The 115,343-nt window shown below is 65.8% G+C and carries 105 protein-coding genes, 1 other RNA gene and 1 riboswitch (1 of these 107 only partly in view); of the genes, 43 read left to right on the top strand and 63 right to left on the bottom strand.

Features of this window, described 5'->3' with window-relative positions; genetic code table 11:
- Positions 1-162, top strand: partial view of a TetR/AcrR family transcriptional regulator gene (locus tag CH296_RS20940; RefSeq protein WP_094685720.1) — the 3' portion only. It extends 363 nt beyond the left edge of the window; only the last 162 of its 525 coding nucleotides appear in the window; its start codon lies off the left edge, out of view; it ends in the stop codon at positions 160-162.
- Between the two features lie 29 nt (positions 163-191).
- Here the strand turns inward: CH296_RS20940 and ilvA are convergent, their stop codons facing one another.
- Positions 192-1,547, bottom strand: a complete 1,356-nt coding sequence (gene ilvA, locus CH296_RS20935) for a threonine ammonia-lyase IlvA (RefSeq protein WP_094685719.1) — start codon at positions 1,545-1,547, stop codon at positions 192-194.
- A gap of 70 nt (positions 1,548-1,617) precedes the next feature.
- Positions 1,618-2,052 carry a nitroreductase family deazaflavin-dependent oxidoreductase gene (locus tag CH296_RS20930; RefSeq protein WP_032394369.1) on the bottom strand — a complete coding sequence of 145 codons (435 nt, stop codon included), beginning with the start codon at positions 2,050-2,052 and terminating at the stop codon, positions 1,618-1,620.
- Positions 2,053-2,209: 157 nt separating this feature from the next.
- Here CH296_RS20930 and CH296_RS20925 point away from each other — a divergent pair, with 157 nt between their 5' ends.
- Positions 2,210-2,479, top strand: coding sequence for a hypothetical protein (locus tag CH296_RS20925; protein ID WP_094685674.1), 270 nt, complete (start codon positions 2,210-2,212; stop codon positions 2,477-2,479).
- Here the strand turns inward: CH296_RS20925 and dnaE are convergent.
- The 4 genes from dnaE to lspA all read right to left on the bottom strand — a co-directional run bounded on the left by dnaE (position 2,450) and on the right by lspA (position 8,341).
- Positions 2,450-5,986, bottom strand: a complete 3,537-nt coding sequence (dnaE, locus tag CH296_RS20920; RefSeq protein ID WP_032394370.1) for a DNA polymerase III subunit alpha — start codon at positions 5,984-5,986, stop codon at positions 2,450-2,452. The two genes, CH296_RS20925 and dnaE, sit on opposite strands and share 30 nt — an antisense overlap.
- Positions 5,987-6,132: 146 nt before the next feature.
- Positions 6,133-6,798 carry a hypothetical protein gene (locus tag CH296_RS20915; RefSeq protein ID WP_094647721.1) on the bottom strand — a complete coding sequence of 222 codons (666 nt, stop codon included), beginning with the start codon at positions 6,796-6,798 and terminating at the stop codon, positions 6,133-6,135.
- A complete protein-coding gene (locus CH296_RS20910; RefSeq protein ID WP_032394372.1) occupies positions 6,798-7,724 on the bottom strand; it encodes an RluA family pseudouridine synthase in 927 nt (308 codons plus the stop codon). Before CH296_RS20910 ends, CH296_RS20915 begins: the two co-directional genes overlap by 1 nt.
- Positions 7,721-8,341 carry a signal peptidase II gene (gene lspA / locus CH296_RS20905; protein WP_032394373.1) on the bottom strand — a complete coding sequence of 207 codons (621 nt, stop codon included), beginning with the start codon at positions 8,339-8,341 and terminating at the stop codon, positions 7,721-7,723. Before lspA ends, CH296_RS20910 begins: the two co-directional genes overlap by 4 nt.
- Positions 8,342-8,430: 89 nt before the next feature.
- Here lspA and CH296_RS20900 point away from each other — a divergent pair, with 89 nt between their 5' ends.
- A complete protein-coding gene (locus CH296_RS20900; protein WP_230596641.1) occupies positions 8,431-9,393 on the top strand; it encodes a hypothetical protein in 963 nt (320 codons plus the stop codon).
- A complete protein-coding gene (locus CH296_RS20895; protein WP_094685673.1) occupies positions 9,390-10,133 on the top strand; it encodes a hypothetical protein in 744 nt (247 codons plus the stop codon). The genes CH296_RS20900 and CH296_RS20895 overlap by 4 nt, the downstream gene beginning before the upstream one ends.
- A 96-nt stretch (positions 10,134-10,229) precedes the next feature.
- Here the strand turns inward: CH296_RS20895 and CH296_RS20890 are convergent, their stop codons facing one another.
- The 25 genes from CH296_RS20890 to CH296_RS20775 form a co-directional block, all read right to left on the bottom strand.
- On the bottom strand, positions 10,230-10,715 hold the full coding sequence (locus CH296_RS20890; protein ID WP_176459229.1) for a hypothetical protein: 486 nt from the start codon (positions 10,713-10,715) through the stop codon (positions 10,230-10,232).
- Positions 10,716-10,912: 197 nt separating this feature from the next.
- The gene (locus tag CH296_RS20885) at positions 10,913-12,229 is read right to left on the bottom strand and encodes a DNA polymerase IV (RefSeq protein WP_094647824.1); all 1,317 of its coding nucleotides are present in this window, start codon (positions 12,227-12,229) and stop codon (positions 10,913-10,915) included.
- 47 nt (positions 12,230-12,276) lie between these two features.
- Positions 12,277-12,927, bottom strand: a complete 651-nt coding sequence (locus CH296_RS20880; protein WP_094685672.1) for a peptide deformylase — start codon at positions 12,925-12,927, stop codon at positions 12,277-12,279.
- On the bottom strand, positions 12,924-16,061 hold the full coding sequence (ileS, locus tag CH296_RS20875; protein ID WP_094685671.1) for an isoleucine--tRNA ligase: 3,138 nt from the start codon (positions 16,059-16,061) through the stop codon (positions 12,924-12,926). The genes CH296_RS20880 and ileS overlap by 4 nt, the downstream gene beginning before the upstream one ends.
- A 322-nt stretch (positions 16,062-16,383) precedes the next feature.
- Positions 16,384-16,560 carry a hypothetical protein gene (locus tag CH296_RS29045; protein WP_045194919.1) on the bottom strand — a complete coding sequence of 59 codons (177 nt, stop codon included), beginning with the start codon at positions 16,558-16,560 and terminating at the stop codon, positions 16,384-16,386.
- 81 nt (positions 16,561-16,641) lie between these two features.
- Positions 16,642-17,493, bottom strand: a complete 852-nt coding sequence (locus CH296_RS20870; protein WP_032394378.1) for a DivIVA domain-containing protein — start codon at positions 17,491-17,493, stop codon at positions 16,642-16,644.
- Positions 17,494-17,653: 160 nt separating this feature from the next.
- On the bottom strand, positions 17,654-17,941 hold the full coding sequence (locus CH296_RS20865) for a YggT family protein (protein WP_032394379.1): 288 nt from the start codon (positions 17,939-17,941) through the stop codon (positions 17,654-17,656).
- An 82-nt stretch (positions 17,942-18,023) separates the two neighbouring features.
- Entirely contained in the window at positions 18,024-18,671 is a 648-nt protein-coding gene (locus CH296_RS20860) for a cell division protein SepF (RefSeq protein ID WP_032394380.1), read from the bottom strand.
- Between the two features lie 83 nt (positions 18,672-18,754).
- Positions 18,755-19,510 (bottom strand): YggS family pyridoxal phosphate-dependent enzyme, encoded by a 756-nt coding sequence (locus tag CH296_RS20855; RefSeq protein WP_094685718.1) that lies wholly within the window; start codon positions 19,508-19,510, stop codon positions 18,755-18,757.
- A 19-nt stretch (positions 19,511-19,529) separates the two neighbouring features.
- The gene (gene pgeF / locus CH296_RS20850) at positions 19,530-20,297 is read right to left on the bottom strand and encodes a peptidoglycan editing factor PgeF (protein ID WP_094685670.1); all 768 of its coding nucleotides are present in this window, start codon (positions 20,295-20,297) and stop codon (positions 19,530-19,532) included.
- Positions 20,294-21,568: a cell division protein FtsZ gene (gene ftsZ, locus CH296_RS20845; protein ID WP_045194914.1), complete on the bottom strand. Its 1,275-nt coding sequence runs from the start codon at positions 21,566-21,568 to the stop codon at positions 20,294-20,296. Before ftsZ ends, pgeF begins: the two co-directional genes overlap by 4 nt.
- Positions 21,569-21,739: 171 nt before the next feature.
- Positions 21,740-22,534: a cell division protein FtsQ/DivIB gene (locus CH296_RS20840; protein ID WP_082322386.1), complete on the bottom strand. Its 795-nt coding sequence runs from the start codon at positions 22,532-22,534 to the stop codon at positions 21,740-21,742.
- The gene (gene murC, locus CH296_RS20835) at positions 22,531-24,036 is read right to left on the bottom strand and encodes a UDP-N-acetylmuramate--L-alanine ligase (protein WP_045194912.1); all 1,506 of its coding nucleotides are present in this window, start codon (positions 24,034-24,036) and stop codon (positions 22,531-22,533) included. Before murC ends, CH296_RS20840 begins: the two co-directional genes overlap by 4 nt.
- Before the next feature lie 63 nt (positions 24,037-24,099).
- A complete protein-coding gene (murG, locus tag CH296_RS20830) occupies positions 24,100-25,242 on the bottom strand; it encodes an undecaprenyldiphospho-muramoylpentapeptide beta-N-acetylglucosaminyltransferase (protein WP_218829685.1) in 1,143 nt (380 codons plus the stop codon).
- The gene (gene ftsW / locus CH296_RS20825) at positions 25,239-26,825 is read right to left on the bottom strand and encodes a putative lipid II flippase FtsW (RefSeq protein ID WP_094685669.1); all 1,587 of its coding nucleotides are present in this window, start codon (positions 26,823-26,825) and stop codon (positions 25,239-25,241) included. The genes murG and ftsW overlap by 4 nt, the downstream gene beginning before the upstream one ends.
- On the bottom strand, positions 26,822-28,294 hold the full coding sequence (gene murD / locus CH296_RS20820) for a UDP-N-acetylmuramoyl-L-alanine--D-glutamate ligase (protein ID WP_094685668.1): 1,473 nt from the start codon (positions 28,292-28,294) through the stop codon (positions 26,822-26,824). The genes ftsW and murD overlap by 4 nt, the downstream gene beginning before the upstream one ends.
- A gap of 3 nt (positions 28,295-28,297) precedes the next feature.
- A complete protein-coding gene (gene mraY / locus CH296_RS20815; protein ID WP_032394385.1) occupies positions 28,298-29,383 on the bottom strand; it encodes a phospho-N-acetylmuramoyl-pentapeptide-transferase in 1,086 nt (361 codons plus the stop codon).
- Positions 29,380-30,888 (bottom strand): UDP-N-acetylmuramoyl-tripeptide--D-alanyl-D-alanine ligase, encoded by a 1,509-nt coding sequence (gene murF / locus CH296_RS20810; protein ID WP_094631681.1) that lies wholly within the window; start codon positions 30,886-30,888, stop codon positions 29,380-29,382. Before murF ends, mraY begins: the two co-directional genes overlap by 4 nt.
- On the bottom strand, positions 30,885-32,486 hold the full coding sequence (locus CH296_RS20805; RefSeq protein ID WP_094685717.1) for a UDP-N-acetylmuramoyl-L-alanyl-D-glutamate--2,6-diaminopimelate ligase: 1,602 nt from the start codon (positions 32,484-32,486) through the stop codon (positions 30,885-30,887). The genes murF and CH296_RS20805 overlap by 4 nt, the downstream gene beginning before the upstream one ends.
- Positions 32,487-32,644: 158 nt before the next feature.
- The gene (locus CH296_RS20800; RefSeq protein WP_045194901.1) at positions 32,645-34,501 is read right to left on the bottom strand and encodes a penicillin-binding protein 2; all 1,857 of its coding nucleotides are present in this window, start codon (positions 34,499-34,501) and stop codon (positions 32,645-32,647) included.
- A complete protein-coding gene (locus tag CH296_RS20795; RefSeq protein ID WP_256980525.1) occupies positions 34,498-35,325 on the bottom strand; it encodes a hypothetical protein in 828 nt (275 codons plus the stop codon). Before CH296_RS20795 ends, CH296_RS20800 begins: the two co-directional genes overlap by 4 nt.
- Positions 35,322-36,353 (bottom strand): 16S rRNA (cytosine(1402)-N(4))-methyltransferase RsmH, encoded by a 1,032-nt coding sequence (gene rsmH / locus CH296_RS20790; protein ID WP_094685667.1) that lies wholly within the window; start codon positions 36,351-36,353, stop codon positions 35,322-35,324. Before rsmH ends, CH296_RS20795 begins: the two co-directional genes overlap by 4 nt.
- Before the next feature lie 219 nt (positions 36,354-36,572).
- Positions 36,573-37,004 (bottom strand): division/cell wall cluster transcriptional repressor MraZ, encoded by a 432-nt coding sequence (mraZ, locus tag CH296_RS20785; RefSeq protein ID WP_027497352.1) that lies wholly within the window; start codon positions 37,002-37,004, stop codon positions 36,573-36,575.
- A 508-nt stretch (positions 37,005-37,512) separates the two neighbouring features.
- Positions 37,513-37,950: a DUF3040 domain-containing protein gene (locus CH296_RS20780; protein WP_094647816.1), complete on the bottom strand. Its 438-nt coding sequence runs from the start codon at positions 37,948-37,950 to the stop codon at positions 37,513-37,515.
- Between the two features lie 227 nt (positions 37,951-38,177).
- Positions 38,178-38,633, bottom strand: a complete 456-nt coding sequence (locus CH296_RS20775) for an SAV_6107 family HEPN domain-containing protein (RefSeq protein WP_045194895.1) — start codon at positions 38,631-38,633, stop codon at positions 38,178-38,180.
- A 196-nt stretch (positions 38,634-38,829) separates the two neighbouring features.
- Between CH296_RS20775 and CH296_RS20770 the strand changes: the two genes are divergently transcribed.
- Genes CH296_RS20770 through CH296_RS20750 form a run of 5 tightly spaced genes read left to right on the top strand, consistent with a single transcriptional unit; the run spans position 38,830 to position 43,809 of the window.
- Positions 38,830-39,447 carry an N-acetyltransferase gene (locus tag CH296_RS20770; RefSeq protein ID WP_094685666.1) on the top strand — a complete coding sequence of 206 codons (618 nt, stop codon included), beginning with the start codon at positions 38,830-38,832 and terminating at the stop codon, positions 39,445-39,447.
- Between the two features lie 4 nt (positions 39,448-39,451).
- A complete protein-coding gene (locus CH296_RS20765) occupies positions 39,452-41,059 on the top strand; it encodes an NAD(P)/FAD-dependent oxidoreductase (protein WP_094647696.1) in 1,608 nt (535 codons plus the stop codon).
- Entirely contained in the window at positions 41,056-41,877 is an 822-nt protein-coding gene (locus tag CH296_RS20760; RefSeq protein WP_032394392.1) for a carotenoid biosynthesis protein, read from the top strand. The genes CH296_RS20765 and CH296_RS20760 overlap by 4 nt, the downstream gene beginning before the upstream one ends.
- Positions 41,878-41,887: 10 nt before the next feature.
- The gene (locus CH296_RS20755; RefSeq protein ID WP_179272919.1) at positions 41,888-42,643 is read left to right on the top strand and encodes a DUF3153 domain-containing protein; all 756 of its coding nucleotides are present in this window, start codon (positions 41,888-41,890) and stop codon (positions 42,641-42,643) included.
- A complete protein-coding gene (locus CH296_RS20750; RefSeq protein ID WP_179277791.1) occupies positions 42,640-43,809 on the top strand; it encodes a glycosyltransferase family 2 protein in 1,170 nt (389 codons plus the stop codon). Before CH296_RS20755 ends, CH296_RS20750 begins: the two co-directional genes overlap by 4 nt.
- A 5-nt stretch (positions 43,810-43,814) precedes the next feature.
- On the opposite strand, the gene metF is transcribed toward CH296_RS20750, so the two are convergent.
- Positions 43,815-44,741 (bottom strand): methylenetetrahydrofolate reductase [NAD(P)H], encoded by a 927-nt coding sequence (gene metF / locus CH296_RS20745; RefSeq protein WP_032394703.1) that lies wholly within the window; start codon positions 44,739-44,741, stop codon positions 43,815-43,817.
- A gap of 247 nt (positions 44,742-44,988) precedes the next feature.
- Here metF and CH296_RS20740 point away from each other — a divergent pair, with 247 nt between their 5' ends.
- From CH296_RS20740 to CH296_RS20725, 4 genes are all read left to right on the top strand, one after another.
- A complete protein-coding gene (locus CH296_RS20740; RefSeq protein ID WP_094631678.1) occupies positions 44,989-46,047 on the top strand; it encodes a polyprenyl synthetase family protein in 1,059 nt (352 codons plus the stop codon).
- An 11-nt stretch (positions 46,048-46,058) separates the two neighbouring features.
- The gene (gene crtI, locus CH296_RS20735; protein ID WP_256980524.1) at positions 46,059-47,642 is read left to right on the top strand and encodes a phytoene desaturase family protein; all 1,584 of its coding nucleotides are present in this window, start codon (positions 46,059-46,061) and stop codon (positions 47,640-47,642) included.
- A 157-nt stretch (positions 47,643-47,799) separates the two neighbouring features.
- Positions 47,800-49,440 (top strand): alpha-(1->6)-mannopyranosyltransferase A, encoded by a 1,641-nt coding sequence (locus CH296_RS20730; protein WP_094647691.1) that lies wholly within the window; start codon positions 47,800-47,802, stop codon positions 49,438-49,440.
- Positions 49,441-49,450: 10 nt separating this feature from the next.
- Positions 49,451-50,416, top strand: coding sequence for a phytoene/squalene synthase family protein (locus CH296_RS20725; protein ID WP_032394394.1), 966 nt, complete (start codon positions 49,451-49,453; stop codon positions 50,414-50,416).
- Here CH296_RS20725 and CH296_RS20720 read toward each other — a convergent pair.
- Positions 50,413-50,784 (bottom strand): Rv2175c family DNA-binding protein, encoded by a 372-nt coding sequence (locus tag CH296_RS20720; protein WP_032394395.1) that lies wholly within the window; start codon positions 50,782-50,784, stop codon positions 50,413-50,415. The genes CH296_RS20725 and CH296_RS20720 overlap by 4 nt on opposite strands.
- Positions 50,785-51,001: 217 nt before the next feature.
- Here CH296_RS20720 and pknB point away from each other — a divergent pair, with 217 nt between their 5' ends.
- Positions 51,002-52,984 (top strand): Stk1 family PASTA domain-containing Ser/Thr kinase, encoded by a 1,983-nt coding sequence (gene pknB / locus CH296_RS20715; RefSeq protein WP_094685665.1) that lies wholly within the window; start codon positions 51,002-51,004, stop codon positions 52,982-52,984.
- On the opposite strand, the gene CH296_RS20710 is transcribed toward pknB, so the two are convergent.
- Both CH296_RS20710 and CH296_RS20705 read right to left on the bottom strand, forming a co-directional pair.
- Positions 52,985-54,370 (bottom strand): class II 3-deoxy-7-phosphoheptulonate synthase, encoded by a 1,386-nt coding sequence (locus tag CH296_RS20710; protein ID WP_032394396.1) that lies wholly within the window; start codon positions 54,368-54,370, stop codon positions 52,985-52,987.
- Between the two features lie 45 nt (positions 54,371-54,415).
- Positions 54,416-54,907, bottom strand: a complete 492-nt coding sequence (locus CH296_RS20705) for a polyadenylate-specific 3'-exoribonuclease AS (RefSeq protein WP_032394707.1) — start codon at positions 54,905-54,907, stop codon at positions 54,416-54,418.
- Between the two features lie 79 nt (positions 54,908-54,986).
- Here CH296_RS20705 and CH296_RS20700 point away from each other — a divergent pair, with 79 nt between their 5' ends.
- Positions 54,987-56,279 (top strand): glycosyltransferase 87 family protein, encoded by a 1,293-nt coding sequence (locus tag CH296_RS20700; protein WP_094685664.1) that lies wholly within the window; start codon positions 54,987-54,989, stop codon positions 56,277-56,279.
- 21 nt (positions 56,280-56,300) lie between these two features.
- On the opposite strand, the gene CH296_RS20695 is transcribed toward CH296_RS20700, so the two are convergent.
- The 6 genes from CH296_RS20695 to CH296_RS20670 form a co-directional block, all read right to left on the bottom strand.
- Complete coding sequence (locus tag CH296_RS20695; RefSeq protein ID WP_032394397.1) at positions 56,301-57,029, bottom strand: 1-acyl-sn-glycerol-3-phosphate acyltransferase; 729 nt, start codon at positions 57,027-57,029, stop codon at positions 56,301-56,303.
- 179 nt (positions 57,030-57,208) lie between these two features.
- Positions 57,209-58,183, bottom strand: coding sequence for an ROK family protein (locus CH296_RS20690; RefSeq protein ID WP_045194888.1), 975 nt, complete (start codon positions 58,181-58,183; stop codon positions 57,209-57,211).
- A gap of 55 nt (positions 58,184-58,238) precedes the next feature.
- A complete protein-coding gene (locus tag CH296_RS20685; protein WP_094685663.1) occupies positions 58,239-58,712 on the bottom strand; it encodes a hypothetical protein in 474 nt (157 codons plus the stop codon).
- A 40-nt stretch (positions 58,713-58,752) separates the two neighbouring features.
- Entirely contained in the window at positions 58,753-59,979 is a 1,227-nt protein-coding gene (locus tag CH296_RS20680; protein ID WP_094685662.1) for an ArsA family ATPase, read from the bottom strand.
- A gap of 29 nt (positions 59,980-60,008) precedes the next feature.
- The gene (locus CH296_RS20675) at positions 60,009-60,443 is read right to left on the bottom strand and encodes an SRPBCC family protein (RefSeq protein WP_094685661.1); all 435 of its coding nucleotides are present in this window, start codon (positions 60,441-60,443) and stop codon (positions 60,009-60,011) included.
- 151 nt (positions 60,444-60,594) lie between these two features.
- Complete coding sequence (locus tag CH296_RS20670) at positions 60,595-60,987, bottom strand: polyketide cyclase / dehydrase and lipid transport (protein WP_082322388.1); 393 nt, start codon at positions 60,985-60,987, stop codon at positions 60,595-60,597.
- A gap of 236 nt (positions 60,988-61,223) precedes the next feature.
- Here CH296_RS20670 and CH296_RS20665 point away from each other — a divergent pair, with 236 nt between their 5' ends.
- Positions 61,224-63,029: a long-chain fatty acid--CoA ligase gene (locus CH296_RS20665; protein WP_094685660.1), complete on the top strand. Its 1,806-nt coding sequence runs from the start codon at positions 61,224-61,226 to the stop codon at positions 63,027-63,029.
- A 25-nt stretch (positions 63,030-63,054) separates the two neighbouring features.
- On the opposite strand, the gene CH296_RS20660 is transcribed toward CH296_RS20665, so the two are convergent.
- From CH296_RS20660 to CH296_RS20640, 5 genes are all read right to left on the bottom strand, one after another.
- Entirely contained in the window at positions 63,055-64,179 is a 1,125-nt protein-coding gene (locus CH296_RS20660; protein WP_094631670.1) for a glycosyltransferase family 4 protein, read from the bottom strand.
- Positions 64,180-64,202: 23 nt separating this feature from the next.
- Positions 64,203-65,555 carry a hypothetical protein gene (locus tag CH296_RS20655; RefSeq protein ID WP_094685659.1) on the bottom strand — a complete coding sequence of 451 codons (1,353 nt, stop codon included), beginning with the start codon at positions 65,553-65,555 and terminating at the stop codon, positions 64,203-64,205.
- A 30-nt stretch (positions 65,556-65,585) separates the two neighbouring features.
- Positions 65,586-66,572 (bottom strand): NlpC/P60 family protein, encoded by a 987-nt coding sequence (locus CH296_RS20650; RefSeq protein WP_217901427.1) that lies wholly within the window; start codon positions 66,570-66,572, stop codon positions 65,586-65,588.
- Between the two features lie 382 nt (positions 66,573-66,954).
- Positions 66,955-67,509, bottom strand: a complete 555-nt coding sequence (locus tag CH296_RS20645; RefSeq protein WP_179277790.1) for a C40 family peptidase — start codon at positions 67,507-67,509, stop codon at positions 66,955-66,957.
- An 18-nt stretch (positions 67,510-67,527) separates the two neighbouring features.
- Positions 67,528-67,689, bottom strand: a riboswitch (cyclic di-AMP (ydaO/yuaA leader).
- A 115-nt stretch (positions 67,690-67,804) separates the two neighbouring features.
- Positions 67,805-68,086 carry a hypothetical protein gene (locus CH296_RS20640; RefSeq protein ID WP_032394407.1) on the bottom strand — a complete coding sequence of 94 codons (282 nt, stop codon included), beginning with the start codon at positions 68,084-68,086 and terminating at the stop codon, positions 67,805-67,807.
- 147 nt (positions 68,087-68,233) lie between these two features.
- Here CH296_RS20640 and CH296_RS20635 point away from each other — a divergent pair, with 147 nt between their 5' ends.
- Together CH296_RS20635 and CH296_RS20630 are read left to right on the top strand one after the other, a co-directional pair.
- The gene (locus CH296_RS20635) at positions 68,234-70,033 is read left to right on the top strand and encodes a DEDD exonuclease domain-containing protein (RefSeq protein ID WP_094631714.1); all 1,800 of its coding nucleotides are present in this window, start codon (positions 68,234-68,236) and stop codon (positions 70,031-70,033) included.
- A gap of 54 nt (positions 70,034-70,087) precedes the next feature.
- Entirely contained in the window at positions 70,088-70,363 is a 276-nt protein-coding gene (locus CH296_RS20630) for an Lrp/AsnC family transcriptional regulator (protein ID WP_027497377.1), read from the top strand.
- A gap of 12 nt (positions 70,364-70,375) precedes the next feature.
- Here the strand turns inward: CH296_RS20630 and trpD are convergent, their stop codons facing one another.
- Positions 70,376-71,437 (bottom strand): anthranilate phosphoribosyltransferase, encoded by a 1,062-nt coding sequence (trpD, locus tag CH296_RS20625; RefSeq protein WP_094647675.1) that lies wholly within the window; start codon positions 71,435-71,437, stop codon positions 70,376-70,378.
- 53 nt (positions 71,438-71,490) lie between these two features.
- Positions 71,491-71,967, bottom strand: coding sequence for a hypothetical protein (locus CH296_RS20620; protein WP_094647673.1), 477 nt, complete (start codon positions 71,965-71,967; stop codon positions 71,491-71,493).
- 151 nt (positions 71,968-72,118) lie between these two features.
- Between CH296_RS20620 and CH296_RS20615 the strand changes: the two genes are divergently transcribed.
- From CH296_RS20615 to CH296_RS20595, 5 genes are all read left to right on the top strand, one after another.
- A complete protein-coding gene (locus CH296_RS20615) occupies positions 72,119-72,730 on the top strand; it encodes a heme-copper oxidase subunit III (RefSeq protein WP_032394410.1) in 612 nt (203 codons plus the stop codon).
- Between the two features lie 83 nt (positions 72,731-72,813).
- The gene (locus CH296_RS20610) at positions 72,814-73,662 is read left to right on the top strand and encodes a c-type cytochrome (protein WP_032394411.1); all 849 of its coding nucleotides are present in this window, start codon (positions 72,814-72,816) and stop codon (positions 73,660-73,662) included.
- Positions 73,659-74,867: a ubiquinol-cytochrome c reductase iron-sulfur subunit gene (locus tag CH296_RS20605; protein WP_256980523.1), complete on the top strand. Its 1,209-nt coding sequence runs from the start codon at positions 73,659-73,661 to the stop codon at positions 74,865-74,867. The genes CH296_RS20610 and CH296_RS20605 overlap by 4 nt, the downstream gene beginning before the upstream one ends.
- Positions 74,864-76,636 carry a cytochrome bc complex cytochrome b subunit gene (locus CH296_RS20600; protein ID WP_094685657.1) on the top strand — a complete coding sequence of 591 codons (1,773 nt, stop codon included), beginning with the start codon at positions 74,864-74,866 and terminating at the stop codon, positions 76,634-76,636. The genes CH296_RS20605 and CH296_RS20600 overlap by 4 nt, the downstream gene beginning before the upstream one ends.
- Positions 76,637-76,866: 230 nt before the next feature.
- Complete coding sequence (locus CH296_RS20595; protein WP_032394413.1) at positions 76,867-77,142, top strand: helix-turn-helix domain-containing protein; 276 nt, start codon at positions 76,867-76,869, stop codon at positions 77,140-77,142.
- Between the two features lie 168 nt (positions 77,143-77,310).
- Here CH296_RS20595 and CH296_RS20590 read toward each other — a convergent pair whose 3' ends face one another.
- Both CH296_RS20590 and CH296_RS20585 read right to left on the bottom strand, forming a co-directional pair.
- Positions 77,311-77,727 (bottom strand): cytochrome c oxidase subunit 4, encoded by a 417-nt coding sequence (locus CH296_RS20590; protein WP_032394414.1) that lies wholly within the window; start codon positions 77,725-77,727, stop codon positions 77,311-77,313.
- 18 nt (positions 77,728-77,745) lie between these two features.
- Positions 77,746-78,825 carry a cytochrome c oxidase subunit II gene (locus CH296_RS20585; RefSeq protein ID WP_032394712.1) on the bottom strand — a complete coding sequence of 360 codons (1,080 nt, stop codon included), beginning with the start codon at positions 78,823-78,825 and terminating at the stop codon, positions 77,746-77,748.
- A 224-nt stretch (positions 78,826-79,049) separates the two neighbouring features.
- On the opposite strand from CH296_RS20585, the gene asnB reads away from it, so the two are divergent.
- Positions 79,050-80,978: an asparagine synthase (glutamine-hydrolyzing) gene (asnB, locus tag CH296_RS20580; RefSeq protein WP_094685656.1), complete on the top strand. Its 1,929-nt coding sequence runs from the start codon at positions 79,050-79,052 to the stop codon at positions 80,976-80,978.
- Positions 80,979-81,025: 47 nt separating this feature from the next.
- Here asnB and CH296_RS20575 read toward each other — a convergent pair whose 3' ends face one another.
- The 3 genes from CH296_RS20575 to CH296_RS20565 all read right to left on the bottom strand — a co-directional run bounded on the left by CH296_RS20575 (position 81,026) and on the right by CH296_RS20565 (position 83,609).
- Positions 81,026-82,000, bottom strand: a complete 975-nt coding sequence (locus tag CH296_RS20575; protein ID WP_032394416.1) for a carbohydrate kinase family protein — start codon at positions 81,998-82,000, stop codon at positions 81,026-81,028.
- Positions 82,001-82,104: 104 nt separating this feature from the next.
- The gene (locus tag CH296_RS20570; protein ID WP_032394417.1) at positions 82,105-82,470 is read right to left on the bottom strand and encodes an iron-sulfur cluster assembly accessory protein; all 366 of its coding nucleotides are present in this window, start codon (positions 82,468-82,470) and stop codon (positions 82,105-82,107) included.
- Positions 82,471-82,535: 65 nt separating this feature from the next.
- Complete coding sequence (locus CH296_RS20565) at positions 82,536-83,609, bottom strand: glycerate kinase (RefSeq protein ID WP_094685655.1); 1,074 nt, start codon at positions 83,607-83,609, stop codon at positions 82,536-82,538.
- A gap of 100 nt (positions 83,610-83,709) precedes the next feature.
- On the opposite strand from CH296_RS20565, the gene CH296_RS20560 reads away from it, so the two are divergent.
- Genes CH296_RS20560 through CH296_RS20545 form a run of 4 tightly spaced genes read left to right on the top strand, consistent with a single transcriptional unit; the run spans position 83,710 to position 86,802 of the window.
- Positions 83,710-84,369, top strand: a complete 660-nt coding sequence (locus CH296_RS20560) for a DUF3043 domain-containing protein (protein ID WP_094685654.1) — start codon at positions 83,710-83,712, stop codon at positions 84,367-84,369.
- Positions 84,370-84,374: 5 nt separating this feature from the next.
- Positions 84,375-84,944 (top strand): bifunctional adenosylcobinamide kinase/adenosylcobinamide-phosphate guanylyltransferase, encoded by a 570-nt coding sequence (gene cobU / locus CH296_RS20555; protein ID WP_094657651.1) that lies wholly within the window; start codon positions 84,375-84,377, stop codon positions 84,942-84,944.
- Between the two features lie 2 nt (positions 84,945-84,946).
- On the top strand, positions 84,947-86,038 hold the full coding sequence (gene cobT, locus CH296_RS20550) for a nicotinate-nucleotide--dimethylbenzimidazole phosphoribosyltransferase (RefSeq protein ID WP_373557293.1): 1,092 nt from the start codon (positions 84,947-84,949) through the stop codon (positions 86,036-86,038).
- Positions 86,039-86,040: 2 nt separating this feature from the next.
- Complete coding sequence (locus CH296_RS20545; protein ID WP_094631660.1) at positions 86,041-86,802, top strand: adenosylcobinamide-GDP ribazoletransferase; 762 nt, start codon at positions 86,041-86,043, stop codon at positions 86,800-86,802.
- On the opposite strand, the gene CH296_RS20540 is transcribed toward CH296_RS20545, so the two are convergent.
- Both CH296_RS20540 and gcvT read right to left on the bottom strand, forming a co-directional pair.
- Complete coding sequence (locus CH296_RS20540) at positions 86,799-87,902, bottom strand: branched-chain amino acid aminotransferase (protein ID WP_032394421.1); 1,104 nt, start codon at positions 87,900-87,902, stop codon at positions 86,799-86,801. The two genes, CH296_RS20545 and CH296_RS20540, sit on opposite strands and share 4 nt — an antisense overlap.
- 41 nt (positions 87,903-87,943) lie before the next feature.
- Positions 87,944-89,044 (bottom strand): glycine cleavage system aminomethyltransferase GcvT, encoded by a 1,101-nt coding sequence (gene gcvT, locus CH296_RS20535; RefSeq protein WP_094685652.1) that lies wholly within the window; start codon positions 89,042-89,044, stop codon positions 87,944-87,946.
- Positions 89,045-89,161: 117 nt separating this feature from the next.
- Between gcvT and CH296_RS20530 the strand changes: the two genes are divergently transcribed.
- Positions 89,162-90,685, top strand: a complete 1,524-nt coding sequence (locus CH296_RS20530; RefSeq protein ID WP_094657654.1) for a leucyl aminopeptidase — start codon at positions 89,162-89,164, stop codon at positions 90,683-90,685.
- Between the two features lie 49 nt (positions 90,686-90,734).
- Here CH296_RS20530 and CH296_RS20525 read toward each other — a convergent pair whose 3' ends face one another.
- Complete coding sequence (locus CH296_RS20525) at positions 90,735-91,076, bottom strand: hypothetical protein (RefSeq protein ID WP_032394423.1); 342 nt, start codon at positions 91,074-91,076, stop codon at positions 90,735-90,737.
- A gap of 377 nt (positions 91,077-91,453) precedes the next feature.
- Between CH296_RS20525 and sucB the strand changes: the two genes are divergently transcribed.
- The 5 genes from sucB (at position 91,454) to CH296_RS20500 (ending at position 96,917) form a co-directional block, all read left to right on the top strand.
- Complete coding sequence (gene sucB / locus CH296_RS20520) at positions 91,454-93,229, top strand: 2-oxoglutarate dehydrogenase, E2 component, dihydrolipoamide succinyltransferase (protein WP_094685651.1); 1,776 nt, start codon at positions 91,454-91,456, stop codon at positions 93,227-93,229.
- 149 nt (positions 93,230-93,378) lie between these two features.
- Positions 93,379-94,269: a TIGR01777 family oxidoreductase gene (locus tag CH296_RS20515; RefSeq protein ID WP_032394425.1), complete on the top strand. Its 891-nt coding sequence runs from the start codon at positions 93,379-93,381 to the stop codon at positions 94,267-94,269.
- A 21-nt stretch (positions 94,270-94,290) separates the two neighbouring features.
- Positions 94,291-95,076: a lipoyl(octanoyl) transferase LipB gene (lipB, locus tag CH296_RS20510; protein ID WP_094685650.1), complete on the top strand. Its 786-nt coding sequence runs from the start codon at positions 94,291-94,293 to the stop codon at positions 95,074-95,076.
- A gap of 10 nt (positions 95,077-95,086) precedes the next feature.
- Positions 95,087-96,100, top strand: coding sequence for a lipoyl synthase (gene lipA / locus CH296_RS20505; RefSeq protein WP_176459221.1), 1,014 nt, complete (start codon positions 95,087-95,089; stop codon positions 96,098-96,100).
- A 61-nt stretch (positions 96,101-96,161) separates the two neighbouring features.
- Positions 96,162-96,917 carry a DUF4191 domain-containing protein gene (locus CH296_RS20500; protein WP_032394428.1) on the top strand — a complete coding sequence of 252 codons (756 nt, stop codon included), beginning with the start codon at positions 96,162-96,164 and terminating at the stop codon, positions 96,915-96,917.
- Positions 96,918-96,956: 39 nt separating this feature from the next.
- Here the strand turns inward: CH296_RS20500 and CH296_RS20495 are convergent, their stop codons facing one another.
- Complete coding sequence (locus tag CH296_RS20495) at positions 96,957-97,421, bottom strand: RDD family protein (RefSeq protein WP_032394429.1); 465 nt, start codon at positions 97,419-97,421, stop codon at positions 96,957-96,959.
- 167 nt (positions 97,422-97,588) lie between these two features.
- Here CH296_RS20495 and glnA (CH296_RS20490) point away from each other — a divergent pair, with 167 nt between their 5' ends.
- From glnA (CH296_RS20490) to CH296_RS20470, 5 genes are all read left to right on the top strand, one after another.
- On the top strand, positions 97,589-99,025 hold the full coding sequence (gene glnA / locus CH296_RS20490; protein WP_032368128.1) for a type I glutamate--ammonia ligase: 1,437 nt from the start codon (positions 97,589-97,591) through the stop codon (positions 99,023-99,025).
- A gap of 176 nt (positions 99,026-99,201) precedes the next feature.
- A complete protein-coding gene (locus CH296_RS20485) occupies positions 99,202-99,852 on the top strand; it encodes an ABC transporter permease (protein ID WP_032394430.1) in 651 nt (216 codons plus the stop codon).
- Positions 99,845-101,041, top strand: coding sequence for an ABC transporter ATP-binding protein (locus CH296_RS20480; protein ID WP_032394431.1), 1,197 nt, complete (start codon positions 99,845-99,847; stop codon positions 101,039-101,041). Before CH296_RS20485 ends, CH296_RS20480 begins: the two co-directional genes overlap by 8 nt.
- Complete coding sequence (locus CH296_RS20475; RefSeq protein WP_032394432.1) at positions 101,038-101,823, top strand: ABC transporter permease; 786 nt, start codon at positions 101,038-101,040, stop codon at positions 101,821-101,823. The genes CH296_RS20480 and CH296_RS20475 overlap by 4 nt, the downstream gene beginning before the upstream one ends.
- Positions 101,823-102,806 carry a glycine betaine ABC transporter substrate-binding protein gene (locus CH296_RS20470; protein WP_045194853.1) on the top strand — a complete coding sequence of 328 codons (984 nt, stop codon included), beginning with the start codon at positions 101,823-101,825 and terminating at the stop codon, positions 102,804-102,806. The genes CH296_RS20475 and CH296_RS20470 overlap by 1 nt, the downstream gene beginning before the upstream one ends.
- 3 nt (positions 102,807-102,809) lie before the next feature.
- Here the strand turns inward: CH296_RS20470 and CH296_RS20465 are convergent, their stop codons facing one another.
- The 3 genes from CH296_RS20465 to CH296_RS20455 all read right to left on the bottom strand — a co-directional run bounded on the left by CH296_RS20465 (position 102,810) and on the right by CH296_RS20455 (position 108,996).
- A complete protein-coding gene (locus CH296_RS20465) occupies positions 102,810-105,857 on the bottom strand; it encodes a bifunctional [glutamine synthetase] adenylyltransferase/[glutamine synthetase]-adenylyl-L-tyrosine phosphorylase (RefSeq protein ID WP_032394433.1) in 3,048 nt (1,015 codons plus the stop codon).
- A 127-nt stretch (positions 105,858-105,984) separates the two neighbouring features.
- Positions 105,985-107,325 carry a type I glutamate--ammonia ligase gene (gene glnA / locus CH296_RS20460; protein WP_032379097.1) on the bottom strand — a complete coding sequence of 447 codons (1,341 nt, stop codon included), beginning with the start codon at positions 107,323-107,325 and terminating at the stop codon, positions 105,985-105,987.
- Positions 107,326-107,427: 102 nt separating this feature from the next.
- Positions 107,428-108,996 (bottom strand): alpha/beta hydrolase, encoded by a 1,569-nt coding sequence (locus CH296_RS20455; RefSeq protein WP_094685649.1) that lies wholly within the window; start codon positions 108,994-108,996, stop codon positions 107,428-107,430.
- A gap of 80 nt (positions 108,997-109,076) precedes the next feature.
- Here CH296_RS20455 and CH296_RS20450 point away from each other — a divergent pair, with 80 nt between their 5' ends.
- The 4 genes from CH296_RS20450 to pip all read left to right on the top strand — a co-directional run bounded on the left by CH296_RS20450 (position 109,077) and on the right by pip (position 113,226).
- Positions 109,077-110,807, top strand: a complete 1,731-nt coding sequence (locus tag CH296_RS20450; protein ID WP_094685713.1) for an NAD+ synthase — start codon at positions 109,077-109,079, stop codon at positions 110,805-110,807.
- Between the two features lie 118 nt (positions 110,808-110,925).
- Positions 110,926-111,777 (top strand): 3-methyl-2-oxobutanoate hydroxymethyltransferase, encoded by an 852-nt coding sequence (gene panB, locus CH296_RS20445; RefSeq protein WP_094631656.1) that lies wholly within the window; start codon positions 110,926-110,928, stop codon positions 111,775-111,777.
- Between the two features lie 41 nt (positions 111,778-111,818).
- Positions 111,819-112,268 (top strand): hypothetical protein, encoded by a 450-nt coding sequence (locus tag CH296_RS20440; protein WP_045194848.1) that lies wholly within the window; start codon positions 111,819-111,821, stop codon positions 112,266-112,268.
- A 1-nt stretch (position 112,269) separates the two neighbouring features.
- Positions 112,270-113,226 (top strand): prolyl aminopeptidase, encoded by a 957-nt coding sequence (gene pip, locus CH296_RS20435; protein ID WP_094685648.1) that lies wholly within the window; start codon positions 112,270-112,272, stop codon positions 113,224-113,226.
- On the opposite strand, the gene CH296_RS20430 is transcribed toward pip, so the two are convergent.
- From CH296_RS20430 to rnpB, 3 genes are all read right to left on the bottom strand, one after another.
- Positions 113,216-114,646, bottom strand: coding sequence for an RNB domain-containing ribonuclease (locus tag CH296_RS20430; RefSeq protein ID WP_094685647.1), 1,431 nt, complete (start codon positions 114,644-114,646; stop codon positions 113,216-113,218). The two genes, pip and CH296_RS20430, sit on opposite strands and share 11 nt — an antisense overlap.
- 2 nt (positions 114,647-114,648) lie before the next feature.
- Entirely contained in the window at positions 114,649-114,831 is a 183-nt protein-coding gene (locus CH296_RS20425; protein ID WP_045194843.1) for a hypothetical protein, read from the bottom strand.
- A gap of 60 nt (positions 114,832-114,891) precedes the next feature.
- Positions 114,892-115,333: RNase P RNA component class A (rnpB, locus tag CH296_RS20420), an RNA gene on the bottom strand.
- Positions 115,334-115,343: the final 10 nt, after the last annotated feature.

Below are 115,343 nucleotides of genomic sequence, written 5' to 3'. Positions count from 1 at the left end.
CGGTTGTGGGACGAGGGTCTTCGCACCGAAATCGACGATCCGGTTCAGGCCGAGATCATCCGACGCGTCGGCGACGGCATCTACCTCGGAGCCCTTCTCGATCTCCCGGGCGTCGACCCCGACCTGCACCGACAGGTGGTCGATCGCCTTCTCGGCCGGTGACTGCGCGCCGACAGGCCCGGCGCGCCGGATCAGGTCAGGTAGCGGTAGACCGGTGAACCCGGCTCCAACTGCTCGACGTGCAGGTGAGAATCCCGCATACGTTCGAGCAGCGGGCTCAATCCGCTCGCGAACCCGAGCTCGATGCCGACCAGAGCAGCACCGGTCTCGCGGTTGTTGCGCTTGACGTACTCGAACAGCGTGATGTCGTCCTCGGGGCCGAGCACCTCGTCGAGGAATCGGCGAAGCGCACCGGGTTCCTGGGGGAAGTCCACCAGGAAGTAGTGCTTGAGCCCCAGGTGAACCAGAGAACGCTCGAGGATCTCGCCGTAACGGGAGACGTCGTTGTTGCCACCGGACACCAGGCAGACGACGGTACTTCCGGCGGCGATGTCGAGGTGCTCGAGCGCAGCAACCGCGAGTGCGCCCGCGGGCTCGGCGATGACACCCTCGTTCTGGTACAGAGCCAGCATCGCGGTGCAGATCGCGCCCTCGTCGATCTGCGTGACCAAGAACGCACCGGGACCCGCACTGTCGAACACCGGCGCAGTGAGCAATGGCAACGACGCGTGCGAGACGACGGTGGCACCCAACGACCGGAGCGCCGCATACGGCACGTCCCCGATGCGGCGGACGGCGGCGCCGTCGACGAACGGATCGATGTCGGCGAGCGTGACCGGACCACCGGCGATCAGTGCGGCGGTCATCGATGCGGCACCGGACGGCTCGACGCCCACCAGCGAGGTCTGCGGTGCGCGCTCGCGCAGGTAGCTCGAGATGCCCGCGATGCATCCGCCGCCGCCGACGGGCATGACGACGACGTCCGGCGCGCCACCGAGCTGGTCGACTATTTCGGCAGCGATGGTGCCCTGGCCGGCGACGGTACGGGGGTCGTCGAACGGAGGCACCATGGTGGCACCGGTACGAGCGACATCCTCGGCAGCAGCTGCTGCCGCGGCATCGAACGTGTCGCCGATGACGATGAGATCGACGAACTCGCCGCCGTGCACCCGAATGCGGTCACGCTTCTGCTTGGGAGTGTTGGCCGGAACGTAGATGCGACCGCGGACCTGCATCGTGCGGCACGCGAATGCGACGCCCTGCGCGTGGTTACCCGCGCTCGCCGTCACCACGCCCACCGCACGCTCGGCCTCGGTCAGCTGGTCCATCAGGTTGTACGCGCCGCGAATCTTGTACGACCGCACGATCTGCAGGTCCTCGCGCTTGAGGTAGACCTTCGCGCCCGTCTCCGCGGACAGCCGTTCGCACAGCTGAAGGGGTGTCGCAGCAACCACCGAAGAAATACGCACCGCAGCGGCATCGATGTCGGCAGCGGTGACGGCTACCGAGGGTGAATGCTGGGAGGCGAGTTCAGGGGATGAAGACACCAGCACATGCTGCCACCAGCGTGGAACGGTTGCCCATCCGGGACCGCTCCACGACCGGACCGACGGCGTTTCAGACGCGGGAGAGTACGAGCACAGGTATCTCGCGGTCGGTCTTCTTCTGGTACTCCGCGTAGTCGGGGTACGCAGCAACCGAGCGTTCCCACCACACTGCCTTCTCGTCGCCGGTCACCTCGCGGGCGATGTAGTCGTGCTTGTCCGGACCGTCCTGAAGCTCGACGAGCGGCTCGGCCTTGACGTTGTGGTACCAGACCGGGTGCTTCGGGGCACCCCCGAGGGAGGCGACGATGGCGTACTCACCATCGTGTTCGACTTTCATCAGCGGTGACTTGCGCAGCTTTCCGCTCTTGTTGCCCTTCGTGGTCAGCAGCACCACCGGCATCCCGTTCATCGTCGTGCCTTCGGTTCCGCCGGAGTTCTCGTACAGCTCGGCCTGCTTGCGGGCCCAGTCGGATGAACTCGGTTCGTATTCTCCTGTCAATGGCATGGCTTTCAGTCAACACCTCGAGGCGTCGGCACGCCACGAGATCGTCGACATTGCCAGGTCCGGACCCCAAGTTCGGCCCACCGAATCTTTTGCGGGTATAGTCTGAACTTCCTGCAGCGGAGACCCGAACCTGCCGGTGGCACCAGAGGAGAACGCGATGACCTACACGAGCACCCAGGTGAGCCGTCGACCCGCTCCGGCCCTACGTACCGCGGACGTGGCGGGCATCGCGTGGCCCGTCTACAAGCTCGAGGCCCTCGCACTCGGGTTCATCGTGTTCACTGCGACGCTCGTCGTCGCCGGCTCCCTGCACGCAGCAGTGCTGACCGGCGCAGCAGTCGCCGTACTCACCTGGTGGACGCTGCGCCTGACCGAACTGGGTTCGACCGGACCGGCGTCAGCCCGTCAGGCAGCCCGGGCCGAGTAGCGCTTTCAGGTCGCCCATCAACGCCGATGTCGGCGTGACGCGCAGACTGTCGTCCAGCTTCATCGTGGTGATCTTGTCGCCACTGACCAACCGCAGGTGCACATCCGAGGTTCCCGGGTGGCTCGACAACACCCGCTTGAGGGCACCGACCTTGTCCGCCGTGCACAACCGAGTCGGCAGACTCACCGCGAGGGGCTTGTCGATGCCGATCGCGGACAGATCGGGTACCGCAAGATCGTTGGCGATCAACGAGATTCGATCGTCGCGCACCGACACGCGGCCCTTGACGAGTACCACCGAGTCCTCGGTGACATCGGCACCGAACACCGAATACGCCTGCGGGAAGAACAGCACCTCGATACCGCCGGCGAGGTCCTCAAGCTGAGCCGACGCCCACGTCAGGCCGTTCTTGTTGATCCGACGATTCACCGAAGCCAGAATGCCGCCGACGGTGACCTGTGTGCCGTCCTTGATGTCACCCTCGAGGATGGTGGGGATGTTGCAGTCGGACTTCGCGGCGAGCATGTGCTCGACGCCCAGCAGCGGGTGTCCCGAGACGTACAGGCCGAGCATCTCGCGTTCGAGGGCGAGCCGATGCTTGGATTCCCACTCCTCGTCCGGCACCCGAACGTTGAACACGGCGGAGATGGACTCGTCGGCATCCTCGCCGCCGAACAGATCGAACTGACCGATCGCCTCGGCCTTCTTGGTGCCCATCACCGCGTCGATGGCGTCGGCGTGGATGAGCATCAGGCCCTTGCGGGGATGATCGAGTGAGTCGAAAGCACCTGCCTTGATGAGGGATTCGGTGACCTTCTTGCTGCACGCGATCGCATCGATCTTGCCGAGGTAGTCGGAGAAGTCGGTGTACTTGGACTTCTCCGATCGCGCCCTGATGATCGAGGCGACAACGTTGGTACCGACGTTGCGGACGGCACCGAGCCCGAACCGGATGTCCTTGCCCACCGACGCGAAGTTGAGTTCGGATTCGTTGACGTCCGGTGGCAGCACCGTGATGCCCAGCTTGCGGCAATCGGCGAGGTAGATCGCGGCCTTGTCCTTGTCGTCGCCGACGCTGGTGAGCAGTCCGGCCATGTACTCGGCCGGGTAGTTGGCCTTGAGATATGCCGTCCAGTACGACACCAGGCCGTAGCCCGCGGAGTGAGACTTGTTGAACGCGTATCCCGCGAAGGGCAGCACGGTGTCCCACAGCGCCTTGATGGCCGCCTCGGAGAAGTCGTTGTCCAACATGCCCTGCCGGAACCCGGCGTAGGCCTTCTCCAGCTCGGAGAGCTTCTTCTTGCCCATGGCGCGACGCAGCAGGTCGGCCTGGCCGAGGGTGTAGCCGGCCACCTTCTGCGCAAGCTGCATGATCTGCTCCTGGTAGACCACCAGGCCGTAGGTCTCGCCGAGAATCACCTTGAGCGGCTCTTCGAGCTCCGGGTGAATCGGCTTGACCTCTTGCCTTCCGTTCTTGCGGTCGGCGTAATCGTTGTGCGAGTTCATGCCCATCGGACCCGGCCGATACAGGGCAAGGACGGCGACGATGTCCTCGAAGCCGGTGGGCTGCATCCGGCGGAGCAGATCGCGCATGGCGCTGCCGTCGAGCTGGAAGACGCCGAGAGTGTCTCCGCGAGAGAGCAAGTCGAAGGTCGCCGGATCGTCGAGCGGGAGCGCGTCGAGGTCGATGTCGATGCCGCGGTTGGCCTTGATGTTGTCGATGGCGTCACCGATGACGGTGAGGTTGCGCAGACCCAGGAAGTCCATCTTGAGCAGACCGATGGCCTCGCACGACGGGTAATCCCAGCCGGTGATGATCGCGCCGTCCTGCGCGCGCTTCCACACCGGAATGGCATCGGTGAGCGGCTCGGACGACATGATGACCGCGCAGGCGTGCACGCCCGCGTTGCGGATCAGGCCCTCGAGCCCCTTGGCCGTCTTGTAGATGGTCGCGACGTCGGGGTTTGAGTCGATCAGGGCCCTGACCTCGACGGCTTCCTTGTAGCGCTCGTGCGCCGGGTCGGTGATGCCGGCCACGGAGATGTCCTTGGCCATGATGGGCGGCGGAAGTGCCTTGGTGATCTGATCGGCGATTCCGAAGCCGGGCTGGCCGAACTGCACGCGCGCGGAGTCCTTGATGGCGGCCTTGGTCTTGATGGTGCCGAACGTGATCACCTGGGCCACTCGATCGCTGCCCCACTTCTCGGTGGCGTAGCGGACCATCTCACCGCGGCGACGATCGTCGAAGTCGATGTCGATATCGGGCATCGACACGCGCTCGGGGTTGAGGAATCGCTCGAACAGCAGACCGTGCGGCAATGGATCGATGTTGGTGATACCCATCGCGTACGCGACGAGAGAGCCCGCGGCCGAGCCTCGACCGGGCCCGACGCGGATGCCGACGGCCTTGGCGTGGTTGATCAGGTCGCCGACGACGAGGAAGTACGCCGGGAAGCCCATCTCGAGAATGACCTTGATCTCGTACTCCGCGCGCGCGAGGTAGTCCTCGCCCGGGCCGTCGGGGAACCGCCGCTCGAGCCCGGTCATGACCTCGTGGCGCAACCACGTGCCCTGCGTGTGCCCCTCGGGCACGGGGAAGATCGGCATCCGATCACGGTGTGCCCACACCTCGTCGTAGGGCTGCACCCGCTCGGCGATGAGCAGGGTGCTGTCGCAGGCACCGGGCACCTGATCGTCCCAGAGCTCGCGCATCTCGGCGGCGGACTTGAGGTAGTAGCCGTCACCGTCGAACTTGAAGCGAGTGGGGTCGCTGAGCGTCTTACCGGTCTGGATGCACAGCAGCGCCTCGTGATTCTCGGCGGCGTCCTTGGTGACGTAGTGGCAGTCGTTGGTCGCCAGCGGCGGGATCGAGAGCTTCTTGCCGATGTCGAGCAGACCTTCGCGGACGCGTCGCTCGATGGACAGACCGTGATCCATCAGCTCCAGGAAGAAGTTGTCCGGCCCCCAGATCTCGCGCCACTTCGCGGCAGCCTCCAGCGCCTCACGATCCTGGCCCAGTCGCAGGCGAGTCTGCACCTCGCCCGACGGGCAGCCGGTGGTGGCGATGATGCCCTCGGCGTGCGAGGCGATGATCTCCTCGTCCATCCGGGCCCACTTGCCCAGCTGCCCTTCGATGGAGGCGAGGGAGGACAGCTTGAACAGGTTGCGAACTCCGGTGGCGTTCTCGGCGACCATCGTCATGTGCGTGTACGCACCGCTACCGGAGACGTCGTCGGACTTCTGGCTGCGGTCGCCCCACAGCACGCGCTTCTTGTTGAAGCGAGACTCCGGGGCGATGTAGGCCTCGATGCCGATGATCGGCTTGATTCCGGCCTTCTTGGCCTCGTTGTAGAACTCGCTGGCCCCGTACATGTTGCCGTGGTCGGTCATGCCGACTGCCGTCATCTCCAACCGCGCCGCCTCGGCGAACATCGCCCCGATCTTGGCGGCACCGTCGAGCATCGAATATTCGGTGTGGTTGTGCAGATGAACGAACGAATCGGCCACGAAGGTTCTCTCCTGAAGGTCGTGCGTTGTCGACAGTACGAGCCGCGAACGTACTCACTGTAAGCGGTCGAACCGACAGATTTTCCACGCTGCCGGTGTGTCCTGGGAGGACGTGACGGGTGTGACGGATGCGACGAGAAATCGCCTCATTCGGTCGGCACGAGACCGTCGTCCGGAAGCGGCCCGACGACGTCGACGTACTCCGGCAGAAGCGGCTCGACCGCGAACTTGCCGGACACCGCATCCGGCGGAAGAGCTTGCACCGCTCGCACATCGGGCCGGCCGGCCAGCTCGGTGAGCTCGGCAGGGGTCCCGCGCACCACCACTGTCACCACACAGGCGCACCCGTCGAGCAGACGTCGCTGCGACACTGCGGCGATCTGCGCCTGCCGGTCCCCCACACCGAACGACGCCGCCGCCAGGCTCGCTGCACGCGCGGTCGAATTCAGTACCGAGCGCTCACTGCCGGGTACACCCACGGTGAGTATCGGAGTCTGCACGCGGTCGAGCGGAACACGCACCAACACCTGCGAGATACGGACCCCGTCGGCGACGGTACGAACCTGTTCGGCGGTGAGTTCGCGATCGAACGACACCGAGCCCCATCGAGGTTCGGTGGTGTCGCTGCGCAGACTCTCCTCGGCGCGGGCCAGGTACTCGGCCACCTGCTCGCCACTGTCCGGGCCGAGGCGGTCGGTACTCACGATCGACTGTCGTACCGGATTCAGGTGCCCGATCACCGCGAGCGCCCCGATCACGAGTGCCGCGACAACGACGCCGCCGAGCACTCCGGAGACTCCCCTGCTGCGCATCACGCCTTCCGAAGCACCTCGAGTGCGTGCTCGAGGTCGGCCGGATACTTGCTCTCGATCTCGACCCAGCGGCCGTCGGACGGATGCGCGAAGCCGAGCGAGCGAGCGTGCAGCCACTGCCGTTCCAGGCCCAACCGTTCGGCCAGCCGTGGATCGGCTCCGTAGGTCAGATCACCGCAGCACGGATGCCGCAGCGCCGAGAAGTGCACCCTGATCTGGTGCGTACGACCGGTTTCCAGGTGCACGTCCAGCAAGCTCGCGGCCTGGAACGCCTCGACCGTGTCGTAGTGGGTGACGCTGGGCTTGCCGTCGGCTCGGACGGCGAACTTCCAGTCGTTGCTGCCGTGTCGACCGATCGGGGCATCGATAGTTCCACTGCTCGGATCCGGGTGGCCCTGCACCAGTGCGTGGTAGCGCTTGTCGATGGTCCGCGCCTTGAACGCCCGCTTGAGCACGGTGTACGCCCGCTCGGACGTGGCGACCACCATGACCCCGGACGTGCCGACGTCGAGGCGATGGACGATGCCCTGCCGCTCGTGCGCACCGGAGGTCGAAATACGGAATCCAGCGGCCGCGAGACCACCGATGACGGTGGGGCCGGTCCAGCCGACACTGGCATGCGCAGCGACCCCGACCGGCTTGTCCACGGCCACGATGTCGTCGTCGGCGTACAGGATTTCCATCCCCTCGACCGGCTCCGCCTCGATCGTCAACTCACGGGCGGGCTCGGGCAACGTCACCTCGAGCCACGAACCGGCCGCCAGCCGGTCGGACTTGCCGACGGCACCGTGATCGACCAGAACCGAGCCCTCCTCGGCGAGGGTCGCGGCGACGGTACGCGAGAGCCCGAGCAGCCGAGCCAGACCGGCGTCCACCCGCATTCCGTCCAGGCCGTCGGGGACGGGCATCGAGCGCGATTCCCTCACTTGTCGGCCTCGGAACTCGACTTGCCGGCTCGTTCACCGTTCGGCTCGAACCCGAACAGGCTCAGGACGACGAGCAGGATGGCACCACAGACGATGGACGAGTCGGCCACGTTGAACACCGGCCACCAGCCCACCGACACGAAGTCGACGACGTGTCCCTGGAACGGGCCGGGTGCCCGGAAGAAGCGGTCGATCAGGTTGCCGAGTGCGCCGCCGAGAACGAGACCCAATCCCAGTGCCCACCACGGCGATCGCAGCGTCCGACCGATCTTGATCACTCCGATGACGACCGCGACGGCCACCACCGTGAGCAACCAGGTCATTCCGGTGGCCATCGAGAACGCCGCACCGGGATTGCGTACCAGCCGCAGCGTCACGACGTCTCCGACGATCTCGATCGGGTTGCCGGGCTCGACGTAGTGCACGACCAGAATCTTGGTCACGAGATCGAAGAGAAGAATCACGGCCGCGATCACGATCAGCAACCGCGTCTTGAGCGGCTTCGAAAGTCCGATCTCGGCGCTGTCGGCTTCGGTCACCTGCGAGTCCGCGGTCTCGTTCGGTGCCGGAACACTACTCGTCTCGGCTGGCGGATCGTCGGCGCGGTCTTCACTCACCTGTCCATCATGGCGTATGGACGGCGGTGGGTCCTCATCCGTGCCGCGCACCACCGGTCACCGCGGGCGGTGTCAGTAGCCTGGTGCGCGTGAAGACGACCGATCGAAACCGCACCGTCCGCTCCGGTTTTCTCGCTGCCTGCTGTGCAGTGGCACTCGTCGCCGGATGTTCGAGCACCGACGCCGACTCCGATCCAGCTCCCGATCAGGCCGCGTCCTCGAACGAGGTGACGATCGCCGTGACACCGACGACCACGACGGTCGTCGACCCCGGTGCCGAGCCACGGCGCGTGCTGGCTTTCGACACCTCCGACTCCGACGAGCAGACCGTGGACCTGACCACCACATCCACCGTGTCGCAGCAGATCGACAACGGTGCTCCGCAGGACTTCTCGAGTCCCGATCTGACCGTGCCCCTGTCCGCGTCGACGTCCGAGACCGTGCCGGACGACGACGCTGCTACCGGCGCGACCAGATCCGTCGAGCTCACCATCGGAGCTGCGACGTCACCCGACGAGGGACTGACCGACGCACTCGCCGCCTCCGAGGGCTCGACGGCGCGGCTGGCGAGCACCGACTCCGGAGCGATCACCGCACTGCACATCACCCCCGCCGACGCCGCGCTCGATACCGCCCGCGCGGCGATCGAACGGTCGTTGAACGCCGCGGTGTACCGCTCCGTCGACTTCCCCGACGCAGAGGTGGGAGTGGGCGCGGTCTGGACGGTCGATCAGCAGGTACTGAGCGGCATCACCTTGAACCAGCGCAGCACTGTCACGCTGCGAGCGCTCGACGGTGACCGAGCGACCCTGGACGTCGCGATCACCCAAACGCCCGAATCGTCGACATGGAACCTGCCGGACAACGCCGGCACGCTGAACATCGCGACGTACACCTTCACCGGCTCGGGAACGCTGGAGATCGATCTGACCCGTCCACTCCCCGTCGGCGGGTCGATCACTGCAGGTGGTGAGCAGATGTACACCGATCCCGACAGCACGACGGTGCTACGCCAGACCGTCGGAGACTCCATCGGCTGGGCTGCCCGATGACGGCGCGGACCACGACGCAGCTGCTGGCGGCGCTGGCGCTGGTCGGCGTCGCCGCGGCCGGGTGCGGTGCAGACGAGCCTGCCCCGAGCCCTGCAGCCGCACCCAGCTCCGTCCCCGCGCCCGATCCTCTGCTCGGCACCCCCATCACCGACTCCGGCGTCCTGGCCGCGGCGATGTTGGGTCTCGGCGACCTCCCGGACGGGTTCTCCTCGATCCCCGACCCGGTCCAGGATCTGGGGCTCGACCCGGCTCCCGAGTACGACTCCCCCGACAGGTCCGGTACCGACCCGGCCGAATGCGCCGCTGTCCTGGCTCCGATCTCGGAGCAGCGGGGCGGGGCGACGTCTACCGCAGTCGCCCGCTTCTCGGGACCGAACTTCTCGTCGATCGACGAGGATGCGGCGAGCTACTCCGATACGGGCACGGCCGAGGCGTTCACGGCGATTCAGCAGGAGTGGGCAGGGTGCACGACGTTCAGTGGTACGGATGCGGACGGTGTGAGCGTCGACTATGCGCTGGCAGGCCGGGAGCAGTCGTCGGTCGGTGACGCATCGGCCTCGGTACGCCTGACCACCAGCAGTGAAGGGTTCACCTTGATCTCCGACGTGGTGGTGGCCGTGGTCGATTCGACGGTCGTCCAGATCGTCGTCTCCGACCGGAGTGGCCTGGAACCCGATACGGTCACCGCTGTCGCCGAGGCGGCCGTCGAGCGCATCCGATCGGTGACACCGAGCATGTGAACCGGGCGGTCGCCCCACGAAAAACTGCCGGTGACACATCCCCGAGGGGACATGTCACCGGCAGTTCTACTGTCGGTCAGAGACGATCGGCAGGACTCAGGGTGCGGGGCACGCCGGGCTGGTCAGCTGAGCGAGCGAGACGATGCCGCAGGCGTTCTCCTTGGAGAGCTTCCACACGCCGTCCTCGGGGACGAACTGGAAGGTGCCGGGGTTGGCCTGGCCGTTGAGCGTGATCGTGATGCCGGCATTGAGAACGCCGGTGCCGAGATCGTCGATGCTGGTGATCTCGATCTGGGCGTTGTTGGCCACTGCAGCGGCGGCGACCTGGTTGATCAGATCCGGATCGGCGGATGCACCCTGGATCAGGGCGGCCTTCTCCTCGACCGGAACGTTGGGATCGAGCCCGCGGGCGAGCTCGGCGTTCAGCTCTTCGACGGTCGGAACCGGGGGGTACGCACCGGCGTCGGGAGCGGCAACCGCAGAGGTGGTGACAGCCGTCGTGGTCGCGGTCGGCTCGTCACCGCCTTCCGAGCTGCAGGCGGTCATGGTGAGCGCTGCGGCGATGGCGATGCCGGCAACCATTGCCCGTCGGGTGTTGCGAAGCTTCAAGTGCTTGTCCTTTTCACTCTGAGTCACATCTCGATCGTTCTGTGACTCGTCGGTCGTCTGGAATGGGGTCGTCTCGGACCTGGTCCACTATGTCAGCTCGACACGCCCGAGTCACAACGCGATCGGCATACCTGTGAAACCTCACAGAGTTTCCTCAGCCAGGCCACAACTCACTCGAGGCTGTCGAGAACGTCGGCGACGACCAGGTTCTCGTCCGATTCCGCGAAGGTACGCGCGATTCCCGGCCCGGTGGTGCGAGTCTCGAATCTGACGGTCACCACCGAGTGACCGGCCCCCTGCACCCAGCCGTGGCCGAAGTCGGGATGCCGCACATCCATACCCGGCTGCCACCGAGGGCCTTCCGGGACGACGACATCGGCGGCGGCCTCGATCGGGGCGGGCGACTCCTCGGTCGCATCGGCGACCGGCTCGTACTCCAGTTCGGGAAACAGCGATCCCTGCCGAACGGCCGACAGCCCGGCCAATCCGACCCCGACCAGCCTGATCGGACCGACATCGACAGGATCGACGGCAAGTCGCTGCGCCGTTGCCACGATGGTCTGCTTGTCCACCGTGGCGTACGGCAACGTGGCCGATCGAGTGATGATGCTCATGTCGGACTTGCGTAGCTTGAGTACCACCGTCCTGGCACCCCGACCGTCCTTCAGCAATCGGCGATGCGTCGAGTCGACGATGGACTCGATGGCCGGGCGAAGCTGCGCGAGAGAGATCAGGTCCTGGGCGAACGTCGTCTCGGCGCTGACCTGTTTGGCCTCGGCTCGCTCGGCCACGACTCGGTTGTCGATTCCGCGCGCCAGCTGATGCAGGCTCGGTCCCATCGTGGCCCCGAGGATCGACGCCACCTCGGACTCGGGCGTGGCCACGAACTTGCCGATGGTGTCGATGCCCAAGCGCCGCAAACGCTCTCCCGCCACCGGTCCGATCCCCCACAGCTTCCGCACCGGAAGAGCCGCCATCAGCTCGGCCTGGATTCCCGGAGCGACGACGGTGATGCCGTCGGGCTTGGCCAGTCCCGACGCGATCTTGGCGATCTGTTTTCCGGATCCGGCACCGATCGAGGCGACCAGCCCGGTCTCGGCGAGAATCAGTGCGCGCAGGCCGGCGCAGAACTGCTCCACCTCGCGAACCGTCGCCCCGGCCAGTTCGAGCGGCTCACCGAACGCCTCGTCGATCGAGAGTTGTTCGAGGACGGGCATGGGTCCCCGCAGTGCCTCGAAGGCGCGTCGGCTCAGCTCCGAGTAGAGAACGAACCGCGGCGGCAACACCACGGCCCCGGCCCCCACCAGTCGGCGAGCCTGATGCATCGGCATGGCCGAGCGCGCTCCGAACGCGCGGGCCTGGTAGCTGCAACCGGCCACTACTCCCCGCCCGCCCGCGCCACCGACGAGAACCGGGCGGCCCCGCAACGTGGGCCGCGTCAACTGTTCGGCGGAGGCGAAGAACGCGTCCATGTCCAGATGCAGCACCCATCGACGACTCCGCAGGGTGTGGTCGGCGGTATCGGGCACGGTCGTCAACGACGGTCGTCGGTGGCGAATCCGAGAGCGTGCGCGGCGCGTTCGGGTGTGGGATCCGACCACAGTTCGCCGTACGTCTCGTTGGTGGTCAGCGATCGCGTGTGGGCGGTATCGATGTACAGAGTGCCGTGGAGGTGATCGGTCTCGTGGGCCACGATCCTCGCCGGCCAGCCGCTGACCACCTCGTCGATCGCGCGCCCGGTCTCGTCGGCGCATTCGAGCCGGACTTCCGCCGCTCGGGTGACGACCGCCTGGTAGCCGGGAACACTGAGACATCCCTCGTAGAAGTCCGCCGTCCGCGTCCCGACCGGGGTGTACCGCGGATTGATCAGTACCCGGAACGGAAGCGGCGTGCGCTCTCGGACGCGGGCGACGTCCGCTCCCACCTCGTACAGATCCTCGATCACCGCGATCTGCAACGGAATACCGATCTGCGGGGCAGCCAGACCGACACCGGGCGCGTCGTGCATGGTTGCGCGCATCACCTCGATCAACTCCCCGAAAGTCTCGGAGTCGAGCTGCCCGGCGTACGGCACGGCCCTCGACCGCAGAACCGGGTGGCCCGCGGCGACGATGGCCACGACGCCGCCGTGAGCTTCGGCGAGAAGCTCACGAACGGCGTCGACCGAGACGTCGCCGTCGATCATGACGACTTGGTGATCGCTGCTCGCACTCCCTCGCCGAGATCGCTGCCGTCGTCCCCCACGTGTCCGTCGACCAGCGAGAGCGCGAGCACCTCGCCCGCGATTAGATCACGATGAGTGTCGAGCCACGCCTGCCGATGTTCGGGGACGTCGATGACGATGTCGATTCGATCCGAGACGTCGAATCCGTGATTGCGACGCGCGTCCTGGAGTTCACGGATGCGGTCCTTGGCCCAGCCCTCCGCCTCGAGCTCCTCGGTGACGGCGGAATCGAGCACGACCAGTCCGGCGTTTCCTGGCAACGGTGCCGTCGATTCGGGCTCGGCGGCAACGAGTTTGCGCGTGTACTCCTCCGGTAACAACGCGATGCCTGCCGCGCTGACGACTCCGTCGGCGTCCTCCGACCAATCACCTGCCTTGACGGCCTTGATGACCGTCTGGACGTCCTTGCCGATACGCGGGCCCGCGGCACGGGCATTGACGACGAGCTCGAACTTTCCGTGTACGGCGACGTCCTCGGTGAGATCGACCTTCTTCACGTTGACCTCGTCGGAGATGATGTCGACGAACGGACGCAGCCGCTCCGCATCGGCGGCTGCGACCGTCACCTCGGGCAGCGGCAACCGCACGCGCAGATTCTGGGCCTTGCGCAGACCCAGCACCGTGGAGCACACGGTGCGGACCTCGTCCATGCTCTCGACGAGTTCGGGATCCGACGGCAGTTCGCCTGCCTCGGGCCAGTCGGTCAGGTGCACCGAGCGGCCACCGGTCAGTCCACGCCACACCACCTCGCTGATCAGCGGCAAGAGCGGGGCGGCGATGCGAGTGAGCACCTCGAGCACGGTGTGCAGGGTGTCGATGGCGTCGGCGTCCTCGCTCCAGAACCGCGAACGCGACCGGCGCACATACCAATTGGTCAGTGCATCGCAGAACGTGCGCAGCTCGTCGCAGGCACCGGCGATGTCGTTGCCCTCGAGCGCATCGGTGATCGCGTCGCGGGTGGCCGACAGCTTGGCCAACACGTAGCGATCGAGCACGTTCGGCGAATCGGTTCGCCACTGCCCGGGCTTCGACGCGTAGAGCTGCAAGAAGCTCCACGCATTCCAGATCGGCAGCAATGCCTGGCGAACGCCTTCGCGGATACCCTGCTCGGTGACGATGAGGTTGCCGCCACGCAGGATCGGTGAGGACATCAGGAACCACCGCATGGCGTCGGAGCCGTCGCGGTCGAAGACCTCCTTGACGTCGGGGTAGTTACCCTTGGACTTGCTCATCTTCAGTCCGTCGTCACCGAGCACGATGCCGTGTGCGGCAACGGTCTTGAACGCCGGGCGATCGAACAGCGCGGTCGCCAGCACGTGCAGGGTGTAGAACCAGCCTCGCGTCTGGCCGTTGTACTCGACGATGAAATCGCCCGGGTTGTGTGTGGAGAACCACTCCTCGTTCTCGAACGGGAAATGAACCTGCGCGTACGGCATCGAGCCCGACTCGAACCAGCAGTCCAACACCTCGGGGACGCGACGCATCGTCGACTTGCCGGTCGGATCGTCCGGGTTGGGCCGGGTCAACTCGTCGATGTACGGGCGGTGCAGATCGGTCGGTCGCACGCCGAAATCACGCTCGAGCTCGTCCAGGCTGCCGTACACGTCCAGACGCGGGTACGCCGGATCGTCGGAGGTCCACGCCGGGATCGGGCTGCCCCAGTAACGGTTTCGGCTGATGTTCCAGTCGCGTGCACCTTCGAGCCACTTGCCGAACTGGCCGTCCTTGATGTGCTCGGGAACCCAGGTGATCTCCTGGTTCAGCTCGACCATCCGATCACGGAACTTGGTGACCGCGACGAACCACGACGGCACCGCCATGTAGATCAGGGGCTGACCACTGCGCCAGCTGTGCGGGTACGAGTGCTCGATGGTCTCGTGCCGCAGCAACCGACCCGAGGCCTTGAGATCCTTGATGATCACCGGGTTGGCGTCGAACACCATCAGACCCTCGTACGGCGGCACCAGCGAGGTGAACTTTCCGCCCGCGTCGAGCGGTTGCACCACCTCGATACCGTTCGCGGTGGCGACGTCCATGTCCTCCTCACCGAAAGCCGGTGCGAGGTGGACGATTCCGGTGCCCGAATCGGTGGTGACGTAGTCGGCCTCTAGCACACGGTGCGAGTTCTCGTGGCCGAGAAAGAAATCGTAGGGAGGTGTGTAGGACAGCCCGACCAACTCGGCACCGGTGTGCTCGGAGAGCACCTCCGGCTCCTCCCCCAGTTCCTTCGCGTAGTGCGAAAGACGTGCAGCGGCAAGCACGTAACGCTCACCGTCCGCGCCTCGCACCTGCACGTACTGCACCTCCGGATGCACCGCGATCGCCAAGTTCGACGGAAGGGTCCACGGCGTGGTGGTCCAGATCAGCGCGTTCGCACCGTCCAGGGGCGAGCCGGGAGCCGTCAACGGCATCGTGACGGTGACCGCGGGATCCTGACGCATCTTGTAGGCGTCGTCCAGGCGGGTCTCCTGATTGGACAACGGTGTCTGCTCGTACCAGCTGTACGGCAGCACCCGGTATCCCTGGTAGATCAGGCCCTTGTCGTGCAGCGTCTTGAACGCCCACATGACCGACTCCATGAAGTCGACGTCGAGGGTCTTGTAGTCGTTGTCGAAGTCGACCCATCGCGCCTGCCGGGTGACGTAGTCCCGCCACTCGTCGGTGTACTGGAGTACCGACTGCTTGCAGTAGGCGTTGAACTTCGCCAGGCCCATCTCGTCGATCTCGGACTTGTCCTTGATGCCGAGCTGCTTCTCCGCTTCGAGCTCTGCGGGCAGACCGTGGCAATCCCACCCGAAGCGACGCTCGACCTTCTTGCCCCGCATCGTCTGGAATCGCGGGACGAGGTCCTTGACGTAACCGGTGAGCAGGTGACCGTAGTGCGGCAGGCCGTTCGCGAAGGGAGGGCCGTCGTAGAAGACGAACTCGTCCGCACCTGCTCGATTGTCGATGCTGGCACGAAAGGTGCCGTCCTCGGCCCACTCGTGCAGAACGATGCGCTCGAGATCCGGGAACGGGACGCTGCCCGAGCGGCCCTCGGCGAGGTCCACCAATGGGTAGGATCCCGAGTTCGGACGTTCGGTTGCATCTGTCATGTCAAGTCTCCTCCGTGCCGGCCACGTCTCAGACGCGACGCAAAGTTGGCACGGGGACGACATCCGGGCGATTCGTACGCCCGATACCGCGGTACCACCCCGCTTGCACGCTCTCGACGACCGTGTCGTCGGAGTGCGCCACTCCAGACGAGCTGTGACGGGCTCACCCGTTCGGTTCTACTGAACACCGTTCCCAAGCACCTGGGTGCTTCGTACCGACGTCGTTCTTCCGAAAGCTCCCCGGTGATGGCCGGATCGACGCCGTTGAATCTGACACCTGTGAATCTCACACCTGCGAATTTCACACCTGCGAATCGTGATGCTACCTGTCGAGCTCGGGCGGCGGTCTTCGGCCCGTGAGCGCGCCGACCAGAAGTAGAACAGCACCCACGATGCAGACGGCGATGCACGCCCAGGCCCAGACGACGGATCCCGTCATCAGGGCAATAACCAGAAAGCCGAAACCGATCGCAGCCGCGCCGAGAGTCAGGACCAACACACCGATTCCTCGCTCACCACTCGACGCGACAACCTGATCCGACGCTGTCCACGATCGACAGCGTCGGAGGTCGGTGGTGCGTCAGTTGCCCTTGGCGTACGACTGGCTGTACCCCGAGGACTGATTGTCCTGGTTGAAATTGTCCTGCCCGTTGTCCACCGGCAGCGCCGAGGAACGGTTCTCGAGCTCTTCGAGCTGCGATTCGAGGTAGGACTTGAGCCGCACGCGGTACTCGCGCTCGAACGTCTTGAGCTGCTCGATTCGACCTTCCAGCACCGAACGCTGCTGGTTGATCGTCGCCATGATCTCGGTGTGCTTGCGCTCGGCGTCGGCCTGCAGTGCGTCGGCCTTCTCCTTGGCCTGACGCAGCTGGGTCTCGGACCGGGTCTGCGCGTCGGACAACAGCGACTCGGACTTCTGGCGAGCCTCGGCCATCATCGACTCGGAACGGGTCCGTGCATCCGACACCAGACGCTCGGCGTTGGTGCGCGCATTGCCGAGCAGCTGCTCGGACTCCGACTTGGCGTCACCGGTGAGACGATCGGCCATCTCCTGAGCGAGGCCGAGAATCTTGGCGGCCTGCATGTTGGAGTCGCCGCTCTGCTGCGGAGCTGCTGCAACGGGCGCGACCGGCGCGGGCTGCTGCACCACGGGCGGTGGCTTGGGGGGATCCACCGGGCGCTGCGGCTCGGCCTTCGGTGCCGCGGCCTGAGCCGGCTGCGGGCTCTGCCGCGCAGCGCTCTTGGCGTCCGCAAGCTCCTGATCGAGCTCACCGACCCGCTGGCGTAGGTCGGCGTTCTCTTCGATCAGTCGCGACAACTCTTGCTCGACGAGGTCGAGAAAAGCGTCGACCTCGTCTTCGTTGTAACCGCGCTTACCGATGGGCGGCTTGCTGAACGCGACATTGTGCACATCAGCTGGAGTCAGCGGCATGGAAGGATCCCTTCACGCGTCTTGGGGCGGTAGAGCAAGCATTCAGTTATATGCCATTCCGCGCGAGTGCAGAACAATCAAACTGTAACTGGCGTCCATTCTGTCACACAGGACACGCAGCATGCGCTGGGTCCCGCGTTCTAACATTTCATCTGCGGCCTCAGGCCGCGAGACCACTGGTCACATTCCACGCGATGAAGACCACGAACAGCAGGACCATGATGGACAGGTCCAGTCGCACTCCACCGAGGTTGAGCGGCGGAATTATCTTCCGGAGGAACTTCACCGGCGGGTCGGTGACGGTGAAGATCGCCTCGAGCACGATGACGACCAACCCGGTCGGTTGCCAATCTCTCGCGAAAGTCCTGATGAACTCGACGATGATTCGACCGATGAGAAGGAGCCAAAAAAGAAACAATACGATGTTGATCACCGTGAACACGATCACGGCTATACTCTGCCTGACTTCACCGGGCTGAGCAAAGCGCGCTGGTCACAGCCCTGAACTACCGCTCCGAACAGCAAATGTCTCACTGCTGGCTGTAGAAACCGGTCTCGGCGATCCGCCTGCGCTCCTGCGGTGAGACGTCGACGTCGGCCGGCGAGAGCAGGAAGACCTTCGTCGCCACCTTGTCGAACGAACCGCGCAGCGCGAAGGCGAGCCCGGCAGCGAAATCGACCAGTCGCTTGGCGTCCGCGTTGCTCATCTCGACCAGGTCCATGATGACCGGAGTGCCGTCGCGGAAGCGCTCACCGATCGTGCGAGCCTCGCTGTAATCACGCGGTCGCAGCGTGGTGATCTTCGAGAGAGGGCCGCCGTCGTCGACGATCGGGCTGCGTCGGGTCTCCGCCCGCACATCCATCCGAGTGTCCATGGCGAGCGCTCCTCTGGTTGCCGCACCTCGCGTGGTCGGTGCCGCGCCACGGCCTCGTCCACCGATCGGTGCCAGCGTGGCCGCCGGACGGGGTGCCTCGTAATCGTCGTAGTCGTCCTCGACCTGCGCATGCCGCGATCCACCGAAGGACGGCTTCACGAACTCACGCTCGTCGATGTCGTCGTAGCTGTCGCGACCACCACGGGAGCTGCGTCGCGTGTCCGGATCGTCGAGGTAGTCGTCCTCGTAGTCGGCGAGCGGAACCATGCCGAAGTACGCCTTGAACTTGTGCAGGGTGCTCATCGTTCTGCCTTCCGTGGCGGTGTGTCTACTGTCCATCTCCAGGTTCGCAAGTGTCTGTTGTGACTGATGTGATCCATGGACTGTTATTGCGAGGCTATCGGCCGCGCGCCGAGTATTGCGGTACCGACACGCACGCACGTCGATCCGTGGCGCACAGCAGCTTCCAGGTCTCCGGTCATGCCCGCGGACAGCTCGAGCGCTCCGGGATGATCGGCCGACAGTCGACGATGCAGACTCTCGAGGTCGGCGAATGCGGCGTCCGGATCGGCGTCGAGCGGCGGCACCGCCATCAACCCCGCCAACCGCAACCCGGACGCGTCGGCCACCGCGTCGGCGAGCGCGTGCAGCTCGTCGCGTTCGACGCCTCCGCGATGCACGTCCCCGTCGAGACTGACCTGGACGATCACGTCGAGTTCGGTCCGGCGCACACCCTCGTCCAGTGCCGCCGTTGTCGCCTTCGACAGCGCAGTCACCAACCGCGCACTGTCCACGGAATGGATGGAGTGCGCCCACGCGGCGACCGACTTGGCCTTGTTTCGCTGCAGGTGTCCGATCATGTGCCACCGCGGTGGATCGCTACTGAAGTCGTCGGCCGTCTCGGCGACCTTGGGAGAAGCGTCCTGCTCCCGCGACTCTCCGAAATCGCGGCATCCGAGGTCGTACAGGATCCGTACATCCGACGCAGGGAAGAACTTCGTCACCGGGAGCAGAGCCACATCGGCAGGCGACCGGCCCGCGTCGACACACGCGCGATGCAACCGCTCGCGTACCGACGTCAACGCCGTCTCGATCTCCTGCGCCCTGCCAGTACCCGACGCAGTGCCGCTGAGTTCGCTCATGACAACCTTCCCTGCCCGTTCACCGATCGGCCGATTCGGGCCGATCACCTGGGGATGTGCTGTCCATCCAGACGACGCTGGCAATTCGGCCGGTCGATCCTTCGCGCCGGTGACTGAACAACGTCCGGTCCTCGATGGTGCAGCGCGGATCCTGGGCCACCGCGGACACGCCCGCGGCGAGCAGCTGGGCCCGGATACCGGCGGGAATGTCGAGCCCGGGCGTGTGGCGGACGGTTGTCGTCGCGCTGCCGGGCAGGTGCTTGTCGACGTCCGCTCGCATGGACGCGGGCACCTCGTACTGGCGACCGCTCGCGGCCGGACCCAGAAACGCGCCGATCCGCGCCGGGACCGCACCGAGCTCGACCATGGCGGCCAACACGCGCGGAACGATGCCGATGCGGGCTCCGACCCGTCCGGCATGCACGGCGGCGATCACTCCGGCCTCCTCGTCGGAGAGCAGCACCGGCACGCAGTCGGCAGTCAACACCACCAAACCGAGATCGCGGTGCGTCGTCACCAACGCATCGGTCATCGGTAGCGGCTCGGTCACCGGACCGTCGACCACCGTGACGGTGCGTCCGTGGACCTGCTCCATGAAGACGAGCCGTTCGAGTCCCATGCCCAATCGATCGCCGAGGCGTCGACGGTTGGCCTCCACCGCAGCGGGGTCGTCACCGACGTGATCACCGAGATTGAACGTGTCGAACGGAGGTGCCGAGACGCCACCTGCTCGCGTCGTCGAGACGCGTCGGACCCGAAACGGACCTGGGGTTGAGGTGTCACTCACCGCCGCATGAAGGACGGCACATCGACGTCGTCTTCGCCCTCGTCCTCGGCGATGGGCACGCGACGGCCGGAACCGACGGACTCGCGGCCCTGGCCGGCCGAGTCACGGCCGTAACCGGCTGCGGATTCGCGGCTCGACGATTCACGATTGGACGAACTCGACGAGTTCAGCGGCGGCAGACTGCTACCGCTCGGAGCGCCGACCGGGTCGCGGAACACCGCACCGTCCGAACTGTCGCTCGACCGCGACGACACCTCGCCCGAGCGAGCCGATCCGATCGGGCCACGTGTGGAGGCGGCCGCTTCCACCGGGCGCCGCGTCGGGGTTCCGCCGTCGAAGCCTGCGGCGATGACGGTCACGCGGACCTCGTCACCGAGCGAGTCGTCGATCACGGTGCCGAAGATGATGTTGGCGTCGATGTGCGCGGCTTCCTGCACCAGCGAGGCAGCCTCGTTGATCTCGAACAGACCCAGGTCGGATCCACCGGCGATCGAGAGCAGCACTCCGCGTGCGCCTTCCATCGAGGCTTCGAGCAGCGGCGAGTTGATCGCCGATTCGGCCGCCTTGATGGCTCGACCCTCGCCGCGTGAGGATCCGATGCCCATCAATGCACTGCCTGCACCGGACATCACGCCCTTGACGTCCGCGAAGTCGACGTTGATCAGACCGGGAGTGGTGATCAGGTCGGTGATGCCCTGGACGCCGTTGAGCAGTACCTCGTCAGCGCTGCGGAACGCGTCCATGAGGCTGACCGCGGCGTCGCCGAGCTGGAGCAGTCGATCGTTGGGGATGACGATGAGCGTGTCGCAGGACTCACGGAGCTGCTGGATGCCCGTGTCGGCCTGGCCACCGCGCCGCTTGCCCTCGAAGGAGAACGGCCGGGTGACGACACCTACGGTCAGCGCACCGAGCTTACGAGCGATGTTGGCGACGACGGGAGCGCCACCGGTACCGGTTCCGCCGCCCTCGCCTGCGGTGACGAACACCATGTCGGCACCCTTGAGCACCTCTTCGATCTCGTCCTTGTGGTCGTCCGCTGCGCGGCGGCCCACCTCGGGATCGGCACCAGCGCCGAGTCCGCGCGTCAGTTCGCGACCGACGTCGAGCTTGACGTCTGCGTCACTCATCAGCAAGGCCTGAGCGTCGGTGTTGACCGCGATGAACTCGACTCCCTTGAGTCCCTGTTCGATCATGCGGTTGACCGCGTTCACGCCGCCGCCGCCGATGCCGACGACCTTGATTACGGCGAGGTAGTTGTGCGGGGGCGTCATGGGCTCTCGCCTTCCGTGGATTGTTGCGTGAAATGTGGAAAACCCTCAACCTAAACCACAGGCTTAGAGTTATGTCAAGTACTGAACTGGTCGAAACGCTATTCATCGCCGACGACTATCGCCATTAGGCGCGCCGACGCCGCGCGAGAAAATCCCGTCGACGCGTCCAAACTATTTGGTGGTGGGCAGATCCGGACTCGACACGTCGAAGATCTGGCCGGGCTGGGACAGCAGGGCGATGGCCACCGCGGCCTTGCGTTCGGAGTCGTCCTTGCTGCCCCACACCACGGTGCGCCCGTCGAGCAGCAGGATGGAGATGTCGGACAACGTGCTCGCCCGCAGCTCTCCTGTCTGATCGCGCAGCAGCGGTGGCAACGTATCGAGAACCGCCAGTGCATCTTTCGTCACCGGATCACCGAACACCGGGTTGTCGGTCACCAGACGCACCACCCCGGGCGGTGGCGGCGCGATCGCGAAATCGACCCCGGTCGAATCGAGGAGATGGGTGCCGTCCGGAGAATCGAAGAACGCCACCGGAACCCGCTCCTCCACCGTCACCTGCACAGTGGACGGATACTTCCGTTGCACACGGACCGTGGCCAGCGCCGGAATCGTGGCCACCCGTTGCGCCGCAGCCGCCGTGTCCACCCGAACCAGCGGAAGGCCGACGGGTACGTCGAGCCGATCGAGGATCTCCTGCTCGGACACCGACGATGCTCCCGCGACCGCAATGGTGCGTACGGACAACAGCGGTGTGAAGTACACCAGCGCAGCCGATCCCACCACGACGACCACCAGTGCCAGGGCGATGGCCAAGGCCTTGCGCCGCGACCGCTTCACTCGTTCGCGCTCCTGCTCGCGCGCCAGCGCGCGTGCCTGCTTGTCGGTGACCGCGGCCGACGAATCACCCTCTCCTGCAGCTGTTCCCGACCTCGAAGAACGGACTCGATCGGAGCGACGACTCACGTCGACGGCCGATCCTTCGGTACCCCGCGGCCGGTCGCAGCACCGAAATCGGTCTTCGAGCGAAGCGCATCGAGAATCGGTCCGCCGAGCATGGTCACGTCACCCGCGCCCATCGTGATGACGACATCGCCGGGCAGACTCAGATGGGCGACCTGCTTGGCCACCAACGACAGATCCGGCTGATAGTTCACCGGCTTGGTCACCGAAGCGGCAACCAGTGCCCCCGTCACCCCCGGCAACGGTTCCTCACGTGCGCCGTAGACGTCGAGCACGACGATCTCGTCGGCCAGGGACAGCGCGGCACCGAATTCCTCGGCGAACGTCGCGGTCCGCGAGTACAGATGCGGCTGGAACACCACCACCACCCGTCCCTGCTCGTGACCCGAACGGTCCTGGCCTGCAACGAGAGCCTGCGCGGCCGTCAGCACCGCGCGCACCTCGGTGGGGTGGTGCGCGTAATCGTCGAACACGCGCACGCCGTGCTCACGTCCGGTGAACTGGAAGCGCCGATGCACGCCGCCGAAACCGGTGAGTCCGGCCAGCAGTTCCTCGACTCCGGCACCGACCTGACGCGCCGCGACGAACGCCGCCAGCGCGTTGAGTGCGGTGTGCCGGCCGGGGACGCCGAGCCGTACGGTGCGGGCCGCGTCCTCGCCTGCGATCTGCAACTGCGCGACGCCGCCGATGTCCTCGGGCTCCCATGCCAGCAGTCGAACGGCCATCTCGACGGGACCGGCGTCGACATCCGAGGACCCGTAACCCAACACCTTCACGCCCGGAAGGTCGCGCTCGACCACACGTCGAGCGAGCGCCGCCGAACCCGGGTCGTCCATGCACGCCACGAGTACACCGCCGGGACCCAGGAGCGCAGCGAAGTCGTCGAACACCTGAACGTAGGCCTCGGTGGTGCCGAAGTGGTCCAGATGATCGGCCTCGATGTTGGTCACGATGATGACGTCGGCGCTGTACTGCAGCAGCGAGCCGTCGCTCTCGTCCGCCTCGGCCACGAACACGTCGCCGCTGCCGTGATGGGCGTTGGTGCCGGCCTCGTTCAGCTCTCCCCCGACGGCGAACGACGGATCGAACCCGCAGTGCTGGAGCGCGACCACCAGCATCGAGGTCGTCGACGTCTTTCCGTGCGTTCCCGAGACCAACAACGTGCGGTATCCCTGCATGAGCGAGGACAGCACGGCCGGCCGCAACACCACCGGGATTCCGCGTTCACGCGCTTCGACGAGTTCGGGATTGGTCTTGGGAATCGCGGCGTGGGTCGTCACCACCACGGTGGGTCCGCCCTCGATCATGTCAAGGGCACCGGCGTCGTGACCGATGCGGACCTGGGCACCGCGTGCGCGCAGTGCGAGCACGCCGCGCGATTCCTTGGCATCCGAACCCGACACCTGTCCCCCGCGCGCCAGCAGGATCCGCGCGATGCCGGACATTCCGGCACCACCGATGCCCACCATGTGTACTCGTTCGAGCTCTGTCGGCAGATTCGACATCGCACCCTCAGTTGTCACGCGGACGTCTCCCTCGTTCTCTTCTCATGCTCGCCGCCGCCGGGCTCAGCGCCGCGCCGCGTGCGCGGTATCGAGCACGATCTGCGCGACCGCAGCCGCTGCGCCCTTGTGCCCGGCACCGGCGGCGGCACGAGACATGGTGGCAATTCGTTCGGTGTCGGCCAGCAGCGAGACCACCGTCTCGCTCACGTACCGCTCGGTCAGTGTCGCATCGGATACCAGAATGCCACCTCCGGCGTCGACCACAGGACGGGCGTTGAGTTCCTGCTCGCCGTTGCCGTGCGGTAGGGGCACGTAGACGGCAGGCAGACCGGTCGCGGACACCTCGGCGACCGTCATGGCACCGGACCGGCAGATCGCCAGGTCCGCAGCCGCATACGCCAGATCCATCCGGTCGATGTACGGCACCGCGACGTACGGCGCGTCCGGATCACGTTGCTCGACGTCGAGCGAGTTCTTCGGACCGTGAGCATGCAGAACCGAAATGCCGGCTGCGGCCAGGGCCGCCGAGGCTCCGGACACCGCGTCGTTGAGCGATCGGGCCCCCTGCGAGCCGCCGAACACCAACAGCACCGGACCGCTGTCGGGCAGGCCGAAGTGAGCGCGAGCCTCCGCGCGGACGGCAGCCCGATCGAGGCCGGTGATGGTGGGACGCACGGGAATTCCGATCACATCGGCGTCGGCAGCACCGCGCGCGGCGATCCCCGAGCCCGCGACCGCGGCGAGCACCCGCTCGGCCGACCGGGCACCGACCTTGTTGGCGATGCCCGCTCGCGCGTTCGCCTCGTGAATGACCACAGGTATTCGGCCGCCACGGCCGAACAATCGACCACGGGCCGCGAGATAGGCCGGCAGCGCGACATAGCCTCCGAATCCGACGAGCACGTCCGCCTCGACGGCCGCGAAGATCTCGCGGGTGCGTCGCACCGAGCGCACGACGCGAAGCGGCAACTTGAGCAGGTCGACGGTGGGTTTGCGGGGCAGCGGAACGGGCGGGATGAGTTCGAGTGCGTACCCGCGAGCCGGAACGAGAGTCGTCTCCAGACCACGGCTGCTACCGAGAGCGGTGACGGTGACGGTGGGGTCGAGGACGCGCAAGGCGTCGGCCACAGCGAGCGCGGGCTCGATGTGCCCGGCCGTTCCGCCCCCGGCGACCACGACGGAAATCGGTCGAGATGTCTGGTTCACCGTCGATATCCTCGCTCACCCGAGCGGACAGGCGGGCGGCCGGGTTGTGGTTCCGGCCGCGGACGGTATGCCGAACGCGATCCCGCGGCGGGTTCTCGCCGGACGGCCTCGCTCCGACGAGGGTTGCCGCGGGGTGACTCGCCCCGATGTGCGGTCGATCTGGGCGACATCGTGTCGGTCCGTGAACTGGAGACCCGCGTGCGAGCACGTCCGGGCTCGGCTGCTCTCGCTGCGCGCCCGTCCTTGCCCTGGCCCTTACGGGCCTCGATGCGTTTGCGATCCTGCGCCGCCAGCGTGGGGCGGGTGGACTTCGACCGCGCCATCGCGGCTCGCTTGGGCGAGAACACGGCGGGCAGCGGCAGCTTCAGAGCTCGCGCGATACGGCCCTCCTGCCCAGCGTGCAGGGCTGCGATCGCCTCCGGTTCGTGTCGGGCGGCGCTCGCGATGATGCCGAACATCAGCAGCGTGATCGCGGTCGAGGTACCACCGTAGGACACCAGCGGCAGCTGCAGGCCGGTCACAGGAAGCAGCCCGACGACGTAGCCGATGTTGATCATGGCCTGACCGAACACCCAGCACGTGGCACCTGCGGTCAGCAGACGCAGGAACGGATCCACCGAACGCATGGCGATGCGCAGGCCGGTGTAGACGAAGAGGCCGAACAAACCGATGACCGCCAGGCAGCCGATCATCCCGAGTTCCTCGCCGATGATGGCGAAGATGAAGTCGTTGTGCGCGTTGGGGAGGTAACTCCACTTCGCGCGGCTCTGTCCGAGCCCGCGACCGAACAGTCCGCCGTCGGCCAGCGAGTATTTCGCCTGGGTGGACTGATACGACAGGCCCTGGGTGTCCTCACCCGGATTCAGCCATGCCTTGACGCGATTGGAGCGGTAACCGGCGGTGAACGCGAGCACGGTTGCCAGCGCCAGACCGGTCATCAGCACCGCACCGAACAGCCGAGCGTTGAGGCCTGCGAACCACAGCAGAGCCACCAGGATGATGCCGAGGGCGATGGCGGTACTGAGGTTGGGCTGCAGCACGACGAGCAGACACATCAGCAGTCCCGCGGGCAGCAACGGCACCAACAGTGACTTGATGTTGCCGTGTTCGCTGCGGCGCGAGGCCAACAGGTGGGCACCCCACAGAACCAGTGCCACCTTGGCGAGCTCGGACGGCTGGAAGGACACGACGCCGAAGTCGAACCAACGGCGTGCACCCTGGCGTTCGGCACCGATACCGGGAATGAGCACCAGCATCAGCATGGTGATCGAGACCAGGAACAGTGGAAACGACAGCTTTCTGAGGTACCGAACCGGCAGCCGGAGAGCGACGTAGAACGCGACGACTCCCAGCGCGACACCGATCAGCTGCTGGGTGAAGAGGGCGTACCCGGACTCGTCTGCTGCGAAGGATTCGGCGGACGACGCCGACAGGACCATGACCAGGCCCAGCACCGTGAGCAGCACTGCGATCGTGACGATGAGGTGGAAGGACGCGAGCGGCCTGCCGAACCACAGGCCGATTCGGGTACGTGGAGCGGCGGCGCGTCGAGGCGGACGAGGCGGTTGGCCTGCGGCGGTCACGATCGCGGCGATCCGATGTCGGTGGCTTCGAGGAGCTGGACCGACTCGGCGAAGCTACGGCCGCGGTGGCCGTAGTCGGCGAACATGTCCAGTGACGCGGCAGCCGGGGCCAGCAGGACCGTGTCCCCCGGAGCAGCGAGTTCGGCCGCGTGGGCCACGACCGCCCGCATTACCGCATCAGCATCTTCAGCACCATGAGTCACACCAGCATCGTCTCCCGAAGGGAGCCTGACGACCGGAACATCGGGCGCGTGTCGCGCCAAAGCCTCTGCGATCTGCATCCCATCGCGTCCGAGAACGACCGCAGCCACCAGCCGATCGGCGATCTCGATCACCAGATCGTCGATCACCGCTCCCTTCAACAGCCCACCCGCGATCCACACGACGCGATCGTGCGCCGAGATGGAGGAGCGAGCGGCATGCGGGTTCGTCGCCTTCGAATCGTCGATGAACGTCACCCCACCCAGCTCGCGCACCACCGCTGCACGATGCGGTCCCACCCGATAGGTCTGCAGCCCCAGCCGAACATCGCCTGCCTCAACCCCGATCGACCGTGCGAGCGCGCCTGCCGCGAGCGCATCGAGGACACCGGACGGACCGCTCGGCTCCACGTCGTCCGCAGCGAGAAGATCGACGTTCTCACCGAACGCGTTGTCGACGAGCACCCCGTCACGCACACCCAGCTCACCCGAGGCCGGCTCACCCAACCGGAAACCGACGACGGTCGACGCGGCAGACCCGGCCGACAGGCCCGCCGCCCGGGAGTCGTCCAGACCGACCACCGCGACGTCGCCGTTCAACGCACGAGCCTTGGCCTGAACGTAACCGTCCATACCGCCGTGCCAATCCAGATGATCCTCGGCGATGTTGAGCACCACCCCCGCAGCCGGACGCACCGACGGAGCCCAGAACAGCTGGAACGACGACAACTCCACCGCGAGCACACTCGGATGCGGGGAACCGCGCAACGCGTCGGCGATGGGGAGTCCGATGTTGCCGCAGGCAACCGACTCGATGCCTGCGGCGTCGAGTATCGAGGCCAGCATCGAGGTGGTGGTCGTCTTTCCGTTGGTGCCGGTCACCACCAGCCACCGAGTTCGGGGTCCGTACAGCTCGACCCGGTCCACGTGCCAGGACAACTCGACATCGCCCCATACCGGAATGCCCAGCTTCGCGGCCGCTGCCAACACCGGAGAGTCGGGTCGAAACCCCGGGCTGGTGACGACGAGCGAGAACGCCGCGAGCGCCGCGGGATCGGCGAGCAGGTCGTCCTGCAGCACCACCGCAGCACCGGAGTTCGACGCCTCGTCCAGCGCGGCGCGATTCGAGTCGGTGACCGTGACGACGGCACCGAGATCGAGCAGTGGTCGCACGACGGCGAGTCCCGAGATGCGGGCTCCGGTCACCAGCACCGAACTGCCGCGCAACCAGGTCGGATCGGTCCGAGAGTCGGGCACAGATTCGTCCATGCCCTATCCGCCGACAGCAGCGAGATACTCGCTGTAGAACAGAGCGAGTCCGACGGCCGACGCGATGGCGGCCAACAACCAGAATCGGATGATCACCGTCGTCTCGGCCCATCCGGCCAACTCGAAGTGATGGTGGAACGGTGCCATGCGGAACACTCGTCGGCGACTGGATCGGAACACCGCGACCTGGATGACGACCGATGCGGCCTCGGCGACGAACAGTGCACCGATGACCACCATGATCAGCTCGGTCTTGGTCACCACCGACAGGCCTGCGATCAGACCGCCGAGGGCAAGGGATCCGGTGTCGCCCATGAAGATCTTGGCCGGCGCGGCGTTCCACCACAGGAAGCCGATGCAGGCACCGGCGGCCGAGGCGCAGACCAGGGCCAGATCGAGGGGATCTCGAACGTCGTAACAGCCGGGGGCAGGCCCGGCGGGTCCTGCGCACGCCTGACGGTACTGCCAGAACGTGATGACGGTGTAGGCACCGAGTACCAACGTCATCGATCCGGCGGCGAGGCCGTCGAGTCCGTCGGTGAGGTTGACCGAGTTCGACCACGCGATCACGAGCAGGCAGACGAAGAACACGAAGACCACCGCGGACATCGACCAGGTGGCGATGTCGCGCACGTACGACAGTTGAGTGCTGCCGGGAGTGAGCCCGCTCTCGCTCCGGAACTGCAACACCAGAATCGCGAACAGCACGGCCGCCGTTATCTGACCGACGTACTTGCCGGTGGCGTTCAGGCCCAGGTTGCGCTGTTTGCGGATCTTGATGAAGTCGTCGAGAAAGCCGACCAGACCGAGCACTGTGGTCAGGCCGAGAACGAGCAGGGCCGACGCCGACGGACCGTCCGCGTCGTAGCCGATGCCGATCAGGTGCGAGCCCCAGTAGCCGGCCCAGATGCCGACCAGAATTGCGACGCCGCCCATTGTCGGTGTGCCCCGCTTGGACTGGTGACTCGCCGGGCCCTCCACTCGAATCTCCTGGCCGAAGCCCTGTTTCGAGAAGGTCTTGATCAGCACCGGGGTCAGCAGGATCGCGACCGCGAGTGCGATACCTCCGGCGAACAGGATCTGCCTCACTGCTCACCCTCCACAGTGGTGCTCGGCGCGTCGGCCAGCAGGGCGTCCGCGACTGTCCACATCGCCCCGGACTGCGAGGCCTTCACCAGCACGATGTCGCCGGGACGCACCTCCTCGTGCAGCACGTCGATCGCCGTTTCACGGTCGGGCACCAACATCGATTCCTCGCCCCACGAACCCTCCATGACCGCACCCTGGTGCAATGCGCGAGTAGGACGGCCGGAATCGACGATGATCAGGCGATCGACGTCGAGCCGGACGGCGAGGCGGCCGATCGCGTCGTGCTCGACCACCGAGTCCGAACCCAGTTCGCCCATCTCCCCCAGCACCGCCCAGCTGCGGCGTTTGGGTCCGTCGTCGCGACGCGACATCGACACCAGTGCTTTGAGTGCCGCGCGCATCGAATCGGGGTTGGCGTTGTACGAATCATTGACGACGGTGACGCCGTCGGCGCGGGTGCGGACGTCCATTCGCCTGATCGACGTCGGTGCGGCAGCCCCGAGCGCCTCGGCGACCTGCGTCAGCGTCGCGCCGCACTCGAGTGCGACGGCGGCGGCTGCGAGAGCGTTGCCGACCTGGTGCTCGCCGTGTACCGCCAGGGTGATCGGTACCGAACCCGCTGCGCAGTCGAGCGTGAACGACGCTCTGGCGTCGGTATCGACCTGCACGTCGAGTGCTCTGATGTCCGCATCCGCGTTGCGCCCCACCGTGACGACGGATGCCGTTGTGCGAGTTGCCATTTCGGCGACGAGCCGATCGTCGATGTTCAGGATCGCCACTCCCCCGTCGGCAGCACTCGGCAGAGCTTCGACCAGTTCGCCCTTCGCCAGTGCGATGGCCGCGCGCGACCCGAACTCGCCCAGGTGCGCGGTTCCGACGTTGAGGACCACCCCGATCCGGGGCGGTGCGAGCGTGGCCAGTTCGGCGATGTGGCCGATTCCTCGGGCGGACAACTCCAGACAGAGAAAGTCGGTCTCGGCATCGGCTCGCAGCGCCGTCCAGGGGTGTCCCAGTTCGTTGTTGAACGATCCGGGCGGTGCCACCACCGAACCGAGGGGTTCGAGTACTGCAGAGATCAGATCCTTGGTCGAGGTCTTCCCCGAGGATCCCGTCACGCCGACGACGGTCAGGCCGTGCTCGGCCGTCAACTCGCGCACCGATGCGCGGGCCAGAGCGCCGAGAGCGGTCAACACTGCCGCACCGGAGCCGTCCGGGTCGTTCTCGAGTGCCATCGCGCGACTGTCGTGTGGAACGGGACGCACGACCACGGCCGGTACGCCCACCGGACGCGCAGCCAGCACCAGTGCCGCACCCGCGGCAACCGCGTCGGCGGCATGGTCGTGACCGTCCACCTTCGCTCCGGGAAGGGCGAGGAAGATACTGCCGGGAGTGACCTTGCGGGAGTCGAACTCCACCGGTCCCGACACCACGACCGTCGGATCCGGCACGTCGTGCACCGTGCCTCCGACGATCTCGGCGATTCGGTCGATCGAGAGCGGGATCACCGTACGCCCGCGCTCGTGCCGACCCGGCGCGCATCGATGGCCGAGGCGAGTACGACTCGGTCGTCGAACGGATACTTCACGCCCGCTACTTCTTGGCCGGTTTCGTGCCCTTTACCTGCGATCAACACAACATCCCCTTCGCGTGCCCACGCCACGGCCTGTTCGATCGCCGCTGCGCGGCCTGCCACATTCCGTACTTCGCCGCGGGCCTCGTCCGGCACCGACAGCGCGCCGTCCTCGACGGCCGCCCTGATGGAGGCCGGATCCTCGCTGCGCGGGTTGTCGTCGGTCACCACCAACAGCTCGGCACCGCGCGCTCCGGCGGCACCCATCAGGGGACGCTTCGCGGTATCGCGGTCGCCGCCTGCTCCGAGAACAACCGCGATCCGTCCACGCGAGGATTCGCGCAACGTTGCCAGCACGGCCTCGACGGCCGCAGGTTTGTGTGCGTAGTCGACCACTGCCAGGAAGTTCTGCCCGCGATCGATCCGCTGCACGCGACCCGGCACGTCGACCGTCGCGACCCCGGTCACGGCGCTGCGCACATCGGCCCCGGCCACTGCGCAGGTCGCCAACGCCAGGACGGTGTTCGCGACGTTGTAGCGCCCCGGCAACCGGACCGAGACCGGCAGCGACGCACCCTGCGGATCGGCGACGGTGAACGACTGCGTTCCGTCGTCGTGCTTGGCCCAGTCCGAGACCGTCCACTGCGAATCGGCACCGGTCGACGCGGTCACCACGGTCGACCCGGCCGACCGAGCGATGTCTGCCATCCGCACGCCCCACGCGTCGTCGACACAGACGACGGCGGTCTCGGCACGAACCGCCGAGTCGGCCGCGAACAGGCGACTCTTGGCCGCGAAGTAGTCCTCGAGAGAATCGTGGAAATCGAGGTGATCCTGCGAAAGGTTGGTGAACGCACCGATCGCGAAGCGAGTGCCGTCGACCCGGCCCAGGGACAACGCGTGCGAGGACACCTCCATCACCACCGTGTCGACGCCCTCCTCGACCATCACGGCAAACAGGGCATGCAGTTGCGGAGCCTCGGGCGTGGTGAGCGCGCTCGGCACGTGCCGGCCCAATACACGTGTCTCGATGGTGCCGATCAGCCCGCACCGACGACCGGCTGCGGTCAGGCCTGCTTCGAGCAGATAGGACGTCGTCGTCTTCCCCGACGTACCGGTGATACCGATGACGGTCATCTTCGACGACGGGTTGCCGTACACCAGAGCGGAGACGGCCCCCAACACCTGGCGCGGACGGTCGTGCACGAGCACCGGAACCTGTCGATCGGTACCTGCCAGAGCACCCCGCACGATCTCGAGTCCGGCCGGGTCGGTGAACACCGCCACCGCACCACGCTCGACCGCGTCTGCGACGAACTCGGCACCGTGTCGCGACGATCCGGGCAGTGCCGCGAAGAGATCGCCGGGAACAACGGACTGTGCGCGCAGATCGATACCGGTCACGCTCACACCGGCGGGGTCGCCCTCGTCGATCGTTGCACCGACCGCAGACGCCACCTCCCGGACTTCGGTGTGCGGTGGATGCGCCGGACGTGAACCCGGAGCCGGTTGTGAATCCGATGACACAGTCACTCCTGCTCCCTTCCTCTCTACTGCCGGCCGCGCGCCTGCCACGGCTCGATCACGCCGCAGCGGCAGCCGAACGAACACGCCCGAGCCGATGTGTCAGATTACCGGCGTCCGGGATCATGATGTCGCCGCCCCGACTCGCGGACCGGCGGGTTGGGATCTCAGTCCGCCTGCAGAACCAGCTTGGGTCCGGGGTCGGCGGACATCGGCACGCTGTCCCGCTGCAGCATCCAGCTGGCGATGTTGTGGAACAGCGGTGCTGCCGACTGGCCACCGGAACCGTCGGCGCTGCGGGTCGGGGCGTCGAGCATGATTCCGATCACGTAGCGGGGATCGTCCGCGGGCGCGATGCCGGCGAATGTGATCCAGTAGTTCGAGTTCGAGTAGCACTTGCACTCGGGATCGACCTGCTGAGCCGTACCCGTCTTGCCACTGATCTGGTATCCCTCGACGCCCGCGGCAACTCCGGTACCGCGCTGGTTTCCGGTGTCGTCCTGGGTGACGGATCGGAACATGTTGCGGACGGTCTTCGCCGTATCGGGGCTGACCACGTACACACCGTCGGGCTGCTGGGTCTCTGTCCGCTGACCGTTCGCGTCCACCGTCGCCTCGACGATCCTCGGCGGGATGCGTACTCCGTCGTTGGCGATGGCCTGGTACATCCCCGTCATCTGCAGCAGCGTCATCGACAGTCCCTGGCCGATGGGGAGGTTGGCGAACGTGCCGCCCGACCACTGGTCACGGCTCGGAACGTTGCCCGCGCTCTCGCCCGGTAGCCCGACGTCGCTGCGCTGGCCCAGGCCGAACCTGGTCAACATGTCCGCGTAGCGGTCCTCGCCGACGCGTTGGGCAAGCATCAGCGTGCCGACGTTGGAGGACTTACCGAACACGCCGGTCGTCGTGTACGGCGCGACACCGTGGTCCCACGCATCCTTGACCGACACACCGGACATGAAAATGCTGCCCGGCACCTGCAGCACCTCGTCGGGCGTGGTGAGTCCGTACTCGATGGCCGCGGCCGCGGTGATGATCTTGTTCACCGAACCGGGCTCGAACGGCGTGGTGACGGGCAGGTTGCCCATTTCCTTGGTTCGCTCGTTGTTGCCGACTCCGATGCCGGGATTGAAGGTGTTGTCGTTGGACATGGCGAGCACCTCGCCGGTGTGCGAATCCTGCACGTACGCCGAGGCGTTCTTCGCTCCCGACAGGTCCTTGGCCAACTGCACCTGCTGCTGCACGTAGTACTGCAGATCTGCGTCGATGGTCAGTTCGACGGTCGAACCGTTGACGGCAGGCTGCTTGTCCCGCCAGCTTCCGGGGATGACGGCACCGTCGGATCCGCGGTCGTAGGTCTGCGAACCGTCGGTTCCGGCCAGGGTCGCGTCGAGCGCATCCTCCAGACCCAGCAGACCGTGTCCGTCCCAACCGGTGGCACCGACGATGTTCCCGGCCAGCGATCCGCCCGGGTACTCACGGATGTCCTGACGCTCCAGTCCGACCTGCTTGAAATCCTTGCTGATCTTCGACGCCACGGTGGCGTCCACTCCGCGTGCGAGGTAGGTGAATTCGTCGTTGCTCTTCAGCTTCGCGAGCAGATCCTTCTCGCTGATCACATCACCGAGGTCGCCATGGATACGGGCGGCTATGTCCTCGAGGTACTGCTCGGTCTCCGGCTCGGTCGGGTCCTTCGCCCGGGCCTCGTCGAGTTCCTTGCGAACCCGAACCGGTTGGAACGTCAACGCTTTGGCTTCCATCGTGAAGGCGATCGGATTGCCGTTGCGGTCCAGGATGGATCCCCGTAGCGCCGGATCGACGAGAGTGGTGGTGCGTTGCGACGCCGACTCGGCCGACAACCTCGGCGCATCGAATCCCTGAATCCACAGCAACTGTGCCGCCGCAACGGCCAGCGCCAGATACATCAGAACGCGGCCGGTGCCGTGACGAAACCGAAAGGTGGACGAGTCGAGACGCTTTCGGCTCGGTGGTCGACGGCGTGGAGCAGGCGAGGGCCTGGTCACTGCCCGTCACCCGATGCTTCGCCGGTGGGCTCGGGGGCTTCGACCGCAGGTGTTTCGAGCGAGGGGATGCTCATGGGAACCAATTGTTCAGCAAGCGCGGTGTTTCCAGCTCCATTGCTCGCATTCGGCGTGGCGGCGCGGGTGTCGATCGTGCCCGACGTTCGATTCGGCTGCGACGCGCTTCTCGGCGTCTGCTGCTGCGGCGACTGCGTGCTCGGATTCGTGACGGTTCCCTCGCCTGCGGACGCGGGCGACACCGGATCGAGCGGTGCCACCGGTGCACCGTCGGCCGGAGCCGGGGTACCGACGACCTGGACGCCGCCGTCCGGCGCGACGATCAGATGGGCGGAGTTCTTGACCGGGACCATTCCGAGTTCGGCGGCCTTGCGCGCCAACTCCGGAGCCGACTCCGCCAACTCAACATCACGCTGCAACGAGGCCCGCTGCTGAGCCAGTTCGGCGTTGACGGCCTTGGCGGCGCTGAGATCGTAGGAGTCTCCCGCAGACCGAGTGGTCAGCAGCAACGTCAGACCGAGACCGATGGCGAGCAGGCCGATGATCAAGGCGACGAACGGAATTCGCGCCGCGATGGCGCTTCCGTTCAGCGAAGCCCGGGCACCGGCTACGGAACCACGCGCAGAATCCGAGGTGTGGATCGACGCCCGCTGCTGCCTGCGCTCGTATGCCCGCAGTGCAGCACCGGACCGTCCACCACCCTTACCCGTACGTTCGGGCCGCGAGAGTGGAGCCTGCCGTACGGCGTTGCGGGGCGATGCCGGAACCCGATTGCGTTGTGGTCCAATGGTTGTGACTGGAACCGTCATTCCGCTCTCCTTGCAATCCGTTCGGCGGCGCGCAATCTCACCGGAGCCGAACGTGGGTTTGTCTCGATTTCTGCATCCGATGCACGCTCGGCACCTCTGGTCAGGAGCCGAAACTCCGGACCCATTCCGGGAAGCTCGACCGGCAGCCCTTCCGGACTGCGGGACTTGATCCGAGGCGCCAACTCCTGCTTGACAACTCGGTCTTCGAGCGACTGATACGACATGAAGACCACCCGGCCTCCGACAGCCAACGCGTCGAGCCCGGCAGGTACCGCCGCCTTCAACGACTCCAGTTCACCGTTGACCTCGATACGCAGGGCCTGGAAGGTGCGCTTGGCAGGGTGCCCTCCGGTGCGCCGCGTTGCGGCCGGAATTGCGGCATAGAGCAATTCGACCAACGGCCCGCTCGTGGTGAAGGGCGTGTGCTCTCGGTGACGCAGAACGGCGGAGGCGATCTTTCCGGCGAACCGCTCCTCGCCGTAGGTGCTCAGGACCCGTGCGATCTCGCCGTGCGAGTACGTGTTGAGGACGTCTGCGGCGGTGATACCCACGGTCGGATTCATTCGCATGTCCAATGGGGCGTCGACCGAGTAGGCGAATCCGCGATCGGATTCGTCCAACTGCATGGACGACACACCGAGATCGAACAGGATGGCGTGAACGGAGCCGACCGCAGGCAGGCCGGCCTCGTCGAGCGCTTCGGCGATGCCGTCGTAGGTCGTGTGCACCAACGTGATTCGATCGGCGAACGGAGCCAACCGGGCTCCGGCCAACTCGAGCGCATCGGGATCCCGGTCGAGCCCGATCAGGTGCAGGTGCGGATAGGTCCGCAAGAAGTGCTCAGAGTGACCGCCGAGTCCGAGAGTCGCGTCGATCATGACTCGGGTATCGCCGGTGGATTCGAGCGCGAGTCCGAGCAATTCGTCGGCTCGCTCGAGACGAACCGGAACGTGGACCGGGCCCGAGGATCGACGATGGGTTCGGTCGGCGGACGAGTCGCTCTCGTCCGGCCCGGTGCCCTCCGTCATGGTTCCTCCCGGTCGCGCGTACGTACTTCTCGCCCGGGTCCGGGCCGTGCAGGTCGCCCACCGAGGCCGATACGAATGCTTCGAGGTCCCTGTCCGATAGGGAACCTGGCGTTGGGGAAGAACGTCAGGGTCCTGATCTGCGAAACCTGGCGTTGGGGAAGAACGTCAGGGTTCTGATCGGGCAGAGGCCTCGCTGCACTCGCAGGCGACCTGGTCGGGCTACAAGATCCCTCCGAGGGACTCGTCGAAAGCGTCGGAGAAATCCTGCTCGTTCTCAGCGGAGTAGCGCGCCCACGCTTCGTCGTTCCAGATCTCGATGAAGTCCATCGAACCGATCACCACGCAGTTTCGTTCGAGCCCCGCATAGCGGCGATGCTCGGGACTGATGGTGATGCGTCCCTGTCCGTCCGGCCGCTGTTCGTCTGTTCCCGAGAAGAACTGGCGAACGTAGGCACGAGCTTTGGGGTTGGCACGAGAAGCCGCCGTCAACTTCCGAGAGCGCTCCGCGAAGTCGGCCGCGGTGTAGACAGCGAGGCTGAAATCCTGCCCCTTGCTCACCATGACCCCTCCTGCAAGCGCGTCCCGAAACTTGGCCGGCAACGTGAGTCGACCCTTGTCGTCGAGCTTCGGCGTGTAGGTACCGAGAAACACTCGCCACCTCCAGCCTCGACTCTCCGCTGCGGACCACTTTACCCCACTCTCCCCCACTTCGAACCATTCATGGCCGGAAAACTTTGGAGAAGTCACTGTCTGCGCTGGTCAAGACGTAGAAGATCGGCGCTGCCGTCAGCGATACCGCGGGCGATTCCGAGGGCTCGAACCGGACGCCATGGCGCACGAGTCCAGCATCGAAGCAGCCTGACCAGGCACGCAGCACCTACGGTGGTGGACGACGGTCGATCTCGGCCCCTCGGTGGGGCCTCGGTGGGGAAAAGTGGGAAGCGTGGGTGACAGTGGGGGACGTGTCCCACAACTCCCGCGCGCGAACACGCGAACCGGCCCTCGACGCGGAGCGGAGGGCTGCAGTCGATCGGGCGGCGTCCGTTCGAGGGCAGAAACGACAACAGCACCTCACCCGAGGGTGAGATGCTGTTCTACGTTGACGCGTGAAGTTGTGGAGACGAGCCGATAAGGGTCGGTTCGGCGAAACCCGGTCGACTCAGTCCTGCTCGAACCTCTTACGGAACCGATCTTCCATGCGAGAGGTGAAGCTGCCGCCCTTGCGACCACCCTTCGATTTCTGTCCGGTACCACGCCCGGACGTCTCGGCAGCATCGTTGGATGCGCTGCCCTCGTCCTGCGACGCTGCGGCTCCCTTGCTGGAACCGCCGAACAGGAACAGTGCCCCGGCACCGAACATGAACAAAAAGCCGATGAGACTGACGACGAGAAAAGCCAGGCTGTTCGTCGACAATGCAACACCGGCGACGAGCAACACGAGTCCCACTACGAACAGCGCGGCAGCCTGAAAGCGCCTCCTGCTCGACGCCGCACGTACGCGACCGCCCCTCACATGAGACGCGAATTTGGGATCCTCGGCGTAGAGAGCGCTCTCGATCTGGTCGAGCATGCGCTGCTCGTGCTCGGAGAGTGGCACGGTACCTCCCCCTGCACAGATATTGAAGGTCATTTCGGTTCCGAAACGACGGGAAGCTGACCTTGGCGGCTACCTGCTGTCGATGATACGAGCTGAATCGGCCGCTTACCACCTACTCGGTCGATGTGTTCCTGAGAAACACCGAAGTTTTCGAGACGCACGTCCCGAAAACCTTGGGCGAACACCCGATGACGTGGCGATTGTCACCTGACGTCCAGCTCGGTGCGCTACGCAGACAGGGGCGCCGTCATGGGGTCGACGGACGCGAATCGAGCCTGCCCGCCGAGTCGGTCCTCGATCGAGTTCAGAAAACGACCGACGTGTCGATGGAAATCGTCGGCATCGAGATCGGCGATCGTGCTCGACGCGCCGGCCTCGACCGCCGCCCTGGTGGCGGAGAAAGACGCGAAATAGTCGGCCCAGACGGCGAGATCCGGTGCCGCCTTTGCCATCAACACCCACGCACTGCGCGAACGAGGACGCGCGCCGATCGAATTCGGCAACGACGCCAGCACAGCTGCCGCGCCTTTCAGTGCAGCGGCGTAGCTACCGAGAAATCGATCTCCGGCATCGCTCTCCCCGATGGACTCGGACAGCAAAGCATCGGCCCGGCCCAGCAGAATCTGAGCCTGACGCGACACCGGCGACCGCACTCCGGCATCGAATGCCTTCGTGATCGTCATACTCGAACACCTCCAGTTCGAATCTCCGGCGCGCACCTGGCGCGGCCGGAACCGTGGCGAAGCCTTACAGTCGAACTCCGGAAGAATCCGACTCGACATACGAGCCGAAGCCACCGGCGCACTCGGCCCCGATTGTCGAACACCCGTTCGACACATTCAATATAGCCGTGCCCACCGACAAGTTGCCGAAGAAAGGTTGAGAACAGTCGTCACCGATGCGCGGACAACGCCGTACCTGGTCGATCTGACGCCCCCGGAATTCCGCCAGCGGCTGTTCGAGGCACTGTCCATCTACGTCGAGGCCATGGGCTATCCGCGTGGAACCGAACAGAGCCGAGCCCCGACGTGGAGTGAACACCTGCACCGCCCGGGCTGGCGAGCCGTCGGCGCACTGCTCCCGAACGCCGATCCGACACAGCCCGATTCGCTGGTGGCCGTCGCGTACGGCTACCATGGTGCCGCGCACCAGTGGTGGCATCAACAGGTTCGCGACGGATTACGGCGCACGGGGCATTCCCCGCAGACCGTCGAAGCCACGCTCGCGGACTACTTCGAGCTGACCGAGTTGCACGTTCTCCCGAGCGCCCAGGGGCACGGTCTCGGTGGACGACTGTGCAGCCGACTGCTGCGCGGCGTCTCGGCGGCCAACGTGATGTTGTCCACACCCGAAGTAGCCGAGGAGGACAACCGAGCCTGGCGGCTCTACCGCAGGCTCGGCTTCGCGGACGTACTGCGCGACTTCACCTTCAGCGGGGACCGACGACCCTTCGCGGTCCTGGGCCGCCGGTTGCCCCTCGACGGGCCAGTAGCCTGAGGGTGTGATCGATGCTGTGGTGGTGGGCTCCGGCCACAATGCCCTGACCTCCGCCTGTTACCTGACCGATGCCGGCATGTCGGTCGAGGTTCTCGAGCGCGACTCCGTCGCCGGCGGCGCGGTCTCGACGGTGGAACGCTTTCCCGGCCACCGAGTGGACCGTGGTTCGTCGGCACACATCATGATTCGGCACACAGGCATCATCGAGGAGCTCGGCCTCGCCGAGTTCGGACTGCGCTACATCGACTGCGACCCCTGGGCGTTCGCGCCGGGAGCCGTCGGCACCGACGAACGCGGAATCGTCTTCCACCGAAGCCTGGAACGAACCTGCGAGTCCATCGCCGCCGCCTGCGGCGCAGCCGACGCGCGCGCCTACCGAACGTTCGTCTCCGTCTGGGGTCCCCGCAGCGAACGCACCATGCGTGCGTTCGGTGGGCCGCCCACCGGTCCGAAACTGCTCCGATCCTTCTGGGGCCTCGGTGCCCCCGACGGCGGAAGCATGCTCTCGCGTGAGTTCCTCGCCACCGGCGATTCCATGTTGGACGAGATGTTCTCGAGCGAACGACTCAAGGCTGCGCTCGCGTGGTTCGGCGCTCAGTCGGGTCCGCCGATGTCCGAGCCCGGTACCGCACCGATGGTCGGCTTCGCTGCCCTCATGCACACCCTTCCGCCGGGCCGCGCCGTCGGCGGCAGCGGAGCATTGACCGAGGCGATGATCGCTCGGCTGCAACGCGACGGTGCCGAACTGACACTCGGCGACGCGGTCACCTCGCTCGTACGCCGCCCGCACGGCTGGACCACCAGGACCGCGTCGGGACGGGAGATCGACAGCCGCATCGTCGTGGCCGGCTGCCACATCCTGACCACCCTCGACCTTCTCGAAGCCGGTGGACACGACTCGGCGCAGATCGCCCCGTGGCGCAGCACGATTCGGGTAGGACCGGGGATCGGTACTGCGGTCAGACTGGCCACCGACGCTCTTCCGACGTACCCGAGTGCCGACCGCATCGAGGACGGCACCCACGGTCTGGCGCTGCTGGTACGCGACCGCAGCCAGTTGCGGTTGGCGCACGGGCACGCGCTGGCCGGCGACCTGCCGCCCACCCCGGCCGTGCTGGGAATGTCCTTCAGCGCACTCGATCCCACCATCGCACCGCCGGGACAGCACCAGATCTCACTGTGGTCGCAGTGGCATCCCCATACCCTCGCCGACGGCAGGCAGTGGCGATCGGACGTTCCGGGCGAGCGCTCGTTGGCCGAGTTCGAGGCAGATCGAATCGTGGCCGAACTGGACCGGTACGCACCCGGTTTCGCCGAGTCCGTGTTGGATCGGTTCGTTCAATCGCCGCCGGACATCGAGCGTGAGCTCGGTCTGATCGGAGGCAACATCATGCACCTGGACATGTCGTTGGACCAGATGATGATGTGGCGGCCGCATCCTCGACTGGCCGGGCATCGGGTCCCCGGTGCCGACGGGCTCTATCTCACCGGCGCATCGACCCACCCCGGCGGAGGGGTCACCGCGGCCAGTGGTCGGTCGGCGGCCCGAATCGCGATCGCCGACGCCCGCGCAGCCCGCCGTCGCACGTTCTTCGGAAGGAAACGGGAATGAAGGTCGTTCCGATCGTCGTGGCGGCCGCTGCCGTGGGCTGCCAGATCCTCTATCCACTGGTGTCGGGATCGACCAGGGACGCAGTGACGGTGGCGGTGGTGGCCCTGCTCGCGCTCGCGTCGATTCTGCACGCGGCGCTGAACCGCGGTGTCGTGTGGGCTACCGTTCTCGTCGTCGTGACCGCAGGAACCGGGTTCGCGTCCGAACTCGTCGGCACGGCCACCGGGATCCCGTTCGGCGAATACTTCTACGCGCAGAATCGCTTGGGCCCGAGCCTGTTCGAGGTACCCGTCGTGGTCCCTCTGGCGTGGACGGCCGGGTTTTACCCGATCTGGTGTGCAGTGACCTTCGTCGTCGGCCGTCTCGACACGACGCAGGCGCGCGCCACCGCACTGCGAATCGTGGCCGTGGCGGTGGGGATGGTCGGCTGGGACCTCTATCTGGATCCACAGATGGTCACCGACGGACAGTGGACCTGGACCGCCGGTTCGGTCGGGCTGCCGGGTGTGCCGTCGATTCCGCTGACCAACTACCTAGGCTGGCTGGTGGTGGCGACGCTGATGGCTGCGGTGATGGAATCGCTCGACCGCGCCGTCGGTCGCCCCCGGTCGTCCGACGACGCAGTGCCCATCGGATTGTTCCTGTGGACGTGGCTCGGGTCGGCGCTCGCGCACGCGGTGTTCCTCGACGGTCCGGAGCTTCGCTTCTCGGCGGTGTACGGATTCGTCGTCATGGGCGTCGTCGGCATACCACTGCTGTGGAATGCCCGTCTGTCCAGGAACACCCGACACGCCTCGCTGACAACCCCTGCCGACTGACATCACCTCGATGCCCTGGCACGATGTCGCTGTGCAGTCGACATCGCGAACACCTCATCGAACCCACCGCCGCCGCGTTCTCTCGGTGGTCGCACTGGCCCTGCTGGTCGCGCCGATGCTGGCCGGTTGCCTGCGCGTGCAGGTCACGATGGGCGTGTCGGCGAACGACCGTGTCGCAGGTCAGATCGTGGCGGCCAGCGTGCCGACATCGGACTCCGACACCGGCCCGGAACTGGTGGTTCCCTCCTCGATCGAGGACAAGGTTCGCGTCGAGCCGTACGACCAGGACGGATACGTCGGATCGCAGGCCATCTTCGACGATCTCTCGTTCGGCGACGTGCAGACCCTCGGCTCGATCTTCCAGAACGCGGCCGGATCGTTCCAGCTGACACTGCAGCGATCGGGTGACACCGTCACTCTTGCCGGCAACGCCGATCTGTCCTCCGTTCCGGTTCAGGGCACGGACGTACAGTTCACCATCGCGTTCCCGGCCCGCATCGGCACCACCAACGGCACCCGCGAGAGCGACAACTCGATCTCCTGGAAGTTGCCGGCAGGCGAGGTCACCTCGGTGCGCGCCGAGGTCAACTATCCCGATCCCAACACCCGAAGCTTCGCCGGCTGGGCCGGCATCGTGGGCGGGGTGACGGTCGGTGTCGCGGCCATCGTCGGAGCCATGGCCTGGGTGTCGCGCAATCCACCGCTGCGGGGCCGCGGCTCGCGCGGTACCGAGCCGGGAAGCTCGACCGAGAGAACATCTGTGTGAAAGACCGCGTGTTCGCGCGAACGACGGCGACCGCTGCCGTCCTCGCGGCTGCGTCGGCCGCGGTGTCGGAGTTCAACTCTCGGTTCATGCCGAGCCTGCACTCCCCGGAGCAGGACGTCACCGAAAGCGTCGTCGTCTGTGTTCCCGCCCGCAACGAGGCCGCGACGCTTCCCGCGCTGATCGGCGATCTCGCGAAGCAACGATCGTGCACGGATCTGCGAGTGATCGTCCTCGACGACGACTCGACCGACGGAACGGCCTCCGCTGCCCGCGCGGCTGCAGGCGGTGATCCGAGGATTCGCGTCGTGACCTCCGGTGTCGCTCCCCCGGCCGGCTGGACCGGTAAGGCCGCCGCGTGCGCCGAGCTCGCGAGGCTGGCCGACGAGGACGACCCGACGACGTCGTTGATCGTGTTCGTCGATGCCGATGTGCGCCTGGAACCGGAGGCCGTGGCGGCAGCGGCCCGCATGCTGCGACGGCGCGGTGCCTCCCTGCTGTGCCCGTGGCCGGAGCAACTGGCCGAGAGCACCGTCGAGCGACTGGTCCAGCCCCTGCTCGCATGGTCGTGGATGTCCACGCTTCCCGTCCCTCTCGGCAATGCGACGCTCGCACCGTCGATGGCGGTCGCCTGCGGGCAGTTCATGGCTTTCGACGCCGCCGCCTACCGGGCCGTGGGGGGCCACGGCTGCGTCGCCGCGAGCGCAACCGAGGACCTGGATCTGGCACGCGCTCTGCGTCGGCGGGGGTTCTCCACCGCGGTGGCGTCGGGTGCGGGGTTCGTTCGATGCCGGATGTACCGATCGGCAGCGGAGTTGCGGTCCGGCTACAGCAGGTGGTTGTGGAACGAGTTCGGTGGACCGGCCGGTTCGGTGGCGGCGGCCCTGGCACTGACCGTCGTGTACGTGCTGCCCCCGATCACTGCGCTCACCTCCTCGGGTGTCGCGCGTCGCCTCGGCTGCGCCGGCTATCTCGCAGGCACGGTGTCACGGATGTCCGTGCGGCGGCGCGAGACGGGATCGCGGTTCGGGGTGGGCGACGTAGTCGACGCCGCGCTGCACCCGGTCTCGATTCTCGCCTTCGTCGGACTCGTCGCAGAGTCCCACGTGCGCAGGCGTCGCGGCTCGCTGTCGTGGAAGTCGCGCCCGATGCCTGCGCCGCACACCTGACCGTCTCACACTCTCGCGGCTGCAAGCCCCAGGTTGCTGAGCACCTCACGCGTCGCGCGCGCGAAGTTGAGAGTGATGAAGTGCAGTCCGGGTGCGCCCTCGGAGATCAGGCGCTCACCGATGTTCGTCGCGAGTTCGATGCCCACTTCTCGCACCGCGGCGCGGTCCTCCTCGGGGCCGGATCCCGCTGCGCGCGTGAACTTCTCGTCCAGGTGCGACGGAAGCGTCGTGCCCGAGAGCTCGAGCATCCGGCGAACCGACCGAAGCGAGGTGATGGGCATGATCTCGGGAATGATCGGCTTGGCACCCTGCTCGGCGTCGAACGCCGACACACGATCACGTAGACGCAGGTAGTCGTCCACATCGAAGAACATCTGAGTGATCGAGTACTCCGCTCCCGCCCGCAACTTCCCGACCAGGCATCGGGTGTCCTGTTCGAGATCGCCTGCGCGGTGGTGCCCTTCGGGGAACGACGCCACGCCGACGTGGAAGTCGCCGAGATCGCGAACCAGCCGGACGAGCTCCTCGGCGTACTCGACACCGTCCGGATGCTTCTCCCAGTCGCCGAGCGGATCTCCGGGGGGATCTCCGCGAAGTACGAGGATGTTGGTGATACCGCGGTCCGCGTACGACCCCACCATGGATCGCAGCTCGTCCACACTGTGCGAGACAGCAGTGAGATGCGCCACAGGCAAAAGGGTGGTCTCCTCGGCGATCTGCCCGGTGACACGCACCGTCCGATCACGGGTGGAGCCCCCCGCGCCGTAGGTCATCGACACGAATGCGGGCTGAAGTTGTTCGAACTCACGGACCGCCCGCCACAGCCTGGCCTCGGCGGCCGCGTCTCGCGGAGGCGAGAACTCCACCGAGAACGGGATCCTGGCCTCGGGTTCTGTCCGTAGTCGGTCGACGATGGACGGTGTTCTCGTCACGAATCCTCGACTCGACCGCCCCCTGACGGAATCTTCGCTCACCCGAAGATCATAGGTTGCGGCCCACCGAAGCCCGTCGGGCATCCCTGACGACAGATGTTCGCTGCAGGTCGGTCCAGGGTTTCCACGGCCATTACTGTGGAATGAGAATTCACGCAATCCACAGCAACCTTGGAGGATCGTCCTGTCCGGAGACTTTTCTTCACCCGTAGTCGACACTCCCGCCGCCGCGCACGACCCGAAGGCGATGCGCACGGCCGTCGACGCGACGCTCGCCGAGTTCTTCACCTCACGCCGAGATGTCGTCGACACCGTCGGTGGCGGCTATCCCGCTGCGGTGGCCGACCTCGAGGCCTTCGTACTTCGCGGTGGCAAGCGCATGCGCCCTGCATTCGCCTGGACCGCATGGCTCGGTGCAGGCGGTGAATCCACCGGTGCCCGAGCGGACGCAGTGCTGCGGGCGTGCTCGGCGCTCGAACTGATCCAGGCCTGCGCCCTCATCCACGACGACATCATCGATTCCTCCAGTACCCGACGCGGTTTCCCGACCGTGCACGTCGGGTTCGCCCAACGGCACCGAGACGCGGGGTGGTCCGGCGGCGCGGACCATTTCGGTGAATCGGCAGCGATCCTCGTCGGCGATCTCGCCCTGTGTTGGGCAGACGATCTCCTGCGCGAGTCCGGCATCGACGCCGATGCCGCACGACGGGTCCAACCGGTGTGGTCGGCGATGCGCACGGAGGTTCTCGGCGGCCAGTTGCTCGACATCGAAGCCGAGGCAGGCACCGACGAGAGTGTCGCGGCTGCCATGCGAGTCAACCGATACAAGACCGCTGCCTACACCGTCGAGCGGCCGCTGCATCTCGGCGCAGTCCTCGCCGATGCCGACGAGAACCTGATCTCGGCCTACCGCAACTTCGGTGCGGACATCGGAATCGCGTTCCAGCTGCGCGACGACCTCCTCGGGGTGTTCGGCGATCCCGAGGTCACCGGCAAACCGTCGGGCGACGACATCACCGAGGGCAAACGCACCGTGCTGATCGCGCTGGCGCTGGAGAAAGCCGACCGGACCCGGCCGGATCGTGCAGCCACGATCAGGGCCAGCCTCGGAACCGAACTCGACGCGAACGAAGTGGCCGACATCCGTTCCATCCTCGTCGAACTCGGCGCAGTGGACGCGGTCGAGAAACAGATCGACGAGCTCGGGACCCGGGCCGTTGCCGCCCTCGACAACAGTTCGATCGAACCGGTCGCTGCCGCGCACCTGCGCGCCATGGCAACCGCCGCCATCCAACGGCAGTACTGAAAGAGAGCGTCATGTCTTCGATCCGCACGGTCTCCGGCACCACCGACACCGTGGTCGTCGTGGGAGCCGGTTTGGCCGGCCTGGCCGCCGGTCTGCATCTGCTGGGAGCAGGCAGGAAAGTCACCATCGTCGAGCGCGAAGAGACCGTGGGCGGCCGCGTCGGGGTGTACCCGGTATCGGACGCCGACGGAACGCACCTGTACGACATCGACAACGGCGCGAGCGTGCTCACGATGCCGAACCTGGTGCTCGAGGCGCTCGCCGCCGTGGGTGCCGACTTCGAGTCGACCACGCCGCCGATTCGGCTGACCGCTCTGTCGCCGTCCTATCACACGCGTTATGCCGACGGCACGTCCATCGACGTCTACTCCGATCCCGAGGCCATGGCGGCCGAGGTCGAGCGAACCTGCGGCCCGGCCGAGGCGCAGGGATATCGAGAACTGCGACGCTGGCTCGCCGACATCTTCGACGCCGAGTTCGACCGCTTCATCGACTCGAACTTCGATTCACCGCTCGATCTCGTGGGATCGAAAGCTGCGATCTCCGACACCGCGACGCTGACCAGACTGGGCGGCTTCGGCCGGCTCGGGCCACGCGTCGACAAGTTCCTGAAGGACACTCGCCTGCGCCGCGTGTTCACGTTCCAGGCGCTCTACGCCGGCATGGCACCTCAGAAGGCGCTCGCGGTCTACGGAGCCATCGCACACATGGACACCTCGCTCGGGGTGTTCTTCCCCGAAGGCGGCATGGCGGCCATCGCACGGGCCATGGCCGACGCGTTCGTCACCGCGGGTGGCACGCTCGAACTCGGCACCGAGATCGTCGACATCACCGTCGACCGAGGTCGTGCGGACTCCGTGATCACCGCAGCCGGCGGTCGAATCGCGTGCGACGCACTCGTTCTCACCGCGGACCTGCCCGTCGTCGACCGACTGCTCGACCGGGCGTCGGTGTCGAAGAAGGGCCGCCGGAACGGATACGGCGTCGTCTCGCCGTCGGCGGTCGTCGCGCACGGAACCGTTCCCGCCGACGTGACGGCGACGTGGCCCGCCCGCGCACATCACACCATCGACTTCGGTGACGAGTGGGCCGAGACCTTCCGCCGGATCACCGCAAAGGCGGGCAAGGGGTCCTTGATGGCCGATCCGTCGCTGCTGATCACCCGACCGTCGGTCAGCGATACCCAACTCGAGATGGTGCGTGACGGTGTTCGATGCGAGCCGGTGTCGATCCTCGCACCGTGCCCCAATCTCGACAGCGCGCCCCTTCCCTGGAACGAATTGGCGCAGCCGTACCTTCGCGAGATCCTGACGACCATGGAAGGTCGGGGGTACAAGGGTCTACTCGACGGATTCACACTCGACCACATCGACACTCCCGAGACCTGGGCGCAGAAAGGCATGATCTCCGGTTCGCCGTTCTCGTCGGCGCACGTGTTTCGGCAGACCGGGCCGTTCCGACGCAAGAACATGGTCGCCGGGCTCGACAACGTGGTTCTCGCCGGCTCGGGCACGACGCCCGGAGTGGGCGTTCCCACGGTTCTGGTGTCGGGAAAGCTCGCCGCAGAGCGGGTGACGGGGCGCACGGGACGGTAGGTTCGTTCGATTGACTGCGTCGACCAACTAAGCTGAGCGCGATCGTTTGCCGGTCGCGCTCATTGCTGCGACCATGATCGTTCGGTGGTCGGCGTGAACCATCGGCCGGCGTACGGATCTCGACCCACAACTCGTTGCAGAGGAGGAGCAGGCGGCAATGTCTTCGATCTCGTCGCACTCCACCTCCGAGGATCGATCGTCGGGCGGCCCCCTTCCCTCGGATTCGCGACGACCGTCCAGACTGACCGCAACGGGCAACTTCCTTCGCAGTCCCGAGGGCAAGGCCGCGATACTCGGTGTGGTCGGCGCCGTGTGCATCGTGTTCGGCGGGTTCGGGGCCGGCAGTGTGCGCAGGCGCGATCCGTTGCTCGAGGAGATGCACCTGTCGTGGCTGCGATTCGGCCACGGATTCGTCCTGTCGACCATCATCGTCTGGGTCGGCGTACTGCTGATGATCACCGCCTGGGTTCGGCTCGGGCGTGCGACTCTGCACGGCCGCACCACGGTGGGTGAACTGCGCTGGATCGTCCCGGCATGGACCGCACCGCTACTGCTGTCGGTGCCGATGTTCAGCCGCGACGCGTACTCGTACCTGGCTCAGGGCGCTCTGCTCCGCGACGGATTCGATCCGTATGCCGTTGGCCCCGTTGCCAATCCGGGAGTTCTGCTCGACAACGTCAGCAATGTCTGGACCACCACCACTGCGCCGTACGGCCCGTTGTTCCTGCTGCTCGGCCGCGGAATCACCAGCCTGACCGGCGACAACGTGATCGCTGGAACCATGTTGCTGCGCCTGACGATGTTGCCGGGTCTGGCATTGATGATGTGGGCGGTTCCGCGGCTGGCGAAGCACCTCGGCGGCCGAGCGACCACCGCGGTGTGGCTCGCCGTCCTCAACCCTCTGGTCCTGATCCACCTGATCGGCGGGGTGCACAACGAGTTGCTCATGGTGGGCCTGATGACCGCGGGAATCGTGCTGACGCTCGAGCATCGACACGTGGGCGGCATCGCGCTGGTCGCCATCGCGGTGGCGATCAAGGCCACAGCAGGCCTCGCGCTGCCTTTCCTGGTGTGGATCTGGATGCTCCATCTGCGGGAGAAGGCACAGGCGGAGGGACGAAAGCCGATGTCGCCCGTCCTGGCGTTCGTCAAGACCGCCGGCATCGGAGCCTCCGTCTTCGTTGCCGTGTTCGCCGTGGCGTCGGTGATCGCCGGAGTCGGAATCGGTTGGCTGACCGCTCTTTCCGGATCGGCCAAGATCATCAACTGGCTCTCGCTGCCCACGATCCTGGCGCACCTGGTAACCGTCGGCACGTCGTGGTTCCTCGATCTCCGCCTCGGACCCGTTCTCGATGTGACTCGTCTGCTGTGCGCGATAGCGCTGGTGGTCGTTCTGGCGGTGGCCTGGTGGTTGGGCCGCAGATCCGAACGCGATGCGGTCAAGGGCATCCTGATCGCCCTGGTCGCCACCGTCGTGCTCTCCCCCGCAGCCCTGCCCTGGTACTACTCGTGGCCACTGGCGATCGCCGCAGGCTTCGCCCTCTCGCGCACGACCCTGATGATCCTGACGGGTCTGTCGACGTGGCTCATGCTCGTCTTCCAACCCGACGGATCGATCGGCCTGTACACCTTCGGACACGTCGCACTGGCGATCTTCGCCGCGGTCGTCGCAGCTCTGGCGCTGACACGCGTCGATCCGCTGCGTTTACGATCGGACCGATCCAGGGAACACCGTGCCGTGCCGAACGCGCCCAAGACCCCAGCAACGGAACCGACCGGAGACGAATCCACGTCATGAGGGCCGCATGATGAAAGAACTCGACGGTATCGATCCTGAACTGCACGCGGCGTACCGCATCTGCCGCGAACTCAACGCCCAACACGGCAAGACGTATTTCCTCGCCACTCGCCTGCTCCCCACCGACAAGCGCGCAGGCGTACACGCGCTGTACGGGTTCGCCCGAATGGTCGACGACATCGTCGACCTCGAAGGCACCGACATCGCCGTGGGATCGGACGAGCTCAACGCCCGTCGCATCGTCGAACTCGACGTGATCGAATCCAGGGTGCGCGACGCATTGGCGGGAAAACCCCTGTCCGACAGCGTGTCCGATCAGGTGTTGAGCGCGTTGTGCGACACCGTGGCGCGCTACGACATTCCGCACGACTACTTCTTCGCGTTCATGCACTCGATGCGTATGGACATTCCGGGGAGTCCGATGTTCGTCTCGCGCTACCGCACGATGGAGCAGTTGCGCGAGTACATGTACGGCTCCGCCGCCGTGATCGGACTGCAGATGTTGCCGATCCTGGGAACCGTCGTCGAGCGGTCCGTGGCCGAGCCCCCGGCCGCAGCCCTGGGCGAGGCGTTCCAGCTGACCAACTTCATCCGCGACATGGGTGAGGACCTCGATCGCGACCGCATCTACCTGCCCACCGACGAGCTCGCGGCGTTCGGCGTCGACGAAGAACTACTCCGGTGGTGCCGCACCACGGGCAGTGTCGACGCCAGGGTCACCCGCGCCCTCGCACACCTGATCGCCGTCACCCGCTCGATCTACCGCACGTCCGATGCAGGCATCGAGATGCTGGATCCGCGAGTGCGGCCGTCGATGCGCACGGCGTCGATTCTGTACGGCCGCATACTCGACGAGGTCGAGTCACAGGGCTACCGTGTGCTCTCCCAACGCGCGACGGTGCCGCAGTGGACCAGAGCGCGCATAGCGCTGCCGCAGTTCGCCGTCACCGGCTTCAAGCGCGCGACGGTTCGCTAGAAGGCCATGGCCTGTGCGCGCCTGATCACTTCGCGCATCAGGTCGCCGTGCAGAGCAGCGACGGGTGCACCCGGCAGGCTCTCGTCCTCGGTGAACAACCACCGCAGGATTTCCTCGTCCTCGTAGCCGCCGTCGTGCAGCACGGCCAGGAGACCGGGCAGCCCCTTGACGATGGTGCCCTTGCTCGAATCGAGGAACTGTTCCGGTACGACGGGCACGCGTGAACGCTTCAGGGCGAGCAACTGGCGATCTCGGACGAGCTGTTCGACGCGGGTCTTGGGGACGTCGAGGATCTTCGCGACATCGGCGAACTGCAGCACGGACTCCGACGGATCGAGCACGTCGTCGGCATAGGGAATGGCACTCACGCAGGTAACGTTAACGGGTCCGGCATCGAGACTTCAAAAGCGTCACAGCCGGGTCGTTCCGCAGGCTCCACTCCTGTGCAGCCGACCCAGCCGGTCCGAGACACAAGCCACGATCGTCGGTCGGCATCTCCGGCACCGATACGATCGTCTTCAGTGTCCGGCGACCGAGCCGGAAGACGAGTGGACGACGAGGGGAGGTTCGGTGATACCGGGTTCGATGCTCGATCGTCGATACCGAATAGACGCACCGATCGCGCGCGGCGGTATGTCGACGGTCTACCGCGGACTCGACACCAGGCTCGACCGCCCCGTGGCGGTGAAGATCATGGACCCGAAGTTCGCCGAGGACCCCCAGTTCGTGCAGCGCTTCGAGTTCGAGGCACGGGCCGTGGCCAGGCTCAGCCACCCGGGCCTCGTTGCCGTCTACGACCATGGGCGCGACGGCGAACACGCCTTCCTCGTCATGGAACTCGTCGAGGGCGGAACTCTGCGTGAACTGCTGCGCGAGCGCGGTCCGATGCCTCCGCACGCTGCCGCGGCCGTCGTTCGCCCGGTCCTCGACGCACTCGCCGTCGCCCACCGAGCCGGCCTCGTGCACCGCGACATCAAACCCGAGAACATCCTGATCAGCGACGACGGCGACGTGAAGATCGCCGACTTCGGTCTCGTCCGGGCCATCGCTGCCTCCACCGTGACGTCGAGCAGTGTGATTCTGGGCACCGCCGCGTACCTGTCTCCCGAGCAGGTCACCACCGGCTCCGCGTCCGCGAGCAGCGACGTGTACGGCGTCGGTGTCGTGTTGTTCGAGCTTCTGACCGGACGCACACCGTTCACCGGCGACACCTCACTGTCCATCGCCTACCAGCGCATCGACAACGACGTACCGCGCCCCTCCACCCTCATCGCCGGCGTTCCCCCGCAGTTCGACGAGGTGGTCCAACGGGCCACCGTCCGCGACCCGGAGCACCGGTACCGCAATGCCGACGACATGGCCCGTGCCCTGCGCGCTGCCGCATCGGCGCTCGCGCTGCCCGAGTATCGCGTGCCCGCACCCAAACGCTCGGCCGAGCACCTGAGCTCGGCTGCGGCCGGAGCACCGACGACGGTGGCAGGCAACCGTCCGCCGTCCGCTCGCACCCAGGTCGTGGACAATTCTCCGCCCCCGCCCCAGCAACACGGGGTGCAGCACACCCGGGTGGTCACCTCGCCCACGTCCCGAGGCGTCGATGACAGCCAGGAACCGTTCGACGGGCCGCCGCCAGGGCCACTCCCGACCGGCCGACGGCACTACGAGTTCCCCGACTTCGACGCCGATCGCCAACGATCGCGCCGCGCGATCGTCATCTGGCTCCTCGTCGTCGCCCTGCTCGCCGTCTTGGTCGGCTTCGGCGGTTGGTGGATGGGCTCCGGGCGATACACAGCTGTCCCGATGGTGGACGGGCTCGACACCACCGGTGCGACCAGCGCCGTGGAGGCGGCCGGCCTCGAAGCCGCGGTGCGCGGAACCTACTCCGACTCGGTGGACACCGATCTTCTCATCGGCACCGACCCCACCGGCGGATCGCGAATTGCCAAGGGCGACACTGTGTTTCTCCTGGTGTCCTTGGGTAGCCCCACGGTTCCGTCCATCGACGCGGACGCATCCGTCGAAGACATGGAACAGCAATTGCGAGACCGGACCTTCACACCCGTCGACGGCGGCGAGGCCTTCAGTACCTCCGCACCGATCGGCGGAGTCGCGGCACTGGACCCACCTCCGGGCACGGTCCTGACCACCGGCAGCTCGGTCACGGTCCTACGCAGCAAAGGCGCGCCGCCGGTCGAGGTACCCGACGTACGTGGGCAGAGCGTGGACCAGGCCCGAACGACGCTGGAATCGGTCGGCATCACCGTCGGCGAGGTTCGAGAGGCCTTCGACGAGGACACCGACGGCGGAAAGGCGATCGGGACGACGCCGGAAGCCGGCGAGACGGTGAGATCCGGGTCGACCGCGGTACTCGAGGTGTCCAACGCGGTCACCGTGCCGTCGCTGCTCGGCCGGTCGGTGGGCTCGGCCCGGACCACCCTCGAAACGTTGGGCCTGCCCATCGACGTCCGTCAGGTGGTGGACACCGACGGATCTCTGGTCATCAGCCAGAGCCCCGGAGCCGGTTCTCGCGTGGAACCGGGCTCCGAGGTCAAGGTCGTCTCGCTTCCCTGATCAGTCGCGAAGCATCTCGGCGACGAGGAATGCCAGTTCGATGCTCTGCTGCGTGTTCAGCCGCGGGTCGCAGGCCGTCTCGTACCGTCCGGCGAGGTCGAGATCCGAGATGTCCTGGGCACCGCCGAGGCACTCGGTGACGTTGTCGCCGGTCAGTTCGACGTGAATTCCGCCCGGATGCGTTCCGAGGCCGTTGTGGACCTCGAAGAACCCCTGCACCTCGTCGACGATGCGGTCGAAGTGCCGCGTCTTGTAGCCGGTCGACGCCTCGTGGGTGTTGCCGTGCATCGGGTCGCACTGCCAGATGACCTGGTGGCCGGTGGCCTGAACCTTCTCGATGATCGCGGGCAGGATGTCGCGCACCTTGCCGTTGCCCATGCGTGAGATCAGCGTCAGACGGCCCGGCTTGTTGGTGGGGTCGAGACGCTCGACGTACTCGACGGCCATCTCGGGCGTGGTCGTGGGCCCGATCTTGAGACCGATCGGGTTGGAGATCAGCTCGGCCAGCGCGATGTGCGCCCCGTCGAGCTGGCGGGTGCGGTCGCCGATCCACAGGAAGTGCGCGGACAGGTCGTACAGCTTGGGGTGATCGTCGGTGTTGTCCAGGCGCAGCATCGCACGCTCGTAATCGAGAACGAGCGCTTCGTGGCTGGCGAAGATCTGCGCGGTGTGCAGATTGGGGTCCGAGACGCCGCAGGCATCCATGAACCGCAGTCCGCGGTCGATCTCCCCCGCGAGCGCCTCGTAGCGCGCACCGGCGGGCGACTGCGCGACGAACTCGCGGTTCCAGTCGTGCACCTTGTGCAGGTCGGCCATGCCAGCACCGGTGAGCGCACGGACCAGATTCATCGCCGCGCTCGCATTGGCGTACGCGCGCACCAGTCGCGACGGATCGTGGCCGCGGACGCTCTCGTCGGCGACGAGGGAGTTGATCATGTCGCCGCGGTAGGACTGCAGACCGAGAGCGTCGATGTTCGACGAACGCGGCTTGGCGTACTGGCCGGCGATACGGGCGACCTTGACCACCGGCATGCTCGCGCCGTAGGTGAGCACCACCGCCATCTGCAGCAGCGTGCGGATGTTGCCCTTGATGTGCGGCTCGGTGTTGTCGACGAACGTCTCGGCGCAGTCGCCTCCCTGGAGCAGGAACGCCTCACCGCGAGCGACGGCAGCGAGCTTGTCCGACAACGCCTCCACCTCACCGGCGACGGTGATCGGAGGAACGCTCTCGAGCACCTTGCGCATGTCGGCAGCATGCTCGGGATCCCACTGCGGCTGCTGCGCAGCCGGCTTGGCCAACGCATCGTCCAATCGAGAGCGCAGCGTCGGCGACAACGGCGGCAGGTCGGGCAAGCGATCGATGGGTACGTCGACAGTCCAGTTCACCGCTACAGGATATTCGCACCGCCGAAGCCGCAGGACAACGGGTGTTCACCCGCGGTAGGAGTGCTCCTCGATCGCCTGGAACTTCGCCAGATTGTGCCGCGCGTCGGCGAGGGCGTCATGAGCGTCGTCCGGCACCGACGGCAGCTCGGGACTGCCGCGATCCTCCCAGTGCTGGCGCAGCTCACGAGTGAACCGCGGCAGCGAACGCGGCAACTCGGTCATCGAGCCCCACAGCTGGCAGAGCGCCACATGGTCGTACGCCGCAACCCACGCCCACAGTTCGACCTCGGCACCGTAGTGCGGAACGAGAAATTCGAGCAGTTCGTCCCGGATTCGCGACCGGCTCATCCACAGCGGCGACGAGTACGGTGGCAACTTGGGAAGTACGTTGCGTCGAACCCAGCGGCCGGCGCGCTCGGGGTCGAACTCGGAGGACACCGCATAGAACTCGCGGCCGTCCTCCGACACCACACCGATCGAGACCAACTCGATTGTGCGACCATCCTCGATGAACTCTGTGTCGTAGAAGTAGCGCACGCGGCTCACCCTAGCGCGTCCTGGACACGCCCCCCACGTACCGGTAGCCACGATCCGAACAGCCCTGAAAGGGAACGTTGTGACCTCGCCCGACACCAACCGTCCGGTCGCCGAAGCACCGGAGCCCGCCGCGCCGACGCGACGCCGGTGGCCGAGTTGGGCGGTGGCGTCGAGCAGGGTCCTCGTGCTGATCGGTGCCGTCGTGGGCGTGCTGTTCCATCTCAACGGCTTCCCGGGTCTGCGTCCGATCGGTGAGCACTACCGACTGGATCTGGACGTGTATCGACTCGGCGGTCAGGTGTTCGCCGAGGGCGGGGATCTCTACGGTCAACTGCCTCCGATCGCGACCGGTACCACGCTGCCGTTCACCTATCCCCCGATCGCCGCGGCGATCTTCAGCCCACTGTCGTCGGTGTCGCTGTACGCCGCCTCGATCGCGGTCACCGTGCTGTCCATGCTCTTGCTACTGGTGACGATCGTGGTCACTCTCACCTCGCTCGGGGTACGCCCTCGCGCACTGATGTGGTGGTCTGCCGGTGCCGCGTTCGCGGTGGCCGTGCTCGTACTGGAGCCGGTCACCTCGACGCTGAACTACGGGCAGATCAACATCGTGCTGATGGCGTTCGTTGCACTGGACTGCCTACCGAAGAAGACGCCGTGGCCTCGAGGTGTGCTGATCGGTCTCGTGGCCGCCGTCAAACTCACGCCCGCGGTGTTCGTACTGTTCTTCCTGTTGCGCAAGGACTTTCGAGCAGCGGTGGTGTCGGTGCTGAGTTTTGCGGTCTTCACCGCGATCGGTTTCGCGCTCACGTGGTCCGACTCGGTGAGGTACTGGACCGAGACGATCGTCGATTCCGACCGAATCGGCGGCCCGGCCTACCCACCCAACCAGTCGATCACAGGAGTGCTCGCACGGCTCGGGTTGGACGAAGTGCCCCGCTCGATCCTCTGGCTCGCGTTGTCGGTGGTGGTGCTCGCCATCGCGGCGGTGGCGATGCGGAAAGCTTTTGCCGCAGGCGAGACTGCGCTGGCGCTGACGATCAACGCCATGTTCGGTCTGCTGGTGTCGCCGGTCTCGTGGTCACACCACTGGGTGTGGGCCATCCCGTTCACCGTTGTGCTCGCCGTTCTCGGTTATCGCCGCCGCAGTGCGCTGCTGGCGACCCTGGTGGCCGTCGGGCTGGCGTTGATGCTCTACCCGCCGCACTGGAAGCTCGGCGAGGGCCGATGGAGCGGCCTCGGCTGGCCGCTCGTGGATCAGTTCGCGGCCTCGGGCTACGTGTGGTGGGCTCTCGCGTCGATCGTCGCGCTTGCTGCGATCGGGTGGACCGACCGAACCGATACGAAGGCCGACACTCGTCCCGCACTCTGACCGCGGAGCGAGCCGGCAGCTTCAGCTTGCCTTGGAATCCGGAATACGCTGCGCGGTCGGAGCCGACTCCGCCGCGGGTGCAGCCTTCTTCAGAGACGCGGCGTACACGTCCACGTACTCCTGACCGGAGAGCAACATCAGGTCGTACATCACCTCGTCGGTGACGGCACGCTCGACGAAACGGTTGCCGGCCATACCTTCGAAGCGAGAGAAGTCGATGGGCTTTCCGATTCGGATGGTGACCTTCGCCGGACGCCACACTCGCGAACCGATCGGGTTCATCTTCTCGGTACCGATCATCGCAACCGGGATCACCTGGACCCCGGTCTGCAGTGCCAGACGCGCCATCCCGGTCTTGCCCTTGTACAGCCGCGCGTCGGGCGACCGCGTGCCCTCGGGGTAGATACCCAGAACCTTGCCTGCTTCGATCACGCGCACACCTGCGTTGAGAGCGTCCTGTGCCGCGTCGGCTCCGGTGCGATCGATCGGCACCTGACCGACCGCGGTGAAGAACCACTTCTGGAACGCACCCTTGAGACCCGGTCCGGTGAAGTACTCGCTCTTGGCGAGGAAGGTGATGCGCCTGGGCGTCTTGAGTGGGAGATAGAAGGAATCGAGAACGGCCTTGTGGTTGCTGGCCAGAATGACCGGACCCTCCGTCGGGATGTTCTCCGCACCCTCGATCGTGGGCCGACCCAGGGCGATGAGAAGGGGGCCGACGAAAATGTACTTAACCAGCCAGTACCACATTGACATGCTCCCTGAAGATGGTCGGGAAATCGTTTGGTGCCGCCTCGCCCTGGAGCGAATCGACTGCGGCCGTGCCTCCTCGAACCGTGCCGCGTAGTGAACTGTACCCACGGTTTATGACACCAGCCACATCATCTCCGAACCCGGGACAGAGGTCACAGGAAGCGGGCGAAGAACAGTCACCGAACCCCGGTGACGAACTGCGCACGGGCCAACTCCGCGGCCCCGATCATGCCTGCTGCCTCACCGAGTTGAGTACTGCGAATCCGCGCAAGAGGCCGATGCCCTGCACCGGTCACCAGCTCGGCGTACTTGTCGGTCGCGCGGGCCAGGAACTGACTCGACGACGTCGCCACTCCACCGGCCAACACGATCAGATCGGGGTCGTACACGTCGCTGACCATCGAGAGCCCGACGCCGAGCCATTGCGCGAAGTCTTCCATCGTGCGGCGGGCGATGGAATCGCCCTCGTGCGCAGCGCCGGCGATGCGGCGGCCGGTCAGAGACCCCGGGTCGAGGAACACCTCACGTGCCAGGGTTGTCGACGACGCCGGGTCCGCCGCCAGTAACTCGACTGCCGTGTCCACCAGAGCGGTGCCGCTGCAGTACCGCTCCCAGCAGCCGCGCTTGCCGCAGGGACATGCCCGGCCGTCCGGCACGACCTGGATGTGACCGAGTTCCGGTGCCACCCCGTGGCTGCCCCGGTAGATCCTGCCGTCGATCAGCAGCGCAGCACCGATGCCGGTACCGATGGCCACCATCACCACGTTGCGACCACCGGACGCGGCACCGAAGCGATACTCGGCCCAAGCCGCAGAATTGGCGTCGTGCTCGAGCAGGACCGGCAGACCGATGCGCATGCTCATCTCCGTCGCCACGGGGGTGTTCACCCACGGCAGATGCGGGGCGAAGAGAACCGTCGTGCGATCGGAGTCGATGAACCCGGCGACGGCGAGCCCAACGGCCGCGATGTCGTGTCGCCCGGCCAGTTCCTGCACGGCGCGGTCGAGACCGCGTTCGAGGGCGCGAGCAGTGTGCGGGGTAGGAGCGGCAGTCGAGTCGAGTACCTGACCGTCCTCGTCGACGACGGACGCGCGCAGGCTCGTCCCGCCCACGTCGATGCCGACCGTCAATCGCTGGTGGTGCCGCTTCATTCGTTCATGCCTTCCTCGGCCGTCCCCCACCCGGCCTGCACCCGAGTCGTACCGCTCACGGACGCTCCCGCTCGTCCGACTGCGAATTCTTCACTCGAACGGTAATCGGAACGAACGACGCGGGGCGGGCATCCTGCAGTTTCGTGTCGATCGACACGTCCGCGACCTCTGCCGGGTCCGAGGGGATGCCGGCACTGCCGGGTCCGGATTCGGCCGCGGCCTCGGGTGACGGCGACTCGGTGGGTGCCTGCGTCGCAGAATGTGGAGCCCCGGAGGTCGTGTGATCTGCGAGCAACTGACGCAACAGCGCGATCACCACGGCGCTCTCGGAGGCCACGAGCTCGACCAGATCGTGGCGCTCACCGCGCACCAGGGCCGCGAGCGCGCAGACCGGGCACCAACTGCATCCCTGTTGGTCACGATCCTGCTGCGTCTCGGCGACCCGGCGCAGGATCGGCTCGAGTCGCGTCAGCACGGTGTCCGCCAGGGCCAGCAGATCCGCCCCCAGCTCGGAATGGTCCGAGGTCATCGAATCACCCCGGCCGTCGGGGTCGTAGAGGTCGTCGAAGTCACAGTGGCCACACGTCGGGGTTCGGGCGAAAACGCACAACGAGGAACGGTCCGTCGAGTTCGGCGGAGTCGGCGATGCACCGACGCAGCACCGACGCCAATGTGAGGCGCCGTCGCCTCCCGTCGGCAGTGACTATCAAGTCGTCCTCCACTCGCCCCAAGCCCAAGGTCGTCGAATCCGCCACCGGCAGCAGCATTCTCATCGCGTACACGGATTCGAGTCCGGTACCCGACTCGAGCACCACCGAAGGCTGCTCACCCCAGCCCGGCGCGCGCCGTTCGAGGGAGTCCGGTTCGAGGCGATCGGCCACATCTTGCAAGGGCCCCAACCCTACCGGTTCACCGGGAGCGTGCTCCACCTCCACGATCGGTACCGTACCGACGCGTCGACGCAGCTCGGCGACCGCGTCGAGCTGCGCCGCCCGCCACCTCTCGAACCAGAACACGGCCGGGTGAGCGCCCACGAGACCGATCGACGACGCGGTGAGCTTCGGCAGGATTCTGTTGACCAGAACACGATCGATTCTGATGCCGAGCAGAGCAGCCGCCGACAGTGTTCTCTCCGCGTCGACGACCGACAGCTGTTCGGCGGTGACGACGACGGTCGCCCCGGTACGAGCGGAGTCGGTGATCAGGGACCGGACGGAGCCGACCTGAGCGAGGATTCGCTCGATCATCGCCACCACGAGGGTCAGACGTACATCGGAGCCGGTGCCCGAGACCATCCGAGCATGCAGGGGCCAGATCCGCTCGACGTACGCGGCGACGGTATCGGGCAGCTGCAGCGTCCGCAGGGCATCCGCGGATGCGGGAAGGTCGACTATCACTGTGTCCCAGCGATTCTCGTCGGCGAGACGGACGATCTCGTGCATGCCGAGCAGCTCTTCGACTCCGGGAAGACCGAGCAACTCCTCCGGTTCGATCGCCCCGAAACTCACCCCGTGCTCGTGTCCCGCGGACGCCACGGCCATCAGCGAGCCCAGCCCCTGGTACCGCGCTTCGAGCAACGCCAACGTATCGATCTCGACGATGTCGAGACCAGGAGCGATCGAACGAACACCGGACGAATCCGCGGCCTCTGCGTCCCCCGCGAATGCGTCGGCGAGCGAGTGCGCCTGGTCGACGGAGGCGATCAGCACCCGCTCACCGGCCTGAGCCAGTCGCAGACCCGACGCAGCCGCCAACGTCGTCTTACCCGCGCCACCTTTGCCGAGGAACAGCAACACCGTGGTGCGGGCTTCGGTGCGAGCGTCGGTCAGCCTTCGACCCGCTTCTTCAATTCCTTGAGCGCGGTGTCGGTGATGACCTTTTCTGCTTTGCGCTTGAACAGACCGATCATCGGGATGTTCAGATCGACGGTGAGCTCGTACGTCACGTCGGTGCCGCCGCCGGTCTCCTTCAACGTGTACGAGCCGTTCTGAGACTTCTGCATCTCACCGGACACGAGATTCCACGAGACCGAACTGCCGTCTGCCGCCCAGTCGTACTCGAGTTCGTAGGTGTCCTTGACCATTCCCGCATCGAGCACGAACTTGACGCGCTTGCCACGGCCGTCCTGGTCGACCTCGAGGACCTCGACGGATTTCGCGGCCGACACCCACGTGGGGTACGCGTCGAAATCGGCGATGACGTCCATGACCCGACTCGGTGGGGCTTCGACGACGATCGACCTCTGGGTTTTCTCCGCCATGACTACTGGTCCGCTTCCTCTCGGGTACTTCGATCAGCTCGGGTACTTCGATCAGCTCGGTTCGCTTCGGTGCCGTCGAACTCGCGCAGGCCTATCTCACACGATCGATCCGCCGCCGCACAACGCGAACCGGCCGACCGTACCGCGCGGTTCATTCACGAGCCGAAGTCGACGCTACGTGGTGGGGTGCCTCACCTGCAGACCGACCGGCCTCGAGCTCTCGTTTGAGCTCGAACGTCATCGCGCGTCCGGCCACCCGACGGGCATGCTGGTGCGCCGCGACGTCGGTGCCTGCGGCAGGTTCGGCATGCAGGAAGTAATGCACGATCACACCGTCGAGCGCAGGCTCGAGCCACAGTTCCATCGTTCCGACCACACCACCACGCACCGCCCAGCGGATCCCCTTCTCGCCCCGGTCCTCGGTGACGGTCAGGTTCAGATCCGGCCACCATCGACGCCACCGAGCGGGCGATGCGAACGCATGCGCAACCCGCTCGCCCGAGGCGGCCACGAACGTCTGATCCGCAACTTGAATACTGCTCATCGACAGAGCTTCACACATCGGTTCCCCGGCCGTGCGCGTCCCCTCTTCCCTGGTCGTTCCTGCAGGCTCCACTCCCCTCTTTCCGGGTCGTTCCTGCGGGCTCCACTCCCCTGTTCCCGGGTCGTTCCTGCAGGCTCCACTCCGGGCGCATTTCGATGCCGCGAGCCCGGGTCTAGAGTATCTGTGAAGCCGAGCTATCGACTTTCGTTCTCCCCGTTCTATCCGGAGGTAATCCCGTGCGCGAGTTCACCGTCGCCGCAAAATACGACATCGCGGACACCGACTCGGCTGTCGACACCGTCTTCGTCCGCGCCCGTAACTCACCGGACACGACAGTGTTCCGCCGCCAGGTCGATGGGCAGTGGCTCGACGTCACCGCCGCCGAGTTCGAACAACTGGTGGTCGGAGTGGCACAGGGCCTCATCGCCGCTGGCATCGAGCAAGGCGATCGCGTCGCCCTGATGTCGTCGACGCGATTCGAGTGGTCGGTTCTCGACTACGCGATCTGGGCCGCAGGCGGTGTCACGGTGCCGATCTACGAGACCTCCTCCGCCGGGCAGGTGGAATGGATCCTCGAAGACGCCGAGCCCGTCCTGCTGATACTCGAGAACGACGCACACGTGCGGGAAACGAAAACCGTTGTGGCAGCTGCGCCGTCGGTGCGGCAGACGTTCGTGATCGAGAACTCCGCCGGGTCCGACGCCGTACAGGCCCTGACCGACGGCGGATCCGAGATCACCGAAGACCAGGTACATCAACGTGTTTCGACACTCGCCTCGTCCGACCCGGCCACATTGATCTACACCTCCGGAACCACCGGTCGTCCCAAGGGCGTCCAACTGACCCATGCCAATCTGCTCGCCGAATCACTCGGCATTCGCGAGACCTCGCTGAAATCACTGATGAGGCAGGGCCGCAGCACCCTGATGTTCCTGCCGCTCGCGCATGTCCTCGCCCGCGCAGTGAGCATCGCGTCGTTCGATGCCGGAGTCACGCTCGGCCACACCAACGACATCCCCAATCTCGTCGCGACGTTCGGTACGTTCCAGCCGGACTTCATCCTCTCGGTACCGCGAGTGTTCGAGAAGGTCTTCAACACCGCCAAGCAGAAGGCGCACGCCGACGGCAAAGGCAAGATCTTCGACCTCGCCACCGAATGCGCAGTGGCGTGGAGTGAGGCGCAGGACACCGGTGGACCGGGAATCGTGTTGCGCGCCAAGCACACCGTGTTCGACAAGTTGGTCTACGGCAAACTGCGGGCAGCGCTCGGCGGTAAGTGCGAGCTCGCGATCTCCGGCGGAGCGCCTCTCGGTTCCCGTCTCGGCCACTTCTACCGGGGCATCGGCGTGACGATCTACGAGGGCTACGGCCTGACCGAAACCACCGCGGCGTTCGCGGTCAACACCATCGGCTTCCAACGCGTCGGCAGCGTCGGGCGTCCACTGCCCGGCAACACCGTGCGCATCGCCGAGGACGGCGAGATCCAACTCCGCGGACCGGTCGTGTTCGACGGCTACTGGCGCAACGAGGTCGCGACCGCCGAGTCGCTGGACGACGGCTGGTTCCGCACCGGAGACCTCGGTTCGGTCGACGAAGACGGGTACATCACGATCTCGGGTCGCAAGAAGGAACTGATCGTCACCGCCGGAGGCAAGAACGTCTCACCGGCCGGACTGGAAGACCAACTGCGGGCGGGTGCGCTGATCAGCCAGGCCGTCGTCGTCGGCGATCAGAAGCCCTTCATCGGTGCGCTCATCACCCTCGATCCGGATGCGTTCGATCGCTGGAAGTCCTCCCACGGCAAGGCCGCCGACGCCACCGCAGCCGATCTGCAGACCGACCCCGAACTCGTCGCGGAGATCGACGCCGCCGTTGCCGACGCGAACAAGTCCGTCTCACATGCGGAGTCGATCAAGAAGTATCGACTCCTCCCCCACGACTTCTCGGAGGAGAGCGGTGAGCTGACTCCCACCATGAAGCTCAAGCGCAACGTCATCACCGCCGCCTACGCCGACGAGATCGAATCGATCTACGCCCGGTAGGTGCACCGCATCGCGATGACGCGCGTCAGATCAGTGACCGCAGCTTCTCGGTCAGCACGTCCCAGCGCCATTCCGCGTCCACCCACGCGCGGCCGGCATTGCCCATCTGCGTTGCCAGCGTGCGATCGGACAGGATTCGCACGATCGCGTCCGTGATCTCCGAGACCGACGTCCCGTCGACGACGACACCGGTCTTGTTGTGCTGCACCGCTTCCGGCGCACCCCCGGACATGCCCGCGACGACCGGTACGCCGCAGGACGACGCTTCGAGGTAGACGATGCCGAGACCTTCGACATCGAGACCGGCACCTCGGGTGCGGCTCGGCATCGCGAACACGTCGGCGATGGTGTGGTGGGCGGCGAGCTCCGCCGACGGCACGGTGCCGGTGAACACCACGTGTTGCTCCATTCCGGTGGATCGAACGAGCTCGCGCAGGGTCTTCTCGTAGGGTCCGCCGCCGACGATGACCAGGACCGCTCCGTCGACGGCCCGGCGGATCCCCGGAAGCGCACGGATCAGGAAATCCTGCCCTTTGCGCGGAACGAGCCGGGACAGGCACAGAACGGTGGGGCGATCACCGAGGCCGTAGCGCGCGCGAAGGTCCGTTCGCGCCGCGTCGTCGGGCACGAAGCGATCGGTGTCGACACCGGGCGGTAGGTGTTCGAGGGCGGCAGTCCGCCCGAACGCCGAGCTGAAGCGCCCCCGGGTGTACTTGCTGACGTAGGTCACCACGTCGGTGTTCTCGCCGATCGTGCGCAGGGTCGCACGCCCGCCCGGCACCATCGACCAACCGACCTCGTGACCGTGCGTACTGGCCACGATGCGATCGGCCCCGGCCTTGCGCAGGTACGACGACATCACCGCCAACGGAGCCGACGCACCGAACCACACGGAATCGCAGCCTCGGGACTTCAGGATTCGAGCTGCGCGACGCGCGACGAGCGGAGTCGGCAACATCAGGGTCGTCGGATGCCTGATCACCTCGAAAGGCTGCGCGGCATCGAACTTCTCGTGCGAGTCGCCCCGCCACCGCGGTGCGTACACCACCAGCTCGTCGGCCGGCAGTTGCGAGGCGAAGCTGTGGAGATAGGACTGAATACCACCCGGGCGAGGAGGAAAGTCGTTCGTCACGAGCAGAGTACGACGCATGGCGACAACCGTAGCGCCCCGTCTCAACCGGCCTGGCGAGCCACCCAGTCGCCCCACGAGGCGACGAACTGTGCGCGGCTCGTTCCCAACACCGACGCGAAGACAGAATCGGTGGAGCTGTCGGAGGCGAGCGACTCGTACAGGGTGCGCAGCCTCGACTCCCCGAATCTGTCGGCCACGAATGCGAACACCGACCACGCCGATTCGTAGGCCACACTCGATCTGGCCCCGCCTGCACCGAAGTCCTCGTTCTTCGGCAGCACCGTCGGCGGCCCGCCCGCCGCCACGATCGCCGCGAGAGTGGGGGCGAGTTGCACGAACTCGGCACCGGAATTTCGATACCCGGAATAGTCGGCGAACCCTTCCGACACCCACAGCTCGGTACCGTCGGACGTCTTCGCCCTCGCCGCCACGTGGGTCAACTCGTGGCGCAGAACCGAGCGCACGGTGAAGGGCGTCAACCGCGTCGCGGCGTCGGGACCGAACACCACACGCTGACCCGTCGGACGGGAGCCGTCGCCCACCACCGCGTCGGACACCGTCACTGCGGCCACCTCGGTGGACGGCGCGGACCCCGTCAGTTCGGCGAACTCCTCCGCGGAGGACGCGACGAACACCAGCCCGTCGCGCGCCCAATCGTCCCCCCAGAAGTCGGTGACGGCCGCGGTTGCCGACGGAAGTTCGGCGGCCAGGCTCTCGACGAACTGCTCGCGGTCCGGATGCCCCATGACCACCGATGTCCCGGCTGCGGTGGGCACCGAGCGCACCTTCAAGGGCCCGAAATCCCACGGCCCACGCCAGGTGTGGCGTCGGTATTCGGTCAGGTCCGCGTCGTCGACCAGCCGCCAGCGACCGTCCCGCTCGGCTACCACCAATGAGACCGGCCGACGCGTCGGCGACGCGTCCGGCCCGGCGACCGCGTACTTCAGATACACCGCCGGTGCCCAGACGTCGGTCGAATCCAGCGCCTCGGCGATCTGCGGCGGCACCGGAGTTTCGGGCTCGTCACCCAACTCGTAGTCGAACTCGGAGAAGGGCACGCCCGGCACCACTGCGGCCCGGCGCACCTGCGCCTCCACGAAGTCGGGGGCGGCCAGAGGATCCATCGACTCCCGCAGTGCATCGAGATCGCCGGAGCGAACCGCACGGGCCCACTGGTCCAGGAGAACGGTCACCTCGGCGCGACGCTGCTGATCGTAGGTCGGCGGGTTTCCCGCGACTGTCGAGTCGGCAGTACCTGCGCTGGACGTGCTGTCGAAGCGGTGAACTAGGACGACCGAGACGGCCACCGCGGCCACGAGCACGACGGCGAGCAACCGCACTCGTAGCGATCGGGCGAGAACACGCAATCCGGAGCGCCGGTTCGAGCCACTCACGCAGGCGTTCGTCGATCGTCGAGGCGCACCTCAGTATCGACGCGCACCGTAGTACGGGAACGATGCCATCGACTGAACCTTCACAGGAACACCGAAGGTGGAGGCATGGAGCACGTTGCCGTTCCCGGCATAGATCCCGACGTGAGAGATGTCCGGGTAGAACAGGACGACGTCGCCCGGCTGCAGATCTTTCTGATCCACCGGCGTTCCGCCCGCTGCCTGCGCCTGACTCGACCGCGGCAATGTCTTGCCCACCTGCTTGTAGGCCCACACGACCAAACCGGAGCAGTCGAAGCCGTCCGGACCGGTGCCGCCCCAGACATACGGCTTGCCGATCTGCGTCAGGCCGGCCTGCAACGCACTGGCACCCGATCCCGGCGTCAGATTCTGCAGAATCGTGGTGGGATCGAATCCTTCGGGCAGGGCCGATCCGGCGAGAGCCAACTGCTCGGAGGACGAGAGCGCACTGTAGGCAGCCATGACCTCGGCTATCTGACCCTGCAGCTCACTCTGCTTGGCCTGAAGGTCGTCGCTGACGGCCTTGGCCTGTTCGGCCGCGACACGTGCCTGGTCGGCGGCCGTCGTTGCGGCCTGCTCGGCCGTCACGGCATCAGAGCTCGCCTGCTTGAATCGAGCGACCTGGTCGGCGGTATCGGCAGAGATCACGTCCAGTGCAGACATCTGGTCGAGCAACTGTTGCGGCGAATCGCTGACCATCACGGCGAACAGTCGATTGGTCCGCGCACCCTGGTAGTTGACGTTGGCGACCTTGTCCATGGCCGGTTTGAGCTGCGCCAACTGCGCCTGCGCTGCCTCCAGTGCGGCACGACTCCGGTCGACGGCGACCTGTGCGTCGAGTTGCTGCTGGTTCTTGGCGTCGAGATCGATCTGCGCGTTGTGCAGAGCTTCGTTGGTTTGCTCGGACTGGCGAGAGAGCTCGGCGAGTTCGGTCTGCGCGTCGGACGCCGAGTCGAATCCCGGCTGCGCGGTCGCCGTCGTCATCGGGACCACGACCATGCACGCGGTCAGTGCGACAGCAACCACCGAGTTGCGGGCCAGCCGCAACGCTCGGGTAGATCTCGATAGGGCCACGGAAAGCGACTCTCCGTCCTCACACGTGTTGCCTCGAGCGAGGCAACGGTTGGAAAAGTGGACCGAAACCGAACCATACCCATGCTCTTGCGGGCGCGGACGTGAACACGGCCCGAAATCGATGGGGATTCGAGGTGACAGGTCACAAAGTAAACATCGACCAGGTCTCGATCAGATTACGAACTAGGGGCTTCCCTGTCCACCGGATCGGCGTGTCGCGCGGCCGGTGTCCGGATACGACGACAGGGCCGAGCCGATGGACGGCTCGACCCTGTCGGTCGATCACAGCGGACGTCGCTCGCTCGAATCAGTAACGGCGAGCACCGTCGAACGGCATCGAGGCAAGCGGAGCAACCTTGACCGGAACGCCGGAGGTGGATGCATGCACGACATTGCCGTTGCCGACGTAGATGCCCGAGTGCGAGCCGCCGTAGAACGACACGACGTCGCCGGGAACCAGGCTGTCGCGCGAGACCGGAGTGCCCGCGGCCGCCTGGTCGTAGCTGGTACGGGGCAGGCTGATGCCGGCCTGCTTGTACGCCCACTGGACGAGGCCCGAGCAGTCGAACGAATCCGGACCCGAAGCGCCGTACACGTACGGTGCTCCGATCTTGGACTCAGCGGCCTGAACGGCCTTTGCTGCCGGGGTGACCTGGGGTGCCAACGGCGCACCCGGTGCAGGCACACCCGGGATGTTGAGGGGAGGGAGGCCCGGGATGTCAGGAATCTCGAAGGTTCCGACGCCGGGAATGGTGAGGGGGGCCGCCATTGCGGGTGCAGCGGGAATGATGACCACGCCTGCAGTGAGCGCTCCGGCTACGAGGACTCGCCGCAATGATCGGTTGGAAAGTTGTGACGCCACGAAAGATGGTGCTCCGTTTCTTCCTATCGTCCGCCGACCGAGTTAGCTGACGGGTTCGGGCTGGGAAGAGCAGCCCTACCCACCGGCCACCGTGTGGTGGCTCAGCGGGATTCACCCCAGTAGATATCGGGTTCCCGGTACGAACACTCTCGCGAGTGAACGATTAGGCGGTGACTTGCGACGCCACTCCGGTTTGGACTGGCGAGACTCCGCAAGGTCTCAGGAAGGTTACGAAATGGCATACCCCCGTGTCGACCCCAACTCGCCGAGGCGAGCGGATTCGGCTCGATTCTCGCTAGCCGGCGCGCTGATCCCCCGGTGTGTCACGAGTCGATAACAACGGAACCTCGGCGGTGTCGTCATCGTTCACAACGAGCTTGAGTGCGGGCACGAGGCCGACATCGGCGAGCACACCCATGGCACCGAGTTCTTCCTGCTCGAGAGTGATACGAGACGGCGGCCCGACCCACCGGCCGTCCGATCTCGACGGCATCCCCGGAGCCCCCAGAAGCACCGTCACGACGCAGTCCGCGCAGGCGATGTCACGGACCAGGCAGTCACTGCAGTCGATGATCATTGTGATCCTTGTCTCTTTGCGGTTTCCGGCGGCCGAATCGGCCGACGAAGCGAAAGATAGCGACGGGCACCGACAGGTTTCGTGACACGGCGACGTTCGACGGCACCATGAACGTTCTTGTCGGGGGTCGGCCCTAACGTCGTCGCGGTGAGCCTGCCCATCCAGCTGACGTTCGACGAACTCGATACCCCGCTGCACGAGACCACGTTCGTCGTCGTCGACCTCGAGACCACCGGCGGAAGCGCGGACACCGAGGCCATCACCGAAATCGGCGCGGTCAAGGTACGAGGCGGCGAAATTCTCGGCGAATTCGCCACCCTGATCGACCCGGGCAGATCCATCCCGCCGTACATCGTGGAACTGACCGGCATCACATCGGCGATGCTCATCGGCGCGCCGCGCATCGAACGGGTTCTTCCCGGTTTCCTCGAGTTCGCACGCGGTTCGGTGCTGGTGGCGCACAACGCCGGCTTCGACACGGGATTCCTCAGAGCCGCCGCCAGTCGTCTCGACATCGCATGGCCGCGGTTCCAGGTGCTGTGCACGGTCAAGCTGGCTCGACGCGTTCTGACGCGCGACGAGGCACCTTCGGTGAAGCTGTCCGCGCTCTCCACACTGTTCCGATCCGGTACCAGGCCCACCCACCGCGCGCTCGACGACGCCCGAGCGACCGTCGACGTTCTGCACGGCCTCATCGAACGGGTGGGCAATCAGGGGGTTCACAGCTACGCCGAGTTGGTCGACTACCTGCCCGCAGTGTCGGCCGGCCAGCGCGCCAAACGCGGGCTGGCTGCTCACCTTCCCGGCACGCCCGGCGTCTATCTGTTCCGCGGCCCGTCCGACGAGGTGCTGTACGTCGGTACGTCCAACAACCTCAAGCGGCGTGTGCGCAACTACTTCACCGGTTCGGAGACGAGAGGCCGGATGAAGGAGATGGTCGCACTGGCGACTCGCGTCGACCACGTCGAGTGTGCGCACGCGCTCGAAGCCGGGGTCCGCGAGTTACGTCTGCTCTCGGCGCACGTCCCGCCGTACAACCGCCGCTCGAAGTTCCCCAGGAAGGGGTGGTGGATCACCCTGACCGACGAGGCGTTCCCCCGCCTGTCGATCGTCCGCACACCGACACCGAACAGTCTCGGACCGTTCTCGGTTCGCGGCGACGCCGCAGAGGCCGCTGCGCTCGTCGCCGAGTTCTGCCGCCTGCGAACCTGCACTCGCCGACTCGCGCGCTCGGTTCGACACGGCGACCAGTGCCCGGCAACAGACGTCGGAGGCTGCCCTGCGGCTTTGTGCGGACCGTTGACGGCCGACGAGTACTCGGATGCCCCGAGGCAGTTTCTCGCGCTCGTGTGCGGTCAGGACGATGCCGTGCTGTACTCCATGCGCCGCCGCGTCGCCGAGCTCGCGGACAAGGAGCTGTTCGAGACGGCCGCTCGTCTGCGTGATCGAATCGCGATCACCGTCGATGCACTACGCAGGATGCACCGATCGGCGGCGGTGGCCGCCATTGCCGAACTCGTTGCGGCGAAACGAACGGCCGACGGCGGGTGGGAGTTGATCGTGGTGCGCTTCGGCCGTCTGGCCGGCGCTGCCGTCGCACCGCGCGGAGTGCATCCGATGCCTGTCGTCGATGCCATCACCGCGTCGGCCGAAACGGTGCTGCCCGATACGACGCCGCTTCGCGGTGCGCCGCCGGAAGAAGTGGGACTGATCGCGGCGTGGTTGCGCACGGACGGAGTCCGGATCGTGCGCACGAGCAGTGGGTACTGCAGCCCGGCACGGTCGGCGGGTTCGTGGGAGTCGTGGTGTCGGACGGCGAGAGAAGCAGCGAGGGCAGGAGTGGAGCCTGCGGAACGACCGTTCGGGGCAGGAGTGGAGCCTGCGGAACGACAAGTGTGGGCAGGAGTGGAGCCTGCGGAACGGCTCTCGGGATATGGCAGCCATTAGGGTTTGGGGGTAGCTCGCGTCGGACACCGAGCTCGAGATGCGGGAGGAGCACAGATGATCAATGCCATCGTCTTGATCGACGCCGAGGCCGATCTGATTCCGGAGGCGGCGCAGGCCGTGGCCGATGTCGACGGGGTGTCGGAGGTCTATTCGTGTGCTGGGGATGTCGATTTGATCGCCATCGTCAAGGTTCGCGATCATGCTTCGATCGCAGAGGTCATCACCAAGCACATCAATCGAGTGAGGGGTGTGCGCAGCACCACCACTCACATTGCGTTCCAGTCCTATTCGAGTGCCGATGTCGATGCGGGGTTCTCGATAGGCGAATAGGCACGTTCGGTGTCAGTCGGCGAGTTCGGTGGTGCATCGACCCCAGTCGGCGAGTAGCTGTGCTGCCGCGCCTGAATCGACTGTCTTTGCGGCAGTGACCAATCCGGCTTCGATCCGGGCGTGGAGGTCGTCGGACACGCCGTGGTGCGCTGCCATTGCTGCGGCAGCGTTGAGCAGTACCGCGTCGCGGACGGGGCCGTGTTCACCGGCGAACACTCGGTGCGCCACGGCCGCGTTGAATTCTGCGTCTCCGCCTCTGAGTGCGTCGATGGGCGCTCGGGCGATTCCGTAGTCGACCGGGTCGATCGTCTCGACGGTGACGGCCCCGTCGGACACCACGTGCACGGTGGTCGTGGTGGACAGGGTGATCTCGTCGAGGCCGTCGTCACCGCGCACGACGAGCACCGAACTGCCGCGTTGGGCGAATACGCCCGCGACGACGGGGACAAGATTCTCGAAGGCGCAGCCGATCAGTCCGGCGCGGGGGCGGCCGGGGTTGGTCAGCGGGCCCAGCACATTGAACGCCGTCGGGATCCCGATCTCCTTGCGGGCGGGACCGGAGAAACGCAGCGCGGGGTGATGGATCGGGGCGAAGCAGAACCCGATACCGACCTGCTCGACGCTCGACGCGACTCCGGCAGCGCCCAGGTTCACGTGCACTCCCAGCGCTTCGAGCACATCGGTCGTTCCGCTCTTGGACGACGCTGCGCGGTTGCCGTGTTTGACCACTCGTACACCACTGGCGGCGACGACGATCGCGGCCATCGTGGAGATGTTCACGGTGTCGGCTCCGTCACCGCCGGTTCCGACGACGTCGACGGCGTCACGGTCGGTCTCGACGAGAAGGGCGTGCGAGAGCATCGACTCGGCGAGACCTTCCAGTTCCGCAGGCGTCGGGCCCTTCATCTTCAGCGCCACCCCGAAGGCGGCGATCTGCGCGGCTGTGGCGTTGTCGGACATGATCTCGTCCATCACCCAACCGGTGTCGGCGCTCGACAGGTCGGAGTACGTGGTCAACGCTCCGAGAATTCGACGCCACGTTCGCGGCTGCTCGTCACTGGTCGGTGCGGTCATGGTGGTTGTGCCGTGCCCTTCTGCCGTCGATGCCCGTACGGTGCGGTGGAAGCTTAGCCAGACGCTGCGCCGGGCTGCGCAGGCTGCAGTGCGTCCCACCCGAGTACCGCTCCCCCTCGTCGCTGGGCGAGCCCGGCCATGCGAGAACGCTCCTGTGAGCAGTGCAAGGCGTCGAGCACCTGAACACGTTGCAGTACCAGAGGCACGCCGTCGTCGACCCGAGGGCGGTAACCGGGGCTCTCAGGTAGATCGACGACGGGTCCCACCTCGTAGCCGTCCTGAGCCGCGACCGCCGCAGCGTCCTCGACTTGGTCCGAGGGCAACACCAGATGATGCCGGAGCACCACGTCCGCCGACTCCGTCCACACCGGCTGGGTCCTCGCTGCTTCGTCGAGCACGGCCGAACACGCCTGTGCATCGTCGAAGCAACTCGCCACTGTCACGAGGTCGTCACGGGTGGGGTCCAGAGGTTCTGCCGTCGATCGCGAGAACAGTCTCCGAAACCATCCACCCTCTGTGCGCTTTGCCATGAGGCCAGCCTTGCACGACTGGACCCTACCGGCCCGTACAGGGGCTCTCACCAGCACGGGAACAAGGACGGACCCGGATTCGTTCCGACACGACGCGCCAAGAGCGGACCCGGATATGCCTTCCGTACTACGACGGGTCATACTTCTCTTTGTGACGAGCGCTGTAGGGACTCAAGGATCGGCAATCACCCAACGCGTGCACTCGCTGAACCGTCCCAATATGGTCAGCGTCGGCACGATCGTGTGGCTGTCGAGTGAACTCATGTTCTTCGCCGGACTGTTTGCGATGTACTTCGTCGCACGCGCCCAGGCGAATGGAATCTGGCCGCCCGAGCCGACGGAGCTGAACCTCGCTCTCGCTGTGCCGGTGACCGCGGTGCTGATCGCATCGTCGTTCACCTGTCAGCTGGGTGTGTTCGCCGCCGAGCGAGGTGACGTCTTCGGACTCCGCCGCTGGTACATCATCACTCTGATGATGGGCACGTTCTTCGTGGCCGGCCAGGCGTACGAGTACTACCACCTGGTGCACGAGGGCACGACGATCTCGAGCAGCGTGTACGGCTCGGTCTTCTACATCACGACCGGCTTCCACGGACTGCACGTGATCGGCGGACTCATCGCCTTCGTCTTCCTGATCACCAGAACGTTGGTCAGCAAGTTCACGCCAGCACAGGCCACCGCCGCCATCGTCGTTTCGTACTACTGGCACTTCGTCGACATCGTCTGGATTGCCCTCTTCGCAACGATCTACTTCATCCGCTAGTGACAGTCAGCACGCCAAAGATAACGAGCGAACGGATTCAGCCCCCGACGTTCGGTCCGTCCCGACACGACAAGGGATAGAAGATGAGTTCATCTCCCCCAGCAGCATCCGACGACAACGCCGCCTCCAAGACGAGACGGCAGCGTAAGACGCGCCGACGCATCACCGGTGCGCTCGTTCTGATGATGGGCCTTCTGAGCGCAGGATTCCTCGCCTCGGCTCTGACGCCGGCTCCGCAGGTCGCGACCGCCGATACCGATTCGGCAGCGCTGATCCGCGAGGGCAAGCAGCTCTACGACACGTCCTGCGTCACGTGCCACGGAGCCAACCTGCAGGGTGTTCAGGATCGCGGACCGAGCCTCATCGGCGTCGGCGAAGCGGCTGTCTACTTCCAGGTGTCGAGCGGCCGCATGCCTGCCGTCCGCAACGAGGCGCAGGCGCTGCGCAAGCCGCCGAAGTTCAACGACAAGCAGATCGACGCGCTGGGTGCCTACATCCAGGCCAACGGTGGCGGACCGACGGTCATCCTCGACGAGAACGGCGAGATCGCTCAGGAGTCACTGCGCGGCGACGACATCGGACGCGGAAGCGAGTTGTTCCGACTCAACTGCGCCTCCTGCCACAACTTCACGGGCCTCGGCGGAGCTCTCTCCTCGGGTAAGTTCGCACCCCCGCTCGGACCCGCGAACGAGCAAGAGATCTACACCGCGATGGTCACGGGTCCTCAGAACATGCCGAAGTTCTCCGATCGCCAGCTGACGCTGGAAGAGAAGTCCGACATCATCGCCTACATCAAGTCGTCCACCGAGACGCTGCCCGCAGGCGGATGGAGCATCGGCGGCTTCGGTCCCGGTACCGAGATGATCGCTATCTGGACGGTCGGCATCATCGCCGTCGTCGGAGCAACTTTGTGGATCGGAGCTAGATCATGACCGACGGCGATTCCGGCCGTAAGGACGCGAACAACGACGAATCCGGACGCAAGGATGCGCCCGGTGCCGAAGGCGTGAACGCGGACAAGAAGTACACCGACGAGAAACTCGCCGCGCTCAGCCGCGACGACCTGGTCAAACTGGGCACCAACCTCGACGGTGTCGACGTCGCTTTCCGCCGCAACCGTTGGGCAGTGGAAGGTACCCGCGCCGAGAAGCGCGCCGAGCGCAGCGTCGCCATCTGGTTCTCGATCGCCGGTCTCGCTGCGGTCGCGTTCATCGGTATCTACCTGTTCTGGCCGTGGCAGTACGCCGGTATCGGCGAAGAGAACTACATTGCCTACTCGCTCTACACCCCGCTCATCGGCGCGACGATGGGTCTGGCGATCCTCGCGGTCGGTGTCGGCGCGGTGCAGTTCACCAAGAAGTTCATCCCCGAAGAGGTCTCCATCCAGGACCGTCACGACGGCGGTTCGTCGGAGACGGATCGCAAGACGCTCGTGGCGGAGCTGGGCGACTCCCTCGACACGTCGACCATCGGTCGTCGCAAGGTGATCAAGCGGTCGCTGGTCTTCGGTGGTGGCGCACTCGGTGTGATGGCGCTTCTCCCCCTGGGCGGCCTGATCAAGAACCCGTGGGCGAAGGGCGAAGATTCGCCGTTGTGGGTATCCGGCTGGACTCCTCGCTACGATGGAGAGACCATCTACCTCCGACGAGACACCGGGCGACCGGAAGATGTCGTTCTCGTTCGGCCCGAGGACTTGGACGCTGGTGCCATGGAGACCGTCTTCCCGTTCCGCGAAGCGGATCGCGAGAGCGAGCACGACCTGCTCGTATCCCTGCGTGGTGTTCGCAACTCGGTGATGCTCATCCGCCTTCGCCCGGACGCCGCCAGCAACGTCGTCAAGCGCAAGGGTCAAGAAAGCTTCAACTACGGCGATTACTTCGCCTACTCCAAGATCTGCACGCACCTGGGTTGCCCGACATCGTTGTACGAGCAGCAGACCAACCGAATTCTCTGCCCTTGCCACCAGTCGCAGTTCAACGCGCTCGAGTACGGCAAGCCGATCTTCGGACCGGCTGCGCGTGCGCTGCCCCAACTTCCCATCACTGTCAACGAAGAGGGATTCCTCGTCGCTTCGGGAGACTTCACCGAAGCACTGGGACCCGCCTTCTGGGAACGTCGTCCGGAGCGTGACTCATGAGTACATTGCAAAACCTCGCCGCCAAGCAGGCCGACGGCGTAGACAGTCGCTATCACTTGGCACCTGGGCTACGGCGCCAGATCAACAAGGTGTTCCCCACCCACTGGTCCTTCCTGCTCGGTGAGATCGCGCTGTACAGCTTCGTGATCTTGCTGATCTCGGGCGTGTTCCTCACCCTGTTCTTCGACCCCTCGCTCAGCGAGGTCGTGTACGACGGTGCGTATACCCCGCTCAACGGTGTGACGATGTCCAGGGCGTACGCAACGGCTCTCGACATCACGTTCGAGGTTCGCGGCGGTCTGTTCATGCGACAGATTCACCACTGGGCGGCTCTGATGTTCGCCGCCTCGATCATCGTGCACATGATGCGCATCTTCTTCACCGGCGCGTTCCGTCGCCCGCGCGAGGCCAACTGGGTCATCGGCTGCTTGTTGCTCATCCTCGCGATGTTCGAGGGCTTCTTCGGCTACTCGCTGCCCGACGATCTGCTCTCCGGCACCGGCCTCCGCGCCGCACTGGGTGGCATCACGATGAGCATCCCGATCATCGGTACGTGGATGCACTGGCTCATCTTCGACGGCGACTTCCCCGGCACGATCATCATCCCGCGCCTGTACGTCGCTCACGTTCTTCTGCTGCCGGCAATCATCCTGGCCCTGATCGCGGCCCACTTGGCTCTGGTCTGGTACCAGAAGCACACCCAGTTCCCCGGACCGGGCCGCACGGAACAGAACGTCGTCGGCGTTCGTATTCTCCCGGTCTTCGCAGTCAAGTCCGGTGCCTTCTTCGCCGTCACCTTCGGCATCCTGGCAGCAATGGGCGGACTGCTCCAGATCAACCCGATCTGGAATCTCGGACCGTACAACCCGTCGCAAGTGTCGGCCGGTGTGCAGCCCGACTTCTACCTGATGTGGACCGACGGCATGGCCCGACTGTGGCCTGCCTGGGAGATATACATCGCTGGGCGCTACACCATCCCGGCAGTGTTCTGGGTGGCAGTGATCATGGGTCTCGTCTTCACCGTGATGATCGCCTACCCCTGGATCGAGAAGCGTCTCACCGGAGACACTGCGCATCACAACCTGTTGCAGCGTCCCCGCGACGTTCCGGTGCGTACCGCGATCGGCGCGATGGCTCTCACCTTCTACGTGATCCTCACGCTCTCGTGCATCAACGACCTCATCGCGTACAAGTTCGACATCTCGCTCAACGCGATGACGTGGATCGGTCGTATCGGAATTCTCACCATGCCTCCGCTCGCCTACTTCATCGCGTACCGATTCTGCATCGGATTGCAGCGCAGTGACCGGGCAGTTCTCGAGCACGGCATCGAAACCGGAATCATCAAGCGCCTCCCGCACGGCCAGTACGTGGAAATCCACCAGCCGCTCGGACCGGTCGACGATCACGGACACCCGATCCCCCTCGACTACCAGGGCGCACCCGTACCGAAGAAGATGAACAAGCTCGGCTCGGCCGGAAAGCCTGGCTCGGGATCGCTGTTCAGTCCGGATCCGGTGGCACAGAGCAAGGCTCTCGAAGATGCCCTCCACAAGGGTGAACACGAGCAGCTCACGATGCTCCGCAACTACCAGGCGGGCATTCACGGCAACGGCCACGCGAACGGTAACGGTCACTCGAACGGCAACGGCCACTCGAACGGCCATGCCAATGGCAATGGCCACGCGAACGGCAACGGCAATGGACTTCATTCGGACGAGGACGCTGCTATTGCTTCGGGTCGAAGTGACAACGACAGAGAACACTGACATCTGACAGAGTCCGAAAGAGGGCGGCACCGGCAACGGTGTCGCCCTCTTTTCTTGTCTGCCGACACCATCCGGACCCAAAGCCTGGGCTCGCTGTCCTGAGCATGACGGCTGAGGATCCGCGAGAGTCCCGAGCGGCCCTCCCCTCCCCCACCGGCGGACGACCCACTCGCTGTATCGGCCGATCTCGGCTCGCGGGTTCTCGACGAACCGGTATTACTATCGGTCTCATGGTCCGCATTCCCCTCACCCCCGGCGAACTCGCCCGAGGTGCCAGGCTCGGCTCTGCGCTCCGTCTTGCCCGTGGTGGCCGAACCATGACCGAGGTTGCCGACAAGGCCGGCATCTCGGTCGAAACTCTGAGGAAGATCGAGACCGGCCGGATTCCGACGCCGGCGTTCTTCACCGTCGCCGCATTGTGCGGTGCGCTGGACATCTCCCTCGACTCGCTTGCCGATTCGACGTCCTGTTCCGGTCGGACCCACTCGGAGGCCGACGTCTCCTGACTGTCCCCCGTGGTGCGCCTCCCGCTTACACCTCCCGAGTTCATAGCTCCGTCGACGTCACAGCCGCCGTGAGCCGAGCATCCGGACCGGCCTGTGCGTGTACTACAGAAAAGGGCCCTGATCGTTCGTGAGAACGACCAGGGCCCTTGTCGGGTGGAGCTGGTGGAGTCAGTGGCGCTCGGCACCTACGTGGTACTCGAAGACCAAACCTGCGGCCGCGGCGATGACACAGAAGACGCCCAGAGCGATGAGCCACGGCTGGAAGAAGGCAAAGCCGATGGCAGTGACGGCTGCAAAGGCTGCCAGCACGATCGGCCAGAAGCTGCCGGGGCTGAAGAAGCCCAGGTCGCCTGCACCGTCGCTCACCTCGGCGTCGTCGAAGTCTTCCGGGCGCGTATCGAGGCGTCGGGCGACGAACCTGAAGTAGGTGCCGATGATCAGCGTCAGACCCACCGACAGGAAGATCGCGGTGACTCCGGCCCACTCCACTCCTGTGCGGCTCAGGCCCGTGAACAACGTGTACACGATGCCGACCAGGAGGAAGAAGACAGTGAGGATTTCGAAGATCTTGGCTTCGATTTTCATATCAGCATGCTTCCTTGGTCAGTTGCCTTCAGCGACAGCGGCTGTTCGGAGGGTGCGGTCGGTAGAGAACGGCGAGGTGCTCGTTGCGAGGGGGCTTTCGCCGATGGCTTCGAGTGCCTGCGCATTGGTCAGTGCATCTCCGCCCTCGGACAGGGGCTTGCGCAGCTCGATGTACTGCTCGAACCGCTCCGGAGACACTGCACGAACCTCGAAGTTCATCATCGAGTGGAAGGTGCCGCACATCTCGGTGCACCGTCCGACGAAGGAGCCTTCGCGTTCGATCTCGCTGATCTGGAAGACGTTGTCGGAGTGGTTCTCCTCGGGGTTCGGGAGGACGTCGCGCTTGAACAGGAATTCCGGAACCCAGAATCCGTGGATGACGTCCGAGGACGCGAGCACGAACTCGATGCGCTTGCCGGTCGGCAGAACCAGAACCGGGATCTCGTCGCTGGATCCGACCGTTTCGATCTTGTTGTAGTGCAGGTACGACAGATCCTGCGTGGAAGCTCCGTTGATCGGTCCCGGAACGAATTCGCCGTCCTCGCTGCCCTCGGCACCTTCGCCCGGGGTTGCCGCGGCCTCGGCTGCAGCCTGCTCTTCCTCGTCGGTGCCCTCGTACTTGGCGGCACCGTCCTTGAGGTCGATGGTCCGGTATCCGAACTTCCAGTTCCACTGGTAAGCGGTGACATCCACCTGGACATCGGGATCTGCCTGCTTCTCGTCGACGTAGTTCTGCACCACGACCGTGAAGTAGAACAGCACCGCGATGATCACGAACGGAACCGCCGTGTAGAACAGCTCGAGCGGAACGTTGTACGCCGTCTGGCGAGGGAACTCCGGTGAGCTCTTCTTCTTACGGTGGAACAGCACCACCCAGAAGATGAGAACCCACACGATGATGCCCATGACCAGGGCTGCAATGACCGACCACGTCCACAGGTCGCCGATGCGTCGCCCCTGAGGGGTGACGCCCGAGGCGAAACCGAAATTGAGTACGTTGTCGCTGCTGATGGAACAGCCCGACAGCATCAACGCGGCTACACCGAGAAATGCTGTCAGCCCCGCTCGCCGAAGGATCCGACTCTGCGCCACGTTCACGCCTTCCTGATTGCCCACCACTGAAGAATAAGGGCTTCCACATGGAGATGCCCGAGTACTACGCAGCGTAGACCAAAGCCGGAGGAGAACCACCCTTGGGTCGTTACCTACGTCCGAGCGTGTCTGCGGCATACTCGGATCCTGATCTACAGTCCCGCTGACGACGCTCGCGGAGACCAGGACCCCTGCACTGTCCCCAACTGCGAGAAGAGGTAGCAGACGCCGTGTGTGGACTGCTCGGAGTACTCACGTCTCACGGAACGACCGCCGCCGGAGTCGAACTCGTCGCTTCGGCGACCCATTGCATGCGACACCGCGGCCCGGACGAGCCCGGTGGCACCTGGCACGACGACGACGTCGTCTACGGCTTCAATCGGTTGTCCTTCATCGACATCGAACACTCGCATCAGCCGATGCGTTGGGGTCCGCCGGAGTCGCCGAACCGGTATGCGCTCGTCTTCAACGGCGAGATCTACAACTATCTGGAACTGCGCGCAGAACTGGCATGCGAGCACGGTGCCGAGTTCAGCACCGAGGGTGACAGCGAGTCCATCGTCGCAGCGTTTCACTACTGGGGTGCTGCCGCTGTGGAGCGGCTTCGGGGCATGTTCGCATTCGCCGTCTGGGACACCGAGACCCGTGAGATGTTCGTCGCTCGCGATCCCTTCGGCATCAAGCCGCTGTTCCTGGCCACCGGTCCGGGTGGCACCGCATTCGGTAGTGAGAAGAAGAGCGTGCTCGAGCTGATGGAGTTGCTCGGTGTCGACACCGATCTCGACCCGCGCGCCATCGAGCACTACACCGTTCTGCAGTACGTCCCCGAGCCCGAGACCCTGCACGCAGGCGTTCGGCGGCTCGAGTCCGGTTGCTACGCCACCCTGTCCCCCGGTACGACGCCGAAGATCACCCGCTACTTCACACCGAAGTTCCCGGTGCAGCCGTTCGCGCCGGGCACCGAGAAGGCGCGGTACCAGGAAATCGCCGAGGCACTCGAAGATTCGGTGGCCAAACACATGCGCGCCGACGTCACCGTCGGCTCGTTCCTGTCCGGCGGCATCGATTCGACGGCCATCGCAGCTCTGGCGATTCGCCACAATCCCGACCTGATCACGTTCACCACCGGATTCGAGCGCGAGGGCTACTCCGAGGTCGACGTGGCGGCGGAGTCCGCGGCCGCCATCGGAGCGAAGCACATCGTGAAGGTCGTGGGGCCCGAAGAATTTGCGGCATCCATTCCCGAGATCGTCTGGTATCTGGACGATCCTGTGGCCGACCCCGCCTTGGTGCCGCTGTACTTCGTCGCCAAGGAAGCACGCAAGCACGTGAAGGTCGTGCTGTCCGGTGAAGGTGCGGACGAATTGTTCGGCGGATACACCATCTACCGCGAACCGCTGTCGTTGAAGCCGTTCGAGTCGCTGCCCGCCTTCCTTCGACGAGCGGCCGGCTCGTTGAGCGAGCGAATCCCCGAGGGCACGCGCGGCAAGAGCCTGCTCAACCGCGGATCGATGACCCTCGAAGAGCGGTACTACGGCAACGCTCGCAGTTTCAACGACGCGCAGTTGCGCTCGGTGTTGCGCGAGTTCCGGTCCGAATGGACCCATCAGGACGTCACCGCCCCGATCTACGCGCAGTCGCAGGGATGGGATCCGGTGGCTCGCATGCAGCATCTGGATCTGTTCACCTGGTTGCGTGGCGACATTCTGGTCAAGGCCGACAAGATCACCATGGCGAACTCACTCGAGTTGCGAGTCCCGTTCCTGGACTCCGAGGTCTACAAGGTTGCCGAGAAGCTCCCACTCGAGCAGAAGATCACCAAGAGCACCACCAAGTACGCTCTGCGTCAGGCGCTGGAGGGAATCGTTCCCGGTCATGTCCTGCACCGCGCCAAGCTGGGATTCCCGGTGCCACTGCGCCATTGGCTCCGCGGCACGGAACTGTTCGACTGGGCGCACCAGCAGATCGCCGATTCGCAGACCGATCACCTGCTGAACAAGGCAGCCGTCGTCGCAATGCTCGACGACCACCGCGCCGGCCGGTCCGATCACAGCCGTCGACTGTGGACCCTGCTGATCTTCATGGTGTGGCACGGAATCTTCGTGGAGAAACGCATCGTGCCGCAGATCGCCGAACCGGAGTACCCGGTCAACATCTGATCGAGGTCACCTCGCCGCCCCGATGGCTCGGGGCGGCGAGATCGGCATCAGACGGGGAGCAATGCCCCGATCTCCTCGCCCGCGTCGGCACCGTACGCCGCGGTCAGACGTTTGATCGCGTCGTCGCGATTGAGCTCCCACTCCTGAGTGCCGGTGGTCTCCAGCACCAGCACGGCCACGAGCGAACCGAGTTGCGCTGCGCGTTCGATACTGGCTCCGGCCATGTGTGCCGTGAGAAAACCTGCCCGGAAGCCGTCGCCGACGCCGGTCGGGTCGACCTTGCTCGTCTCGGGCACGACGCCGATGTGGGTGTGTTCGCCGCCCTTGGCCACGATGTCGACGCCGCGCTTACCCAGGGTGGTGACACGTAGCTCCACCTTCGCAGCGATGTCCGCGTCGGACATGCCGGTCTTCTGCTTCAGCAGTGCCCATTCGTACTCGTTGGTGAACAGGTACGCGGCACCGTCGATCAAGTCGGTCGCCTGCGCTGCGTCGAGCCGGGCGAGCTGCTGCGACGGGTCGGCCGCGAACGGGATACCCGCAGCGCGGCACTGGGCCGTATGCGCTGTCATGGCGTCGGGGTCGTTCGCGCCGATCAGAACCAGGTCCATCTCGTGCTGCGCCGCGAGCGTCTCGATGGAAATATCACGGGCCTCGCTCATCGCTCCGGGGTAGAAGGACGCGATCTGCGCCATGTCCTCGTCCGTGGTGCAGACGAAGCGGGCGGTGTGCGCGGTAGCGGACACGCTCACACCACTGCAGTCGACGCCGTGCTCCTCGAGCCAGGTCCGGTATTCGGCGAAGTCCGGTCCCACGGCCCCGACGAGAAGAGGCGCACCGCCGAGAACTCCGAGTGCGTACGCGATGTTTCCGCCGACGCCTCCCTTGCGAATCACCAGATCGTCGACCAGGAAGCTCAGCGAGATGTTCGAGAGCTGGTCGGCGACTATCTGCTCGGCGAACCGTCCGGAGAATCGCATCAGATGGTCGGTCGCTATCGAGCCGGATACCGCGAGAGTCACGAAGGAGGGCCTTTCGGTTCTTGAGTGCTGGAGAGCTGCTGGGCAGACACGACTGTGACCGATACACGCACGCGTGTACCGGTCACAGTCGAGTACGAGTCAGCTCAGTTGAACGAGTCGCCGCACGCGCACGATCCCGTGGCGTTCGGGTTGTCGATCGTGAAGCCCTGCTTCTCGATCGTGTCCACGAAGTCGATGGATGCACCCTCCACGTACGGGGCGCTCATCCGGTCCACTGCGAGCGTGACGCCGTTGAAGTCGACCGCGAGGTCGCCGTCGAGGCTTCGGTCGTCGAAGAAGAGCTGGTAGCGCAGTCCTGCGCAACCACCTGGCTGCACCGCGATGCGCAGCGCGAGGTCGTCGCGGCCTTCTTGGTCCAGCAACGCCTTGGCCTTGGTCGACGCGGTCTCCGTCATGGTGACCTTGTGCGCTGTGGTTTCGGTCGTTGTGGCCTCGTTCGAGACGGTCATGGGCTCTCCCTATCAGTCGTACAAACCCGTGAACTACTCAACCGTACTCCCGGTGGCTCTATTCCTCACGCTCGCCGCCTCGGTTGTACGGCAGTGTCGTCCACGTCGGCCGCTACGCGCGCGGCCAGCTGTTCGAGCTGGTTCGCCGCGTCGGACATCGCCAGCTCCACCGATCCTGCGAACTCACTGATCGAGTGCGCAGCGGAGATACCCGCCGATTCCAGTTCGTCCTCGGACAATGTGACCTGTCCCGCGAGCACGATCGTGTCGATACCGGTCGCGCCGCCCGCGGCAGCCATTCTCGTCACCAGCTTGCCCCGCAGCGATTGCGAGTCGAATTTGCCCTCACCGGTGAGCACCAGGTCGACGGAGTCCAACAGTTCTTGCTGGCCGGTCCGCTCGGCCACGACAGCCGCCCCGGGCTGCTGCCTGCCGCCCAGTGCGAACAACGCCGCCCCGAGACCACCGGCGGCCCCGGCACCCGGCCGGTCCGCCACGTCGTAACCCGCGGCGGACAGGACCGCCGCCCAGTCGGCGTTCAGCTCCTCGAGCCGAGCAACGGTCTCTGCGTCGGCACCCTTCTGTGGACCGAAGACTCGGGCTGCACCGGCGTCGCCCAGCAGCGGATTCTCCACGTCCGACGCGGCGACGAGGTCGATGTCGGACAACCGGGCGACTGCCGATCCGAGTCCGCCCAGCGCACGAATCATCGCGCGGCCACCGTCGCTGCAGCTACTTCCGCCGAGTCCGACGAATATCGTTTCGGCTCCGCTGTCCAGTGCCGCGCCGAGCAACTGACCGACGCCGTAGCTGCTCGCCTTCGATGCGGACAGTGGGGTGGGCGGCCCGTCGAGCAGATGCAGTCCGCAGGCCTGAGCCGATTCGATGTATGCCGCCGTGCCGTCGAGCAGCCATTCGGCTCGGACCGGGTTACCGAGCGGCCCGTCCACATCCGCGAACTGCACGGTGCCGATGCGGGAAGCCAGTACTTCGACAAAGCCGGGGCCACCGTCGGATTGAGGGGCGAGTTCGAGCTCGTCGGTCTCCCGAACCGACGCCCATCCCCTGGCGATGGCGTCGGCCGCGGCCGCGGCAGTCAGGGTGTCTCCGAACGAATCCGGCGCAATCATCACTCGCATCGTCGGAAGTCTAGGGCTGCAGCGACGGAACGGCATCCGCTGTTTCGTCGCTGACCTGGCCGGTGTTCGAATCCGACGAGCCATCCCATACTCTGAGTGCGTGAAGCTGCTACGCCGTGGAAACTCTGACAATTCGGACGGAAACGACTCGAACGAATCCGAGTCGACGACGGCCGGGAGCGACGCGACCTCTTCGGTGTCTCTCGGTAAGGGCCGACCGACCCCCAAGCGTCGTGACGCCGAGGCGCGGCGTCGTGGACCGGTTGCTCCTGCTCCGCTGACGAGCAAAGAGGCACGCGAGCGCCGCAAGGCGAACAAGGGCAGCAAGGAAGACCGCAAGGCCGCCTCCAACGAGCGACGCGCCGCCGCAGCCGAGCGTCGCGCACGCATGCTCGCGGGCGACGACAAGTACCTGCTCCCCCGCGACAAGGGTCCGGTCCGCGCATACGTGCGCGACATCGTCGACGCGCGGCGCAACCTCGTCGGACTGTTCATGCCGCTCGCGTTGATCTTGATCTTCGCGTTGTTCCTGCAGCCTCAGGTGCAGCAGTACGTCACCCTCGGCATGTTCGTGATGATGCTCTTCATGGTCGGTGAGGGCATCTACCTCGGCAAGATGATCAACAACAAGATCCGGGTGCAGTTCCCCGAGACCACCGACGGTGGTTTCAAGATCGGGTGGTACGCATTCGTCCGCGCGTCCCAGATCCGCAAGATGCGCGCCCCCAAGCCGCGAGTCAGCGCCGGCGAGGCCGTCTGACGTCGGTGGGCGTACCGACTCGAACTCTCGTGCTCGGTGGGGCCAGATCCGGCAAGTCCGGGCACGCCGAATCGCTTGCCGTTCTCGAGCCGGTTCGCTACCTCGCCACCGGTAGGCGGGACGCCACCGACGAGGACTGGCAACGCCGTATCGACCTTCATCGCGCGTCGAGACCCAATCACTGGTCCACCGTCGAAACCGTCACGTCACTGGCCGGTGTCATCGCGCAGCCGTGGGACGGCACCACCGTCGTCGACGACCTCGGAACGTGGCTGACGGGAATGCTCGACGACGCGCAGGCCTGGGAGCTCCCCCGCGGCACCGTCGCACCGGCAGTCGACGACCTGGTCGGGGCGATCGCGCGATGCGCGTCGCCTCTCGTACTCGTCAGCCCCGAGGTCGGCCTCTCCGTGGTGCCCGAATCCCGTTCCGGTCGCCTCTTCCGAGACGAGCTGGGCTTGCTCAATTCTCGGCTCGCGACAGTGTGTGACAGGGTTCTGCTGGTCGTTGCGGGACTCGCGCTGACCCTCAAGGAACCTCCGGCGGACTTCACAACCGCGAAAGGCACAGTGTGACAATTCTTTCGGAAGAGGATTCGGCGACGCCGTTTCGTCCGGTGACGGCTCCGTCGGACTCGGCTCGATCGGCTGCGGCGGACCGGCAACGGGAATTGACCAAGCCCGCCGGCAGCCTCGGTCGCCTCGAGACGCTCGGTGAGTGGATCGCGGCCTGCCAGGACGCCTGCCCGCCGCGGTCTCTCGAACGAGTGCGTGTCGTCGTCTTCGCCGGCGATCACGGCGTCGCTGCGCACGGGGTCTCCGCCTACCCTCCCGAAGTCACGGCCCAGATGGTCGAGAACATCCGCGCCGGCGGTGCCGCGGTGAACGTGCTCGCCGATATCGCCGGTGCGGCGGTTCGGGTCGTCGACATCGCAGTCGACGCCGATACCGATTCTTCCGTGTCCGCGTTCAAGATTCGACGGTCCAGCGGATCCATCGACCGCGAGGACGCGCTGACCGAGGACGAGGTTCGGGCCGCCGTCGCTGCCGGAGCCGCCATCGCCGACGAGGAAGTCGACGCCGGCGCGGATCTTCTCATCGCAGGCGACATGGGCATCGGAAACACCACTCCTGCAACGGTTTTGATCGCCACCCTGACCGACACCGAACCGGTTGCCGCTGTCGGCCGCGGCACCGGAATCGACGATGCGGGGTGGATCAGGAAGACCGCGGCGATCCGGGATGCGATGCGTAGGGCTCGTCCGGTCGCGAAGAACCCCACCGACCTGCTCCGGGTCGCGGGCGGTGCCGACATCGCGGCTCTCGCCGGCTTTCTCGCCCAGGCTGCGCATCGGCGAACCCCGGTGATTCTGGACGGCCTCGTGGTGACCGCGGCCGCTCTGGTGGCCGAGGATGCAGCGGCCGGAGCGCGCAACTGGTGGGTTGCCGGACATCGTTCGGCCGAGCCTGCCCATTCGCTTGCGTTGCGGCACTTGCGTCTCGAACCGCTCGTGGAGCTCGAGATGCGTCTCGGCGAGGGCTCGGGTGCGCTGGCGGCGTTGTCTCTGGTTCGTGCGGGTGTCGGCACTCTGAATTCGATGGCGACCTTCGCCGACGCCGGGGTCAGCACCGGCGACAGCGAAGCTCACAGCAGTACCGAAAATCCCTGACCGTGAGCAGGCGCGCCGATGGAGTGTTGCTCGCGTTCTCCTGGCTGACGGTACTGCCCGTGCGCGGCCCGGAGGACGTCGACAGACACTCCGCGGGACGCGCGATCGCGTTCGCGCCGCTCGTCGGCCTCGCCCTCGGTGGCATCTCCGCCGCGCTGCTGTGGGTGTCGATCGCGGCCGGACTGTCACCACTGCTCGGCGGACTGATCGCCGTCGGCGCCTCGGCATTGCTCACCCGGGGTATGCATCTCGACGGCTTGGCCGACACCGCAGACGGACTCGGCTGCTACGGGCCTCCCGAGCGCGCGCGAGAAGTCATGAAATCCGGCAGTGCAGGCCCGTTCGGTGTGGCAGCACTTGTTCTGGTGTTGGGGATACAGGCCGCAAGCCTGGGCCAGCTCGCGCAGTTGCACATGTGGTGGGCCATCGTGTGCGTCTCGGTGATCGCACGGGTGTCGGCAGTGGTCGCGTGCCGCCGAGGGATCGACGCGGCGACACCGAGCGGCTTCGGCGCGCTGGTGGCAGGCACTCAGTCGACCGCGGTGGTGGCGTTGTGGACAGGCGTGGCAACGGCCATGTTCACGTACATTTTGCCCGACCGACCGTGGCAGGGAGCGCTGGTGGTGATCGCCGCACTCGCCGTCGCGGTGATTCTCACTCGTCACTGCGTCCGACGCTTCGGCGGGCTCTCCGGCGACGTGCTCGGAGCCGGAATCGAGACCACCACCGCACTGGCCGCGGTCGGCCTGCTCCTGGGGAGCTAGCGGAGCGTGGTCATCCAGCCGTGAGTATCGGCGAACGTTCCGCGCTGAATGCCGGTGAGCGTGTCACGTAGTGCGAGAGTGATCTCGCCGGGCTCACCGCCTGCGATCTCGAACGTGCCCTCGGTGGACTTGACGCTGCCCACCGGTGTGATGACGGCTGCTGTGCCGCAGGCGAACACCTCGGTGATCTCGCCGGAGTCGGCACCCTTGCGCCACTCCTCGGTGGAGATCCGCCGCTCTTCGACGGGGATGCCTGCGTCGGTCGCCAGGGCCAGCAGCGAGTCGCGGGTGATGCCGGGCAGAAGCGATCCGGACAGCGACGGGGTCACCAGGCGTGCATCGGAGCCCGAGCCGAAGACGAAGAACAGGTTCATACCGCCCATTTCCTCGACGTAGCGGCGCTCGGTGGCGTCGAGCCAGACCACCTGATCGCATCCCTCGTCGCTGGCCTGTGCTTGCGCCAGAAGCGATGCGGCGTAGTTGCCGGCGAATTTCGCCGCACCGGTCCCGCCCGGCGCCGCCCGGACGTATTCGGTGGACAGCCAGACGCTCACCGGCTTGACGCCTCGAGGGAAGTACGCGCCGGCGGGCGAGGCGATCAACATGTAGCGGTACGAGTCGGCGGGGCGCACGCCCAGCCCGGCCTCGGTGGAGAACATGTACGGCCGGACGTACAGCGCGTCTTCGCCGCCTGCTGCGGGGACCCACTCGTGGTCGAATTCGAGAAGCTTCTCGATCGATCCGATGAACAGCTCGTCCGGCAACTCCGGCATCGCCAGGCGGCGGGCGGACGAGCGGAAGCGCTCGGCGTTGGAGTGCACCCGGAAGGTCGAGAGGTCGCCGTTCGGCTGACGGTAGATCTTGAGTCCCTCGAAGATGGCCTGGCCGTAGTGCAGCACCATCGCGGCCGGGTCGAGCTCGATCGGTCCGTAGGGCGCGATCGTCGCATCGTGCCATCCGCCGTCACGGGTGTAGTCGATGTACACCATGTGGTCGGTGAAGTGCTTTCCGAAACCGGGTGCAGCGAGCACCGCGTCGCGCTCCACCGGAGTGGCGGGAGAAGGATGCTGCACGTACGCGAACTCGGAAACACCTGTCATGCCGGAGATACTATCGTCAAGGTCGCTGCGCTCTCGCGCGGTCACCTGGTCTTCGCTGCGACGAACGGCGGCGCGACCACTTCGCAGCGCAACGCTCGCCCACGAACGTCGACCTCGACCTCCGTGCCCACCTCCGGAGCGGCTTGCGCGTCGAGCAGGGCGAGGGCGATTCCGATCTTCAGCGACGGCGAGAACGTTCCGGAGGTCGTCGTCCCGATGTCCTGCCCCGACACACGCACGGTGAGACCGGGGCGCAGAACACCGCGGTCGAGGGCCTTCAGTCCGCGCAGTACGCGCGCCGGCCCGCTCGCCTTCTCGGCGGACAGTGCTTCCTTGCCCCAGAACGCATCCTTCTTCCACCCGATCGCCCAGCCGCAGCGCGCCTCGAGCGGCGAGATGTCCAGTGCCAGTTCGTGTCCGTGCAGCGGGTACCCCATCTCGGTGCGCAACGTATCGCGTGCGCCGAGCCCGCACACCTGCCCTCCGCGCGATCGCACTGCAGCAACGAGTGCCCGAAAGAGAGGTTCCACATCTCCGGCGGGGGGAACGAGCTCGTAGCCGTGTTCGCCGGTGTATCCGGTCCGGCAGACCCGCACCGCCACCGAATTCCAGGTGGCGTCCTCGAACGCCATGTAGTCCATGTCGGTCGGCAGGCCCAGCTCCTGCAGGACCTCGCTCGATTTCGGTCCCTGCACGGCCAGCACTCCGAAGTCTCGGTGCTGGTTCACCACCGACACGCCTTCGGGTGCCTGCTCGGCCATCGCCGCGACGACGGCCGCAGTGTTGGCTGCGTTCGGCACCAGAAAGACGTTCTCGTCCGAGACGTAGTACGCGATCAGGTCGTCGACGACACCGCCGGATTCGGTGCAGCACAACGTGTACTGCGCCTTGCCCGGTTCGATTCGGTCCAGATCGTTGGTGAGCACGGAGTTCACGAACGCGGCGGCTCCGGGCCCGGTCACCGACGCCTTGCCGAGATGCCCCACATCGAACAGGCCGACGGCTTCTCGCACCGCCGTGTGCTCGACGACGACTCCGGCGTACGACACCGGCATCGTCCAGCCGCCGAAAGGTGCGAACGTCGCGCCCAATTCGGTGTGCACGGCGTGAAGTGGTCCCTCGATCAGCTCGGTGTCGGTCATGGCGGTCACGCTAGCTCACATCGCGGCCGTAGCGGGCCCGGCAGACCGACTGCGTCCCTCGACGCGTCGTCACTAGGATCGAGGTACGTACACGTCAACCCCTACAGGAGCAGCCACGTGCCTTCACCCTCGACGCCTTCCCGCACTCTCGGACCCGACCTGGTCCTCGCGGGCAAGCTCGGCAAGAAAGTCGACGTTCTCGTAGTCGCGCTGAGCACCAGTGACGACGGCCTCGAACTCGCCATCACCGACGACATTTCCGACGACGCCGTCGCCGCTGCGCTACTCGACGCCTTCGAATCCGTCGGTGCCACCGGAAAGGCCGACGAGCTGGTGCGCATTCCGGCGCCGTCCGGCCTGTCGGTGGACAGCGTGCTGGCGGTCGGCCTCGGCAGCGCCGCCGACATCGACAGCGAGCGGATCCGGCAGTCGGCCGGTACCGCGGCACGCTCGCTCAAGGGGGTCGACACTGCAGCGACCACGTTGTCGGCGCTCGATCTCGGTGCCGCCGCGGAAGGGTTCTTTCTCGGCGCGTATCAGTTCACCGAGTTCAAATCGGCACTCTCGGCACCGAAGTCCGACGCGCTCCCACTCGCGCGCGTCGAGTTGCTCGTTCCCGACACCCGCTCCAAGGACGCCAAGAACGAGCTGGCACGATCGCTCGCCATCGCCGAATCCGTCGCCGTGGCACGCGATTTCGTCAACACCCCGCCGAGCCACCTCTACCCCGAGGAGTTCGCCGCGCAGGCCAAGGCCCTCGGCACGGCAGCGGGCCTGAAGGTCGAGATCATGGACGACAAGGCACTGGAGAAGGACGGCTACGGCGGCATTCACGGCGTCGGCAAGGGTTCTTCGCGCCTGCCGCGGCTGGTTCGCCTGACGCACTCGGGTGGGAAGCGAGGCGCGAAGAAGGTCGCCCTGGTGGGCAAGGGAATCACGTTCGACACCGGCGGAATCTCCATCAAACCCGCTGCGGGCATGGAGAACATGACCTCCGACATGGGCGGTGCCGCTGCGGTCATCGCGACGGTGATCCTGGCCGCGAAGGTCGATCTGCCACTGGACGTCATCGCGACGGTGCCGATGGCCGAGAACATGCCGTCGGGCACTGCGCAGCGTCCGGGCGATGTACTGACCCAGTACGGCGGCATCACCGTCGAGGTCATCAACACCGACGCCGAAGGCCGACTGGTACTCGCCGACGCGATCGTGCGGGCCTGCGAGGACGATCCGGATTACCTCATCGACACCGCGACACTGACCGGAGCTCAGGTGGTCGCGCTCGGCAATCGAACGCCGGGAGTCATGGGCACCGAGGACTTCCGTGACCGCGTCGCGGAGATCTCCCAAGCCATCGGCGAAAACGCATGGGCGATGCCGTTGCCGAAGGAGATTCGACGCGAACTCGATTCCAAGGTGGCCGATCTGGCGAACGTCACCAACGGCCGGGCCGGTGGAATGCTCGCTGCCGCTCTGTTCTTGAAAGAATTCGTCGCCGACGGCGTCGAATGGGCTCACATCGACGTCGCGGGCCCGGCGTACAACACCGGTGGCCCCTTCGGGTACACCGGCAAGGGCGGCACCGGCGTTCCCGTACGGACGATGTTCGCGGTCCTGGAGGACATCGTCGAGAACGGCTGATCACGAGAGTCCGTGCGTGCGGATTCGGCGTCCGCACGCACGGGCCAGGTCAGAGATCGCGTTGCTGCTGTTCGCGCTTCCTGATGACCTTCTGGCGGGCGTCGTGATCGCGCATGCGCTGGGGGTAGCCGGTCTTGCGCACGTCGTACACCGGGATCTTCAGGTCGGATCCGATCTTTCGTACATATTTTTCATCGAGCGGCCGACGGGTCCATTCGCCGTCGTTCGCGACCAGTACGACGGTCAGCGGGGTCACGGTCGTCTTCGGCTCGACGTAGGCCTCGACACCGATTCGCGCGTCGGTCCAATCGGCCAGGTACTGGGCAACCGACCCTTCCGGAGCCCGTTTCGCGCCCCCACCGCTTCGCTTGAGTCGATCGAACAATCCCACGAGAACATCCTTTTCGTACGGCCGATGGGTCACCGGTTCTGGTACCGGAATTTTGTTACCCGCCAGTTTGCCAGGCGTGTTGCACGCCCTAGGGGAACGGCGAGGCGATAACAATGGAAGGATGACATTAGAGGGTTCAGCTCTCTTGATAGTGAACCAAGGCTCGTGAAGTGAGTAAGTGAATTGCCGAGAGGGAGTGTCTACGTGGGCGCTGTGTCGAGCCGAGCACGCTCGATCGGTGCCGTGTGCACCGGCGCCCCCGTCGAACCGAATCACGCAACTCTCGTCCATGAACCCTGTTCCGCCAGCACAATGGTCTGCGACCACGAGTCGTCGAACTACATCACCCGCACACAACTGTCGAGGAGTCAACAGACATGGCCTTCTCCGTCCAGATGCCAGCTCTTGGTGAGAGCGTCACCGAGGGAACTGTCACGAGGTGGCTCAAACAAGAAGGCGACACCGTCGAAGTCGACGAGCCATTGCTCGAAGTCTCCACGGACAAGGTCGATACCGAGATCCCGTCGCCTGCAGCCGGTGTTCTGACCAAGATCGTCGCTCAGGAAGACGACACCGTCGAGATCGGTGGCGAGCTCGCCCAGATCGGTGACGCAGGCGAGGCCCCCTCGTCCGACGCACCGGCCGAGGACTCCGCGCCCGCCGAGGAATCTGCGCCCGAGGAAGCTGCCGAGGAGCCCACTCCCGCTGCCGAACCAGAGCCGCAGGCCGAGGAGGAGGCACCCGCAGCGAGTGCATCGTCCGACTCGTCCGGATCCGGCACGCCGGTGATGATGCCCGAGCTGGGCGAGTCCGTCACCGAAGGCGCCGTGACTCGATGGCTCAAGGCCGTCGGTGACGAGGTTGCTGTCGACGAGCCGCTGCTCGAGGTCTCCACGGACAAGGTCGACACCGAGATCCCGTCTCCGGTCGCCGGAACTCTGCTCGAGATCTCCGCAGAGGAAGACGACACGGTCGCCGTCGGTGGCCAGCTCGCCGTCATCGGTTCGGGATCGCCCGCCGAGAAGGCCCCCGAGCCCGAGGCCACCCCGGAGCTCGAGGCCCCGAAGGCCGAGGAGCCGAAGAAGGAAGAGCCGAAGAAGGAGGCTCCCAAGCAGGAAGCCCCGAAGGCCGAGCCGAAGCCTGAGCCCAAGCAGGAAGCGCCCAAGGCTGCTCCCGCCAAGGAGTCGGCACCGTCGGGTGATTCCAGCCCGTACGTCACTCCCCTGGTGCGCAAGCTGGCGTCGGACAACGACGTCGATCTGTCGACCGTGAAGGGCACCGGTGTCGGTGGCCGCATCCGCAAGCAGGACGTGCTCGCCGCAGCCGAGGCCAAGAAGGCTCCGGCAGCTCCGGCCGCCGCTGCTGCGCCCGCCGCCGAATCGAAGCCCGCTGCCCCGGCGACCGCTGGTGTTCGCCCCGAGCTCGCGCATCTTCGCGGAACCACGCAGAAGATCAACCGGATTCGTCAGATCACCGCGAAGAAGACGCGTGAGTCCCTGCAGACTTCCGCACAGCTGACGCAGACCTTCGAGGTCGACGTGACGAAGATCGCCGGTCTACGTACCAAGGCGAAGGCGAAGTTCGCCGAGAACGAGGGCGTCAACCTGACGTACCTGCCGTTCTTCGCCAAGGCCGTCGTCGAGGCTCTCAAGGCGCACCCCAACGTCAACGCGAGCATCAACGAGGACGCCAAGGAGATCACCTACCACGCCGACGTCCACCTCGGTATCGCCGTGGACACCGAGCAGGGTCTGCTCTCCCCCGTCATCCACAATGCGGGCGACCTGTCGCTCGCCGGACTGGCTCGGGCGATCAACGACATCGCCACTCGTGCACGCTCGGGTGGACTCAAGCCCGACGAGCTGTCCGGTGGAACGTTCACCATCACCAACATCGGCAGCCAGGGCGCGTTGTTCGACACCCCGATCCTGGTTCCGCCACAGGCGGCCATGCTGGGCACCGGAGCGATCGTCAAGCGTCCGGTCGTCGTCAAGGACGACTCGGGCAACGAGTCGATCGGTGTTCGCTCGATGTGCTACCTGCCGTTGACGTACGACCACCGTCTGGTGGACGGGGCCGATGCGGGTCGCTTCCTCACGACGATCAAGCAGCGTCTCGAAGTTGCGTCGTTCGAGGCCGATCTCGGCCTGTAGGCAACCGGCGAATCGCGCCGCTCACGTATTCTGGTGAGAGCGCGAAACATTCGCATCGGAGTCTCGAAAAGAGGGGCACGAACCGTGCATCCGGGGCATCATTCGTTCGCGAATGATGCCCCGTTTGCGTCAAGGAGGCTTTCGTTCACATGCGCGTAGTCATTGCAGGTTCATCAGGATTGATCGGCACCGCTCTCGTCGCAGCACTGCGGGGTCGTAGCCACGACGTCACCCGGCTCGTTCGACGCACGCCTGCCGGACCGGACGAGTCCCAGTGGGATCCGTCGCGCGGGAGCATCGACGCGGCCACGCTCGACGGTGCCGACGCCATCGTCAACCTCTGCGGCGTCGGTATCGGCGACAAGAGATGGTCCGGTGCATACAAGCAGTTGGTACGAGACAGTCGCATCGCCCCGACCGAGGTACTCGCTGCGGCTGCGGCCGACGCCGGGGTCCCCACCTTGATCAATGCCAGCGGCGTCAACTTCTACGGCGACACCGGCGACCGGGTGGTCGACGAGAGCGCACCGGTCGGTGAGGGATTTCTGGCCGAGGTCTGTCGCGACTGGGAGAACGCAACGTCGAAGGCGTCGGAGGCCGGTGTCCGAACCATCCTTCTGCGCAGCGGTGTGGTGCTGTCGCAGCGCGGCGGCATGCTGGGCAAGCTTCGACCGCTGTACCTGTTCGCCCTCGGCGGGCGGTTGGGCAGCGGCCGTCAGTATTTCCCGTGGATTTCGTTGGAGGACGAGATCGGGGCCATCGTGCACGGCATCGAGAACGACGCACTCCGGGGACCGGTCAACATGGTCGGCCCCACTCCGGTGACCAACGCCCAGTTCAACAGTGCGATGTCGCGAGCGGTACATCGACCGGCCCCATGGGTTGTGCCCGGCTTCGCGTTGAAGGCCGTGATCGGAGAGTTCGCCGAGGAGGCGATCCTGACCGGGCCGAGGGCGATCCCGAAGGCATTGGAGGACGCCGGGTACGCCTTCGAGCACAACACGATCGGGGAGGCACTGCGGGTAGCTGTCGGAAAGTGACTCGGCGTACCGTTTCGATTCATGAGTGACGCGAACTCTCCCACGGTCCAGGTTCCGGTATCGGCGCGCGCGAGCACCGAGCCGGTCGTGGTGCGCGAGTTGGGCACCGTCGAGTACACCGAGGCCTGGGCACTGCAGCGCGAACTGGCCGGTGCCCGGGCAGACGACATCGGGTCCGACACCCTGTTGTTGCTCGAACATCCGTCGGTGTACACCGCGGGTCGACGCACGTCCGAGGAGGACATGCCGCGAGACGGTACGCCCGTCGTCGAGGTGGACCGTGGCGGCAAGATCACCTGGCACGGCCCCGGTCAATTGGTGGGCTATCCCATCGTCAAACTGGCGCAGCCCATCGACGTCGTCAGATACGTACGTCGCATCGAGGAGGCGCTGATCTCCGTGGTGTCTGCCTACGGTATTTCCTGCGGCCGCGTGGACGGTAGATCCGGGGTATGGCTCGCCGCCGAGACCCGCGACGGAACGTGGCTGCCCGAACGCAAGATCGCTGCGATCGGGGTCCGCGTGCAACGCGGGGTCACCCTGCACGGCTTCTCACTGAACTGCAACGCGACCATGACCGGTTTCGACGCGATCGTGCCGTGTGGCATCGCCGATGCCGGTGTGACGTCACTGTCGCTGGAGCTCGGCCGAGAGGTCGGCACAGGCGAGGTCATCGCTGCGGTCACCGAGGCCGTCCTTGCCGCGCTGGACGGATCGTTGTCCGTACAGGATCACGAGATCGAGCATCCGTCGCCGAACGGCGCGTCTGTCAACCCGCAGTTCACCACGGTTCGCTTCGGCGCGTAGCATCGTTTCTGTGACTGTGGCCCCAGAAGGACGCAAGCTGCTCCGCCTCGAGATCCGAAACGCGGAGACCCCCATCGAACGCAAACCCAACTGGATCAAGACCAAAGCCAAGATGGGCCCGGAATACACCGAGCTCAAAGGTCTTGTGAAGCGTGAAGGTCTGCACACGGTGTGCGAGGAAGCCGGCTGCCCCAATATCTACGAATGCTGGGAGGATCGCGAAGCGACCTTCCTCATCGGCGGTGAGCAATGCACCCGCCGGTGCGATTTCTGTCAGATCGACACCGGCAAGCCGGAGGATCTCGATCGTGACGAGCCCCGCCGGGTCGCCGAGAGCGTGCAGGCCATGGGTCTGCGCTACTCCACGATCACCGGCGTGGCTCGGGACGATCTCGAGGACGGCGGCGCGTGGCTGTACGCCGAAACGGTTCGATACATCAAGAAGCTCAATCCGAACACCGGCGTCGAACTTCTGATCCCGGATTTCAACGCCAAGCCCGATCAGTTGGCCGAGGTGTTCTCGTCACGTCCCGAGGTGCTGGCCCACAACGTCGAGACGGTGCCGCGCATCTTCAAGCGCATCCGTCCCGCGTTCCGATACCAGCGGTCGATGGACGTCATCACCGCGGCCCGCGACGATGGTCTTGTCACCAAGTCCAACCTGATCCTCGGCATGGGTGAGACGCCCGAAGAGGTGCAGGAAGCCATTCGCGACCTGCACGAGGCCGGTTGCGACATCCTGACCATCACCCAGTACCTGCGCCCGTCGCCGCGCCACCATCCGGTCGAGCGTTGGGTCAAGCCGGAGGAGTTCGTCGAGCACTCCGATTACGCAACCGAAATCGGTTTCGCGGGTGTGCTGGCCGGGCCCTTGGTCCGCTCCTCCTACCGCGCCGGACGCCTCTACGCGCAGGCCATGGCTCATCACGGCCGTGAACTTCCCGAGAGCATGAGTCACCTGACCGACGGTGGCGAAGCCTCTCAGGAGGCCAGTTCGCTGATGGCGCGTCTGGCGGCTCGCTGATCCTTTCTGCCAACCCGGCGCGGTGCACGTGAGCGTCGGCACAGCACGTATCCTGTGAGGTATGGCGAACGGCAGTAAGGCTGGCAAAGCAGCAAAGCCCAGCAAGGAAGCAAAGGCGGCTGCGAAAGCGGCGCGCAAGCAGGCATCGAGGGAACGGCGCAAGCAGCTCTGGCAGGCGTTTCAGATGCAGCGCAAGGACGACAAGGCACTCCTTCCGCTGATGATCGGGTCGGTGGTCGGGCTCGGACTCCTCGGGTTCCTCATCGGCCTGGCCTTCGGTTTCCAGTGGTTCCTGCTCCCCATCGGACTGCTCCTGGGCGTCCTGGTTGCGTTCATCATCTTCGGTCGCCGTGTGCAGAAGTCGGTGTACAAGAAGGCAGACGGGCAGGCAGGCGCGGCTGCATGGGCGCTGGACAACCTGCAGGGGTCGTGGCGGGTGACCAATGCGATCGCCGGAACCACCCACCTCGACGCCGTGCATCGTGTCATCGGCAAGCCCGGTGTCATTCTCGTTGCCGAGGGTGCACCGCATCGCGTGAAGTCACTGTTGGCTCAGGAGAAGAAGAAGACCGCCCGCCTGGTGGGCGACACTCCGATCTACGACATCATCGTCGGAAACGAAGAGAACCAGATTCCGCTCTCGGGTCTGCAGAAGTACCTGTCGAAGTTGCCGAAGAACATCGACGGCAAGCGCATGGACACCATCGAGTCGCGACTCTCGGCTCTGGGCACCAAGGGTGGACCTGCCATGCCGAAGGGACCCATTCCCGGCGGAGCCAAGATGAAGGGCGTTCAGCGGACCATGAAGCGCCGCTGACAACTCACGACCGCTCGAACAGCCCTGGTGCGCAGACCCTCAGCGGGTTCGCAGCAGGGCTGTTCCCGTTGCACGATCATGCATTCCCCGGCCGTCCATGTCGGTGACGACGGCCGGCACCACGAACAGCAGGATGAGCTGCCGAACGAGCGCGCGCACGAAGCCGACCCGCGCGGGTGCGTCGATGCGTGCCACCTGGATACCGGCGATGAATTGCCCCGGGGTGAACGAGAACAGCGAGACGCTCACCAGTCCGACGCCGAACCACACGGCCAGCACGATCGTCGAGATCAGTCCGCTCGTGGTGTATCCACCGAGAACGAGCGATGCCACGCCGGTGGCCATCGTCCAATCGAGCACCAACGCGAGAACCCGGCGTCCGGTACCTGCCAACGCGCCGACACCCTGCTGCGGTAGGCCCAGCTCCTCCCCGCGGAAGTTCTGGGGTTCACGTGGGTTCGCGGAGGCCGGTCCGGACAACCAGGACCCTGTCATTCGTGCCATGATTTCCAGGATAGGCGCGGTCGGGCACACGGGAAAACACCTGGACGTACTGTTGTCCGTGCCAGTCGTGAGCCAGGACGCGTAACACGGGCGAAACACGAGCTTGACGGGCGGGCAACACCAAGTCCATACCGTCAGGTTGACGGACTCAACAAAGGAGCAAAAGCGTGGCGTTTTCCACGGCCCAAGAGGTCATCAAGTTCATCGCAGATGAAGGAATCGAATACGTCGACATCCGGTTCACGGATTTGCCGGGTGCACAGCAGCACTTCTCGATCGCCGCCAAGGCGTTCACGGCAGACACGCTCGAGGACGGCCTCGCGTTCGACGGTTCGTCGGTCCGCGGCTTCCAGTCGATCCACGAGTCCGACATGATTCTGCTTCCGGACTACGCCACCGCTCAGGTCGATCCCTTCCGCAATGCCAAGACGCTGAACATCGACTTCTTCGTTCACGATCCGTTCACGCGTGAGGCCTACAGCCGCGACCCGCGCAACGTTGCCCGTAAGGCCGAGGAGTACCTGGCCAGCACCGGCATCGCAGACACCGCGTACTTCGGTGCCGAGGCAGAGTTCTACATCTTCGATTCCGTGCGCTTCGATTCGCAGGCGAACGGTGCGTTCTACGAGGTCGATTCGTCCTCGGGTTGGTGGAACACCGGAGCCGAGACCGAGGCCGACGGCAGCCCGAACCTCGGGTACAAGGTGCGTTTCAAGGGTGGCTACTTCCCCGTCGCTCCGTACGACCACTACGTCGACCTGCGCGACCAGATCTCCACCAACCTGCAGAACGCCGGCTTCGAGCTCGAGCGTGCGCACCACGAGGTGGGCACCGGCGGCCAGCAGGAGATCAACTACAAGTTCAACACGCTGCTTCGTGCGGCAGACGACCTGCAGCTGTTCAAGTACATCGTCAAGAACACCGCATGGCAGAACGGCAAGTCGGCAACGTTCATGCCGAAGCCGCTCTTCGGCGACAACGGCTCGGGTATGCACGTGCACCAGTCGCTGTGGAAGGACGGCAAGCCTCTCTTCCACGACGAGGCCGGATACGCCGGACTGTCGGATCTCGCGCGCCACTACATCGGCGGCATCCTGCACCACGCACCGTCACTGTTGGCGTTCACCAACCCGACGATCAACTCGTACCACCGTCTGGTGCCGGGCTACGAAGCCCCCATCAACTTGGTCTACAGCCAGCGCAACCGCTCCGCCGCGGTTCGTATCCCGATCACCGGCAACAACCCGAAGGCCAAGCGCCTCGAGTTCCGTGCGCCGGACTCCTCGGGTAACCCGTACCTGAACTTCGCCGCTCAGATGATGGCCGGTCTGGACGGAATCAAGAACAAGATCGAGCCGATGGCACCGGTCGACAAGGATCTCTACGAGTTGCCCCCCGAGGAAGCCAAGAACATTCCTCAGGCACCGACCTCGCTGAACGCGGTCATCGACCGCCTCGAGGCCGATCACGACTACCTCACCGAGGGTGGCGTGTTCACGACCGACCTGATCGAGACCTGGATCTCGCTCAAGCGTGAGCAGGAAATCGCTCCGGTGAACCTGCGTCCGCACCCGTACGAGTTCTCGCTGTACTACGACGTGTGATCGTCTGATTTCTCATCGACAACGCCCGGCCGAATCTTTTCGGCCGGGCGTTTCGCGTTCTTAGCCGCCGAATTCTCGTGCAGATCGGCAAAAAATCCGGACCGGTCGGCGTTTGATAGTTGGCACGGAGGGTAAAGGTATTTATCCGCTCACGGCGAACAGAGGACGACAACTGCATGGATGCACTGTGGGAATTCATCGTCGGACGGCGAAGACAGTTGGCGATCGACTCCTATCTGCACGTCTCGGCCGTCGTGCAGTGCGTCGTCATAGCGACGGTCATCGGCGTCGCGATAGGAGTTCTCGTCTACCGCAGCCCCGCTGGATCGGCGATCGCGACGGCTCTCGCGAGCACCATCCTGACCATCCCCTCGTTCGCGCTGCTGGGTGTCCTCATCCCCATCATGGGATTGGGCGTTCGACCCACGGTGACCGCGTTGGTCCTTTATTCCCTGCTGCCGATCATCCGCAACACCGTGGTGGGCCTGGCGGCCGTCGATCCCGCCGTCTCCGACGCCGCCCGCGGAATCGGCATGAGCCGCACCCTGGTGCTTCGGCGCATCGAGATCCCACTCGCCTGGCCGTCCATTCTCACCGGAATGCGCATCAGCACTCAGATGGCCATGGGCATTCTCGCCATCGCCGCATACGCCAAAGGACCGGGCCTGGGCAATCTGCTCTTCTCCGGTCTCGCTCGAGTCGGTAGCCCCACTGCGCTACCGCAGGCCCTCACCGGCACTGTCCTGATCGTCCTGCTGGCGTTGATCCTCGACGGGATCTACGTGTTGATCGGCAAACTGACCACCTCGAGGGGTATTCGTGAGTGACTCGACCCGTACATCGAACGTCTCCGGCGCGGAAATCGTGCTCGAGAACGTCACCAAGAGCTACCCGGGGCAGAAGCTCGCGGCCGTGGACAACGTGTCCATGACGATTCCGGCCGGCGAGGTCGTCGTGTTGGTCGGGCCCTCGGGCTGCGGCAAGACGACGACGATGCGCATGATCAACCGGCTCATCGAGCCGACGTCGGGCCGCATCACCATCGGTGGCAAGGACGCGCTATCGATCGACCCCAACGAGTTGCGCCGCACCATCGGTTATTCCATCCAGCAGGCCGGGCTGTTTCCGCACATGACTATCGCGCAGAACGTCGGCATGGTGCCCGGGCTCATCGGGTGGGACAAGAAACGCATCAACGATCGCACCGACGAGATGCTCGATCTCGTCGGGCTCGATCCGGCGGTCTATCGCGAGCGCTATCCGCGTCAGCTCTCGGGTGGCCAGCAGCAGCGTGTCGGCGTCGCCCGCGCACTGGCCGCCGATCCCCCGGTGCTGTTGATGGACGAGCCCTTCGGCGCGGTCGATCCGATCACCCGAGGACTGTTGCAGGACGAATTGATGCGCCTGCAAGCCGAGCTGGGTAAGACCATCGTCTTCGTGACCCACGACTTCGACGAGGCCGTCAAGCTCGGTGACCGAATCGCGGTACTCGGGAACCAGTCCACGATCCTCCAGTACGACACTCCCGAGGCCGTCCTTGCCAACCCCGCGGACGACACCGTCGCGGGATTCGTCGGGGCCGGAGCCGCGTTGAAGCAGCTGACGCTGATGCGAGTTCGCGACATCGAGTTGTCCGATGTGCCGGTGTTCGGCGAGGACGACTCGGTGGAGTCGATGAACTCGGCACTCGGCTCCGATCCCGAGGCGTGGGGAATCATCCTCGACTCGCGCAAGCGCCCGCTTCGGTGGACCGATCGACGCCACCTCGTCGGAGTCGGGAGCCTGCGCGACGTCGGTGTGCCGATGGGCGAGATGGTCTCGACGCAATCGACCCTCCAGGACGCACTCGAAGCTCTGCTCTCCGAGGGCAACGCGACGGCCACCGTCACCGGTAATCGCGGCGAATACGTCGGCACCGTGACGATCGACGTACTGATCGACACCATCAAATCTCTGCGATCGCAGCACGCCAACGATCACGACGAGGCGCGCACAGACGTCGGGACACCGTCGTGACGACCCTCGCCGATACCGGCGACGAGACCAAGGACGTTGCGCGCGCAGCCAAACGCGCAGAGCGAATTCGTCTGCTCATCCAACCGGCCGTCGTGCTGCTCATCGTGGCAATTCTGTTGGTCTATGCGTTGACCCGAGATCTCACCGCGACACAGGCCGAGACGATCAACATCAACACGATCTCCACCCGGGTTCTCGAGCACGTACTGATCACCTTCGTGGTTACGACGCTGGTACTCGTCATCGCCGTACCGCTGGGAATTCTGTTGACTCGCAACGGGTATCGCAAGGCCGCGCCGCTGTTCATCGGTATCGCGAACATCGGGCAGGCCGCGCCCGCCGTCGGACTTCTGGTGTTGTTGTTCCTCTGGACGGGCGCAACGGGCTTCTGGACCGGCGTGCTCCCTATCGCGTTCTATTCGCTGCTCCCGGTTCTGCGCAATACGATGTTGGGCTTCCAGACCGTCGAACCGACCTACATCGATGCAGCTCGTGGTCAGGGCATGTCGAACATGGGAATTCTGCGCCGCATCGAGTTTCCGCTTGCGGTGCCGTTCATACTGGCAGGCCTGCGTACCTCTCTGGTTCTCGCCGTCGGCACGGCGACGCTGAGCTTCCTTGTCGGTGCGGGTGGCCTCGGCGTCCTGATCGACACCGGCTACAAGCTCAACCAGCCACTCATTCTCGTGGTGGGTGCCGTTCTCGCGGTCGCACTCGCGCTGCTGGTGGATTGGCTGGGCGCACTCGCCGAGGCTTACCTCGGACCGAAAGGACTCCGCTGATGCGACGCACCACTCGACGACTCGCTGCGCTGTGCGCCACCACTGCTCTCGCGCTGACGGGGTGCGGGTTGCAGTCCGGCGGCGCTATGCCGCTGTCGGTCGAGGCCGGCAGCATCACTCCGCTCCCCGGGCTGGAGGGTGCCGAGTTCACCGTCGGATCGAAGGACTTCACCGAGCAGATCATCCTCGGCTACATCCTCGAATTCGCTCTCAGTGCAGCCGGTGCCGACGTCCGGGACCTCACCAATATCGTCGGCTCGCAGAGCGTCCGGCTGGCCATGCAAAGCGGCCAGGTCGACCTTGCCTACGAGTACACCGGAACCGGGTGGATCAACTACCTGGGCAACGAGACACCCATTCCCGATGCCACCGAACAGTTCGAAGCAGTGCGTGACGCCGACAAGGCCAACGGTATCGACTGGGTCAATCCGGCGCCGATGGACAACACGTACGCCCTGGCCATGAATCAGCAAGTAGCACAGGAGACCGGCGTACGCACGCTCTCGGATTACGCCGCTCTGGTGAACCGCGATCCAGCCGCTGCCGCTCTGTGCGTCGAAACCGAGTTCAACAGTCGCCAGGACGGGCTCCCCGGCCTCGCCGCCACCTACGGTTTCGACGCCAACGCCATCCCGGTGCAGATCCTGCAGACCGGCGTCATCTATCAGGCGACAGCGGACGGTTCGCAGTGCCGATTCGGCGAGGTGTTCACCACCGACGGCCGAATCAAAGGACTGAATCTGACCGTGCTCGAAGACGACAAGTCGTTCTTCCCGCGCTACAACGCGACCGTCATCATCCGTCAGGAGGTCGCCGATCAGTACCCCGAGATCGCCGAGGTGACCGCCCCGATCTCGGCGGCGCTGACCAACGAGGCCATTTCCGAGTTGAACAAGCAGGTCGACATCGACGGCCGCGAGCCCGCGGACGTCGCACGGGACTGGATGGTTCAGCAGGGGTTCGTCACCGTCGGCAGCGACTAGCGACTAGCTTCCGCCGAAGGTCCGCTCCACCACTGCCTTCGCTCGACGTGTCACGCGCAGGTAGTTGTCGAGGAATGCTCCGGCGTCACCGTTCTCCCAGCCCGCCACCTGCGCGACTGCGGAGAGCACAGCTCCCGGTCGCGGCAGCTGATCGGTGGGCTTGCCGCGGACCAGCACCAGCGCGTTGCGTGCCTTCGTCGCCAGGATCCAGGCTTCCCTGAGCAGTTCGACGTCGGTTTCGCTCATGAGCTCGGCCGCACCGATGGCGTCGAGTGACTGCAGGGTCGAGGTGTTGTGCAGCGCGAGGACCTTGTGCGCGTACCTGAGCTGAATCAGCTGAACGGTCCACTCGATGTCTGCCAGTCCCCCACGTCCGAGCTTGGTGTGGGTGGATGGGTCGGCCCCCTTGGGCAGACGCTCGGAATCGATGCGCGCCTTGATGCGTCGAATCTCGCGGACCGCATCGGCGGACACACCGCCCTCGGGGTAGCGCACCTTGTCGGCCATCAGCAGGAATCGGATGCCGAGATCCTGGTCGCCGGCCACTTGGTGTGCGCGCAGGAGAGCCTGCACTTCCCATGCCTGAGCCCACTGCGAGTAGTACGCGGCGTAGGACGCCAGGGTGCGCACCACCGGGCCGTTGCGGCCTTCCGGCCGCAGACCGGTGTCGACCTCGAGCGGCGGATCGGTGCTGGGCGCGCCGAGCAGTTTGCGGATGCGGTCGGCAATGGTGTTGGCCCACTTGACCGCAACGGTCTCGTCGACGCCGTCCACCGGTTCGCAGACGAACAGCACGTCTGCGTCGCTGCCGTAGCCGAGCTCACCGCCGCCCAAGCGTCCCATACCGATGACGGCGAGAGTTGCCGGTGCAGGTTCTCCGCGTTCCTTCTCGCTGGCTCGCACTGCAGCGGCGAGCGCTGCGTTGATCACTGCGGCCCAGACCGAGGACAGCGCGCGGCACACCTGAGGTACGTCGAGCATGCCGAGAATGTCGGCCGAGGCCACCCGGGCCAGTTCGTGGCGTCGCAGCGCCCTGGCGGCGTTGATCGCTCGAACCGGGTCCTCATATCTGGCCGAGGACGACAGGATCGCGCGGTACGTCTCCTCCGGCTCGACGTCGAGCAGCCGAGGGCCGGTGGGTCCGTCCGCGAACAACCGAATGACCTCGGGGGCCTTGATCAGCAGATCCGGCACGTACGCCGAGGAGCCGAGCACGATCATGAGCCGCTGAGCCACTGCGCCTTCGTCGCGCAGCACCCGCAGGAACCACGTCTGCTCCCCCGCCGATTCCGACAGCCTGCGGTAGTTGAGCAGTCCGGCGTCGGGATCGGGTGTGTCGGCAAGCCATTCGAGCAGGGTCGGCAGCAACACGGCCTGGATCTGACCGCGGCGGGTACCCGAGCCGACCAGCGCACGTAGGTGGCCCAATGCGTTCTGCGGAGTCGCGTAGCCGAGCGCTGCGAGCTGACGCGTCGCGGCGTCCGGCGTCAACCGCACTGTCTCCGAGTCGAACTTGACCACCGAGTCCAACAGCGGCCGGTAGAAGAGCTTGGCGTGCAACCGTCTGATGCGTTGTGCGTTGCGCTTGATCTCGGCGTTCAGCACCCCGAGGGAGTCGCGGTTGCCGTCCGGTCGCATGTGCGCCGAACGAGCCAGCCACCGCAGGGCTTCCTCGTCGTCCTGTGGAGGCAGGGTGTGCGTGCGTCGCATTCGCTGCAGCTGCAGGCGGTGCTCGATCAGCCGAAGAAACTCGTAGGAGGCCGTCAGATTCGCGGCGTCGTCGCGGCCGACGTAGCCGCCCTCGGTGAGTGCGGTCAGTGCGTCGGTCGTGCCGAGTACGCGCAGCGACTCGTCGGTTCGACCGTGCACCAATTGCAGGAGCTGGACCGCGAATTCGACATCCCGCAGGCTTCCGCGGCCGAGTTTGATCTCGCGCTCGCGGAGCTCCGGCGGCACCATCTCCTCGACTCGACGCCGCATCGCGCGCACCTCGGGCACGAAGTCCTCGCGCTGGCTGGCCAACCACACCATCGGGTTGACCGCGTCGACGTAATCGTTGCCGAGCGCGATGTCGCCGGTCATCGGGCGTGCTTTGAGCAACGCCTGGAACTCCCAGGTCTTGGCCCAGCGCTTGTAGTAGGCCACGTGCGAGTCGAGGGTGCGGACCAACTCGCCGCGCTTGCCCTCGGGACGCAGCGCCGCGTCGACCTCGAAGAAGGCCGAGGATCCGATGCGCATCATCTCGCCGGCGATGCGACTCGCCTGCGAGTCGGCAGGCTCGGCGACGAACACGACATCGACGTCGGAGACGTAATTGAGTTCGCGCGCACCGCATTTGCCCATCGCGACGACGGCCAAGCGCGTGGGGCACGGGGCGTCGGGGCACACGGTGGCGACGGCGACGGCGAGTGCCGCAGTGAGCGCTGCATCGGCCATGTCGGACAGTTGCGATCCGACCACCGTGTACGGCAGGACGGGTTCGTTCTCGACGGTTGCGGCGAGGTCGTACGCCGCCAGGACCATGATCTGGTCGCGGTACTTCTTGCGCAGGGCGATCACGGCTGGCGGTCCGGTGATCGACGCCCGGTACAGGTCGGGCGCGGCATTGGGTCCGGTCTCGGGCTCTGCCCCGACCACCTCGAGGAGTTCCGCGACCAGTGTCGCCTTGCTGGGGAGTTCGATCTTCGCCGAGACCCCGGTGCCCTGACCTTCCTTGGTCAGCAGCAGACGCCACGTGCTGTCGTCGGCCACGAGGTGATCGGCGAGCGCACTCGAGGCACCGACGAGTCCGAGGATGCGCCCGCGGAATCCCTTGTCCGTGCGCAGCGCCGTGTCGAACTCCGACCAACCGGAACCGAGCAACTCGTACAACCGCACGAGGGTGCGGAGCGCGAGATCGGCATTGGGCGCACGCGAGAGCGACCAGAGCAGCTCGAGACTGTCCTCGTCCGTCCAACCGAGAGTGCGCAGATCGGACGGCGCAGTCTCTTCGACCAGGCCGAGTCGACCCGGTCCGGGAACGACGGATCTGGAAGTAGGAGGACGCACCATCTAGAATCCACCTCGGCGTGCCACAGTTTTACCCCGTCGTCAGTAATGCGACGCGAGGGTGCCCGCGCCGGCATCGGAACTACCATTCACGATCGACTAGAACGTAGCCCATGACGACGCCGTGCTGTTAAAGACCCAGGTAGGCCTTCAACTCGTACGGCGTGACGTGGCTGCGGTATTCCTCCCACTCGCGACGCTTGTTGCGGAGGAAGAAGTCGAAGACGTGCTCGCCCAGTGCCTCGGCGACCAGTTCGGAGCCTTCCATCGCGTTCAGTGCCTGATCGAGATTGCCCGGCAATTCCTTGTATCCCATGGCGCGACGTTCCGCGGAGGTCAGTGCCCACACGTCTTCCTCGGCCTCGGGCGGCAGGGTGTAGCCCTTCTCGATTCCACGCAGACCTGCGGCCAGCAGAACCGCGAAGGCGAGGTACGGGTTGCAGGCCGAATCAGGGCTGCGGATCTCGACTCGGCGTGAGGATGCCTTGTTCGGGGTGTACATCGGCACGCGGATCAGTGCCGAGCGGTTCGCCGGTCCCCACGACGCCGCCGTCGGTGCCTCGCCGCCGCGCACGAGCCGCTTGTAGGAGTTGACCCACTGGTTGGTCACGGCGCTGATCTCGTTGGCGTGTTCGAGGATGCCTGCGATGAAGGACTTGCCGGTCTCCGAGAGCTGCATCGGGTCGTCCGGGTTGTGGAAGGCGTTGGCGTCGCCCTCGAACAGGCTCATGTGCGTGTGCATCGCCGAGCCGGCCTGATCGCTGAACGGCTTGGGCATGAACGTCGCGCGCACGCCTTCTTCGATAGCGACTTCCTTGACCACGTAGCGGAAGGTCATGATGTTGTCGGCCATCGACAGTGCGTCGGCGTAGCGGAGGTCGATCTCCTGCTGGCCCGGTGCGGCCTCGTGGTGGCTGAACTCGACCGAGATACCCATCGACTCGAGCGCGTCGATGGCGTGCCTGCGGAAGTTCGGGGCCGAGTCGTGTACGGCCTGATCGAAGTAGCCGCCGTTGTCGGCCGGGGTCGGCGGTGAGCCGTCCTGCGGAGCGTCCTTGAGCAGGAAGAATTCGATCTCGGGGTGCACGTAGCAGCTGAATCCCAGGTCCGCGGCCTTGCTGAGCTGGCGACGCAGCACGTGGCGTGAGTCGGCCCAGGACGGCGAGCCGTCGGGCATGGCGATGTCGCAGAACATCCGCGCCGAGTGCTGGTGCCCCTTGCTGGTGGACCACGGCAGAATCTGGAACGTCGACGGATCGGGCTTGGCCACGGTGTCGGCCTCGGACACGCGGGCGAATCCTTCGATGGCGCTACCGTCGAAACCGATCCCCTCGTCGAAAGCCCCTTCGAGCTCGGCGGGGGCGATGGCCACCGACTTGAGGTACCCGAGAACGTCGGTGAACCAGAGGCGGACGAAACGAATGTCGCGCTCTTCGAGGGTCCGGAGCACGAATTCCTTTTGACGATCCATGAACGCGAGAGTAAGCAAACGGAGTTAAATCTGTGTTACATCGTGAATTCGGTCTCACTTCGTGAAACTCTCTGCGCACTTCGCGGGACGTGAGCTAGCACGTCAACACCGCAGTCCGTCCTCCGGCGGCACCAGCTCGACGAGGTAGTTCACCAAAGGCTCGTCGATGCAGTCGACGCCGGAGAAGGCGACCGTGTGCTGCGTTCCGTCGTACGTCACCAGATCCGCGCGCAGCTGCGCCGCCAGCTCGACACCTGCCTGGTAGGGCGTGGCCGGATCGTTGGTCGTCGAGACGACCACCAGCGTCGGCAGTCCCTCGACGTCGACGATGTGCGGATCACTCGTGTTCGGCACCGGCCAGAAGGCGCACAGGTCCAATGGCGCGCTGCCCGTCGCCCGACCGTCGTCCAGGTACGGCGCGGCGGCACGGAACCGGGCGTCCGCCTCGTCGGCCGCTGCGCGATCGGTGGTCGGTGGGCCGTCGACGCAACGCACCGCATTGAATGCGTCGTCGATGTTGGTGTAGCTACCGTCCTCGAGCCTGCCGGAGTAGGTGTCGGCGAGCCGGAGCAGCGTGTCGCCCCGACCATCGCGCAATTCGTTCAACCCGGCCCGGAGCAGACGCCACAGCTGCTGTGAATACAGCGCTTGCTGGGCTCCGGTGATCGCGTCGTCGTAGCTGAGGCCACGGGGATCGGTCGTGTCGGCGGGTCGGTCGATCAGTGGGTCCACCAGGGACCGGAACTGCGCGACGGCCTGCGCCGGGTCGGTTCCGAGCGGGCAGGTCTCGGTCTGTGCGCAGTCCGCGGCGAAAGCGTCGAACGCGGTCTGGAATGCCGCCCCTTGGGCAACGGCCTCGTCGACGGGTGACTGGTCGGGATCGAGAGCACCGTCGAGCACCATCGCGCGCACGTTCGACGGGAACTCCTCGGCGTACGCGGTCCCGATTCGCGTGCCGTAGGAGTACCCGATGTAGGTCAGCTTCTCGTCGCCCAGAACTGCGCGGATGACGTCCATGTCCCGCACCACCTCGCGGGTGCCGACGTGCTCGAGCACGTCCGCCCCGGTCCGCTCCACACACTGCGCGGCGTAGTCCCGATGTTCGGTCTCGGTCGCCGCGATGCCTTCGGGGCTGACGTCCACATCGGGTTCGCGACGCTCCTGGTCGACCTCCTCGGACGTCAGACAACGGACCTCCGGCTCGGATGCTCCGATCCCGCGTGGGTCGAAGCCGATGCGGTCGAAGCGATCGGCGACGGCGGTGCCTTCGGCCTGCCCGGCGAGGTAGAGGCCCGAGGATCCGGGCCCGCCCGGGTTCATCAGTACCGATCCGATCTTCTCGCCCGTCGCCTTCGTCCGTGAGATGGCGACCTCGATCGTCCTGCCCTCGGGGTCGGCGTAGTCCAACGGCACGGTCACCATCGCGCATTCGACGGCACTTCCCAGTTCGCTGCCGTCGGTGTTGTACCGGTCGCAGCTTTCCCACTCCAGCGTTTGGGTGTAGAACGTTTCGAGCCCCGAGGGGATCGGGCCGACGGCGGATGCCGATGAGGAGCTGTCCGACGCACCGGAGTTCTCGGGAGTGGCTGTCGGCTCGGACGTGGAGCAGCCGACGGCCAACACGGCGACCGTGGACAGTGCCACGGCCGTGCTCCTGGTGCGCGTTCTCATGGCACGATCGTGCCAGGTCTTTCGGACCCTCCGCTCCCGCTGCCCGGCGGGGACGTCGTGCGAGCACTAGCGTGGACGCCGTGCAGGCACTTCGACTCGCCCTCGCCCAGATCAACTCCGTGGTCGGCGATCTTGCAGCGAATTCCGCAGCGATCGTCGAGTGGACGGTCCGCGCAGCTCACGACGGTGCCAACGTGGTGGTGTTTCCCGAGATGGCGCTGACGGGATACCCCGTCGAGGATCTGGCTCTGCGACCGTCGTTCGCCGCAGCGTCGGCGCACTGCCTCACCGAGTTGGCGACAGCCCTCGACGCTGCCGGGTGTGGCGATCGCATCGTCGTGGTCGGCTACCTCGATCGCGACGCCGAGGGCTCGCGGAACAGCGCGGCAGTGATCACCGACGGACGGGTGACGACTCGGTACGACAAGCACTCGCTCCCCACCTACCGAGTGTTCGACGAGGCACGCTACTTCGCTCCGGGATCCGGCCTGAGCATCACGACGGTGAACGGCCTGCGGCTCGGCGTCGTTGTCTGCGAGGACATCTGGCAACCGGGCGGGTCCGTGCCCGCCTATGCCGCGGCCGGGGTGGACATGCTGCTCTGCCTCAACGCCAGCCCCTTCGAGCAGGGGAAGGACGAGGTGCGTCGCTCCATCGCCCTGCGACGGGCCACCGAGATCGGCGCTCCGATCGCCTATGTCAACGTCGTCGGCGGCCAGGACGAGTTGGTGTTCGACGGGGCGAGTTTCGTCGTCGGTCCGGACGGCTCCACCTGGGGCCGCTCCCCGCAATTCGTCGAGCATCTGCTGATCGTCGACGTCGATGCTCCGACGGCACCACATCCGGATGCCGCCGAGGTACCCGGCTGGACCATCGATCGGGTCACGCTCCCCGACGTGGCGGTCACCGGCTGGCAGCGAGCCGAGCCGTTCCTCGCAGAGATCGTGAGCACCGAGGAACAGGTGTGGGGCGCACTGGTGACGGGTCTACGAGACTACGTGCACAAGAACGGTTTTCGTTCGGTGGCTCTCGGATTGTCCGGCGGTATCGATTCGGCGGTGGTCGCCGCGATCGCCGTCGACGCCCTGGGCCACGATGCGGTACACGCAGTGTCGATGCCCTCGACGTACTCGTCGACTCACTCTCGCACCGACGCAGAGGATTTCGCGTCGCGCACGGGTGTTCATTTCCGCGTCGAGCCGATTGCCGACATGGTCGCCCGCTACGTCGACCAGCTGCATCTGACCGGGCTCGCCGAGGAGAACATCCAGGCGCGGTGCCGGGGCATGGTGCTGATGGCACTGTCGAACAACTTCGGCCATCTGGTGTTGGCCACCGGCAACAAATCCGAACTGGCCGTTGGCTATTCGACGATCTACGGGGATGCCGTCGGCGGCTTCGCGCCGATCAAGGACGTGCCGAAGTCGCTCGTGTGGGATCTGGCGCGGTGGCGAAACAAGTCCGCGGCCGACCGTGGGGACATTCCTCCGATCCCCGAGTCGAGCATCGACAAGCCGCCGTCCGCAGAGCTCAGGCCGGGGCAACTCGACACCGACTCGTTGCCCGATTACGACGAGCTCGACGCCATCCTGTTCAGGTACGTCGACCACGACCAGGGCTTCGAGGACATCGTGGCGGCCGGATTCGAGGCCGCGGTGGTCGCGGACATCCTGCGCAAGGTCGACGCGTCGGAGTACAAGCGGCGTCAGTATCCGATCGGCACCAAGGTCACCTCTCGTGCGTTCGGACGTGACCGCCGCATGCCGATCACCAACGGCTGGCGGGACTACGCGGCGCGCGGCGGGGTGTGACGAATTGCACTGCCGGTAGCGGTCCGGCAGGTCGTGAGCAGTGGCAGACTTGCCCACGTCATCACACCCCATCCCGGGGACCCGCCGAGCGGGCCTCGAGGACCAGAAAGGGACAAAGATGTCCGAAACTGCTGTGTACGGCGGATCCGCTCAGGAAGCACCCTCCACCGCGCTGACCCGCAAGACCCGCACCCACCACCTTCTGCAGATGAAGGCCGACGGTGAGCGCTGGGGAATGCTCACCGCCTACGACTACTCCAGCGCCCGCATCTTCGAGGAAGCCGGAGTTCCGGTTCTCCTCGTCGGCGACTCGGCGGCAAACGTCGTCTACGGCTACGACACCACCGTGCCGATCACCGTCGACGAGCTCCTTCCGCTGGTCCGCGGGGTGGTCCGCGGCGCACCGCACGCCCTCGTCGTCGCAGATCTGCCCTTCGGCACCTATGAGGCCTCGCCGCAGCAGGCACTGGAAACCGCTGTCCGGTTCATGAAAGAAGGTCTCGCGGGCGCAGTCAAGCTCGAAGGCGGCGAGCGCGTGGCCGCTCAGATCGCCGCGATCACTGCCGCGGGCATCCCGGTGATGGCCCACGTCGGCTTCACCCCGCAGAGTGTCAACACCCTCGGTGGCTTCCGCGTTCAGGGTCGCGGAGACGCGTCCGAGCAGCTGGTGGCCGACGCCATCGCAGTCCAGGAAGCGGGAGCATTCGCCGTCGTCATGGAGATGGTTCCCGCCGACATCGCCGGCCAGGTCACCCGCAAGCTGACCATTCCCACGGTCGGCATCGGTGCGGGCAACGAATGCGACGCGCAGGTTCTGGTGTGGCAGGACATGGCCGGATACACCAACGGTAAGACCGCCAAGTTCGTGAAGAAGTTCGCCGACGTCGGCGATTCCTTGCGGACCGCGGCAACGACGTACCTGTCCGAGGTGCGGTCGGGTGTCTTCCCCGGGCCCGAACACAGCTACTGATCGTTACCGTCTCCGTCGGGTGCGGATGGCACACTCGGACCATGAAACTCAGACGAGGTTCGACCTTCGAGGCACGGAGAAGCGCAGTCGCAGTAGTCGGCGCGGCTGCGCTCCTCACGCTGATCGGTGCGTGCAGCACGGATACGACCAACACCGGTTCGTCGTCGACGACGACGACTGTCGTGCCGACCACCACGGTCACCGCACCGCCGGCGGAAGCAGTGATCACCGATGCCCAGAAGCAACAGCTGTGCACCGATCTCGAGGCGCAGCTGTCCAATTGGCGCGTCCAGGGGCCGACGCTCGGCCGGGGCGGGCTCAACATACTGGTGCAGACCTGGGCGGCGCAGAGCGGCGTCATCAACCTGCAGGTGGTGCAGAACCGAGCGATCGTCGACGACATCACGACAGAGACGTGCTCGGACGTGCGGGACGAAGCCATCCGCTCGCTGGACATTCCGGACCTCGCATCCGGTCTGGTGGGCTTCTAGGATGCGTTCTCTGTACCCCGAGATCGATCCTGTCGACACCGGACACCTCGATGTCGGCGACGGACAGCAGATCTACTGGGAAGTCTCCGGTAATCCCGTCGGCGCTCCGGTGGTATTCGTACACGGCGGTCCCGGCGGGGCCACCAATCCGTTGCAACGGCGGTATTTCGACCCGCAGGCCTATCGAATCGTGTTGTTCGATCAGCGGGGCTGCGGGCAGTCGACCCCGCACATCGCCGACGGCGCCGATCTGTCGGTCAACAGCACCGACCGGCTGATCTCGGACATGGAGAAGCTGCGGGAACATCTGAGCATCGACGCGTGGTTGGTGTTCGGCGGTTCCTGGGGCTCGACGCTGTCGCTGGCGTACGCACAGTCGCACCGGGATCGCGTGCGAGGACTGATTCTGCGGGGGATTTTCCTGGTGCGGCCGTCGGAGATCGACTGGTACTACGGCGGCGGGGCAGGCCACATCTTCCCCGATCTGTGGGAGAAGTTTCTCGAACCTGTTCCGGAGGACGAGCGCGGCGGCAATCTCGTCGAGGCATACCACCGGCAGTTGACGTCCGACGACCGCGAGGCCGCTACGAAAGCCGCGGTGGCGTGGTCCACCTGGGAGGCGGCGACGAGTTACCTGTTGCCGAAATCGGATGCAGTGCAAGACAACTCGGACCCGCGGTTCGCCCTGGCATTTGCCGGTATCGAGAACCACTACTTCCGTAACAACTGCTTTCTCGAAGAGAATCAACTGCTACGTGATGCCCACTTGCTCGACGGCATTCCGGGTGTCATCGTGCAGGGCCGCTACGACGTCGTGTGCCCGGCGACGAGCGCGTGGGCGCTGCACAAGGCCTGGCCCTCGGCAGATCTGGTGATCGTCGACGACGCCGGGCACTCTGCAGCCGAACCCGGCATCGTGCATCACCTCGTCGAGGCGACGGATCGTTTCAGGCAGTGACGGCCGGGTAGTCGAACCGGACTGTGCGCGAGTCGGTGTCGGCCCGGGTCAACCGGACCTTCACCGACTCCCCTGCGGGCGGTTCTCCGTCGCACTTGCCGAGAACTATCGGCTGCGACACCAACACCTCGGCGTCCCGCTTCCCCTCGGCACCGCGCAGCACGACGGCCGAGAAATGCTCGCCCACTCTGTTTTTCAGTACGTGCGCCTCGGTGAGGTCGATGCAAGCGCGGTCCACCTTCGACGCCGCGGAATCCGATCCGCGCATGATGGCGGGCAACTCCGGCAGCGCCTGCGCCGCCCAGTCCGGTACCGGCACTTCGGCCACGACGGCCAGGCACACCTCGGTGGCGAAGCGATCGGACAGCCGCCGCAGTGGTGCCGTCACGTGCGCGTACGGCGCGCCGATTCCCGAATGCTCGACCGATGTATCACTGTCCACAGGGTTCGTCGTGCGGTCGAACGCGAGGTAGTCCGCACCGCGCAGCAAACCGGTCGCCTGGGTCATCATCGCCAGTGTCGACGGCTCGTCGGTGGGCAGACCCGCCAGCACAGACCCGGCGGATGCGCCTGCGGGCCAGTCGATCCCGAGGGCTGCTGCCGTCTTCTTCAGTGTGTCCACGGATTCGGACGAGGCAGGCGGGAGGGTGCGCACGATACCGATTCCGGCGTCGAGCATGATTCTGGCGGCGCACATTCCCGTCAGCAGCGATATTTCGGCGTTCCACCCGTCCACTGCGGTGCGTGGTTGCAGGACGATGCGCCAGCCTCGCCCGTCCGGCACCACTTCCTGCTCGGGCAGGGTGATGTCGACGGCTCCGCGCCGTCTCGCTGCAGCTGCGCGCTGTCTCCCGAATTCGGCCAACGCTGCGATGGACGGATGCGGTGTCCCCGCGTCCACATCGGCCTGCACTGCGGCGTAATCGAGCCGGGCGGTCGATCGAACGAGCGCGCGGGTGACGGTCCACGCGGCCGCCTCGCCGACGTCGTCGAGTTCGATGGTCCACAGCGCGGCGCAACGCGTCTGTCCCTCGAGCAGGCTGCCCGAGCCCTCCGACAGCTCTCGCGGATGCAACGGTACGGATCCGTCGGGAAGGTAGAACGTCTGACCGCGTCGACGGGTTTCGGTGTCGAGCGCTCCCCCGGGCGTCACCAGTGCGCCCACGTCGGCGATCGCGTAGTGCACCACCAATCCGTTGGACGTCTTCTCGATGTGTACGGCTTGGTCGAGGTCCTTCGAGCCGGGCGGGTCGATGGTGATGAACGGGATGTCGGTGCGGTCGATTCTCCTGTCGGCGTGCAGGTCTCGGACTTCGACCGCCTCGCGCATCACGTCTGCGTCGAACGCTTCGTTCAGTGCGAACTCGGATCTGATGGCCTCGAAGTCGAAGCCCGGGGCCCTCAGCCGGGTGAGCAGCACCGTCAGTTGTTCCAGTCGTCGTCGGAATCGGCGGCCTTGTTGCGCGCCGCGGCGATCTTCAGCGCCTGCTCCGCGGTGGCCTTGTCCGGATACGGGCCCATGCGGTCGAGGGCATTGGTCTGCTTGCCCTGTACGACCTGCTTGGTGCTGATGTCGTAGTACCAGGAGGTGTCGTCGTCGGTCATGACTTCCAGTGTGCCCCATGGAGCGACACCGCAGGAGAACTGCGGAAGAAATAGTGAGTGCGAACGAGTCGGCCTGTAAGCCGGATCCTGTCTGCCGTTCCTGCTTTCGCGGGTCCGACGTCGACGACCATCCATCTGGGCACACCGTTGCCGGGTACCTCGAGCAGTCCACCCGCAGGCTCGGGCGAGCAGCCCTCGAGCACCTGCGCAGCTGCACCACTTTCGGGGTGCAGCCTTCGACCTTGCTCCGGGCGGGGTTTACCTAGCCATCCCAGTCACCTGGGATGCTGGTGCGCTCTTACCGCACCGTTTCACCCTGACCTGCCGTTCGATTCCGAAGAATCGATCCGCAGGCGGTCTGTTTTCTGTGGCACTGTCCCGCGAGTCACCTCGGGTTGCCGTTAACAACCGCCCTGCTCTGTGGAGTCCGGACTTTCCTCGGCTCGAAGCGCGACGACACTCGTCCGCCCGTCCTTCGAGCCGCAGCCGTCCGGCCAACTCGTTCGCGGTTG

The sequence above is a fragment of the Rhodococcus sp. 14-2496-1d genome (genome assembly GCF_002259365.1).
Classification (GTDB): domain Bacteria; phylum Actinomycetota; class Actinomycetes; order Mycobacteriales; family Mycobacteriaceae; genus Rhodococcoides.
This window is presented reverse-complemented; position numbering and strand designations above follow the sequence as displayed.

What these genes read in the sequence shown, in the direction of transcription:
- CH296_RS20500 (WP_032394428.1), top strand. Translation starts at nt 96,162, where the DNA reads ATGGCGAACGGCAGTAAGGCTGGCAAAGCAGCAAAGCCCAGCAAGGAA.
- panB (WP_094631656.1), top strand. Translation starts at nt 110,926, where the DNA reads ATGTCCGAAACTGCTGTGTACGGCGGATCCGCTCAGGAAGCACCCTCC.
- CH296_RS20685 (WP_094685663.1), bottom strand. Translation starts at nt 58,712, where the DNA reads ATGACCTCGGACCATTCCGAGCTGGGGGCGGATCTGCTGGCCCTGGCG.
- CH296_RS20675 (WP_094685661.1), bottom strand. Translation starts at nt 60,443, where the DNA reads ATGGCGGAGAAAACCCAGAGGTCGATCGTCGTCGAAGCCCCACCGAGT.
- CH296_RS20495 (WP_032394429.1), bottom strand. Translation starts at nt 97,421, where the DNA reads ATGGCACGAATGACAGGGTCCTGGTTGTCCGGACCGGCCTCCGCGAAC.
- CH296_RS20690 (WP_045194888.1), bottom strand. Translation starts at nt 58,183, where the DNA reads ATGAAGCGGCACCACCAGCGATTGACGGTCGGCATCGACGTGGGCGGG.
- crtI (WP_256980524.1), top strand. Translation starts at nt 46,059, where the DNA reads ATGTCTTCGATCCGCACGGTCTCCGGCACCACCGACACCGTGGTCGTC.
- CH296_RS20895 (WP_094685673.1), top strand. Translation starts at nt 9,390, where the DNA reads ATGACGGCGCGGACCACGACGCAGCTGCTGGCGGCGCTGGCGCTGGTC.
- CH296_RS20775 (WP_045194895.1), bottom strand. Translation starts at nt 38,633, where the DNA reads ATGACGATCACGAAGGCATTCGATGCCGGAGTGCGGTCGCCGGTGTCG.
- ftsZ (WP_045194914.1), bottom strand. Translation starts at nt 21,568, where the DNA reads ATGACGCCCCCGCACAACTACCTCGCCGTAATCAAGGTCGTCGGCATC.
- CH296_RS20860 (WP_032394380.1), bottom strand. Translation starts at nt 18,671, where the DNA reads ATGAGCACCCTGCACAAGTTCAAGGCGTACTTCGGCATGGTTCCGCTC.
- lipB (WP_094685650.1), top strand. Translation starts at nt 94,291, where the DNA reads ATGAGTGACGCGAACTCTCCCACGGTCCAGGTTCCGGTATCGGCGCGC.
- CH296_RS20870 (WP_032394378.1), bottom strand. Translation starts at nt 17,493, where the DNA reads ATGCCGCTGACTCCAGCTGATGTGCACAATGTCGCGTTCAGCAAGCCG.
- glnA (WP_032379097.1), bottom strand. Translation starts at nt 107,325, where the DNA reads ATGGATCGTCAAAAGGAATTCGTGCTCCGGACCCTCGAAGAGCGCGAC.
- CH296_RS20610 (WP_032394411.1), top strand. Translation starts at nt 72,814, where the DNA reads ATGAGTTCATCTCCCCCAGCAGCATCCGACGACAACGCCGCCTCCAAG.
- CH296_RS20455 (WP_094685649.1), bottom strand. Translation starts at nt 108,996, where the DNA reads ATGAGAACGCGCACCAGGAGCACGGCCGTGGCACTGTCCACGGTCGCC.
- CH296_RS20640 (WP_032394407.1), bottom strand. Translation starts at nt 68,086, where the DNA reads ATGATCATCGACTGCAGTGACTGCCTGGTCCGTGACATCGCCTGCGCG.
- ileS (WP_094685671.1), bottom strand. Translation starts at nt 16,061, where the DNA reads ATGACAGATGCAACCGAACGTCCGAACTCGGGATCCTACCCATTGGTG.
- CH296_RS20590 (WP_032394414.1), bottom strand. Translation starts at nt 77,727, where the DNA reads ATGAAAATCGAAGCCAAGATCTTCGAAATCCTCACTGTCTTCTTCCTC.
- sucB (WP_094685651.1), top strand. Translation starts at nt 91,454, where the DNA reads ATGGCCTTCTCCGTCCAGATGCCAGCTCTTGGTGAGAGCGTCACCGAG.
- CH296_RS20465 (WP_032394433.1), bottom strand. Translation starts at nt 105,857, where the DNA reads ATGGTGCGTCCTCCTACTTCCAGATCCGTCGTTCCCGGACCGGGTCGA.
- trpD (WP_094647675.1), bottom strand. Translation starts at nt 71,437, where the DNA reads ATGACCGCACCGACCAGTGACGAGCAGCCGCGAACGTGGCGTCGAATT.
- CH296_RS20930 (WP_032394369.1), bottom strand. Translation starts at nt 2,052, where the DNA reads ATGCCATTGACAGGAGAATACGAACCGAGTTCATCCGACTGGGCCCGC.
- murD (WP_094685668.1), bottom strand. Translation starts at nt 28,294, where the DNA reads ATGGACGAATCTGTGCCCGACTCTCGGACCGATCCGACCTGGTTGCGC.
- CH296_RS20925 (WP_094685674.1), top strand. Translation starts at nt 2,210, where the DNA reads ATGACCTACACGAGCACCCAGGTGAGCCGTCGACCCGCTCCGGCCCTA.
- CH296_RS20540 (WP_032394421.1), bottom strand. Translation starts at nt 87,902, where the DNA reads ATGACAGGTGTTTCCGAGTTCGCGTACGTGCAGCATCCTTCTCCCGCC.
- rsmH (WP_094685667.1), bottom strand. Translation starts at nt 36,353, where the DNA reads ATGACGGAGGGCACCGGGCCGGACGAGAGCGACTCGTCCGCCGACCGA.
- CH296_RS20695 (WP_032394397.1), bottom strand. Translation starts at nt 57,029, where the DNA reads ATGTGGTACTGGCTGGTTAAGTACATTTTCGTCGGCCCCCTTCTCATC.
- CH296_RS20595 (WP_032394413.1), top strand. Translation starts at nt 76,867, where the DNA reads ATGGTCCGCATTCCCCTCACCCCCGGCGAACTCGCCCGAGGTGCCAGG.
- CH296_RS20515 (WP_032394425.1), top strand. Translation starts at nt 93,379, where the DNA reads ATGCGCGTAGTCATTGCAGGTTCATCAGGATTGATCGGCACCGCTCTC.
- CH296_RS20730 (WP_094647691.1), top strand. Translation starts at nt 47,800, where the DNA reads ATGTCTTCGATCTCGTCGCACTCCACCTCCGAGGATCGATCGTCGGGC.
- CH296_RS20760 (WP_032394392.1), top strand. Translation starts at nt 41,056, where the DNA reads ATGAAGGTCGTTCCGATCGTCGTGGCGGCCGCTGCCGTGGGCTGCCAG.
- CH296_RS20565 (WP_094685655.1), bottom strand. Translation starts at nt 83,609, where the DNA reads ATGCGAGTGATGATTGCGCCGGATTCGTTCGGAGACACCCTGACTGCC.
- CH296_RS20440 (WP_045194848.1), top strand. Translation starts at nt 111,819, where the DNA reads ATGAAACTCAGACGAGGTTCGACCTTCGAGGCACGGAGAAGCGCAGTC.
- CH296_RS20600 (WP_094685657.1), top strand. Translation starts at nt 74,864, where the DNA reads ATGAGTACATTGCAAAACCTCGCCGCCAAGCAGGCCGACGGCGTAGAC.
- CH296_RS20755 (WP_179272919.1), top strand. Translation starts at nt 41,888, where the DNA reads ATGCCCTGGCACGATGTCGCTGTGCAGTCGACATCGCGAACACCTCAT.
- CH296_RS20725 (WP_032394394.1), top strand. Translation starts at nt 49,451, where the DNA reads ATGAAAGAACTCGACGGTATCGATCCTGAACTGCACGCGGCGTACCGC.
- CH296_RS20880 (WP_094685672.1), bottom strand. Translation starts at nt 12,927, where the DNA reads ATGATCGACGGCGACGTCTCGGTCGACGCCGTTCGTGAGCTTCTCGCC.
- CH296_RS20570 (WP_032394417.1), bottom strand. Translation starts at nt 82,470, where the DNA reads ATGACCGTCTCGAACGAGGCCACAACGACCGAAACCACAGCGCACAAG.
- CH296_RS20670 (WP_082322388.1), bottom strand. Translation starts at nt 60,987, where the DNA reads ATGAGCAGTATTCAAGTTGCGGATCAGACGTTCGTGGCCGCCTCGGGC.
- CH296_RS20855 (WP_094685718.1), bottom strand. Translation starts at nt 19,510, where the DNA reads ATGAGCGAACTCAGCGGCACTGCGTCGGGTACTGGCAGGGCGCAGGAG.
- CH296_RS20425 (WP_045194843.1), bottom strand. Translation starts at nt 114,831, where the DNA reads ATGACCGACGACGACACCTCCTGGTACTACGACATCAGCACCAAGCAG.
- CH296_RS20795 (WP_256980525.1), bottom strand. Translation starts at nt 35,325, where the DNA reads ATGACGGTTCCAGTCACAACCATTGGACCACAACGCAATCGGGTTCCG.
- gcvT (WP_094685652.1), bottom strand. Translation starts at nt 89,044, where the DNA reads ATGACCGACACCGAGCTGATCGAGGGACCACTTCACGCCGTGCACACC.
- CH296_RS20485 (WP_032394430.1), top strand. Translation starts at nt 99,202, where the DNA reads ATGGATGCACTGTGGGAATTCATCGTCGGACGGCGAAGACAGTTGGCG.
- pip (WP_094685648.1), top strand. Translation starts at nt 112,270, where the DNA reads ATGCGTTCTCTGTACCCCGAGATCGATCCTGTCGACACCGGACACCTC.
- CH296_RS20650 (WP_217901427.1), bottom strand. Translation starts at nt 66,572, where the DNA reads ATGGTCGTGGTCCCGATGACGACGGCGACCGCGCAGCCGGGATTCGAC.
- CH296_RS20915 (WP_094647721.1), bottom strand. Translation starts at nt 6,798, where the DNA reads ATGCGCAGCAGGGGAGTCTCCGGAGTGCTCGGCGGCGTCGTTGTCGCG.
- CH296_RS20630 (WP_027497377.1), top strand. Translation starts at nt 70,088, where the DNA reads ATGATCAATGCCATCGTCTTGATCGACGCCGAGGCCGATCTGATTCCG.
- CH296_RS20660 (WP_094631670.1), bottom strand. Translation starts at nt 64,179, where the DNA reads ATGCGTCGTACTCTGCTCGTGACGAACGACTTTCCTCCTCGCCCGGGT.
- murC (WP_045194912.1), bottom strand. Translation starts at nt 24,036, where the DNA reads ATGTCGAATCTGCCGACAGAGCTCGAACGAGTACACATGGTGGGCATC.
- CH296_RS20890 (WP_176459229.1), bottom strand. Translation starts at nt 10,715, where the DNA reads ATGGTTGCCGGCATCGCCATCGCCGCAGCGCTCACCATGACCGCCTGC.
- CH296_RS20620 (WP_094647673.1), bottom strand. Translation starts at nt 71,967, where the DNA reads ATGGCAAAGCGCACAGAGGGTGGATGGTTTCGGAGACTGTTCTCGCGA.
- CH296_RS20740 (WP_094631678.1), top strand. Translation starts at nt 44,989, where the DNA reads ATGCGCACGGCCGTCGACGCGACGCTCGCCGAGTTCTTCACCTCACGC.
- pknB (WP_094685665.1), top strand. Translation starts at nt 51,002, where the DNA reads ATGCTCGATCGTCGATACCGAATAGACGCACCGATCGCGCGCGGCGGT.
- CH296_RS20605 (WP_256980523.1), top strand. Translation starts at nt 73,659, where the DNA reads ATGACCGACGGCGATTCCGGCCGTAAGGACGCGAACAACGACGAATCC.
- CH296_RS20470 (WP_045194853.1), top strand. Translation starts at nt 101,823, where the DNA reads ATGCGACGCACCACTCGACGACTCGCTGCGCTGTGCGCCACCACTGCT.